Source organism: Agriterribacter sp., assembly GCF_035445465.1.
Classification (GTDB): Bacteria; Bacteroidota; Bacteroidia; order Chitinophagales; family Chitinophagaceae; genus Agriterribacter.
Window position 1 is genome coordinate 57,672 of the sequence record NZ_DAOMQT010000007.1, and the last position, 104,158, is coordinate 161,829.

A 104,158-nucleotide genomic window follows, 5' to 3' on the forward strand; every position below is an offset into this window, starting at 1 on the left:
TTCATGCATTCCATAGGCGTTTTACCCTGGTAAGATTCCTGCTCAATGATGAAATGAATGGTGCCGCCTGATTTTCTTCCCAGGTCAATGACTTCCTTTACCGGAACAATGCCTTTTCCTAATACCGTGCTTTCGTACGGTTCCTTTTCGTTGCCTGATTTTATTTCATCTTTTACATGCATGGATTCAAACCTGTCCGGGTATTGCTGCATTACGTCTAAGGCTTTTGCACCGCCGTTGTACAAATTGCCGATGTCGAGCTGCTGGGCTACAAGAGAAGGGTCGGTATTTTGAAGGATGATATCAAATACTTTTACACCGTTCAACTTTTCACTGAATTCAAAATCGTGATTATGATACCCGAACTTCATTCCCGATTTTTTACATAGCTCACCGCATTTATTAAACACTTCCATATACTGCTTCAAACCATCGTAGGATTTACGGTAGTAATCGTCTAACCAGGGGCTGATAACAAATTGCTGCCCTACAATGGCGGCGTCTTCAACCGTCATCTTCCATTCATCCGTAAAATCTTTCCGGTCTTCATCCCAGTGCTTTTTGCTCATCACAGTATGTCCGCTGGGCATTTTCAGGCCAAGGTCTCCGAGCAGCTTTTTAAATTCCGAAGCCGCATAACCGTAAAATTTACGGTTGCCGTAATTGGCATGCTCCACATTTTTATAACCCATTTCGGCCAGTTGCTTTAAACTGCCCAGTGGATCTTTTTTCATATCGTCGCGTATGCTGTATAATTGTACGCCCAAAAGCTCTTTGGTTTTTTTTGCGGCGAATATTTCATTGGATAATACCGTGGTACCGGCTAATGCCAGCGCAGTTTTTTTCAGGAAGTTTCTTCGTGAGGTATACATGGAACAAATCGTTTAAATGATCTATAAAAATCAGATTACTGAACCTAAAAGGTAACACTTTTATTGTTATGCTTGCAGCAATTAGCCTTCAGCAATCAGATTTCAGCAGTCAGATTCTGTTAACTGCTAAAGACAGGCTGAGCTCTTCCTCTTTGGATTTTCTTAGTTTACAGTTTATCGTTTGTAGTTTACTGTTGCATTTCGCTTCGGATTTAAAAACTTTTTGCTTTGGATTTGAAATTTGAATTTTTATTTATTGCAATATATTTGAGGGTATCCGCATACCGGAGGACTCTCTCCTTATGATAAACGCAGGAGGTTCCTTATTGTTTCAGGTTAACCTGCTTTGTGGAAGATGATATCGTGCGGTACGCTGAAATTCAGTACACCAAGGCTCACTTAACAACCCGGATCAAATAAACCCAAAATGAAGCGGCATCATAATATGAAAATCCTGTCCTTTTTTAAGAACCCGTATGTGCTGATCACTTGTATGGCCACCTCTTTTTTCCTTCTTCAATGTAATACAGATCACTCTTCAGACATAGATCATGCAACAGTGATCCGGGAACTGAACAGCAGCACGTTTCAAAAAGGAGAAGCAATATACAAGAGCGCATGTGTAGCCTGTCATGGAGAAAGAGGTACCTCTTCACTTCCGCAGGCCCGTTCTTTCAGCAGGGATACGCTGCGTTTTGGTAACGGCCCGTTTGACATGTGGAAAACCATTACCTATGGCGCAGGTATGATGCCCGCCCAGTCGTGGATGAGCCCGCAGGAAAGATATTATGTAATACAGTACATACGCGAGCAATTCATAAAGGATTCCAATGCACATCAATATTTCAACATTACCGATGAATACCTGGCTACGCTTCCCAGGTCAAAACGCTCCCGCGAAAATTACCTCAAAACGATAAAAGCCGATGCGCTGAAAGGGTCATTACAATACGGGCAGGACTGGTTTGGTAGCACAAAGAGTGATTATGGTACGGCCATCTATTCCCAGCTTAAAGATCATACAACGGCTGCGCTTACTGTGCTGTTAGATGAGCATGTGGCTATCAGCTATAACCTTTTACGCATGGGCTTAACTGCCGCCTGGGAAGGAGAGCTGAATACCGGTGATACAAAATATAAAAGATACAGGGGAGAGGGGGAGCCTTTTGTGGAAGGTAATGTACTCAATGGACTTGATACGTGGCAATGGACATTCGGCGGCCGTTTAGAAGCGCTGAATAAAACCACTGGTGTCCGGTCGCCGCTTCCATCGGAGATCATGCGCTTCCATGGTCATTATAAAAACGGGAAGCAGGTTATACTGTCTTATTCCGTAAGCGGTAGAAAAATATATGAGCTGCCTGCAGCCGCTAAGCACAACAACAGCATCCTGCTCACACAAACTTTACAAATTGGGCCGGGGCAGGAACAGCAAATTTATATTGGTCAGCTCCGGGATGAAAAGGGGGCTTTTAAAAATGGAATCATTTCAGCAGATGGTAAATGGGTTAACTCCGTTTCCTCTGATCAGGCCTATATATTGGTAAGTTCCACTTCGGCTGGTAATGTTACCAACAGGTTTCTGGCTGCCGGTGTGTTTTCAAGCGGTGCCGGGGTTACAGGATATGTTGATGACCAAAACAGGATGATTTTAACGATACCTGCATCAACAACAGACATTTCGGTGCATGTATTACGTACTTCCGGCGAAGGAGAACAGCAACTGGAAAATTTTATTTCCCGGTTTAAAAAGCAGGTATCCGCAACCGCTTTCCCCAACATATCCGCAATAATAAAAGGTGGAAGCCGCCTGTGGGATTATAACGTACCTGCAAAGGGTGAACTGAATGCAGGGAAACCGCATGCCGATCCTGTATATTATAAAGATCAGGATAAAACGGATGCGGGTAAGCTCGTTGAAATAAGGGGTGACTATCCCTATGCAGTGGATAATATTGGCCTGCCGTTTAACAATGAAGCTAATAGCTGGATACGCCCTACCGCGCTTGCCTTTATGGATGATGGCAGATTGCTTCTGACAACCTACGGTGGCGATGTATGGATGGCAACAGGTATTGATAACAGCTTAAAAAATATTAGCTGGCAACGAATTGCCGCAGGCTTGTATGAGCCTATGGGCTTAAAAGTAATTAAGAGTAAAATTTATGTAACCTGCCGGAACGGGATTATTATACTGCACGATCTTAACGGGGATAATGAAACTGATTTTTATGAAAATTTCTTCCCGGATACGGATGTATCCTCTTTTTTCCACGCGTTTAATTTTGGACTGGAAACAGACAGCGAAGGTAATTTGTATTATGCCAAACCCGGAGCGTATACCAATAATAAAATGCCGGGCAACGTACTCAAAATATCACCCGACGGGAAAAAATGGGAAAACCTGGCCACAGGCTTCCGCGTAAACAACGGCATAACCCTAACTCCGGGTAATGACATTTTTGTGAGCGATAACCAGGGCCAGTGGACGCCTGCCAATAAGATCAATCACATCAAAAAAGGAAAATTCTACGGGTATGTTCCCAATTTGGCCAGTAAAGAGTGGAGCCCCGACGGTATTCAATTCGGAGAAGACCAGGTAGTTGACGGGGTAGTGAATGCAGATATCATTCCCGTACCCCGAAGCTTTGAACCTCCTGCGCTGTGGATACCACAGGAATTTGACAACTCCCCGGGCGGAGGCGTATGGAGCGATAAAAGCTGGGGGCCACTGGGTAATCAGTTCATTCATACCAGCTATGGCAAAGGCTGGGTATATCATTTTCATCCGCACGAAGCCAATGGTGTAACACAGGGATCCATGATCGCATTTCCATTTCAATTTGATGCAGGTATTCAGCGCGCCACAGTTAACCCGGCAGATAAACAAATATATGTAACCGGGCTTACCGGGTGGGATGATGGTGTTGCTTCAAAATATGGTACGCTGAACAGGATAAGGTATAAGGGTGGTGAAGGACACCTCATTAAAGATGCTGAGGTTGTGAAAAACGGGGTAAGACTGCAATTTAATTTTGAGCTGGATAAGGAAAAGTGTGAGCAGGCGGAAAATTATAAGGTGAGTCAATGGAATTATAAATGGACCAGCAATTATGGCTCATCGCATTATTCCATAAAGCATAAAGGCGAGAAAGGAGAAGATACCGTGATTGTTAAAAATGTTTTTTTAAGTGAAGACAGACAGTCTGTTTTTCTGGAGATACCGGATATAAAACCTGTTCATACTATGCGGATCAGGTTTGAGGCATATGGCAGAGATGGCGTAAAAATAAAAGATGTGGTTTACCTTACCATCAATACCATTCCACAGAAAGGTATAGCATTTTAGCATTCAGAAAAATGCTCAGCCGGTGAAGAGGAGGCTCTTTTACATACGAATTAAAATAGCATCCTCAAGGCCTTCTCTTTTCTACCTGCTTTCATTTTTTAATGATGCCATATCAATCACAAAGCGGTAACGCACATCGCTTTTTAGCATCCGTTCGTAAGCTTGGTTAATATCCTGCATTTTGATCACTTCTATTTCTGAAACGATATGATGCTCTCCACAAAAATCAAGCAATTCCTGTGTTTCGGCAATGCCGCCAATTACGGAACCTGCCACCGATTTTCTGCCCAGGATCATCGGAACGCTGTTTAGCATGGGATCAAGCGGCCCCAGATAACCTACCAGCACTATCGTGCCGTTGACGGTTAATGCAGGAATATAAAGATTAACATCATGGATATAGGGAACGGTATCAATGATGAGGTCAAATTTCCCTTTGGCTTCCAACATTTGCTTTTGGTCGGTAGAGATAATAACCTGGCCGGCGCCTAATGCAAGCCCGTCTTTTTCTTTTTCGGGAGAGCGTGAAAAAAGCGTAACATCTGCTCCCAGCGCTTTAGCCAGCTTTATGGCCATATGCCCCAGTCCGCCTAAGCCTATAACGGCCACATGGCTTCCTTTTTTTACTTTCCAGTGCCTTAGGGGCGACCAGGTAGTAACGCCTGCGCAAAGCAAAGGTGCGGTAGCGGCAGGATCAAGGTTTGCAGGTACTTTTAAAACAAAGTGTTCCGTTACCACTATTTTTTCCGAATAGCCTCCAAAAGTATGACCTCCCAGATGTTTATCCCTGCCGTTGTAGGTTCCGGTATTGCCCGGGATGCAATATTGTTCCAGGTCGTGTTTACAGCTCAAACATTCGCGGCATGAATCTACCATACAGCCTATAGCCGCGAGATCTCCCACCTTAAATTTGGTTACTCCGCTGCCCACTTTAGTTACCCTCCCCACAATTTCATGACCGGGGACTGCGGGATACCTGGTGCCGCCCCAATCGTTCCGGGCCGTATGCAGGTCGGAATGGCAGACCCCGCAGTACAGGATATCAATTTCCACATCTTGCGGGGTGGCTTTCCTGCGCTCTATATTCAACGGTTCTAACAGCTTCGTGGCAGCGTAGGTGCCGTATGCTTTCACTTCAAACTTTTCCATTATAGTATTTTTAAATTCCTGATGTATGATTTTTATTGTTGCTACAAGCCGCAAGCAATATAAATGTACCAATTAGCATCAGCATTCCGTTTGCTTTACGGGTTTCCGTTTTTGCGGCAGTTCCTGTGGTGAGCGCTTTTCATGATATCGTTGCATTATTTATTTGTCTGTTGTGCAGATGTTCCTGTATAGCGCTCATCAACAATTTTAATTGTTGAAAAATCTGCTGTTAGGCTGGTGATTTTTGAATGAAGTGCTTTTGTCTTAATATGTATATTCTTCATCTGTCACAGGTGTCAGCCATACCGTAGGGCCATTTTGTCTGCTGGTAACGGCAATCTGCACGAAGGCTGTGCCGGCGCTTGCGCCATGCCAATGAGGCATATCGGCCGGACATTTCACAACATCACCTTTATTCACGATAATTTTGAGGCTTCCTTTTTCCTGATAGTATCCTACGCCATCCAGCGCCAATATAATCTGTCCGGCCGGATGGGAATGCCATTTTGTTCTTGCGCCTGGTTCAAAGGTCACAATTCCTACAGCATTCTGATTGATGCTGTCGGCCTGAACCAAATTGTTCAGCCATGCAGTACCGGTAAAATTATCGTTGGTAATTATTTCTCCTTTTGCAAAAACGGTTGGTTTTTGCGACCCCGGTTGAGTTATTTGCGCCGATTCATTTTGCTGATTACAAGAAAATAAAGCCACTCCAATAAGCAACAGCATTGCTATATTTTTATAGTTCATTTTTTTAAATTTTAAAGGTTCGTTTGATAAAATTTCACCAGTTTATTTGCCGCTTGCGACACATATTCTGGTTTCCAATAGGTTTGTATATGAGTAGCTCCGTCAATCAGGAATAATTCCTTGTTTTTTGCATTGGTTGCTTTATTGAATGCATCGTCTGTCATATAATAGGTGTCGGCTTTGCTTCCTGCAATCATTAATAAGGGCTGGTTGATTAAATCCATATTGGTGCCGGCATCAAAAGTCATTAAGTTCAGCAAGCTACTCATAGTATATTTAAAGGTTGAATTGGGGTGTGCATGGGTTCTGTAATAGTACACATAGCCTTCGCGATATAGATCGGTGGTAATCCCGGCAATTTCCTCATCTGTTGGGTTGGCCACACCTGCATAACGTACTTCGCCTCCTGCTGCTTCTAATGCACGTGCGTCTGAGGCTTGTTTTAACCTTTCCTGGATTGTTGAATATTGCGAGTTTATAAAGCCATTACGTCTTACTACACCCGAGTTGAACATGCTTAATGTGGCAACCGCTTTAAATCGTTTATCTGATTGGGCCGCCTTTAAGGAGTAACCGCCGCCGCCACAAATACCGAGCAAGCCAAGTTTTGCGGTATCAACGCCTTTATATTGTGAAATAAAATCTGCCATTGCATGTATGTCCTCAATCCGATTTGCAGGCTTATCCACATTTCGAGGCGCTCCGCCACTGGCTCCCTGGTAGGCAGCATCTGCAGTAATAGTAATATAGCCCTGTTCCGCTAACCGTTGTGCATATAAACCCGAAACTTGTTCCTTTACGCCTCCGTTGGGGTGTGCAACAACTACCGTCGGGTATTTCTGTGAAGCATCGTAGTCAGGTGGTGTGTAAACATTGGCAGCAATTGTAATATCTTTGATTTTATAAGTAACCGGATGAATGTTTACTTTTCCTTTTTCATTTTTGGTAATGGCTCCTTCATATACCAGTGTAAAGGGGTTTTGTTGACGCACCTTTTGAGTAGATTGTGCATTTACAGTATCTGTAGCTGCCATTGATGTTGCTATTGCGATTATTGATGTTATCCGTTTCATTTTTTCATTTTTTATTTTTCAACACTTCATCCAAAATTTTTTGAGCTGCTTTTGCTTCCTTTTTTCCAATAGTTGATTTAATAACCCTCACGAATTGCTGTAGCTGATTTGGGGTTAAACCAACATTCAGGCATATATTCAGATGTGAACGAAGCATGGGTTCCACGCCACCAATACTACTGAGTACGGATACGGTTACCAATTCTCTTTCAACATAGGTTAACACATCCCGTTCAAAAATGTCTGCAAAAAGATGTTCTTTGAGGAATACCTCAATTTCTGGTGCAAATGCTGCGTATCCGGTTTTGGCTCCTGTTTCGGGTACACCAGTTAACTCTTCCAATATTGCCTTTCCCCGGTCGTACTTGCTACGTTCATCATTAATGACCGACGCTTCTGCACCTGTCTCATCATTAATGCCTTTAACTTTACGTTCATCCAGTACGGTTATAAAAGTCTGTAACCCCCGAAGGCTCCGGGGGAACCCGGCATAGGCATAGAGATGAACAATAGCCTCCCTGATCTGGTTAACAGTCAGTCCCGCATCAAGCCCTGCGTTTAGTTCCGCTTTTAGTTTTAACAGATCGCCTTTCGCCGTAACTGCCGCAATGCAAACAATCGCTTGTTGCTTTGTGCTTAAACTTTCATCTGCATCGCCCTGGGCACTCACCATGGTTGTTAGCATTACCGTCATTACAAATAGTATTGACCTTAAGCGTTTACTCATTATTATTCCATTTTATTATCTGATACTGATGATTAAACCCACCAATACTTTTTTATTCCTGATGCATTTTTAATGATCATTATTAGAGGGAGGTGTAAGTAACCTTGTAAACGATAACGAGCCTAATTTCCAGGTTCCGTTTTGTTTTATATAAACTTCCGTCACCATAAACGGGTTCGTTACTTCATTTCCTCCAACAACAGCCAGCAAATCAATTCTATTTAAAAGAATGGCAGTATTATCAATTACATTCACAAACACTTCATGAATGTCTGCTTTCTTGTACCAGATACCTCCACTTTTAATAACATTCATTTCCTGTTCTTTTCCCCAGGATCCTCCCATGTGGACGAACATTGATTTTTCGTGAAAGAAACTATCCAGGAGATCTGTTTTTTTGTCTGACATCCACTGCCATTTTTCTCTGGAAAGATGAATGATCTCCTGGTCTGCGGAAGAATTTTGTGCGAAAGCTGATCGTGCTCCCATAATAAGTAAGAATAGTCCGATAGGTAATGTTTTCATATTCGTTTCTGTTATGTATGCAAAGTCCGGCGGGAGAAAGGATTTTATGGTAGACAGATTACGGGAACTACTACCAATATTACTTATCCAATCCTTTTTCCTTCAACCATTTTGCAAGTAAGTCTGCAATTTCCTTGCTGTTCAAATCTGACATTATGAAGTGTGTATTTCCTTTAATACCCAATTCAGGTAAATGAACAATGGTAACATCACCACCGTGAGCATTTACTACTTTTGCCCATTGTTGTGCGGTAGTCAGTACATTACGCCAAAAACTGAGCGAAGCTGCACTGGTTTCTTCTTTGGGTATGTAGTCTCCATAATAAACCACGATAGGAATTTCAGTTAATTTTAAAAACGCATTAAGCGGCACCCCTCTGCCGCCACGATTACCTTCGGGTACTTCCCCTTCAGGAAAAGTAAATCCGCCCGGCTCAATGGCTACAATGGCTTTTACGTGGTCGTTCTTAATCGCAGTTTTCCAACCAGGCGAACCTCCTGCTGAATGGGTAAAAAGAATACCATCGCCTGTTTTATCAAATACGGCCGACATTGCGTTAACAATTGTGGTTTCGTCCACATTACCTGTGTTGGGTGTCATCATCCGGTAAAACCGATCAAGCGATGTTGAATCTTTTGGAAATTGTACTCCTTCGTTGAAGCTGGGATATAAGCCGATCCGGAATTGTGTAAACCAGGTTTGATCATCGGGTGTTGCGGTAATTTGTCCCGGTTTGGTGGTTTGCCCTGCATCACCACGACCGGGTTGGTCAACGAGATAAACGCCATAGCCTTTTCGCAAAAAAATATCCGCGAAACCTTCTCTGCCATCGGCAGTGGTTTGCCAACTGCGCCTGGATTGCCCATAGCCATGCAGGAACACCATTGAATGCTGTTTTGAATTTGCCGGAAGCTGGTAAAAAACATCAGCGTGGTCCCCGTGTCGTGTTTGCCCGCCCTGCGGCACATTCCACGGTTTTAAGGCATCAAAGGTGCCTTCGCTTTTAACGACCGTACCACCAGCCGAGAATGCTCCCTGTTCTTTAATTATCAAACTGCTGTTTTGATTTTGCTTTGTTGAGACACACGATGCAATGGTAACGGCAACAACTATCAGTATATAAATACCAATTACCTGTGTTGCCACCTTTTTATGATTTTTATTTTCCATAATGTCAATGATTGTTTTGAAATTTTATTTTCCAACCCTTGCTTTTAGATGTGCAGGATAACGTTCTCCTGATATTTTGATGGATTGTAATGCTGCGTTTATGCTACTTAGTTCCTCCATAGACAAAATGATATTTACCGATCCTGTATTTTCCCTGAGGCGATGCAATTTTGTTGTTCCCGGAATGGGTACGATCCAGGGCTTTTGAGCCAATAACCAGGCTAAAGCAATCTGCGCAGGTCTTGCATCTTTGTCGGCTGCAATTATTTTTACTAAATCCACCAATGCCTGATTCGCCTTCCTGTTTTCTTCAGAAAATCGTGGTACGATGTTTCTGAAATCATTGGTTTCAAATTTTGTTTCTTCATTGATAGCCCCTGTTAAAAAACCTTTTCCTAAAGGACTAAATGGCACAAACCCGATCCCTAATTCTTCTAAAGTCGGAATGATCTCCTTTTCCGGCTCACGGAAGAACATAGAATACTCGCTTTGCAATGCGGCAACAGGCTGTACAGCGTGTGCCTTGCGTATGGTTTCCACACTGGCTTCCGACAACCCGAAATGTTTTACTTTCCCTTCTGTAATTAGATCTTTTACTGCTCCGGCAACTTCTTCAATCGGTACATTAGGGTCAACTCTGTGCTGATACAACAAATCAATACTATCTGTTTTCAATCTTTTCAAAGATGCTTCAACAGCCGCTTTTATTCTTGCCGGGCTGCTGTCCAATCCTTTAGCGGAATCGCCATCCTGAAAGCCAAATTTTGTAGCAATCACTACATCTTTGCGGAATGGTTGCAAGGCTTCACCGACAATTTCTTCGTTGGTGAACGGACCGTAACATTCTGCGGTATCAAAAAAAGTTATGCCTGCATCAAACGCTGATCTGATTAAATTAATAGCATCCTGTCTGTCGGCAGCGGGTCCATAGCCAAAGCTCAGCCCCATACAACCCAGTCCAAGGGCCGATACTTCCAATCCGCTGTTTCCAGGTTTACGTTTTTTCATCATATTGCAAAGTTCCGCTTTGATATTGAGCCAATGAGTATACCGATTACGGATTTTACTACCAATATTACTTATTGGGATGTACCTGCCGGTATTGTTATAGCAGAACGTTTAATTTTGTATAAGCAAAAAATAATAGCTATGGAACAGGCATATAATTTTGATACGGTAAACCAGTACAATGCTTTCAATGATCATGAAACACTACACCCATTGGTCAGTATCGTTGATTTCTCAAAAGCGAAGAAAAGAACAGGTTCCCGGATGACTTTCGGGCTTTACTGTATTTTTCTTAAGGAAGTGCACTGCGGAGATTTAAAATATGGGTGTAATTATTACGACTATGAGGAAGGTACATTGGTATTTATTTCTCCCGGACAGGTGATTGACGTGGAAAACAAAGTAGATTATTATCAGCCAATGGGACATGGTTTGGTTTTTCACCCGGACCTGGTAAAAGGCACATCTCTCGCCAAAAGCCTGAATGAGTATAGCTTTTTCAGTTACAACACCAACGAAGCATTACATCTGTCTGAGAAGGAAAGAAAAACTGTATTTGATTGTTTTTCCAAGATTGAAAATGAACTAAGTCAACCGGTGGACAAGCATAGCAAAAAATTGATTGCATCCAATATTGAATTGTTCCTGAATTACTGTGAGCGGTTTTATGACCGCCAGTTTATCACCCGGGAGAATATTAATAAAGGAATACTGGAAAAGTTTGAAGCATTGCTGAACAGCTATTTCGGATCTGAAAAGCCTTATAATATTGGGTTGCCATCAGTAGCCTACTTTGCGGATGAGCTTCATTTATCAGCAAATTATTTTGGTGACCTGATAAAAAAGGAGACAGGAAAAACAGCGCAGGAATACATCCAGAACAAAATTATTGATATAGCCAAGAACAAGATTTTTGATACCAATAAAAATATCAATGAAATTGCTTTTGAATTAGGATTTAAGTACCCACAGCATTTCAGCAGGCTGTTTAAGCAACGGGTAGGTTATACGCCAAATGAATACCGGAATTTGAATTGAGTTAGTTGATATAACAATCATCGCCTGAAGATAAGGAACTTAGAAACGTACGCCTGCTCTTATTTTTAAGTGATTACTATTTATTTACTTCGTTAAATTCTTCATCCGTTACAGGTTTCAGCCACATTACATTCTCTTCGCCCTTGTAATTGGTAATAGCAATGTGTGCCATCTTGCTGTTTACAGCAGCCCCGTGCCAATGCTCCACATTTTCGGGTATGTTTACTATATCACCTTTCTTAATGCTTTGTGCAGGCTTACCCCTTTCCTGGTAAAATCCCTCTCCTTCTGTAATGATTAAAACCTGTCCTTTGGGATGTGTGTGCCAGTTCGTTCTTGCACCGGGCTCAAACGTTACACTCACGAGGGCAAATTCATTGTTCCTGTCTTTTGGCAGCAAGGGCTGCAAAAAAGCATTGCCGGTAAACCATTCAGCGGATAATTTTTCACCTTTTGAAAAAAGAGGCGTGTTGTTTTGCGCTGTCATTATCTTTTGATTTTTGTTGTTGCTACAAGCTTGTAAGCAATATAAATGTACCAATTAACAGCAGTATTCTATTTTGCGATCCTATTCATTGTTTTCATTGTAGTGATTAACCACGGCAAAGAGATTAGTAGTCAGCGTTGAATACCTGTTGATCATATGTTATGTGTGCGCACACATTATTAAAATGCAGCTTTATCTGTGGCTGCCCGGGATAATTTTTTACCTTTGCGCTGCAAATCCGTTCCAAACCACATTTGTGTACCACACTTCAGCGTGTTGGCGTTTGGGAAATTAAACATAGTCTTCGTCTACTATTCGGGCGGAAATAATTAAAACAATTGTAAACAGATCAGCTCACTTGTTGTAAAGCAGGTGATTGTTCTTTATATACTTTTAAACCGTTTTTCAGCAGCATGAAGAACAATAAATTTATTTTATGTTATTAGCAACTGATCTTGACGGAACATTCCTGGGAGGCAGGCAGGCAGACCGTTTGAAGCTCTACCGTTTAATACGGGAACAGGAAAATATACGGTTGATGTTTGTTACAGGACGTGGTATTGAAAGTGTGATGCCTTTGCTCGACAATCCTGTTATTCCCGATCCGGATTATATTATTTGCGATGTTGGCGCTACCATTTTGAACGGGCAAACCCTGGAACCCGTTCAGCCGATACAATCGGAAATTGAAAACCAGTGGCCGGGTACACTGGTTATCCAAAAACAAATGCGAAAAATAAAAGGACTTCGCTTACAACCGGTATCGCAGCAACGCCGCTGCTCTTTTTTTTATGATGAGCGTACCGATATTGATACCGTAAAAAGAGTTGCTGATGAAATGGGGCTCGATGTATTGCTGTCTGCCGGAAGGTTCCTTGATATTCTTCCCAAAAACATCAATAAGGGATCTACGCTGAAACGGCTGGTTAAGCTCATGCAGTTTTCTGCGAAAGACATATTGGTAGCAGGCGATACGCTTAACGACCGCTCCCTGTATGATACGCAGTATAAAGGTGTGGTTGTAGGCGCTGCGGAACCAGCATTGATGGATTATACCAATGGCATGCCCAACGTATTACAGGCAAAATCGCAGGGTGCGGGTGGCATACTGGAGTCTATGAAACATTTTCCTGAGTTCAGCGGGTATGTAAACAACGGGACAAACAACGTTCCCGGAGATGCGCAGGGTGATACGCAGTTGCTGGTGCTGTATCACCGCCTGCCTTATGAAATGAAAGAAATAAACGGAACGGAAAAGAAAGTGTCGCCGAAAAGCCCCAATGGCATTATCCCTTCCCTGCTGGGTTTTTTCAGCAACGGACGTACAGGCGCATGGATTGCATGGGAAGAAGTGCGGAACAAAAATATAGCGCGTGCCGACCGGTATATTGATGAAAATAAATACCCTAATCTTATTGCTTCCAGTATTCCGCTTACCAAAAAGGAAATTGATGTTTTTTATAAATTATTTTCCAAAGAAGCATTTTGGCCGGTTATATTTTCATTTGCCGATAAGGTAAGGTTCAATCATGAGCAATGGGAACAGTATGTAAATGTAAATCGTTTATTCGCCGAAAGGGCCGCCGCGGAAGCCGATAAAAATGCTACCGTATGGATACATGAATATAACCTGTGGATGGTTCCGGGAATATTAAGGCAATTACGCCCGGATGTAAAAATTGGGTTTTTCCATCACACCGCTTTTCCGCCGGCCGATATTTTTAATATTATTCCCTGGCGGAGAGAAATTATTGGCAGCATGCTGCAATGTGATTATATCGGTTTTCATATCCCCCGGTATGTAGAAAATTTTGTAGATGTAGTAAAGAGCCATATCCCCGTTAAAGTGCGTTCTGAACAATCCTGTGCCGACAGGTTTTTGACCTATAGCTGCGCATTGGGCGTAGATAAAATGACAAGAGAGATAGATGCCGGCGGCAGGATCATTCGTTTGGGTGCACACCCTGTTGGTATTAATATGAAAAATATCCGTCACATTTTTGAGCAGCCGGCCACGCAGGAAAGAATAAAGAAAATGCAAAAGCAAAGAGAGGGCAAGCAAATTATTTTATCGGTAGAGCGGTTAGATTATGTAAAGGGTCCGCTCGAAAAAATAAACGCTTTTCAGTCCTTCCTGGAACGCAATCCGCATCTCCATGGTAAAGTGGAATTGATTAATATTTGCACGCCGCCCGCTTCCGGCATGAAAGTGTATGATAAAATATTAGCCGAGCTGGAGCAGGCTATTGGTAAGATCAATGGCAAGTACGCGCGGTTAGACTGGGTGCCTATTCATTTCTTTTTCAGATCGGTTCCCTTTGAAGAAGTAATTACTTATTATGCCATTGCCGATGTGGCATGGATAACGCCATTGCGGGATGGGTTGAACCTGGTAGCCAAAGAATATATCGGGGTGCAGGGACTAAAAACCGCTGCCGATGGCGTATTGGTAATATCCGAATTTGCAGGCGCTTCTGTTGAGCTCTCTTATGCCATCCGTACCAACCCTTATGATATTAAAGACCTGGTGCAGGGACTGGAACAGGCGCTGGCACTGGATCAGAATGAAAGAAAGCTGCGGATGGAAAGGCTGTTTGAGCAGGTAACGCATTATGATATTGATAACTGGGGAAAAGCTTTTATGCATGAGCTTGAAAACATACGCCGCGAAGACAGCCTGATGCAATTATCGTAATGCTTTGGTCAGATCAATGGCTTAGTCGTTCTGAAGCAGGTGCCTTTAAACAGGGCTACCTGCTCATTACGCTGGTTGGTGATGGTAACGATGTATAGTCCCGTGCTTTTGCCGTTATGCAGCTCTTTGGCTTCAGCGGTTAATACATCCCACAGTTTGGAAGGTTTGGTAAAAGTGATGGAAGTATCCCATGCTACAGAAAGATTGTTACGGCTGTTGCATGCGAAAGCGAAGGCGCTGTCTGCCAACGAAAAGGGAATGCCGCCATGCACGATTCCTAATCCATTCAGCATTTCATCGCGTATTTCCATTTGTATTTTGCTATATCCCTCTCCCGCTTGAAGCACCTTTATGCCCAGCCACCTGCTGAAGTTGTCCCTGTTCATTATTTCTTCCACTACTTCAATAGCAGTTGTTTTATTTGTATTATTCATTTTTTTATTCTAAAGGAATAAGTTACAACCCTTCTATATTACCCCTCCGTTACCGTATATCCTTTCTATAGCGTCTTTATATTTTTCCATGATTACTTTTCGTTTCAGGCTGAGCTTGGGGGTAACTTCCCCCGATTCCACGCTCCATTCGCGCGGCAGCAGCTCAAACCGCTTTACCTGCTCCACGTGGTTGAAGTTTTGATTGAGCTGTTCCACAATTTCTTTGTAATGCGCTATTACCGCCGGGTCTTTAATGATACTTTCGTTGGATTGAAAAGAAACGCCGTTCTTTTCACACCAGTCTTTTAAATTGACAAATGACGGAACGATGAGCGCGCCTACAAATTTTTGCCCGGCGCCTACCACTATCACCTGTTCAATAAAACGCGATTCTTTCAGTTTGTTTTCAATAGCGGAAGGCGCCACGTATTTACCACCGCTGGTTTTGAACAATTCTTTCTTGCGGTCGGTGATGCGCAAAAATTTGTTATCCTCAAATACGCCGATATCGCCGGTATGCAGCCAGCCCTCAATAATAGCCTCCGCGGTAAGATCGGGGCGTTTGTAATAGCCCACCATCACAGACGGGCCTTTTACGCATATCTCCCCGTCATCCATCAGCTTTACTTCCATCCCTTTAACGGGCGGGCCAACGGTTCCAAACTTCATCCCTCCCGGTTCGCGCCGGTTAACGGAAATAACGGGAGAATTCTCTGTAGGGCCATAGCCTTCATACAATGGTATTTGAGCCGCGTTAAATATGCGGATCAGCCGCTCCTGGCATGCCGCCCCGCCGGTAATAATATATTTGATATTTCCGCCCAGCGCTTCCCGCCATTTGCTGAAAATTAATTTATTGGCAACGGATAGTTTGAGGTTATATAAAAAGCCGCCATCAATAAGGTTGTCGTACTTTTTTCCCACATCAACGGCCCAGAAAAAAAGCTGCCGTTTAATGCCCTTTAATTCCGCTCCTTTGCCCATAATGCGTTCATATACTTTTTCGAGCAAACGGGGAACGGTGGTAAATACATCGGGCTTTACTTCCTGTAAATTGGCGCCAATGGTTTCCAGGCTTTCGGCGTAATAAATACCTATGCCGCTGAACAGATAGATATAGCTCACCATTTTTTCAAAAATGTGGTTCAGGGGCAGAAAGCTCAGCGCTTTGTATTGCGGCTGATCATCGAAAGGAAAACATTCTTTGGATAAAAAAACGTTTTGAACAATGTTGTCATGACTTAGCATTACACCCTTTGGGGTTCCGGTTGTGCCGGAAGTATAAATAATGGTAGCCAGGTCGTCTTTTTTGATTTTAGTTTTTACGGTTTCTATTTCAGCTAATCCCGCATCGGTACACTTATCCAACACTTCCGACCAGTGCCTGGCGCCGTTAACAGGGTTGAAGGTGAAAATATCTTTTACCGTAGGTATTTTGGAACGGATGTCCTGCAGCTTTTGCAGCAGTTCTTCACTGCTCACAAATACATATTTTACAGCGGCATCGTTAAAGATGAATTCAATTTCGAGCGGATTGGTAGTGGGGTAGATGGGAACCAGTATAGCGCCCGTTTGCTGTACGGCCATATCGGTGATCAGCCATTCGGGCCGGTTGTTGGAAATGATCGCGATCTTATCCCGGTTTTCAGTAGTCATATCATTGCCCGACACGCCCAGCGTCAGCAGTCCGGCTGCTAACTGCAGCGAAGTTTGTTTTACTTCCGCAGTGCTGTAGGGCCGCCACTGTCCGTTTTCCTTTGCCACAAGCATGTCATGCTTGGGAAATTTTTCTAACTGGTAATCTAAACAATCAAATAGTCGCAGGGGTTGAATCATAACAATCGTTGTTTGTGCTTTGGTTCAATTTAGGCAAAAAACAATAAACAAAAAAGAAAGCTTATCTATTTTGATAGTATTCACCCTTTGGTAATTTAAAAACTCTTCCCCGCTGGAAGTTATTGAACGTGTTGTAAGCATCAGGATTGTTCTCTATCCATGTTTGATAATCATCCGCTTGAATGGCAGCGCCGAATATCCACTGGTTATACGCTTCATACATATTCAATTCTAACAGTTGCTTATGGTAACCAAACAAACGGAAAGGGAATCTGGTGGCATTTGTTTCGAACCAGTGTTTGATGAACCCTGTTCTTATAGCCATCAGTTTGCCAGGATCGATTCCGGTTGCTGCCAAAGGCGATTGACTATTCATTGAAGTAAGAAAGGCTTTCTCAAATGCGTTTTTCTTTTTATTGTCGTAATTTTTTAGCAGGTCGGAGCCGGCGAATAGCTTTTTATATCCATCGTACAGGATATTTTTTATCTCTGCTGTTCTGATGGTGTAGCTTTCGAGGTTAATGAATATCTCTCCGTAAATAAGACTCCATACCTTATCGGTAGTAAAATAATAATAGCGGCTGGCATTATAATAGTTGCCGGCGTAATTAGGATCAACTGAAATACCTTTTTCCCACTGTGTGATGGCGGCATAATCTTTTTTCTGCCACAGCAGTTCACCATATTCGCTGTAGAGCACACCACTGTTAGGGAATTTTTTCAGGCCTCTGGTATATATTCTGGCGCCTTCTTTTAATTCTTCTATAGCACGGTATGCCGTGCCGGCAATCTGGAAACTCTGCACATCAGCCCCATCTCTTTCTACCACAGGCTTTATGGTTTCGAGCGCTTTAGCAAAATCGCGTTGCAAAAAGTAAGTGTAGGCAATGTCGTTGAGCAGGCTGATGTCGTTGGGCTTTTGCTGCAGGGCGCGGTTAAATACCATGATGGCATTTCCCCAATCGCCTTTACGCATATAATCGCGGCCCGTTTGCTGCAGGGTATCGGCATTATGCTGTGCGAAAGCAGCTATGGCAAAGAGGCTGTATACCAGTAAAAGCGTAATTTTTTTCATGACGGTAAAGATACTGCCTGCAATAATAAAAATATTGTGAACATTTGAAAACGTGTAGCAGCAGTTTTGAAGTAAAACAAGGGTTGATTATAGTATCTTTAAATCATTATATATTTAATAATACGGTAAATAAATCCTACTAAAACGTGCTTCCGTTCTACTGGCAATGCTTGTTTTTTTCAGCAGTATATTATCTGCGCAAAACAAGCCCAATATTATTTTTGTGGTGGCAGATGATATGGGATATGCCGGCCTGTCCTCTTATGGCAATCTTGCTATACGCAAGTCTCCGACTTTGTATCATTTATGTTCTGTCGGGACTTCGTCCCGGAAACCTAATGCAAATAAAAAACTTACCCTTTCACCGAGCGGGCACGGGTATAATGTATGGTGAATAAGATATTATGTATGGCGGAGAAAAAGTCTCCGGAGAACATAGTAAGTACGAAGTCTGGAGACTGCGTACAGCTGAGAAGACGCAGAATTAATTTGCTGCTAATGACAGGAATAGATCCGAAGGGGCTGTCAGCGGTCAGCAATGAGGAGTGCAGGAAGATGTAAGCACCAGGAGCCAAAGTATATACAGATGCTTCGTTCCTCAGCATGACAAGCTAAAGAATATAACTGGCCGGTAGTACAAAAGCTGAACAACCTGTCCGCAACAGTTCCTTGCAACCTGCAACCAGTACCCTGCACCTCACTTAGTCAATCAAATGTGTGAGCAAGCCATCCCTCAGCTTGGGTTCAAACCAGGTGCTTTTGGGAGGCATTACCATGCCGCTGTCGGCAATGTCAAACAGTTGCTGAATGCTTACCGGGTACAGGCTGAAAGCTACCTGCATCTCGCCGCTGTTTACCCTCTTTTCCAGCTCTGTCAGCCCTCTTATACCACCTACAAAATCTATGCGTTTATCCGTACGCTGGTCTTTAATACCCAGTATGGGGTCCAAAAGGTTGTTCTGCAAAATGGTTACATCCAATACACCTACCGGATCACCGGTATAAGTACCGGGCTTTGCGGTTAGCTTATACCAACTACCGCCCGTATACATCCCAAAATCATGAAGCTGCTGCGGGGCAACGGCCGAATCGCTGATTTCAATAGCAAAGCTTTCGGCTATGCGCTGCAGAAAGGTTGCTGCATTTAACCCGTTCAGGTCTTTTACCACCCGGTTATAATCTAATATCCGCAACTGTGAGGCGGGAAATAAAGTGGTCAGAAAATAATTGGCGCCTTCGGTATCGCCGGCAGCGGTGATCCGCACTTTGGCCGCGCTTGCTGCACGGTGGTGTCCGTCGGCAATGTAGGTGCTTTCTACCTTTTCGGAGAAAGCTTGTGTAATAGCGGCAATGGTCTTGTCGTCGTTGATCACCCAAATGGTATGACCAATGCCATCATCTGCTACAAAGTCATATACGGGTTTTTTATCCGCCTGCCATTTTTCGATCAGCGCATCTATTTCAGCCACATTTTTATACGCTAAAAATACATTGCCGGTTTGGGCGCCGGTAACGGATATATGGTTGATGCGGTCCTGCTCTTTTTCCGGCCGGGTAAACTCATGTTTCCTGATGATGTCGTTTTCATAATCATCAACAGAAGAAGCGCAAACCAGCCCGGTCTGGCTTTTATCATTCATTACCAGCCGGTAAATATAATAGCAGGGCTTGTTTTCACGGAACAGTACTTCACGTTGTATAAAAGCATCAAGGTTATCCTTTGCTTTTTCATACACTTCTTTGTCATGCACGTCCGTATCTTCCGGCAGGTCAATCTCTGCTTTAGTAATATGCAGAAAAGAATTGGGATTGCCCTGTGCTTCCTCCTTTGCTTCTTTGCTGTTCAGCACGTCGTAAGGTTGCGATGCCACCTGTTTGGCATACTGTGCCTGCGGACGCAATGCGGTAAATGGAACGATCGTTGCCATGATAATGAATAATGTGTTAGAATATGTTTTTGATCAGGCGTGTTTTAACGCGAAATATTGCATTACTTCAACCAATGCCTTTAAGCTGCTAAGCGGTAGGGCATTGTATAAAGAGACCCTGAACCCGCCAACGCTGCGATGGCCTTTCACTCCCACCATGCCTTCTTTTTTGCACAGGTCGAGGAATGACTTTTCCAGTTCGGGGTTTTCCATTACAAATACCACATTCATATTGCTGCGGTCGGCTTTATCAACGGTGGGTTTAAAAACAGGAATGCTGTCTAATGTATCGTAGAGCAATGCTGCTTTTTCATTGTTCACTTTTTCAATAGCGGCTACGCCTCCCTGTTCCTTTAACCAGCGGAGGGTGAGCATGCAAACATATATAGCAAATACCGGCGGGGTATTGAGCATGGAGCCGTTTTCGATATGCTTACGGTAATCCATCATAGAGGGTAATAGCCTTTTTACCCGGCCCAGGATATTTTTGTTAACCACTACCATATTTACCCCGGCCGCACCTATATTTTTTTGAGCCCCGGCATAGATCAGGGCAAACCGGTTGAAGTCCATTACCCGGCTTAAAATATCGCTGCTCATATCGGCTACCAATGGCACAGTGGTTTGCGGCACAAAATGCATTTGCGTTCCTTCTATGGTATTATTGGTAGTGTAATGAAAATAAGCTGAACCAGCAGGTATTTCAAAATCGCGGGGTATATAGGTATAACCTCTGTCTTTTGAAGAAGCCACAACATTTACATTGCCGAAAAGTTTGGCCTCTTTTATAGGTTTGCTTCCCCAAACGCCGCAGTCGAGGTAAGCTGCGGTTTCGTCATCATTCAGCAGGTTCATAGGCACCTGGAAGAACTGGGTGGTGGCGCCGCCATGTAAAAATAAAACCTCGTGATCACTGTCTAACTGCATTAATTCCTTCACCAATGCGATGGCTTCATCCAGCACTGCCTGAAAAAGTGGGGTGCGGTGCCCGATTTCAAGGATAGAAAGCCCGGTATCGTTAAAATCAAGAATAGCCCTGCCGGCCTGTTCAAACACCTGCCGGGGTAAAATACTGGGCCCGGCATTAAAGTTGTGTATCATTGCGTACAATTGAAAAATTGAAAAACCCAATTCATATTGGACTTTGCATTCGTTGAGGGCGCCAAATATACGTCAATTCCCGCAAGTTCTGCCCATTGCTTCAGCAGTTTTCCATATGCGGTCTAATGCTTCAAAGTCTTTTTTGTCTGTTTCCGAAAAGCCGATATTGGCCGGTGGCTGCAATTCCGGCTGCCCGGCATTGCTCCATGCCGTATACCAGAATGAGGCCACCGCAAAAATAGACTGGCGCATCCGGCGTTCTACCATGCCCTGCAGGCGCTCGTTATAGGCAATGGTAAAGCCGGAAGCGTACTGGCGGATAACCATGCCATTCCTTTCTTCAAAGGCATATTTCAGATCGGGTGAAAATTGTTGGGTGAGTTTTTTTTCAGCCGATAAAACGGTATCTGCCGCGGCGGCGCTTTCCAGCACCCTTTGCCACATGAATTGTTGTGGATTGGCGAGGTATTGCGCCTTACCTATGAAATAATCAAATTCATTTTTTGCCAGCAGTTCGGGGATCCTGCTTTCCCAGAAGCCGTGAATACCCTGCTGTCCGGTTTGCTGGCCGTTATAATTGCTATGGGCATGCAGGGGCACATGGGCATCGGCTATGTAGTGCCCGATTTCAGTAGATAGCTTAAGGATTGCCGGATAATTTTTTTCGCTGAAGGCTTTGGTTAGCCGCTGCAGCATGATATGGATCCACCAGGGAACAATGCCATGCGCCATGAGGGTATCTTCCCCGTATTTCTCCACGGCACTGTACCAGGCGCGGGGCAGAGCGTTAAACGGGTAGACGCCATAGCGGTTCAGATCAATATAATGGCGGGGACCTTCCGCCGTTACCATATATCTTCTCTTGTCGGGGTCAACGGCATGTTCCGTTAAAAAATCAATATGGGGCTTGTAAAACACCATCATAGCGGGTGGCAGCAGGAATACCGCATGATGGTTGATTTCTTTATGGGCATAAAAACCCCAGCAAAATGCATGTTCACAGATAATGGCTGAGCAGGCCAGCAACAATAATTTTTGGTGCATGATGGTTAGCGGTTAGGTGGTGAAAGATGAAAATGCGCTGTATATAAATATACAATTAAAACGAATGAAAAATGCAACCGTATTTGTCGAAAAACCTGTTCTGAATGAAGAAGATGTTAATTACCAGGGAAAATCATTTTTAATATCTCTTGTACTATCTCCACCATTATGAGTGCTATTCCGAAATTGATCAATGTTCCTAAAAGATAGTATGCCGGATTAGCTTTGATCTCTTCTTTTCGAACAAATTCTTTAGCGCCAAAAATAATAGCCAGTGCACTGAATTCTTTATTCATTAGGAGGTAGTTCTGTAGAGCTTCGGATATCTATTAACAGTAAAAAATATGTATTTTTTAAATTTGTCATAGTCAATCTATTTGCATTGATTATGCCAAAGTAAATCATTTTACATTAAGCAGGTTATTTGCCTCTTTTATTGTCATCCATTATACGCGCCATATACATTCAGGAACAAATTTTAGCCAGCTATGATAAACGGGAAACATATTATATCAGGCTTGCAGAAAGTATTGATCTGTCCGAACAAACCTGCTACTAATTTTCCGCACTATGTTTTCTTTCCTGCATTTTCATGCGCTGCAGAAAGTTCCTTCAAAGTTTCATGCATTGATTTAAGGTTAAATTCCTTCAGCACATCAGCAATCTTCAACCCGGCATCAATACTTTCCATAATGGTCCATTCCTCCTCGCTAAAAGTAGTAAGCCGGAGCTTTGGTCCATACTTTTTTTGAATATCCGGGAACCGGCTTACTGCAGGCCACGTAGGAATAAAAGCTTTTTCAAGATTTACAGGCGCGCAGATCCAGTTTCGCTGCCATCGGCCGGTTTGAGCAATCGTTTCACCGGTGATGTCGCAAATTTTACTGGTATCTTTTTGTGTGCTTGTTACAATATACACCTGGTGGCGCCAGGCCCTGCTGCTTATTTCCTGCCCGCCTGCATAAGCGGAAGGCCAGAAAATGATTTGTGCTCCTTTGTCTTTTAAAGCATTCCAGCCCTCATCATATTTGATGTCGAAGCAGATCTGTATCCCGATTTTGCCAAAATCGGTTTCGAAAACAGGCGGGTTACCTTTCCCCGGTGTTATGCCCATTTTCAGTTCACTTTCTGCCGGCCGCATTTTATAATATTCACCCGCTACTTTCCCCTGCCGGTTGATTAGTGCTGCCGAAATGTATATGTTTCCTTCATGAAGGGAGTAAGTAGGGCAAATCACATAACAATTATGCGTACGCGCAAAATTGAGGAAAGAAGTAACAACGGCGCCGGGAACCTTTTCGGCCACATCTTTAAGCTGGTAATGATGATTGGCTATATTGGCATAAGCAAAAATTTCCGGCAGGCAGATAATGTCTGGTTTATACGGAACAATATTGTCCATGATGCCCAGCACTTTTTGTATCATATCCGGTGTATCGGAAGCAGCAATATCCATGATTGAAACCGTTCCAATATTTACTTGCCGCGGAACACTGTCCCCGGATTTTATACTTTCGGCCTCTGAAAAATAACCGGGAAGCCCGAAGGCGCCTGCACCAAGGGAGGCATTTCCTAAAAAATTCCGCCGTGATATTTTTGATGGCTTCATTGTGCTTTAATTACGGGGTAATAAATGGGGAGGATTGATATGATAAATGTAGGATTTAGTTTTTATTTGATAATGGGCTAAGGAGGGACTGCGCTTTTACCCGGGGATATATTCTCACATTCCCACATTGGTATTTATTAGCTGTGCTATCACTTCCGGGTAATGCTTATGCTCCAGCACCTGTATTTTTTTTGCCAGGGTTTCGGGCGTATCCGTATCCGTTACCGGGCAGGTAGCCTGCAAAACAGGTTTGCCATGATCAAATTGCTCATCTACATAGTGTATGGTAATGCCGCTTTCTTTTTCTTTAGCGGCAATTACGGCCTCATGTACAAAATGGCCATACATGCCTTTTCCGCCATATTTGGGCAACAGGGCAGGGTGTATATTAATGATCCTGCCGGGGAAAGCCTTTATAAGCGATACGGGCACCTTCCATAAAAAACCGGCAAGGATGATCCATTGGATATTTTTGGACTTCAATTCATTGATATAACTGTCTCCACGGAAAAAACGTTCTTTTTCAATTATTACGGAGGGAATGTTTTCTTTTTCAGCAATATCTAATACGCCTGCGGTGGGTTTGTTGCTTGCTATTAAAGCTACAGCAATGGAGGGGTGCCTGCGGAAATGGTTAATGATCTGCTGTGCATTGCTGCCTGCGCCGGACGCAAAAATGGCGATACGAACCATTTGAGATTTGAGATTTGAGATTTGAAATTGCTGATTGCCCCCTTCTGCCTTCTGCCTTACCCCTTCCACCTTTATTCCCATCCATTTCAAAATTTTCTTTTCATACCTCCAAAAAAAAGGGAACTGTCCGAAAAGAAATGCAACCATCAATAAAATAGCCTGGTAGCCAAATATAAGCATGGCCAGCCGGAGCAGGAGTTTCCACAACCAGAAAGTGTCATCCGTAAATCCCACCCAGGCAGTTATTACTTTGGTAATCCACGCCGTGCTGGTACCGGTTATAGCAAATACGCACAGGATGATTATAAACTGTGAGCCGCTTACCCCCCATTTTTGTTGAAGCCGCTTTAGCATGATCGCCTGCAAGATCATGAAAAAGAAGGAAATAGCAATATTTGAGATAATCTAAATGTGATGCATAGACGAACTTACAAAAACATGACAAAAATTTATAAGCCGTAGTGAAAAACTGCTGTAATATAGGCCAGATGAGGGAAAATTTTTTTCGGAAATGTTAATATTTTATCAACGTCTTGACCTATTTTTGCAGGCGTACGGAATGTTCACCTCAACACAAACTCCGGGATATAATGAGCTACCACCGATCAACTGTTGTAAAGAAACTAATATTTGGATCAGCCCTTGTTTTCTCTCTTTTTTTCCTGGTTACCATAACTAATGCACAGGATGGTAAAGCTATTTTTAACGCAAAATGTGCTGCCTGTCATAATGTTTTTAAAAATTCTACCGGTCCCGCATTGGGAGGAATGGAAGACCGGGGACCATGGAGTGACAGGAAGAAGTTATATGCATGGATCCACAATCCTGCTGCTTTTATTACCAGTGATCCCTATACGCAGGGTTTAAAAGATTCGCATAACGGTATATTAATGACGGGTTTCCCCGATATGACCGAAGCGGAAATTGATGCTATTGTTGATTATGTAAATACCACTTTTGCTGCAGGACCGGGTGGAGGCGCTAAAACAACCGGCGGAGCAGTGGCAGCGCCCGAACCCCAAACCGATAACACCTTATTATATGGTGTGCTTACCCTTATATTGGCGGTTATAGCGCTTACCTTATTACAGGTAAACAGCAACCTGAAGAAAATGTCGGACGATAAAGAAGGCATTCACGCTTCAGAACCTGTTCCCTTTTACCGGAATAAATTATATATAGCCCTGGGAATCATTGTTTTGTTTTTAGTTGGCGGGTATTATACCATACAGGGCGCTATTGGATTGGGGCGTCATCAGAACTATGAGCCCGAGCAGCCCATTTTTTATTCTCATAAGGTGCATGCGGGGATCAACCAGATCAGTTGTTTATATTGTCATGGCGGTGCCCAGGAAGGAAAATCAGCTAATATACCTTCCGTGAATGTGTGTATGAACTGCCATATGGCGGTTAATGAATATACGCAGGGACCGCAGTTATTCCGCCCCGATGGTTCAGAGGTAAATGGAACCGCAGAGATCCAGAAATTATATACTTATGCCGGCTGGGATCCTGATAAGCAACAATACACCGGGGAGGGTAAGCCTATAGAATGGGAACGTATCCATAACCTGCCCGATCACGTTTATTTTAACCACTCCCAGCACGTAGTGGTAGGTCAGCAGCAATGCCAGACCTGCCATGGTAATATTACTGAAATGGATGAAGTACACCAGTTTGCCGATTTAAGCATGGGCTGGTGTGTAAATTGTCACCGCGACACTAAAGTGCAGTTCACTGACAATAAGTTTTACAGCATTTATGAGAAGTTTCACGATGACATCAGAAGTAAGAAAATTGATAGTGTAACCGTAGAGATGATCGGTGGAATTGAATGTCAGAAATGCCACTATTAATAATAATCTTTATTCACGCAGGGATAACCTGTATTTCATGATTTGAGCTGGTAAATAAATTTTCGAAAAGCGAGGTATACTATATTTATTTAATAACAATTTCCGGTTGAGTGGTAAGCAGGAATAAAGTGAAACGGGTAAATTCCGGAATCTAAAAGCTCCTTTTGGGGTTGGGTATGAGTCAAAAAAAATACTGGCAAAATTTAGGCGAACTAAAAAATACAGAAGGCTATCAGAAACTGCTAAAAGATGAGTTTCAGGAAGATCTGCCCTTTGAGGAAGATGGCAAAGGCATACTCGATGCCAAAGCGCCGCGCAGGGACTTCCTGAAGTACCTCGGGTTCAGCACCGCCGCCGCTGCATTAGCTGCGGGCTGCGAAACACCTGTTGTAAAGAGCATTCCCTATCTTAATCAGCCCGAGAATTTAACACCCGGCGTAGCGCAATATTATGCTACTACTTTTGTGGCGGAAGGCGATGTGGTACCTGTTGTAGCTAAAGTAAGAGACGGTCGCCCTATTAAATTAGAAGGCAACCCGCTTTCTTTTATTAATTCAAAAGGTGAAGGTACATCGGCAAGGGTTCAGGCTTCAGTGCTCGATTTATATGATACAGGAAGGCTGCGTTATCCTGTAGAGATAGCAGAAAAAGAATTAAAAGAGCTTCCTTCTTTTGAAGCAATAGACAAAAAAATTACCGGTGAATTATCCGGGTCGCAGGTTGTTTTGCTTACTTCTACCCTTAATTCTCCTTCTACCCGGCAAATTATCAGCGATTTCCTGGCAAAATACCCGGGAAGCCGCCAGGTACAGTATGATGCCGTTTCCTATAGCGGGTTGCTATTGGCCAATGAAATATCTTACGGCAAAAGGGCTATCCCTACCTATCATTTTAATAAAGCAAAGGTTATTGTAGGGTTAGATGCCGACTTTTTGGGCACATGGTTAAGTCCGGATGAGTTTTCCAGCCAGTATGCCGAAGGCCGGAAGATCAACCAGAAAAACCCGGAAATGAGCAGGCACATCCAGTTTGAAGGCCTGCTTAGCTTAACAGGCGCAAATGCCGATGACAGGTATCTCCACCTTCCTTCGGAAACAGGCGTTGTGGTGCTCAGCCTGCTGGCTAAGCTGGGCGGCAATGTAAGCGCTCCTGCTATAGCCGATGAAAAGCTGAAAAAGGGAATTGATCTCGCTGCAGGCCTGCTCAATAATAATAAAGGTGCGGCACTGGTGGTATGTGGCAGCAACGACCCCAACATACAGGTGCTGGTGAATGCCATTAATGAAATTATAGGGGCTAACGGCACTACCATTAACTGGGCTAATCCGTTATTAACCCGCGGGGGAACAGACAGTGAGATGGATCAGTTGGTAAAAGACCTGAATGCGGGCAGCGTGGGCGCTTTGTTCATTTATGAAGCTAACCCGGCTTATAATTATCATAATGCGGCAGACTTTATCAAAGGACTTCAGAAGGTAAAACTCTCTGTTTCTTTTAGCGACAGGGCAGACGAAACTTCCGGTTTATGCAAATACATCATCCCGCATCATCACTACCTCGAAAGCTGGGGAGATGCCGAAGGGCGTGCCGGATTCTTCAGCCTGCTTCAGCCTACTATAGCGCCTCTGTTTAAAACAAGGTATTTTCAAACTTCGCTGTTAAAGTGGAGCGGTAACGATACGGATTACGAAGATTATTTTAAAAATTACTGGATTACGAAATTAGGCAGCCAGGGTGCTTTTGACAAAGCGCTGCAGGATGGCGTGGTAGAGCCGGCTGCATTATCTTTTGCCGCTACGCCTTATAATGCTGCAGGCGAGGCTGATGCCGCTTCAAAGCTTAGCGGGGGAAGCCCGGCCGGCAAAGTGGAGCTGGTATTATATCAGAAAGTTTCGATGGGTACAGGCGCTGCCGCAAACAATCCCTGGTTACAGGAAATGCCCGATCCTATTACAAGAGCTACCTGGGATAACTATGCTGTTATTTCCTATGCTATGGCAGCCGAGCTGGGCATTAAGTTAGACGACCAGTATGAAGTAGAATTTCATAAGCCCGTTGTGGCATTTACCATCAACGGAAAAGAAGTGAAATTGCCCATTCTGGCGGTACCCGGCGTACACCCGAATGTAATTGGAGTAGCGGTAGGATATGGAAGGAGCGAAGGCGCCGGACGTGCAGCCAATGGCGTGGGATACAATGCGTACCCGTTGGTAAGTGCCAAAGGAGGTGCGCGCCAGTATTATGTTACCGGTGTAACGGATTATAAAAAAACGAAAGACACGTACGATATAGCGTATACGCAAACACACAACCAGTATGAAGGCCGTGTGGAAGTGGTGAGAGAATATACGCTCGATGATTTCAAAAAGAACCCCGAAGCCATTCCGCAGTACCGCGGGGAACTGGCAGAAGATTTTGCGAAAAAAACAGGCGATTTCAGGGCCGAAGGCACCTTATATCCTGTTTATGAATCACCGGGAGCCCATTGGGGAATGAGCATTGACCTGAATGCCTGTACCGGATGCGGCGCATGTACGATTGCCTGTATGGCCGAAAACAATGTACCCGTTGTAGGAAAGAATGAAGTAAAGCGTTCGCACGAAATGCACTGGCTCCGTATAGACCGTTATTTTGCCTCTTACCGCGATAATACGGAGGGAGATAATCTGAACGTGGTGTTTATGCCGATGCTTTGCCAGCATTGCGATAATGCACCCTGCGAAAACGTATGCCCGGTATCGGCAACCAACCATAGCTCGGAAGGCTTAAACCAGATGGCGTATAACCGTTGTATCGGTACCCGCTATTGTGCCAATAACTGTCCGTTTAAAGTTCGCCGTTTTAACTGGGCTGATTATACCGGTGCAGACAGCTTTTCCGACAATCAGCATCATAAAGGAGTAGGCAAACTGGATGATGCAGTGCTGATGATGAATGAAGACCTTACCCGCATGGTGCTTAACCCTGATGTTACCATTCGTTCCCGCGGGGTAATTGAAAAATGCAGCTTTTGTGTGCAACGTTTACAGGATGCTAAATTAGAAGCCAAAAAGTCGCAGGATCCTGCTGTAATCAGGGATGTTAAAACCGCCTGTATGCAGGCATGCTCTACAGGAGCTATTGTATTTGGTAACGTAAATGATAAAGAAAGCAAGGTGTATAAGATTCGTACGCAGGAACAAAACCAGCGTGCGTATTATGCCCTGGAGCACATACACGTGCTGCCCAATATCAATTACCTTGCTAAAATCAGGAATACCGGCAGACCCGTAGGCGTTAAAGATGAATTTGCCGAAAAGAGAGCCGCTGCGCGCAAGGCACAACACTAAGTAAATAAGTATACTGAACGTAGAATAATAAGAGAGCCGGATGCTCAACATTAATATACAAACTCCTGTCAGGGATTTGCAGGATAAAATTAATTAGTAAATGAGTTTGACTAAATACGAATCTTTCGTCAGGGAACCATTGGTAGATGGAGACAAAACCTATAACAAGGTTACGGAAGATATTGTGTATACTATTGAAACCAAGCCTACCCGTTTATGGTATATCGGACTGTATATTTCAGTAGCCTTGCTGTTGTTTGGCGTGTATTCAATATACCGCGAAGTAACTTACGGCGTTGGCCAGTGGAACCTGGGCAAAACCGTTGGCTGGGGCTGGGATATTACCAACTTTGTATGGTGGATCGGTATCGGTCATGCCGGCACGCTTATCTCCGCTATCCTTTTACTGTTTCGCCAGGGATGGAGAACCGGCGTAAACCGTGCCGCGGAAGCCATGACTATTTTTGCGGTAATGGCAGCCGGGCAGTTTCCTATCTGGCACATGGGAAGAGTGTGGCTGGCATTTTTTGTAATGCCTTATCCCAACACCCGTGGCCCCTTATGGCCTAACTTTAATTCGCCATTATTGTGGGACGTATTTGCCATATCAACCTACTTTACGCTTTCGCTGTTATTCTGGTATTCGGGTTTAATACCCGATGTGGCAACACTCCGCGACCGTGCTAAAACCAAGTTCAGAAAATTATTCTATGGCATAGCTTCATTTGGATGGACGGGCTCTACCAAACACTGGCAGCGCCATGAAAGTCTTTCCTTAGTGCTTGCCGGGTTGTGTACGCCCCTGGTATTGTCTGTGCACACCATTGTATCATTCGACTTTGCCACCTCCATTGTTCCGGGCTGGCATACTACCATATTTCCTCCCTATTTCGTTGCCGGTGCGGTGTTCTCCGGGTTTGCCATGGTACAAACGCTGATGCTGATCACCCGCAGGGTAATGAACCTGCAGGATTATATTACGATCGGGCATATTGAGGCAATGAATAAGGTAATAGTACTAACAGGGTCTATAGTAGGTTGCGCCTACCTTACGGAGTTGTTCATGGCCTGGTATGGCGCTAACGTATACGAGTACGACGCCTTTTTCAAATATCGCCTTGCCGGACCTTATGGCTGGAGCTACTGGATTATGATGACCTGCAACGTGGTTTCCCCGCAGTTGTTCTGGTTTAAAAAACTGAGAAGAAATATTGAATTCACCTTTATAATGAGCGTGGTGGTAAATGTGGGCATGTGGTTTGAGCGTTTTGTAATTATTGTTACCTCCATTTTCCGCGATTATCTTCCGTCTTCCTGGTCGCTTTATTATCGTCCCAGTATTTACGAAATAGGATTTTACCTGGGTACCTTTGGATTATTCTTTACCTGTTATTTCCTGTTCTCAAAATACTTCCCGGTAATTGCTATCTGGGAGATCAAGCATGTTTTAAAAACGAGCGGCGAAAATTATAAAGCCAAAATGGAAGACATTGAAAAGCTGAGCGCAGAGGAGTTTTATGCTAAAACACATCACCATTAGGCAAAGCAGGGCAGCGTAACCGTAGCGGCCCGGAACATGGAATATTGAACACAGATTTATTCACCTTAAAAAACCCGTTGGTTTAAGGTTATGACAATAAAAAAATTTGTAGTAGGATGTTTTGATGATGAAGATATACTGTTTCCCGCGGTAAGGAAAGTGCGTAAAGCAGGATATAAGATTCATGATGTATATACTCCTTTCCCCCTGCATGGATTGGATAAGGAGCTTGGCATGAGGGATACCAGCCTGCATACGGTAGGATTTATATATGCGCTTACCGGCCTTACCACGGCGCTGGGCTTTATTAGCTGGATTTTAACGATGGACTGGGTGCAGAACTATGGTGGTAAACCCCATTTTTCCCTTGCCGCATGGATACCTATAATGTTTGAGTTAACGGTTTTGTTTTCCGGCGTGGGAATGACCCTCACTTTCTGCTATCTCTGCCAGTTGGCGCCTTTTGTAAAAAAGCACCATTTTCATCCCGGGGCAACAGACGACCAGTTTGTGATGGTTATTGAGTGCACCTCAAATACCAATGTACAGGAAGCGGAAAATTTCCTGGCGGCAGCGGGCGCGAAAGAAGTAAATGTGCAAATGGCGGAAACCGGCTGGTGGTTAGGGAGGTACGACATGGACAAAAAATTATTTGACCAGAAAACGGATATGGTTACGGCTTAATGCAAAAAGACAAACTTATTTCGATGAAAAAGATACCAGTAATAGCATGCGTTTTTGTTGCAGTAGTAACGACTGTGGCAAGCTGCAGCAACAATAAAAAACCGGGTGCTACGTATATGCCCGATATGGCCTATAGCCGAGCGTATGAAACCAATTCGGAGAATTTTATTTTTCCCGACAGGCAAACCAACCGTACCCCCGTTGCCGGAACCATAACCAGGGATCAGTTATTACCTTTTCGCATCGAAAAAGATGCTGCGGGTGATACCAGCAATTTTGCAAAAGCAAGAACGGTGCAGAACCCTCTTCCTGCGCTGAATGAGGCCGATCTGAAAGAAGCGGAAAGATTGTATTTGATTTATTGCGGCATATGCCACGGTTCAAAATTAGATGGTAACGGACCGTTGTGGAAAGATGGGGACGGACCTTATCCTGCCGCTCCAAAAAACCTGTTAGACCCTACTGTTGTTAACCAGGGCGACGGACAGCTCTTTTATACCATTACTTACGGGAAAAATAAAATGGGAAGTTATGCTTCCCAGTTAAACCCGAAGCAACGCTGGATGGTAATAGATTACATAAGAGATCAGCAGGGCGTAAAAAAAGAAACAACTACCGCTGTGTCTGATAGTAGCGCAGCAGCAAAATAAAACTGATTAAGTATAAAAAAATTCATTGAAGGATGATTAAGCAACAATTTGAAGCTCCTGCCAGGTATAAGAAATGGACGTATGGCTTATTGGCCGTTGGCCTGGTGGCATTTTTGGCGGGTTTTTTCTTCCTTGGTCTCAGTAAAGATGAGCATGACAAAACCCGGTTTTGGGCCGGTTTGCTGCAAAACAGCCTTTATTTTTTGATGATCTGCAATGCCTGTATGTTTTTCATATGCATTAATATACTCGGGCATAGTAGCTGGCAAACCACGTTCAGACGGATACCCGAAGCCATTGCTGCGGTAGTGCCGGTTTTTGCAGTAGTATCCCTGATCGTATTTATTGGCATTGTTGCTGGCCATCAGCATCACATTTATCACTGGCTTGATAAGGAAGCCGTGGCATCCGATAAGATCCTTAGCTGGAAAAAAGGCTTTCTTAATCCCACTTTCTTTTTTACATGGACTGTTATAACACTGGGCGTATGGATATTGGTGGGCAGAAAGATCAAACAGCTATCGCTCCGGGCCGATGCAGGAGAAATAACCGGCGAAGAAGCCCGTAAGTATATATGGAACAATACCGTTTGGGCGGGCATATTTATTGTGTTTTTTGCATTAACAACCGGATCAACCATTCCCTGGTTGTGGCTGATGAGCATTGATGCGCATTGGTATTCCACCATGTATAGCTGGTATACTTTTATGAGCAGCTTTGTGGGAGGCCTGGCGCTGATTGCCCTGTTTGTTATTTTCTTAAAAAACCAGGGTTACCTGGAGCATACTACCCATGAACAACTGCACGATATTGGCAAATACATTTTTGCTTTTTCCATATTCTGGGCTTATTTGTGGTTCTCCCAGTTTATGCTCATATGGTATGCTAATATTCCTGAAGAAACGATTTATTTTAAGCCGAGGCTGCAGGGGGTATACAAAGGTATATTCTGGTTTAACTTTATCATTAACTTCATCGCTCCCATACTCATATTAATGACCAGGGGATCTAAACGGAACTACGCTATTATGACATTTATGGCAATAGCGCTTGTTCTGGGGCATTGGCTCGACTTTTACCAAATGGTGATGCCCGGTGCTGTGGGCGATCATTTTAGCCTGGGCTGGTACGAATGGGGCATGCTGGCTTTTTTTAGTGGATTATTGATGTTCTTTACCGGAAGGGCTTTGGCAAAGGCGCCTTTGGTACCTGTATACCATCCGTATTTTAAGGAAAGCTTAATTCATCATACATAGGGTGACGCAGAAAAGTGCTGATTATTCAAGAATAATTTTTATATAAAATGACTTCCACCGAGTATTTTATTATTTTAATAGTGTTGTTAGTATTCATTGTTATTTTTCAAATAGCAAAAGCCAGTGAATACGTATCTGTTTTAAAAGGCGAGAAGAAGGCCTTTGAGCAAAATAACCGTATTAATGCATTTTTGATGCTGGTTTTTTTGGTTATGGGACTTGCCGCAGCATGGTGGTGCAATAAAGTTTTGTATAAGAAAACATTACTTGGGGTACCGGCAGCTTCGGATCATGGGGAAAATATTGATACCATGATGTGGATCACACTGGCCATCATTGGTTTTGTATTTGTGATTACCCAGGTACTGCTTTTTTGGTTTGCATACCGCTACCAGGCTTCTGAAAAAAGAAAAGTATACTATTACCCGCATAACAATAAGCTGGAATTATTGTGGACGGCTGTGCCGGCCATTGCATTAACCGTATTGGTAGCGTTTGGACTGTATTACTGGTTTAAAATAACCGGTGATCCGCCGAAAACAGCAATGGAAGTTGAAATTACAGGGCACCAGTTTGGATGGGAATACCGTTATCCCGGAAAGGATAATGTGTTGGGGCGCCAGCATTACAAATTAGTAGACCCTTCAAAAAATAACCCGTTAGGGCAGGATTGGAATGATGCTGCTAATCATGACGATCTGCATCCGTCTGAAATGCATTTAATTGTTAATAAGCCCGTTAAACTCATTATTCGTTCGCAGGATGTTATTCATGACGTGGGGTTACCGCATTTCCGGATGAAGATGGATGCTGTGCCCGGCACGCCTACTACCATGTGGTTTACACCGAAGTATACTACAGCCGAAATGAAAAAAATAACGGGCAATGAAAACTTTGTTTACGAAATTGCCTGTGACCAGATGTGCGGTGTTGGGCATTATTCTATGAGAGGCGTAATTGTGGTAGACACACAGGAAGAATTTGACAAGTGGATCGCAACACAAAAGCCGCAGTTTCTAACTGCGCATCCCGATGGTGTTCCTCCTGCAGCCGGTGCGGCTGTAAATACAGCAGAACCGCAGGGAAATGCCGTAGCACAGGCAGAAGCGCATTGATGCTGATTTGAATATATGAAATTGTTGATTAGTAAAATATTTTTGTAATGAGTAACGAAGCTGTAATTCAACCTGGTGCTATCTCACATGGGGTGCATGAACACCAGGACGGACACCATCATCACGAAACTTTTATATCTAAATATGTATTCAGCCAGGATCATAAAATGATCGCCAAGCAATTTCTGATAACAGGAATGATATGGGCGATTATCGGAGGGCTGATGTCGGTATTGTTTAGGATTCAGTTAGGCTATCCCGAAGCCACCTTACCCTGGTTGGAAGACATTTTTGGACATTGGGCCAGGGGCGGAAAAATATCGCCCGAATTTTATTATGCTTTGGGCACCATGCACGGCACCATATTAATATTTTTTGTGCTTACGGCAGGGCTGAGCGGCACTTTTGCCAATTTCCTCATCCCCTTCCAGGTAGGCGCAAGGGATATGGCTTCGCCATTCATGAATATGCTGTCCTACTGGTTTTTTGTGTTGGCCAGCATTATCATGATGTCTTCCCTCTTTGTTCAAACAGGTCCGGCCGCAGGCGGGTGGACGGTATATCCTCCGTTAAGTGCATTGGGAGATGCTTCCATAGGATCTAAAATAGGCATGGATCTGTGGCTGATCAGCATGGCGATGTTTGTTGTATCGCAATTGCTTGGGGGGCTTAACTATATTTCTACTATCCTTAATATGCGTACCAAGGGAATGACCATGACACGGTTACCCCTAACCATATGGGCGCTTTTCTTTACGGCAGTATTGGGTTTGCTCTCTTTCCCTGTTCTGTTATCAGGATTTATTTTATTATTGTTCGACCGGCACCTGGGCACGAGTTTTTATTTGTCTGATATCGTAATTGCCGGTAAAATTTTACCTAATGAAGGCGGCAGCCCCATATTATACCAGCACCTGTTTTGGTTCCTTGGGCATCCCGAAGTGTATATCATTATATTACCTACCATGGGATTGGTGTCGGAAGTAATGTCTATTAATGCCCGGAAACCCATTTTTGGATATATGGCTATGGTGGCCTCTTTATTTGCTATTGCCGTGCTGTCGTTCCTGGTATGGGCGCATCACATGTTTGTAACCGGGCTCAATCCGTTTTTAGGTTCTGTTTTTGTGCTGCTTACCCTGCTGATAGCCGTACCCTCTGCTATAAAAGTGTTTAACTGGCTTACTACACTATGGCGGGGCAACATCAGGTTTACCCCGGGTATGATGTTCTGTATAGGGTTTGTAAGCACCTTTATATCGGGAGGCTTAACGGGTATATACGTGGGGAACTCCGCGCTTGATATTCATGTGCACGATACCTATTTTGTTATTGCTCACTTTCACATTGTAATGGGTGTTTCCGCCTTTATGGGCATGTTTGCGGGCGTTTATCACTGGTTCCCCAAAATGTACGGCAGGTATATGAATAATACGCTGGGCTATATCCATTTCTGGATTACGCTGGCATGCGCCTACATCATATTCTGGCCCATGCACTACGAAGGGTTTGCAGGTATGCCCCGCCGTTATTATGACTATTCGAACTGGGAATCCTTCAAGCAGTTTACGGAACTGAACCAGGTGATCAGTTTTGCCGCTATATTGTCTTTCCTGGTGCAGTTGTTGTTTTTGTTTAATTTCTTCTACTCTATTTTCAAAGGAAGAAAGGTAACTACCAAAAATCCATGGAGCGCTAACACACTGGAGTGGACAACGCCTATCAGGCCGGGGCATGGCAACTGGCCGGGCGAAATTCCTGAGGTACATCGCTGGCCCTACGATTATGGAAAAGATGGGGTAGATTTTATTCCGCAAACGGAGCCGGTAACGAAAGATGAATCCAGGCATTAAATGATTGTAGCACAAAAGCGGTAATGCAGCGCTTTGCGCTGATAAAAACAGATTTTTGAAAGTAAGGGAAACATACAACGGGGTGCAGCATTCAGCTTCTTTTGTAGTAATTGACAAGCTCAAAGACTATATGCTGCTGATAAAGTTCACCCTTAGTTTTACGGTAGTATTTTCATGTGTGATCAGTTATTTACTGGCGCCGAATATTACTTTTAATTTTCTGTCAGTTCTTTTATTATTTACAGGGGGGTTGCTCATTACAGGATCTGCCAATGCTATTAACCAGATAACGGAAAAAGACACCGATGCATTGATGAAGCGAACGGCTAAACGGCCTGTTGCCAATGGTAAAATGAGTGTTTCTGAAGCCTCGGCCTTTGCTGCTGTGACAGGTGTTGCGGGTATACTGATCGTGGGGTACTGGTTTAACTGGACGGCGGCTATGCTGGGGCTGTTCAGCTTGTTCCTGTACGGCTTTATATATACCCCCTTAAAAAAGGTGCATTCCGTTTCAGTACTGGTGGGCGCCATTCCGGGAGCTCTGCCCTGTCTTATTGGCTGGGTGGCAGCTACAGATACAATGAGTGCGGGTGGCTGGGCTTTGTTTGCCATCCAGTTTTTTTGGCAGTTCCCGCATTTTTGGGCTATTGCATGGGTGGCGCATAAGGATTATAGTAAAGCAGGGTTTAAGCTGATGCCTTCAGACGCGGGACCAACAAAATATTCGGCGCTGCAGGCTATTATCTATTCGCTCTTAATGATACCGGTAGGTGTAATACCCTACCTGATACACATGAGCGGAGAGGTAAGCCTGGCAATAGTATTAGTCGCCAATTTATTTATGGTTTGGCAAAGCATACGCTTATACAGGGAGATGAATGTGCAGGCAGCGAGGAGGGTAATGTTTAGCTCTTATATTTATTTGCCGGTGGTGCTGCTGAGCCTGCTTGCCGATAAAGTGGCGGGCGTATAGCCTATACACCGGCTATGAATAACAGGCTTTGTAAAGGCTAAGAGCTATATACAGGAGGCTGATAGCTCACCGCTGAATGCTGACGGCTGAGCGCTAAACGGGCTATTTATTTTATTAAATGAAACAAGTTGTAATGATTGAAATGATGAGTGTACAGCAAAAGAGGATACATCCGTACAAGTTTAATATGTGGCTTGGCCTTGCGGGGATCATTATGATGTTTGCGGGGCTTACCAGCGCTTATATTGTAAAACGCAGCCAGCCGGGCTGGGAAAGCTTTACACTGCCAACTGTATTTTCTTACTCTACCCTGGTGATACTGGTAAGTAGTGTAACCATACAGGTGGCCCTGAAGGCATTTAAAGGACACCAGATGGCTAAATACAGGTTGTTCTTTGCGATAACTGCACTTTTAGGCGTTTTGTTCGTTGCATTGCAGGTGAGCGGTTTTTATCAGTTTGAGGAGCAGGGAATGAAGATGACCGGCATTGGTTCCAACCCGGCATATTCCTTTGTACTGGCTATAGCCGGTTTGCATATTGTGCATGTATTGGGTGGTGTAGTTGCCTTATTGATTATTTTTTTTAAGGCATTTAGTACAAGGAAACGCAATTATGATAGTACACCGGTGGAGATAGTAGCTACCTACTGGCATTTTGTAGATATTCTTTGGGTTTACATTTTTGTATTTTTTCATTTATTACACTAACTGGCAACTAAAACAGAGCATTTATAATAAAATTTCAATTACATGTCAACACACATACCGGCCGGATATAAATGGTGGACGGGGGGTAAAAGCCCTTATAATGTAAGTTATGGAAAACTGATGATGTGGATTTTCCTGCTGAGTGATACTTTTACCTTCGGGGCTTTGCTTATTGCTTACGGCACTATACGGGTAAGCCATGATTACTGGCCCGACCCCAATCATGTATTCAATACATTCCCGCTCATGGGGGATGCTAACCTGCCGCTGGCTTTTGTGAGCTTAATGACCTTTATCCTGATTATGAGCTCGGTTACAATGGTGCTTGCTGTACACGAAGGGCATAAAAGAAATAAGAAAGGTGTGGAGAAATGGTTGCTCTGGACAATTTTGGGTGGCTTCCTGTTTCTGGGTTGCCAGGCCTGGGAATGGACTCACCTCATTACGCATACACACCCGGTTTTGATTGACGGGAAAATACAGGAAATAGGTGCAACCATAAAAGAGAATCATTTTGGGCCAATAGTTTCCGGGTTATTCCACAATGGGCACCAGGTTACCTTACCAGGACCGGTTGCCTTTGGGAACTCCTTTTTTGGAATTACAGGCTTCCATGGGTTTCACGTTTCGATTGGGGTGTTCTTAAACATATTGATGTATTTCTGGACGCTCAATGGACGCTTCACCCGTTTGGGACATTATGAGATGGTAGAAAAAGTAGGCTTGTACTGGCACTTTGTAGACCTGGTATGGGTATTTGTATTTCTTTGTTTTTATCTTATTTAACCGATTTATTGTACTAAAAGCATACGCAACATATGGAACATGCAAATCAGCAAATGGCAATTGCGCCAGAAATAACGTTTCAGCACGAGCCGGCACCTAATACAAAAAGGATCTGGAAGACCTTCTGGATATTGCTTTTCCTTACTATTGCCGAGCTTGCCCTGGGCTTATCTCACTACGCTTTTCATGTAGAAGGGTGGTTATTGATGTTTTTGAAAGGAGGTATGATCATTCTTTCTATATGCAAAGCCGTGTATATCGTATCTATATTCATGCACCTTGGCGATGAAGTAAGGAATCTTAAGCTCACCATACTGGTGCCGCTGCTACTGTTTATTTGGTTTATTCTTGCATTTTTGTGGGATGGCGTTGCATATAAGAACCTGCGCAACAAGTTCAATGTGCCGGCTCCTACCGAACAGGCAGCGCCGCTGCACGATGTACAGAAACCCGGGACATTAGATTAGATTTAAGCAATGCTGATCATATTTTATACCATCGCTCCACCGGCGATGGTTTTTGTGTAGATTTATCTAAAATCTTTTACAATGCGAAGTGCTTTTTCGCTGCTGCTAAGTAGCATCCTGCTGCTGGGTTGCTCTTCTACCCGGCAGATTGCAAAAAGATATACAGCAGATGACCAGACTGTTTTTGCTTTATTAGAACGGTTAAAGAAGGATGCGGGTGATAAAGACGCGGCAGCTTTGCTGCCGGAAGCGTACAGGCAGGCCGCCGATGTGCGTAAAGCCATGAACAGCAATACCTATAATAATATGAATGCCGGCGACCGCTGGATGGAAATTGCCGGCCAGCTTGAGGTGGCAGCACAAATGTACAGCCAGATCAAAGCCATACCGGCGGCTGCTAAAATAATACCAAACCCCTGGAACCCAACGCTTAAAATGCAGGAGGCAAAACAAAAAGCAGCGGAAGAATATTATAACCAGGGTCAACATTACCTGTCGTACAATAACCGGGCTTACGGACAAAAAGCGTATGAAATGTTTGTAAAGGCCGGTAACGCGTATCCGCGTTACCGCGATGTAGAGGATCGTATACGGGAGGCGCAGGAAATGGCAACGGTTAAAGTAGTGGTGAGGCCGGTAAATTATTATAATAACAACTGGCGTTACTGGGGATTCGATAATGATTACCTGCAGTATGCAATGGTTCGTGATCTTAATAATGCCTCGTATAACAATACCCGTTTTTATAGCGACAGGGAGGCTGAAGCCAGTTTTATAAAAGCAGACAGGGTAGTGGAACTGAATTTTAATGATTTGTATATAGGCAGTATATATACCGACCGGTACACGATACAACGGTCTAAAAAAATAGAGATAGGCCAAACCCGGTCTGTTCCGGCCAAACCTGTATACAAAACGGTTACTGCCACTGTGCATGTTACCCGCAGCATACTGCAAAGCCGGGCGTCACTGGATTGCCGTATTTACGACTGGGTAAGCGGCCGTAATATATTAGCCGACCGCTTTCGCGATAACTATACCTGGCAGCATGAAGCAGCGCGCTACACCGGCGACAGGCAGGCTTTAGAAGCTTCAGACTGGAACCTGATCAACAGTTCCGGGGCGGAACGTCCGCCATCACGGGAAGAGTTGGCAGCAAGATTAGTGGATAACTGTTATAACCAGTTGCTGAGCAGGATACGGAGTGGCGTAAGTTTTTAAAAAACTGTTCAAAAATTAATGCTTCTTTTTCTCGCCACTACTTCCCATTGGGCAGTAATTTTTTTATTTTCTACCACGTAAGCCTTATCATATAAAGCAACGGTTGGGCATATGTGCACCGGCACGCCGTATAGCACATCACCCATATTGTATAAAGAAACATCTGGTACACGCAATACTAAGTGTTCCTCGCTTTGCCCTATGGGTACTGCATCGGGGGCATTCAAAAAGTGAACCCGCGGCAACGGGTTTTCTGCGGCAACAGCCTTATGCCCCAGGTCGGTGCAAATGATATGCTCATCTATGATGGAAATAACCCTGGTAATTACAAGCGCCGCGAAGTCAAAAGGTTCATCGGGAAAAGACTGCTTGTATCCCCAGTCGGTAAAAACAAAAGTGCCGGGGCTGCATTCCACATTTTGCCGCCCGGTATGAGTTGGAAAAGTAGGTGTGCCCCCCATTACTAATTTTAATGAGCGCTGATACGTTGCTGCTATCTTTTGATGCAGTGCGGCTACCTGCTGAAATCCCCCATCACTTTTTTGCTGCCGTATAGTGGTATCTGTATCGCGTATATGACCATCATAGCCATGTAGGCCCACCAGCGTTATATTTTTCAATGACAGGATGAATGCAGCAAGCGGTAGTGCTTTGGCAGGAACGATACCTGTTCTGTTCATGCCGGTATTCAGGTCTATAAAAATATTAATTACAATGCCATGCGCTTCAGCCACATCGTTGATATGTTTTGCGGTTGCCTCATTATCTGTTAAACATGCAAAATGAACGGCAGGGTATGCTTTAATAAGGTTCGCCAACCGTTCTGCTTTAGGGCCAACAGGCTGGTAAGCCAGCAGCACATCCGGCGCCCCCACAGTTGCCAGCATTTCGGCTTCCGCAATAGTAGCGCATTTGAATTTGGTGATACCTTCCTCCAGCATCATGCTGCACACTTCTGCTGTTTTGTTGGTTTTAACATGCGGACGTAGTATGCTCACATCCTTTACCATGTCTTTTGCCAAACGGATATTTTCTTTTACCCGTTCTTTATACAGCAACAATGCCGGGGAATCTGTATTGTTAATATCATCAACAAAATACCATGCTTCTGCTGAGCCATTTGTATGCATCATAACCCTTTTTATTACGCCAGTTCAAATATTGCTTCTATCTCAACCGGTATATTACCCGGTAAGGAGCCCATACCTACTGCGCTGCGAACGCCTACACCATTTTCTTCTCCCCATATAGCGGCAAACAATTCACTGCAGCCGTTAATTACATAAGGTTGTTTTTCAAATTCGGGTATGCAGTTTACCATGCCAAGCACTTTAATTACGCGCTTTATATTGTCGAGGCTTCCAATCTGCGCCCTTATGGTTGCAAGCATGGTTAGTCCTACCTGCTTTGCAGCCAGTTTACCCTGTTCCTCGTCCATATCCTTTCCAATACGTCCTTTTATAAGGGTTTGGTCATTCTGTACGGGGCCGTGCCCCGAAAGATAAAGATGGTTGCCATCAATGAGGCAGGGTTTATAAACGCCCATGGGTTTTGGTGCAGGAGGTAAAGTTAATCCTAAACGAGCCAGTCGTTCTTCGGCAGTTCCGTCTTGCATATCATACAATTTAGTTCAGCAAATATATTCATCAATGGGCGTATTTCAATTTTTCGCTCCATGTACAACTTTCCGGTCGGTGAGACACCGACCGGTAGCGGGTTCTACAGGTGGGTGTCACCACCCACCTGCCAAAAATTGAAATGCGCCCTCATCAATTGTGTGATACCGAAAGGAATAAATCTTTTGTACATTTATAAAGATTTCATTTTTGAGGGTAGAAAAAATATTTATTATGTATCGCAGTTCCCACGTTATAGTTAAAAAGATATGTACGGCGGCAGTGCTGTTCCTTATTGCCTTACCTGTTTTTGCACAGGAAATTGGCGTGCAGTTATACAGCTTCAGAAAGCAGCTTCCGGGTAATGTTCCCGCCATGCTGGAAAAAATAAGCAAAATGGGTATTAAGGAGCTGGAAGGCGGCGACAGCTATGGGTTGCCGGTAGATGAGTTTAAATCCCTGCTGAAGAAAAATAACCTGAAAGTGGTTAGTGTAGGTGCCGATTTTCAGCAACTGGCTAAAAATCCGCAGGCAGCTGTTGACCTGGCTAAAACCTATGGCGCAAAATACGTGGTGGTGTTCTGGATCCCGCATACAGATGTTTTTACTATTGACGATGCAAAAAACGCGGTTACGGTATTTAATGCGGCCGGGAAGCACTTAAAAGAAAACGGCATTTCATTATGCTATCACCCGCATGGGTACGAATTTGGCGCTTATGGCGAAGGCACCCTGTTCGATTACCTGGCGCAAAATATGAATCCTGCTTATGCGAACTTTGAAATGGATGTATTTTGGGTAAAACATCCGGGGCAGGATCCGGTAGCGTTGCTTGAAAAATATCCCCGGCGCTTTCCTCTAATGCACCTTAAAGACCGTAAACCCGGAACAGCAGGCAACCAGAAAGGGCACGCGGACGTAGAAACCAATGTGGTGCTGGGTTCCGGCGATGTGGGTATTGCCGCTATTATGAAGGCGGCAAAGAAAGCCGGCGTGAAACACTATTTTATTGAAGACGAATCCTCCCGTTCGGTAGAACAGGTACCACTCAGCCTGGCTTACTTAAGGTTGCTGAAATAACCGGGAAGTTCATGAAATATGATCCGACTCCGCCATTGGGTGAGTACTTGGGGCCTTAAAAAATATTGTACATCATTCAGATCAGTTTATACCGATCTTGAAGTTTTAAAAAATACACCGCGAAGAATCGCGGCGTCTCATATATACTTAAAACTCCAAAACAACTTTTATATATTTTATAATATTTTGTGCTGTCTGCATTAATAAAAGGTAAATTTTATTAATGATAAAGTGTACAACATCCTATTGATTCCTATGCAAATGCATTGAATGCTTCGCAGATGAATAAGAAAAATGAACGGAATAAAAGTGAACCTGTTTTGGCATAAAGGGATCGCATCACCCTGCTTCTGGCATAAAGGCAGGAGCGTCCCGGACGCAACAGATTAACAGGAAATAAGGAACTGGAAATCGGGGGGTTGCCAGGGAGAAGTAGCAGAAAAAGAAAGAAGCGGAACAGACATGGGATAATAATATACCATTGCGTCAGCTTCAGCCGTCATATTCCAGTCTTCATTTTCCTGGCAGATATAATCACCACCTGAAAAATGAAAAGAAAAAGAAGAATGAGATGATTTGGTATTGGCCGCATCCTTTTGAAGGTCATTCACAAGGCCGAAGAATTCGTCACGGGCTGTACTGATCTTTATTTTTATATTGTTCGGTATGCAGAGGAGAACAAGTGAGTCGTTGAATATTTTGCGTTTTACATATTTGTAATGTACGCCGTCAATATCAATCTCCCCGTCATATCTTTCAAAGTCGCTCCAGTTGCTGTGATAGGGCAAATGTATAGGAACCTTTATTTCTACCAGGTCCTTTTCATCGTATTGCTGCTGGTCTAATCTTGCCTCCAGCTTCGTATTTTCCTGAGTTTCCCAATATTGCAATAAAGCCCTGTAACCAAAAAGGTTAAAGAGAAAGATCAATATAAGGGATATAGCAGCTAACTGGCGCACGATCAATTTAATTATCTATAAATGCTAATAATTAATATTTTGCAATATAAATCTATTTTGTTAAAAAATGAACAAGTTTATATAATATACTTCTCATTAGTGCTGTGTCAGACGTGAGAAGTGGTAAATGGGTGAATAGCGGAAGGTAAGATGCACTATTGCCTGTTCACTGCTCCTCTCACTTTCACGATAAATACAGGCATAACCTGCTTGACTTAACATTCGCAGTTTTTATTTAGCTGCAATTACGCTGATCTCAACATTCACATTTTTGGGTAATCCTTTAACGGCTACTGTTTCCCTTGCCGGAAAGTTGTTTGAAAAATAGTTACCGTATACTTCGTTCACAATGGTAAATAAGCTCATGTGCGACAGGAAAACAGTTGTTTTTACCACATGCTCAAAGCCAAGCCCGGCCGCGCCAAGAATGGCTGCTATGTTTTGCATTACCTGTGTTGTTTCGGCTGCGGCATCTTTTGCTTCTATGTTACCCGTTTTGGGATCAATGGCTATTTGGCCCGAAACGAATAATAAATTGCCTGTCATTACCGCCTGGCTGTAAGGTCCGATAGGAGCAGGCGCATGTTGGGCATTAATGATTGTTTTGCTCATACTGATGTGTAAAGAATGATAAAAATGCAAAGTTACTCAATATAGCAATGCTTGCTGATGGCTGTTGCTGTATTCCCGCTTCGGATTCCTGCTTAGAATTTGAATTTTGCTTTTTATTTGTCTTTTGTGATTTGTTTCCTGGTTCTTTGTACTCCTTTCAGATTTCGTCCCGCACGTGCGGGATCCGGCTTCGGACTTATAAATTTGTGGTTTATTGCTGATGGCATTTCGCTTCGGACTTTTAAATCTAATTTTGATAAACGCTAAAAAATTGAATTAAATGGCGCTTCTGTTACATATTGATACCGCATTGGAAAAAGCCTTTGTGGGCCTGTCGCGTAATGGTGAATTATTAATGGAACTGAATAATACGGTGCAGTACGATCATGCTGCTTTTGTGCAGCCTGCCATACAGCAAATGATAAACGCATTGCATATTACGCTCAACGCTATTGATGGGGTGGGCATAACCTCCGGGCCCGGGTCTTACACGGGTTTACGGGTGGGCATGGCCAGCGCCAAAGGAATTTGTTATGCGCTCGGCAAGCCATTAGTGGCGGTAAGCACGCTTGAAGTAATGGCGGCGGCGGCCGTTGAGGCGTTTCCCGGCTTTGATGTTTACGCCCCGATGATTGATGCGCGGCGAAAGGAAGTATATACAGCATTATATAATCCGCAGGGGGAAGTGGTATTACCTCCACATGCAGCAACACTTTCCGGGGATTTATTTGCACAGGTGCCGGGGTATAAAAAAGTACTTTGTTTTGGCAGCGGCGCGCCCAAATGGGAAGATATGCGTTTGGTTAATGAAAACACCTGTTTTGAAAAGATAGACTATAATAGTACCCACCTATCACAGCTTTTGTTTAACTCCTTTAAAAACAACAACTTCTGCAGCCTGGCCTATATGGAACCCCTGTATGTAAAAGATTTCTATTTTGAAGGATCTAAAAGGGCTAAATAACCAGCCATACATTTTTATTACTTTAACATGTGGGAGGGGGTTATTTGTATTTTCGGTTATATCTTTGCACTTGATATATTAATGATTAAATTTTAAAGTTATTATTCCTATGACAGGCCTTACAAATCCATACACAATGGTATTGAACGGATCAGCGCAGGAGAATGCATCCGAATTACGGATTGACTTTCTGAATGTTAAAAAAGCTGCGCTTATTTTACGGGCGCTCAATCACAAGTTGAGGCAGCAAATGATTCAGTTGCTGGATGAAAAACAAAAAATGACGGTTACTGAATTATACGTGCAGTTAAGGCTTGAGCAATCAGTTGCATCGCAGCATCTGGCCATCTTAAGAAGAGCAGGCATGGTAAGCACTACCCGTGAGGGAAAGTTTATTTACTATTCGGTAAACCATAAACGCCTGGCCGAAATATACCATTTTGTAGAGCAGCTATTAAGCTAATACTTACCGCTTTATTATAAACGGTTGATGTATCATTTTCATCAACCGTTTTTATTTAAACACATTTTAAACCATTCTGTCTGAAATGTTGTATTCACATCGTGTTGCTTTTACTCCGCGGCAATTGAGCGAACTGCTCAGGGATAACAACCATTTTATAATGGTGGATACCCGCAGCGCCGCTGCCTTTACAGAAGGATTTATACCCGGTTCTCTTTTTATAGGGTTTGAAGGACGCTTTATAGAATGGGCGGTTAATTTGTTACCCGCCGGTAAAAAGATCATATTAATTACCCCTGCCGGAAAAGAAGAAGTGTGTGTACAACTGCTTACAGATGCCGGGTTTACCAATGTTGCCGGTTACTTAGAAGGTGGGTTTGAGGCATGGAAAGATTCGGGAGGAGCTGTTGATATGATCATTGATGTGGATGCCGGGGAACTGGCAATGGATATCCCTTTTGATGAAAACCTTGTAGTAGTGGATGTACGCCGGCCGGTAGAATATGCGGAAGGACACGTGCAGGGTGCTTTAAATGTTCCCCTGATTGATATGAAAGATCCGGGCAATATTGCCCATCTTAATGAAAGAGATAACCTGTACCTGCATTGCGCGGCAGGATACCGGAGTGTTATTGCCGCATCGCTGCTTAAAATGCAGGGCTACAATAACCTGCGCAATGTTACCGGCGGATGGGAATCTATAAAACATACCAAAGGTATTACCATTGTAAAAGAACCCGCGGCGTTGAATTAGGTTACAGGTTGCAGGGACATCCCCTGTAACCTGTAACCTGCAACTTTTGTGCCCTGCACTCTCTTCTACTCCGCTCCAAGCCCGCCTTTGCCTTTGTACAGCTTTATGGGCCCGTCTAATTTTACTTCAAGCACCGTCATGTAGCCATCAGTAGCTGTTTCCGGAATTTCATCAATGTATACCAAACCCGGCACCGGGCTCCACGATATTTTACCCACAATTTTATGATGCAGGGGCTGATCTGCCCCTATCACTTTAATGCTTTGAATGGTATTGTATAATCCTTTGATCACTAATTTACTCCTGTTAAGGGCGGGCACAAAAAGATACAGGGTAGAGGAATCTTTTGATATCGTGCTTGGCCCGTAAAAATGACCCGGCGGCATGCCGGCTTCCGTATTAAAAATGGCTTCTTCGTGCTTATGCGTCCATTTGCCCAGCTCCTTTAATAAATGTACCTGTTCCGTGGGTATCCAGCCATCTTCCCGTGGGCCAATGTCAAACAGCAGGTTGCCGCCATTGCTGATCACATCGGCAAAAATGGTAATGAGCTCATAGGGTGTTTTATATGCGCTGTCGTCCGGGTGGTATCCCCAGTTATTGTTAGAGGTCATGCACAGTTCCCATGGGTTGAGAGAGGGGCGGGTAATCGGGAAATTTTGTTCAGGTGTTTCATAATCACCGTAACCGGCCAGCCGTCCGTTAATAATGGCTTCAGGATTATGCGCCAGTATCATCTCCCGTACTTTTTTAGCCTGCCATTCTGCAGCGCTATGCTCCCAATCGCCATCAAACCAAAACAGATCCGGATTAAATTGTGTACTGAGCTCTTTGATCTGTGCCTGGTAAAAGGCCAGGTACCTGTTCCATCTTGCCGGATCGTCTTTTACCTGGTAGCGGCTGCTGTCTTTTAAAAACCCCGGGTAATCCTGGTGGCTCCAGTCTAATATGGAGAAATAGGCCCCGGCTTTAAGACCTGCATTGCGCAACGCGGCAAAAAAAGGAGTGATCACATCTTTCCTGGCAGGCGTGAGCTTAGCCGTGCTCATATTGTTGGCCTTGGTATCCCATAAAGCAATCCCATCATGATGTTTGGTGGTTATTACCGCATACCTGGCGCCCGTTTCTTTGATCAGTTGCGCCCATGCATCCGGGTTATAGTTTTTGGCGGTGAAGCCGTTCAATTGCTTCATATAGTCGGCATACGATATTTTTTTATTGTGGAACGACCAGCTTTCGTCTACACCATTGACGGAATAGATACCCCAATGGATGAAAATGCCCAGTTTGGCATCTTTAAACCATTGCATCTTGGCGGGATTATCATTAACCCCGGATTGCCCCTGCGCATAAAACCCCGTTAAGAGGATGAGCAGCAGTGCGGAAAAAATGGAACGTATCATATGTATGTTGGTTTTTTAATGACTGTCTGATTTGGAACAATAGAAACGCTATAAGTCCAAATAGTATAATCATTCTGTGATGCAAATATCTTTCATTCAGGTTTTATTTTCTTCGTGCCCTGCTTAAAGAGCAGGCAGGTTAGCGGCTTTGTGGCAAAATATTTTTTTTAGACAGCCTCAGCAACAATTTGAATTTTCTCACCGAAGGTAAATGTGTTCTAAATCGGGTTAACATTTAAATTATTTTAAAAATTTATCAAAAACATATTGTTTTTTTAAAAAAAGTTAGTTTACTTTAACATATTATTCAGTAAATGTTAACCTTATTTTAATAGAAATGGCGGGTAAGACTCAATTATATAGGAAAAGAATAGTGAACCATCTTTATTTTTCAAGGATGCTTTCCTGTGCAGAAATAAGTGAAAGAATTGAAAAAAGCCTTTCCCTCACTACAAAAATTTTAAATGAGCTGGTAGAGGAAGGGTATGTGGTTGAAACAGGGCATGCTCCTTCCAGTGGTGGCAGGCGGCCGCAGATGTATTCTCTTAAGCCCGATATTATGTATACCGTATCGGTTGCCATGGATCAGTTTGTTACCCGTTTGGTAGTAATGGATATGCAAAACAGGCATATCGGGAAAATGGAAAGCATAGAACTGAACCTGGCGGGTAATCCCGGGGCGTTAGACATTATTACCGACAAGATTAGCGAAGTAATAGACGAAGCAGGAATAGCCAAAAGTAAAATCGCGGGTATTGGCATTAGTATGCCGGGGTTTATTGATGCGAAGGAAGGAGTGAATTACTCCTTTCCCGGGAACGGGCAGGGTACCATTACTTCATTTATTGAAAGTAAAACCGGGGTTCCTGTATTTATTGATAATGACTCAAGTCTTATTGCGCTGGCCGAGCAAAAGTTTGGCGCCGCGCTTAATAAAAAAAATGTGATGGTAATTAATGTGGGTTGGGGTATTGGGCTGGGTTTGATATTGAACAATGTGTTGTTCAGGGGAGATAACGGTTTTGCGGGTGAGTTCAGCCATATTCCGCTTTTCCAGAATGGTAAGCTATGCAGTTGTGGCAAAAGCGGTTGTTTGGAAACAGAAGCTGCTTTAACGGCGGTAATAGAAAAGGCCTTGGAAGGGTTAGCCTCCGGCAGAACCTCCGTTTTAAAAAAATCGGGACTGGAAGCGCTAAATCCGGAAGATGCTGCCGATGCTGTTATTGATGCTGCTGCAAAGGGAGATCGTTTTGCGGTTGAGCTGTTGTCGGAAGCCGGTTATAATATCGGCCGCGGCATCGCCATTTTAATTCATTTGTTAAATCCCGAACTGGTAGTACTTAGCGGAAGAGGATCTTCTTCCGGTAAAATATTGCAGGCGCCTATTCAGCAGGCATTAAACGAGCATTGTATCCCACGGCTTGCGGCCAATACAACGATTGTAATATCCGGGCTGGGGCATGAGGCCCAGCTTATAGGAGGCGCGGCCCTGGTAATGGAGAAATATGAGAAAGGCATAGCACGCAAAAATAAAATTCAGGAAGCTGCCTGAGAGAAACCCTTAAACAAAATTTACAACTAAAACTAACAATGATGAAGTCAAATGTTAAGCATCTGCTGTTAATGCTTTTTATAGTGTTATCAGGGGTTTATGCTTTCGCCCAGCAAAGAAAAACGGTTTCCGGAACTGTTTCCGATGAAAGCGGAGCAGCGTTACCGGGCGTATCGGTTGCGGTAAAGGGAGCAAGCGCCATTGCTGCTACGGATGCCGAAGGGCGTTTTAGTGTATCATTGGCAACTTCTCAGAATGTGCTTGTGTTTTCTTCCGTGGGATATGAAACTACAGAAGTAACCATTGGAACGCAAACTACCTTATCTGTAATACTCAAACCAAGTATAACAGAAAGTGAAGCGGTTGTAGTAACAGCGCTGGGAGTAACAAAACAAAAAAGGCAATTAGGCTTTTCCATAACGGAAGTTAAAGGCGCTGAGTTGTCTAAAACCAATGAGATTAACCCAATTAATGCCTTACAGGGCCGGGTTGCAGGCGTGCAGATTGACATGGGAGGAGCCGGTGGCTTGATGGCCAACTCCAAAATTATAATCCGCGGTAACTCTACCCTGGGAACCAATAACCAGCCCATTTTTGTTATTGACGGCGTGATCATGGACAACGATATTTTTAGCGGTAACGGGCGCGATTTTGGTAACGACCTGAAGAACCTGAATATGGAAGACTTTGAAAGTGTATCTGTATTAAAAGGCTCTGCCGCTGCTGCCCTGTACGGCACAAGAGCGGTAAACGGGGTAATTTTAATTACTACTAAAAAAGGAAAACAGCGCCAGGGCATTGGCATAACGGTTAACCAGTCGGTGAATATAACTGATCCATATGCGGGACCCGATTTTCAGAATGAATTTGGGGGCGGAACGGTTGGTGATTTCTTTACCGATGCCAGGGATCCGAATTATAAGGCCAATGAAAGATGGACTACAAAAGTATTTCCTACCGATCCTGTCTCAGGCCTGCCATATATTGACAGGGGTATAGGACGTGAACTGGAAAACTGGGGTCCGCGTATGCTTGGGCAGGATGTAATTAATTATGATGGTACGCCTACCAAATATCTTCCGCAGCCCAATAACTTTTTGGACGCTTTTCAAACGGGTGTTGGCTATAATACCAATGTTGCCATTGACGGCGGAACAGAAAAATCAACTTTTCGTTTATCCTATAACCGCAATGAGGCCGAGGGTGTTGTAAGTAACAACAAGTTTACAAAAAATGCATTTGACCTTAGGGTTACACATAAGTTCACCAAGTTCCTGGAAGTGGATATGAGCGCGGCCTATACTGATTTTAATGGTAAAAACCCGCCACGCTTAGGCGGGCTGGATGCATTTGCTTCCTATAATTTTGGCAAGCTGTATTCGTGGATGATGCCGCGTAACTATGACACCAAATACTGGTCGCAAAGAGAACATTATACCAGCCAGTTCGGTGGCGTTCCTAATCCCGGCAATTCTGCCGAAACCAACCTGGCCCCTGAAACAAGGTTCTGGTTCTCATTATATGAAAACAACTATTTTCAAAAAGAGCAACTGCTCCGTGGTCGTGTGGCCTTTACCGTTACGTTAACCGATTGGGCGAAACTGATCTTAGAAGGGAATATTAATAACATTTATACCCGGTCGGAAAGTAAGGAGTTGGGCCAGGGGCAAAATTTTACGGGCGGACTGTATTCACTCGGGTTCCAAACCAAGGAAAGCAATATGCAGAAATGGATGCTGATGATGAACAAGGATATTAATCCGGACCTCTCCATCAGTGGCTATATAGGTGGTGAAGCGCAACGCTATAAAACCACGTATGAAAACAGCTCCACCAGCGGGGGATTAAGCTATCCGGGTAACTATTATATAGCCAATTCTGTTAATCAGCCCACCACTACAGCGGGAATAAGGAACCGTAAAAGCTTTAACTCATTATATGCCAGCGCTGATATAGGATATAAAGACATGTTATTCCTGCAGGCTACCTGGCGTGGCGACTGGTCTTCTTCATTAACGTACACCAATGGTAGCGGTAATAACTTTTATACTTATCCCGCGGCCAGCTTATCATGGATATTTAGTGAAACATTTAAAAACAGCCTTCCGTCCTGGATCAGCTACGGCAAATTAAGAGGAAACCTTGCCGCATTGGGCGGTGATACCGATCCCTTCAGGATTAACCCCGGGTTTGCCTTTAATGGATACAGCACCGCTAACGGGCAAACCGTGCCGCTCTCAACCTATAGCTCCGGGTCAGTATTACAGCCGAATCTTAAACCCCAGCGTAAAATATCAAAAGAAATCGGACTGGAAATGCGGTTTCTTGAAAATCGTTTAGGATTAGACGTAAGTGTATACCAGGACAATACTAAAAACCAGTTGCTGGATATTGGCACGCCAACAGAGTCTGGTGTAAGCACCATATTTATCAATGCCGGTAACATACGCAACAGGGGTATCGAAATTTCATTAGATGCCACTCCGTTAAGAACAAAGAACTTTAGCTGGAATACGGCGCTAAATTATGCCGTTAACAGAAATATGATTGTAGATCTTTACCCTGGCAGAACAGAATTTAACCTGGGCGCCAACATTGGCGAGATCAGTACATGGGCTGTTGTAGGCAAATCATACGGCACATTGCGTACACAAATACATTCCACCGCTTTCGAGGGCACAGATAAAAATGATCCCCGCAATGGACTTCCTATTCTTCAATGGCGCAGCGATTCAAGAACAGCATTTCCTAACAGAAGTAATGTATGGCAGGATGTGGGTGATATCAATGCTAAATTCCGCGCAGGATGGGACAATACGTTCAATTATAAAAATTTCAGCCTGAATGTATTGTTGGATGCTAAAATAGGAGGTGATTTTGTATTGCTGAGCTACCGGTATGGAACGCATACGGGTGTATTTCCCAATAGTCTTCCCGGAAGGGATGCTCAGAACGGCGGTATTCAGTGGACATCCCAGTATGCTAATGATGGCGGCACTTACGATGATGGTATAATCCCCGAAGGTGTTTTTGCCCCGGGTCAAATAGTTGATAAACCCGGAGGCGGCACAGCCGATGTAGGCGGCATGACGTACCAGCAGGCATACGACCAGGGATTGGTTGAGCCTTCGCATCTTCCCCAGTTCTATTATCGCTACGGTTCGTCTTCAACCGGGGTAGCGGATTTTTGGGTACTTAAAAATTCATGGATATCGCTGCGCCAGGTGGCATTATCGTATCGTATACCGGCTAAGTTTTATGAAAAGCTTAAGCTGAACGCTTTGTCTTTGTCTGTTGTTGGTCGCGATCTGTTGTATTTGCATAATACACTGCCTTACAATTTTAACCCGGCTTCCAATAATTCAAACAACACGGCTTATTCCGGCGAAGAAGGATTTTTGCCTATGATGCGTTCATTTGTATTTACGCTCAGGGCTACCTTTTAATGGAATTGTTTTTTTATTATTTAATTATTACAAGTCATGAAAAGCGTTTCAAAATATATAGCAGTAATAGGGTTTGCGGCGATCGCCGGCACCTCCTGCGAAAAACAATTTGGCAACATCAATACGGATCCCACCATTGTAACCACACCCGATATTAAATACCTTTTAAGTTATTCCCAGGAAAGGCTAATGACCTATAATGGTGGTGAATGGATATGGGAAGGGATGGAACAGTTGTTCCGGTTTACCCAGCATGTTACCGCCAGCCCATATGAAGTAACCGGTAACGTAAATGGCCGTTATGGCGTGTACTATTCCCAGATATTGCCCAACCTGTTTGAGATCAGGAGGCAGATCAGTACCCTTCCGGACAAAGATCAGTATCAGAAAATGCAGGAAGTAACGTATATCATACAGGCCCTGCATGGCATAAAGGTTACCGATATGAACGGCTCCATACCTTATACAGGGGCGATAAAAGGACGGTACGAAGCTGATTACAGCCCCGCTTATGATACACAGGAATCTCTATTTACTACCTGGCTGGGAGAACTGGACAATGCGATCAGCATACTGTCTAACAGCTCGCTTTCCAATCAGCTTGCCTATGGTAACTCCGATATTTTTTACCAGGGCGATTGGACCAAATGGGTGAAGTTAGCCAACACCCTTAAGCTGCGCATAGCCGCACGGTTAGACAACCAGAACGCCGCAAAAGCACAGGAAATATTTAAGCAGGTAATGCAGAATGCTATTGGACCTATTGATAATGATGATGCGCAGTTAAAGTATACCAATCCTAACTTCTCACCTTTTGGCAATGATATCAATTACAGAAGCGCCCGCTATGGTAGTACTTCTATCGTTAACTTTCTGAAAGCCGCTGATGATCCAAGATTGCCCATATATTTTGAGTCCAACGATCTAACCGGCAGCTATGAAGATACTTTAGCCAAATATTCAACAAGCCTCCCGGCGTTTATTGATCCCAATGACCCGCATATCAGTTTCCAGGGGGCGCCGGCAGACTGGACAACAAACCCAACTGTTGCAGGCTATATAAGTAACGCTTTTGCAGTGGGCAATACCGACCCGGGCAATGTGGTTTCACGTTATTTCCTGATCTCACCCATTAACCGCAAATTCTTTTCGCCCAGGTTAAACGGAGCAACCGGCGATTATACGGATGTGCTGGTATCGAATGCCGAATCCTGTTTGCTGGTGGCGGAGTTTATTGAGAAAGGTTATGGTAATGGAATTGATACCAAAGGCACAGCAGAAGACTGGTATAAAAAAGGCGTTACTTCTTCCATTAAAACAATGAATGCTATAGCGGTAACCGCGCAATCTGCTACCGGATTCAGTGGAAATGGTGATGCGGAAATTGCGGCATATTTAAATGGCCCGGAAGTGGCATTTAATGGTACGAATGACCTTGAAAGAATATATATACAGCAATACCTGAACTTTTACCGCAATGCCAGTGAAGCTTTTGTATTGGTTCGCAGAACAGGCTATCCCAGAAACGGTTCAGCCTATTATGCCCGTGAACCTTTTAATGAGCAGATACCGCGCCGCTGGTGGTTAACCGACCCCGGAGAAGTGAACAGGAACAACTGGAATGCCGCAATGAGCGAACAGGGCTTTACACCCAACGCCCAGGATGTTCCAACATTAAGCTCACAACGGATATGGTATGATAAAAATGCACCGGACTTTGGTGAAGGGCAGTAACAAAGTGAGTTGTTGTTTGGTTAACCCGGGGGATTGTGTGGCGGAACAGAGCAGCCGCACTACGCCATAGTGGAATAGCGGGTTGTACCGGTCTTAAATATTGTTAGTCTTAGTCAATCATAAATTAAAACTCAACTGTAAATGAAAAAAGTAAAAAAACAAATTTTACTGGTTTTGCTGGTCCTGCTGGCGGGCAATATAGCGCTGTTCGCACAGGAAGGGCGGGTTATCAGCGGCATAGTAAAAGATGATAAAGGGAATCCTGTTGCAGGTGCAACAATAGCTGTTAGAGGTGCTTCCCAAACAGTTGTAACGGATGAAAATGGAAAGTATTCTATTTCTGTGGGAAGAAACAATGCAATCCTAGTGGTTAGTTATGTGGGGTTTGAAGAAAAACAGGTTTCTGTAGGCACTGCTTCTGAGATAAATATTACCCTGTCCGAAGCTGCAGGTAGCCTTGATGAGGTTGTTGTAACAGCTCTTGGCATTAAACGTTCGCCCCGATCACTGGGTTATGCAGCTCAGAAAGTTGATGGCAAAGATTTAACATTAGCTCAGGCTCCAACAATAGCACAAGGATTGATGGGGAAAGTTTCAGGTTTGAATATCAGTCAGGCCTCGGGTGGAGTAGAGGGCGGATCTTCAAGATTGGTGATTAGAGGTAATACCAATTTGACCGGAGACAATCGCGCTTTAATTGTAGTGGATGGAGTTCCTATTAATAATACGCCTTTAAACGGAAGCTCACTGGGAACAAAATTAAATGAGGATGTTGCTACCTATAATGACTGGGGAACAGGATTAAACTTTATCAATTCAGAAGATATTGAAAGTGTAACAGTGTTAAAAGGACCTGCAGCTTCTGCTTTATATGGTAACAGGGGTGCCAATGGTGTGATATTGGTAACCAGGAAAAAGGGAACCAAGAAAAAAGGACTTGGTATTGATTACTCGTTCAATGATCGCTTTAGTTCTGTATACAATGACTTCTTTAATTTCCAGAATGACTATGGAGCTGGTTTTATTTCTTCTTTATGGACAGGCGATAATAACAAAAGGTTTAATGTAAATGGTAATGGACAGCGTATTCAAACACCTATCTACGGCCCGGATCAGATGGGCGTTTATACTAAAGGTGCGCATGGTATGCTGCCTTATGATAATCCAACTGTGGCCTGGCCGTTTATTTCATTTCCCGGTGCTTTATCCTGGGGACCTAAATTTGATGGTCAGCCGATGTTGTGGTATGACGGAGTACAAAGGCCATACAGTGCTCACCCCGATGCCTGGAAAGTATTCTTTCCCAATGGGTCTACCAGTCAACATAATGTTTCTGTTTCCAGCGGAGGAGACATAGGGTCGTTTAGACTTGCCTATACAAGAGAGGACAATAAGGCAAATGTTCTTAATAGCAATTACGCCTCTAATATGCTTACTTTAGGTTCAACCATCAATATCAGTCCAAAACTTACTGCTGATATATCTGCCAGCTATTTAAGCTACAAAAGATTAAATACACCGGCGATAGGAAATTCTTACCTGCAGGGCATGTTTTATGCAGCTCCACGCGATTACGATCCTTATGTTGATCTTGCGAATACTTACAAGGCAGACGGCTCTTTAAATGATGTGACGAATTCCAGTAACTTCCCTGCCGGCGAACAGGCATATCCATTTAATGGAAATAGTTATTTGCAAAATGCATTTTGGTACATCGATAAAAATAATACACAGCTAAATCGTAAGAATTTTATAGGTAGTGTAAAATTGACAGCTACGCCTACCTCCTGGCTTACATTAACAGGACAGGCAGGTGTTGACAATAGCAACGACCGGATAGAAATTAGGAATTATCCAAGAGATCCTCAGGGAATTACAGGCGGTAAATTTGGAGTTCGTAACGACCGGAATAATACCCTTAATATGTTGGGTATGGCGCGATTCTACAAGGATAATGTTGCAGATAAGGACATTAATATAAGTCTGACTGCAGGTGGAGAGTCTGTTAACGTTAAGAATTATGCTAACAGTCTTGCAACACGTGGAAACTTTATTAATCCGTTTCTTTTCAATCTGAAAAACGGTAGTGAGCCAGTTAATATTAATGAAGATATTGTTGATTTACCATTTGCTTATAAAATCAATTCTTTAATCGGCATCTTTGATATCTCATACAAAAACTATTTGTTTTTGCAGGTAACAGGCCGTAATGACTGGACTTCCACTTTACGATCCCCCTATAATACCTTCTTTTATCCTGCTGTGAGTTTAGCATATGTGTTCACAGATGGGATCAGCAGCCTCAAAGAATCTGCTCCCTGGTTGAGCTATGGTAAAGTTGCTTTATCTTACGCAGGCAGAGGCAGTGGTACCGACCCATATGCAACAAATGCGATAATCGACGGGGTTGCATATAACGGTACGGTAGCGCAGTCATTCCAGAACATTCTTACCGACCCTCGTATTAAACCTCAGAGAACAAAACAATATGAGGCAACACTTAATTTAGGATTATTCAATAATAAGTTGAATATCGAGCTAACCGGCTATGCAGGCAATGCCTCCCCGCAAATTGTTGAAACCGCCCTTCCAATTTCATCAGGAGTTAGTTCGATAAGGATTAATGATGCAAAATTGGCAAGTAAAGGATTTGAGTTTTTTATCAATGCAAATCCGATAACCACAAAAAACTTCTCATGGAGCATTACGGTTAATGGTTCACGGGCAACAAATAAATTAATTTCCCTTTCTGGTGTGGATAGTGTGCTCACCATAGGAAGTGTTTATGGATCAAGTGGGGCGTTACAAAAAGTTCGGGTGGGAGATAACTACGGAACCATTTATGGAAAAGACTTTACGTATGATCAGAATGGTAATATAGTAGTACGTCAGGCGATTGGTGGAGATGGGCAAGTGATGAAATACACCACACCTGATGGGCAGGAACATATTGCTGCTACAGAGTGGGTGCTTACACCTAATGAAGTACCTATCGGAAACTCCATACCTAAACTTACTGGTGGTATTGCTAATACACTTCGCTATAAAAACTTCTCTCTCTATTTTCTTACCGACTTTAAATGGGGTGGAGATACCTGGTTTGGATCTTATAGCTCTGCAATGGGTAACGGGTTGAGACAGGAAACTGTAAAAGAACGTAACGGTGGTGGCTTACCCTACACCTATCCTGATGGAACAACTGGCAATGTGGGTATGATTATGGACGGCGTGTATGCTGATGGAAAACCTAATGATGTGATAGTACCCGCTTCCTGGTATTACGGAATTTCTTATGCATCATGGAATCATCTTGGTGTGCCTCGTTCATTATCAGTTTTCGAAAACTCTTGGATGAAACTCAGAGAAGCCAGCCTTTCTTACCAGTTTCCAGCCTCAGTGGTGAAGAAAACCCATATATTTCAAAACCTGAGTTTGTCAGTAATAGGAAGGGATCTGTTTTACCTATTTACTACAATACCTAAAGGACTCAATCCCGAAGGCGTAAACGGTATAGGAAATGTGCAAGGGCTCGAAAACTCATCTATGCCTAACTTCCGTTCATTTGGATTTTCTGTAAGGGCTTCGTTTTAACCAGAAAAATTAATAAGATGAAACTAAAATTTAATTATATAATAATTCTCGCTTTTGCTGCATTCTTTTCGTGTACAAAGGGTTTTGAAGAAATGAATGAAACCCCCGATAAGCCGAGTATTTCAACTTTAACTATTCCCGGGCTGTTTAATGGAATATCGAAAGATATTACCAATGGTAATGATGCGCTGAACATCTATCTGCTGCTTGATCTTACTAACCAGCAGGCGGTGCAAAATGAAGTTACCAGTACAGCTATATACAATGCAGGTTTATGGAATTCATATTATCCTGTTTTGTTTGATTATAAAAAGCTACAGGACTTAATCAATAATAGTCCAGCTAAGGCGGAGTACAGCAATGTAAAATTCATAGCGGATATTTTGATGGCTTCCAAGACTTTGCAGATGCTGGATTTTTACGGCGATATTCCATATACACAGGCCGGTATGGCAGACAATCTGGAGTCGCGCCGTCCAGCATATGATAAACAGGTTGATATCTATAAGAGTGTGTTAGCTGATCTTAAATCGGCTGCTGAAGGGATAAAAATTGGAGATGCTACTCAAATCAGCATTGGTAACTCAGACTCTTTCTTAAAGAATGATTTTACTGCATGGATCCGTTTTGCGAATGCACTTCGTTTGAGATATGCAGTAAGACTTTACGAAAAAGAGCAGGCACTTGCTTCTGAGATTATTACTGACATCATTGGCGGTAATAAGCCTTTGCCGATGAATCAGGACCCAGCCGCACTGGAAAAAAACAATTTCGGTTTTTGGCCTGGTAAGGTCGCGCCGGTTGTTACTACTGACAGGTTGTGGAGTAGTTTTGCAGAAAACTCTATTTCCAAAATTCGCATGAGCAGCAATGTTTGGGCCCAGATGTCGAGTAACAATAACACCGATGGCTCTGGAATTTTTGATCCACGTACAAAAGTTTGGTTCATGACAAACAATGCGGACCTTTGGGTTCCGCAACCACAGAACCACTCGGTGATAGATGGTGGCGATCCTTACCCTGGTGATGGAGCCCGTCCGGCAATAGGAGCAGATGCCGATAATAAATATGCTTCATTCAATGTTAATTTATTATTTAACGGAAGGCAGAATTATCCTTACCTGATTATATCGGAAGCAGATGTATATTTTTTGAAAGCGGAGATCTATCAGCGCGGATTGGGAGTAGCTAAAGATGTCGCTGCTGCTAAAACTGCTTACGAAGCGGGCATTAAGTCTTCCATTGATTTTTGGTATGCCATGTCATGGATCACAAATTTGCCTACCAAGCCTACTCCGGCAGAAATTACAACCTTCTTAAATGTTCCATCGGTGGCGTATAATGGCGCAGATGATGCGGATGCTTTTAAAAAGATTGTTACTCAGGCGTGGCTTAGCGCTATTTGGAATCCAATGGAAGGGTGGGCGTTAGTGAGAAGAACCGGATTAACACCTAAAGATCCGACGTATACTCCACTGGTTAGGCCTAACAAAGTTCCATACCCGGCCGACGAGGAGCTAAATAATAGAACAAATTGGTTAGCCGCATTGGGTGGAACAGCTTTATCATTGGATCAACAAGCACAGATAAAGGTATATTGGATGCCATAATTTTTTTAAGAAACTAAAAGAGAAGCTGTTTCATCAGGAGACAGCTTCTCTTTTTAATTATTGTTTAAATGAACTGCCATTTCATTTAATTTTGAGCATATAAAAATTACTGAAAAACAGTTTAAAAAATAGGAAATGTCTACCCGCAGAAAATTTTTGCAAGCCTCGGTAATAAGCTCCGCAGCGGTTTTAACAGGCAGGCAGGTATTGGCCGATACGGCAACCTTACCCATTCCCGTTATTAATAATCCTGTTGTAATCTCTACCTGGGATTTTGGTAAAGCGGCTAATGCCGGGGCCTGGACCATACTTGGCAAAGGAGGCAGGGCCTTAGATGCGGTGGAAGCTGGTGTAAAAATACCGGAGGCCGACCCCACCAATCAAAGCATTGGATATGGAGGCTTACCCGACCGGGACGGGCATGTAACGCTGGATGCCTGTATCATGGATGAGCAATATAATTGCGGGTCGGTAATGGCATTGGAACATATTGTGCATGCTATTTCGGTTGCCCGGCTGGTGATGGAAAAAACACCGCATATTGTTTTGGCCGGTGACGGCGCCCTGCAGTTTGCCCTGGCTAACGGGTTCAAAAAAGAGAACCTTCTTACGCCGGAGAGTGAAAGAGCCTGGAAAAAATGGCTGAAAACGGCTAAATACGATCCGGTGATCAACGTGGAAAATCAATTATACAATAAAGAGAATGATCCTATGCCCGGCGGCCCCAACAACCACGACACCATTGGTATGGTAGCCATGGATGCCGGCGGGAACTTAAGCGGCGCCTGCACTACCAGTGGGATGGCCTATAAAATTCACGGGCGGGTGGGTGATTCTCCCATCATTGGCGCAGGATTGTATGTAGATAATGAGATTGGCGCCGCTACTTCCACCGGCGTAGGCGAAGAAGTGATCCGCATTGTAGGTTCACACCTCGTGGTGGAACTGATGCGCCAGGGACATTCGCCCGAAGCCGCCTGTAAAGAAGCGGTTCAGCGCATCATTAAACGTAGCCCGGAGAAATCAAAAAAAATACAGGTTGGATTTCTGGCATTAAATAAAAAAGGCGAATACGGCGCCTATGCCTTACAGAAAGGCTTTACTTATGCCGTAAAAAGTGGCAAAGAAGAAAGCGTGTATGCATCAAAAAGCATCTATTAGCATTTAAAAAAACTCCCCATATTAGAAACTTCTGTGGTTAAGTATCTCGTGCAGACACTAAGCATGACGGGAGCATTTATTATGTGTAAAGTAAAACACAGGAAATAAATGCCGCCACAGTTGGTGGCTCACATAGTGGTGCCATACCGGCTTTCAAAATTCGGCGCTCATCAATAACAGGCGCTCACCAATAACAATTATAGTATGGGGTTAATGTATGCCGGAATTTCATTTTTTGACCCAGAGTCTTATTCCAGAAAATATTATTTTATGAGTAAGCAGCGTTTATAAATAAAATCTTCTCTACTAATAAGCGGAAATATTGTCATTTCGTTACTATTTACCAAAACTTATTTTATTAATTGTTTTAAAAACAAATCTTTTTGTTTTTTTTAAAAAAGTATTGTTAAATTTGCATTAATTATTATAATTAACATTAAGTTTCTTGTAGCTCCTTGATTTTAAGCAAATTCTTTCTTTATAAATTCAAAAACTAACAACGATGAAGAAATCAGCAACTCGTTTTTTGCTTATGGGAATGCTCTTCTTATGCAGTGCATTTACTTTCGGGCAGGGAACAAAAACAATAACCGGTTTGGTAAGAGACGCTTCCGGAGCAGTTTTACCAGGGGTTTCTGTTACTGAAAAGGGTAGCAATACCGGAGGTACCTTTACAAATGAAAATGGACGATTTTCAATCAATGCAGCAGAAAATGCTGTTCTTGTATTTAGTTATGTAGGTTATGCCACGCAAGAGGTGCGGATTGGCTCAAATGCAGATATTGTTGTTGAACTGGCAGCTTCGGAAAATGCGCTTACCGAAGTAGTTGTAACCGCGATGGGTATCAAAAAAGAACAAAGAAAATTGGGCTATGCGGTATCTACAGTGAGTTCAAAAGATATTCTGTTAACCTCGCCAACAAATTTTGCATCGGCTTTATATGGTAAAGCTCCCGGGGTAAACATCAATACTAATCCCGGAGGCGCTACCAGTGCGGTTAGTGTAGGTATCCGCGGATTGAATTCCATTAATTTTTCCCGCCAGCCTTTATTGGTAGTGGATGGAGTGGTTACCCGGAACGGAGAGGCTAATAATGACGGTTTCTGGAGCTCACCACGCATTAATGGAAACGGGCTTTTAGATATTAATCCCGAAAATATAGAATCACTAACTATTTTAAAGGGCGCCGCTGCTTCCGCATTATATGGTTCTGATGCTGCTAATGGTGTGATCGTGATTACTACAAAAAACGGGAAAGGTAAAAAAGGACTGGGTGTGGATTTTAATTCATCCTACATTAGCGAAACAGTAGCCATAGTGCCTGATCTTCAGAATGAATATGGACCCGGGTACGATCGCGGAACTAATATGGGTAGTTTTGGCTCCGATGATGCCGGGTGGCTTCAAACTACAGTAAACGGACAAACGGTGAAATACCCCATCTTCCGGGCTTACGGTCAGTTCGGCCCTAAATTTACCGGAGAGGATGTTTACTGGTGGGATGGGGAAATGCGGCCTTATGTTGCCCAAAAGAATTACTGGAACTCGTTCTACAGGGATGGAATGAGCGCTGTTCAGAACATTGCGGTAAGCAATGCTACAGATCAGTTTAATTACAGGTTATCGTATACCCGTAATGATTACAAGGGTATACAAATTGGCGGTAAGCAGGAAAAAAACACTTTTAATTTAAATACTTCCTTTAAGATCACTCCTAAGTTTAGTACCGATCTGATCATAAGCTATGTTAATGAAAAGGTGCACAATCGCCCCTACCAGATTGACAGGCTTACTAATAACTACGGCGGTTTCCTGAGTGCTGCAGAAAGAATGGATGTAATTTTTGATAAGTATAAAACTACAAAAGGATACAAGTACGTTCCTTTTAATGATGTTTCCAAAGACCCTGCGGAAGCATTAAAATATAATATACGGGGGTACGACTTCCTGGATTTTTTGTGGAACCAGCTTGAAAATAGTTTTGATGAAACCTCAAATCGTTTGATGGCATCTGCTACGGTTAATTATGATATTGTGAGGAATCTCCGCTTCAGGGGTAGGCTTGGAACTGACTACACTGGTTATTTTGCCGAGTCAAAAAATAAAGCAAACTATCCTTTGGCATTCGGAGAAAGTGGTTACTATGGAACCAACTTTAACAAATATAACTTCACATATGGCGATCTGTTGCTTACCTATTCCAATAATGTAACGGATAAGTTAACCCTGAATGTTTCTGCCGGATACCAGGCAAGAGAAGAAGTTTACCATAATTCCGGACAGGGTACACGTGATGGTTTGACCCAGGAAAACTGGTTTAGCTTTAATGCTTCCAAAACCACCCCAACATCTGGTTCTTCATCGAGGAGCTTTTTGGTAAAAGACGGGTTGTTTGGGATTTTGGGTGTGGAATACAATAACTTTTTATTTCTTGAAGGAACGGTAAGACGTGAAAGAACTTCTACACTATACCCGGGGAATAATACTTTTGTTTATCCGGCTGTAAGCGGTTCTTTTGAGCTGAGCAATGCACTTACATTGCCGCAGTTTGTATCTTATAGTAAATTAAGAGCTTCATGGGGTGTGGTTGGTAACCCTGCTCCGGCTTATGTAGCAAACACTATTTATAATGCAGGAAGCATTAACGGGGTTGCAACGCTGTATCCCGGCAACCCTTATGGCAACAACAACTTAAAGAACGAGCGCAAAACAGAAATGGAATTTGGCTGGGAAACCAAGTTGCTTAATAATCGTTTAGGATTTGATGTGTCTTATTATAACAATAAGGTTACTGATCAGATACTAAGCCTTACCGTTCCCGCCACTACCGGGTCAACTGGTATTTTGGTTAATGTGGGGTCCTTAAGAAATTATGGAGTTGAGCTTGCTTTGTATGGTAGTCCTGTTAAGGGAAGGAACTTTCAGTGGGATACCAGGTTAAACCTGGCATTTAACCGCAATAAAGTGCTTTCGTTAATGGAAGGGCTTGAAAGACTGACGAATTCAAATCTTGATAACGGTTCGTTGCTGATTGTTTCTGAAATAGGCAAACAGGCTGGAGATATTATAGGGTATAAGAGACGGCAAGATGCGAATGGCGATTATGTAATTAACGGAGACGGATATTATGATATCAATTTTGATGACCAGACAAAGATGGGTAACATCCAGGCCAAATCGCTTGGCGGTTTAACAAATACATTAATGTATAAAAATTTTGCACTCAATTTCCTTGTTGATTTCAGGTGGGGCGGGCAGGTTATCTCACAGGCGCTTTTGTACGGAACAGGTGCAGGGATGTACACCAATTCCCTGTTTGGTCGTGATAAATCGCATGGAGGTATTTCCTATTATGTGGATGGTACAGGAACGTACGTAAAAGTGGAAGGCAATGCTACGGCCGGCCCTAATGGCGAAAAGGTGTATGATGACGGCATGATATTAAAAGGTGCTAAACAAAGCGATGGAAAGGAAAATGATGTGATCATTGATGCACCTAATTATTATTTGAATACTTATGCATGGGGATCTTGGCCGGGTTCAGGTTCTTACAGCACTTATGAAGGCGCCGTGTTCGACAACAATTTTATAAAACTACGTGAGCTGGCATTGTCATATTCGTTGCCTGTAAAAGCAATGGAAAGAATTAAAATGCAGAATGTAACGATATCTATTTATGGAAGGAATCTTTTCTACTTCTATAAATCCCTGCCTTATCTTGATCCGGAAGAAAGCATTGGAACCAACTCGTTTTCCCAGGCTTTTGCCGGTGGCGCCAGTGCTGCAACCCGTTCAATAGGTGCAAGTATCAGGGTATCATTTTAATTTAAAATATTAATCAGATTACAATGAAAAAGCAAATTATAAGAGCCATTTTAATTTTTTCCATCCCGGTATTTTTGATAACGGGATGCACAAAGTCGGATTTTGACGACAATTACAATAATCCTGAAAGAACCGTTAATTCAAATGTAGAAGGATTATTTGCAGGCATTTTTGATAATGGCAGGGTAATGCCGAGATACTGGAACCTGTATACTTTTCATATTCCTATGCTGGGTGCCTATTCTCAAACCATAGGATATAGCAACGGGTCTAAAATTTATGAACAGGCGATTAACTATACACAGGATCGCTGGAATGACTATTATACCGGTACCATAGCCCGGTACAGGGAACTGGAGAAAAAGTATAATTCTTACGACGAAAGCTCACCAGAAAAAACAGGATACCAGCTTTTTGTGGAAATCGCAAGGATCTTTGTGTATGATCAAACTGCACAAATAGTGGATATGTGGGGTGATATTCCTTTTAGTACTTCAGGCCAATTAAATGCTACCGGCGGAAGCATCATTTTGGCAAGCTATGATACCGATAAAGAGGTGTATAGCTTCATTCAACAGGATTTAAAGCGAATTGCCGATTACCTGGCAACTATTTCCCTTGATCCGTTTTATACCAACCAGTTGCAAAAAAGTGACTATGTGAATGATGGAAATATTTTAAAATGGAGAAAGTACTGTAATTCCCTGCGCCTGCGGCTTGCTATGCGCACCTCTTATTCAGACGAAGCCGGATCAAAAGCTATTGCAGAGGAAATTCTTGGCAATCCAACTCAATACCCCGTAGTTGATAATATAGACGAAACCATACAGATTGTTGCTGAAGGAAGCTTGGTTTCAGGCGATATGGAAAGTGGCTTTGGGATCAATAGTCTTGCACCGGGATATATGGTAGAAGATATCCTTAATCCTTCTAATGACCCCCGTTTACCCGTTTTATTTAGCGCAAACAAAAACGGCGAATATCATGGCGTTATTAATACATGGACGAGTGCCCGTCAAACTGACTCTACAACTGCAGGTTATTATTCAAGATATGATTCTGTAACCTTTATCAAGAACAGGAATTTTCCAGGTATTATTTTAACTGCTTCTGAAGTGAGCTTTATTAAAGCAGAAGCCTATGAGAGATGGGGAGGAGGTAATGCTAAAACGGCGTATGAACAGGGTATAACCCAGTCCATTGATTTCTATTATTATCTCAACCATCTGAATGATTCCTGGGGCGCTCATGAAACGCCTCCAACGCAATCAGTTGTGAATACTTTCCTTGCTGATCCGCTGGTAGCGTATGGTGCAGACCAGGCAGAAAATCTAAAAAAGATTGGCACGCAAAAATGGATTGATTTTGGGATCATGCAGGCTAATCAGGCCTGGGCAGAATATAAGAGAACAAAATATCCTGAGCTTAACTTCCCCAACGATGCCAGTTCTACATTATCTCCCAATCCGCCTCTAAGGTTGCTCTATCCTTCAACAGAGAGGATATTAAACACAAGAAACTATGAAGCTGTTGCTTCCAAAGATAATGTTACAACCAAAGTGTTTTGGAATGTAAAGTAATTTCAGGCAGAAAGGAAATATAAAAAAGATATAAGTAAAGAGGCAGGTCACCATCTGCCTCTTTACTTTTGTATACCCGTATTAAAATGTTTGTAGCATGCCTGTTATTAAAGCCGGTTGGATTATTGCTTCTTTAATATTTGTATTTGTTGTATGCACCGGAGTAACAGAAAACATATCCGGGGTTATTTCAAAACGCTTAATAGAAACTGCAAATGTAGATTCTATTGCACCCGGCAAACAGTTAGCCTTACAATACTGCGGGATGTGCCACCTTTTCCCCGATCCTTCTTTATTGGATAAAAAAACGTGGATTGACCGCGTGTTGCCTAATATGGGGCTACGGCTCGGCATAAACGAAACAGGCAAAGACCCGTATGCCGATTTGGTTCCGGAAGAGCAGCCCACCATGCGCAAATTGAATGTATATCCAGGCACACCGTTAATTACCAAAAAAGACTGGGATCAAATTGTACAATATTTTGAAAGCGAAGCGCCTGAAGCGCCATTGCCACAAAAGAAACATGATCCCATTTCGGATACCTGCACTTTATTCTTATCAAAGCAGATCAGCTTCGATGATAAGCCGCTCCCCAAAACAACCATGCTCAAATTTAACAGCGCATCGGATGAAATATATATAGGAGACGGCCAGCATAAATTATACATCCTGGATAATCACTTTAACTTTAAATCGGCCTGGAATACGGAGAGTGCTCCCGTTGATATCAGCTTCAGGAAAGGGGCGGCACCCTTACTGCTTACGATTGGGAGCTTTGGTCCGTCGGATCAGCCGTTAGGACGCCTCCTGTCGTTTGATACGAGCTTTACGACGCCGCTGCCTGAAATTAACATTGACCATTTATACAGGCCGGTTCAGTTTGCACGCGCTGATCTGAATATGGATGGCAAGGAAGATGCAGTGATCTGCCATTTTGGAAATAACGCCGGGAAGCTGGCCTGGTACGATGATTTTCAGGCGCCAAAAGAAAATATTATAAAAAGCCTTCCCGGCGCCAGGAAGGCAGAGGTTAGAGATTTTAACGGAGATGGCAAACCTGATATTATGGTGCTCATGTCGCAGGCATGGGAAGGTATTTCCCTGTTTTATAATCTGGGGAATGGCGGATTCGAAGAAAAAAAGCTCCTGCAGTTTTCACCGGTATTTGGGGCGAGCTATTTTGAACTGGCGGATTTTAATAAAGACGGGCATCCCGATATTTTACTTACCAATGGCGATAACTGGGATTATTCGGCTGTAAATAAGAACTATCATGGCCTTCGGATATACCTGAATGATGGTAAAGATAATTTCAAAGAAGCCTGGTTCTATCCATTGTACGGAACGTCTAAAGCCGTAGCTGCCGATTTTGATAATGACGGTGATTTGGATATTGCAGCCATCGCGTTTTATGCTGACCTGGAGCATCCCGAGAATGGATTTGTTTATTTTTCCAACCAGGGAAATTTAAATTTTCACCCTTCTTCTCCCATAGAAGCGGCTTCGGGTAAATGGTTAACAATGGAAGCGGCGGATTTTGACCATGATGGTGATACAGACATTGTATTAGGCTCCTATTTTCATACGGTAGGAGAGTTAAGCAAGCTTATTGATAAAGGAACAACATCTTTCCCGCAGCTTCTTGTTTTAACCAATACAACAAAATAATCGTTTTAGTCGTGCCGGGGTTTTCATAGAAAGCCATTGTGAACAAACCATAGCTCTGGCGCTCTGCATTCGCCGGAGGCTTATCAGGCAATAAGATCGTACTTACTTTTGATGAATAGCTCCAGCCGGAGAAGATCGTTTCCGATGGAAAAAAACACGGTCCAGCTAAACCGGGACAATGAAATTACGATTGAGCTTCCTAACAACCTCCCGCAGAAAAGATATAAACCAAATTTTGATCCGGGCTTACATCATTGTCAATAAAAGGCTTAGGACGCTGAATGATTTATTTTACAAGAAAAACCAGCGCAACTGAGCTGTGTATGTATTGGGATTTAACGAGAAAGTTGGGTAGTTTGTGAAGGAGCCATAAAGGTCTGCTTTCACCGCTGCATCCCAATGCTTTGTAATTCGCATTCCTAATGTAGCATTCATGCTCACCCAGTGTTTGGAAGGAACAATATAGTTTTCCAATTCCTTTGATTTATTCCCCGGTTTTATAGTAGTGAATTTGTTTTCGGAGTATGATGAAAAATTATACGCTACACCAGCGCCTGCATATATTTTGTAACTTTCTTTATTTATAAAACTATAAAGTACCGAAAGTGATGGAGAGATGTTTTGTTGCTTCAACTGGTATTTCAAAATAACATTTGAAGTATCTGTCAGGTTTGAGGCTGTGGCTCCCTCTCCTGTATAACTCGTAGAATAATAGGATAGCTCTATCCTGATAAATAAAGCCTGGAGGTTTCTTTGTTCCACAAGATCCATTCCAACAGAAAAATAAGGCGAAAAGCCCCCGGAATAACTCATTTTTTCCATGTAAAACTGTTCCCCTTTAAATCGCAATGAGGAATACCCTCCTCCTATGCCTGCAAAAAGAGCTGCTTTTATTCTGCTACCACTCGTACTTCCAGTGCTGTAATACACCGAGCCGTTCAGCTTGTTAATTGCCGCTACCACCTCCTTTAAGTCTTGCTCTTTATAACCAGCAGTATTAATTTTAGTTTCCAGAGAAGATGGCATTTCTTTATTGCCCGCCACCGCTCTTAATTGGTTGATGTAATTTTTTTGGTTTGCAATATTACTTCGTTCGTTGATAAAAACCTTATAACTCAGTTCCTTAAAGGGCCCGGCAGCCTCCTTAATAAAATAGTGAGGTTTGGTGTCAATCAATTCGTACAAATCAATTGTGCTCCCTGATACAATTTGACGCAAAAAAACAGTGTCAGTAATGGTCATGTTTTCTGTTCCCTCCACAAGCTGGTTCTGGTCAACAGGGCGAATATCTTTTTCAACGATCGCCTTTATATACTTGTCAAACCCTGTGATTTCAAAACATATTATGTCATCGGGGCCAAACTTAGCCACGTTGTCAGTGAGGGAGTCTTTTTTAAAAAGAATTTGTTGCGGGTTTTTTCTCCAGTTTTTATAATTTATCCATCCCCGAAGTGTATCTCCGTTATTTTCAACGACATATCCTTTTTTGTTATTGTTTTGTCCAAAGGCAGATATGGCAATAAAGCCCGTCAGCAAGGCAATCATCTGAAAGGTCAGGGGTTTCATAAGTGAACTTTTAAAAGTAAATATACATGAAAAGAGTTGTCATTCTTATACAAAATCGCGCAATATCTTTCCCCAAAAAAGAAACCTTTTTAGTCACGCCGGAATCCTCACAAAAAGCCATTTCGGGAAAATCAAGACCCTGGCGTTCTATATTCGCCCGCGCTCATCCCATACACAATATTCCTGTAGTGAATACCATCGCGACAAAATAAATATTTTACGGGACAGGGTCCAGGAAGAACATATGAAATACGAAATTTGCAGACTGCTATGTAGAAAAGTATGGTATTTAATGCAAAACCTTATTCTCCGCGGAATATGTTTCTACCCGCTGTACTCATTTTACTTCCAGCACCTCCTTCAACCGTATATCCGTCGACGATGCCCCGATCATGATCGTAAACTCCCCGGGTTCTACTACTGTTTCCATTTCTGCGTTCAGCATGCTCAGCATTTCAGGTGTAATCGTAAATGTAATTTGCCTGCTTTCGCCTGCTTTGAGCCACACACGCTGAAATCCCTTTAATTCCATCACGGGCCTGGCTACCGATGCAAGCTTATCTGTAATGTATAACTGAACAACCTCATCACCATCTGCTTTCCCTGTATTTTTTATCATGCATTTTACCGTGGTGGTTTCACCAGGCGCCATTGTTCTTTTACTGAACTCGGGATTGCTGTATTCAAATGTTGTGTAGCTTAATCCATACCCGAACGGGAACAGGGGCAGCCCGCTTAAATTATTATAATCATCTCCCCGCCCGGTGGGTTTGTGATTGTATACCAATGGCAACTGCGCTTCATGCACCGGAAAGGTTACAGGCAGGCGGCCCGCAGGGTTATAATCGCCGAATAAAACATCCGCAACAGCATGCCCGCCTTCTTCACCAGGATACCAAACATCCAGCACACTGTGTACCTTATCTAACCAGTTGCGCATGGTAACCGCGCTGCCACCCACTAATACCACCACCACCGGCTTACCGGTAGCGGCTACCTGCTGAATCAGCTCTTCCTGGCGTCCCGGCAGTGAAAGCATAGCCCTGTCCTGGAACTCACCTTCATGTATACCCGCTACTATTACCGCTATGTCCGACCTGCGCGCGGCGGCAACGGCTTCCTGTATTTGGGCGTCCTGATCCGTAGTTATTTCTGCATTCCATACCAGCTTTATATGCGCATTGCCCACAGGCTCAAAAAATTCAACCCTGAGTGTATACGCTTTATCTTTTTCAAAAGTAAAATCAGACAGTAAAGTATTATAGCTGCGTTTGGTCCAGTTATCAACAATGAGGCTGCCGTTAATGTATAAACGATAACCATCATTGCCTTCCAGTCCTATTTTGTATTTACCGGATACAGGTGCTTTTAGTGTTCCTGCCCATCTAACAGAATAAAACTGTTCGGTAATGGCCGTGCCGGGTGTAAATAACGTCCATGAAAAATTAATGGCAGCATCTGTTCTGGTAAGGGCCGGTTCCCCGCTAAGGCTGATATTGTTAAAGTAACTGCCCTGCATCCCCGCCACTGTTTTGCCGTTCTCAATATGATGAAGATATTTTGGAGGGACAACCGTCCATGCTTTTGTTTCCCTTCCGGGGCCGGGCACATAAGATACCTGTATATTTTCCCCGGTTTTCTGGCGGATACCGTCCAAAATGGAAACCTTGTTATTCCCCGGCCCGCTGTATCCGCCCAGCCTGGCCGCTACGGCATCTTCCCCTATAACTGCTATAGAGCGGAGGTTTTTTGAAAGTGGTAAAAGATGCTTATCATTTTTCAGGAGCACAATGGATTTTGCCGCCGCTTCGCGGGCTAACGCTTTGTGCGTGGCTAATGATTTTACGATCGCCGTTTCTGCAACGTAAGGTTGCTCAAATAAACCCAGCTCAAATTTGGCGAGCAATACCCTCGACACGGCATCGTCTATTCTTTTCATATCTATTCCGCCATCTAAAAAAGGAGGAATAAAAAGTTTATAGTGGTCATAAGCAGTTTGAAAAATAACATCAAGTCCCCCGGTAATGGATTGCTGTGCCGATTCGGGATAATCCTTCGCCGTATTATGCAGCACTACGGTTCCTCCCGTAGCGCCGGCATCGGAGATCACAAAACCTTTAAAGCCCCATTTATCTTTAAGGGTTTTATTCAGCAGCCAGTCGTTCGCGCTGCTGGCAGTACCATCTAATGAATTGTAGGCGGTCATTACGGAGCGCGATCCTCCGCGTTCAATGCAGGCCCTAAAGGGCGGGAGGTAAATTTCTTCCAGCAGGCGTTCATTGAAATGAATGGGATAGCTGTCGCGGCCGCCATCGCCCACGTTGGCAACAAAATGTTTGGGAGTGGTAATGATATCCATCTTTTCGAAAGCGCTTACAAAAGCCACACCCATTTCGCTGCTCAGAAAAGGGTCTTCACCGTAGGTTTCCTCAGTACGGCCCCAGCGTACATCACCGGCAATATTTACAACGGGCGAAAGGATTTGCCGTATGCCGCGCATTTTTGTTTCCGTTGCAATAGCATGGGCAACACGGCTCATCAGTGCTGTATCAAATGTGGCAGCCAGGGCAATGGCCTGAGGAAAAGCAGTAGCGCCATCGCGCACCAATCCGTGCAGCGCCTCATCAAAAGCGATGACGGGGATGCCCAGCCTTGTTTTTTCAACAAAATAGTGTTGAATACCGTTGATCTTTCTTGCCAGCGATAATGCGTTTTCCGATGCGCTGTAGGTGAGCAATTGCTGCACGGCATTACCATCTTTTGAACCGGCATTTACCTGGAATCCGAAAATGCCGTTTTTATACTGTCCGGGAAGGGTATCATCTATGTTCCCGGGTATCATAAACAATTGCCAGAATTTTTCTTCAATGGTCATTCTTTGCAGCAGGTCCTGAACCCTTTCCGCCGCAGGAAGTGCCGGGTTTTTGTAAGGTAACAGGCGCTGCGCCGGAAGCAGGAAAGGAAAAAATAATAATAGTATAGCCGGGAGAAATATTTTTGCGTTGAGCATAACAGGAATATATGAAACACTAAAAATACAAATAATACAGGCTTGTGTGGCTGTTAGGTATCAGGTAGTAAACGTTAACCACGGGATGAATACACCTTGTTTGTACATTCTGATAAGCCGGGGAAAACAAAATCAAAAACAATTTACAGGCGCCTGATAGTCAAATTATTTAAGGATTATCCTATTACATATTTCTCCTGTATTGGCCACCTACTTCAAATAGCGCATGGGTAATTTGCCCGAGGCTGCAATGCTTAACGGTATCCATCAGTACAGCAAACAGGTTTTCGTTATTGCCTGCGGCTGTTTTGAGCGCTTCTAATTTTTCAGCCACTACCTCTTCATTTCGTTTTTGGAATGCCCTGGTATTTTCGATCTGCTGCTCTTTTTCTTCTTTGGTGCTGCGGATCACTTCACCGGGTACCAGGGTGGGGCTGCCTTTCTTATTTAAAAAGGTATTTACACCAACAACCGGGAGCTCACCGGAATGTTTGAGGCTTTCGTAATATAAACTCTCTTCCTGTATTTTATTGCGCTGGTACATTCTTTCCATGGCGCCCAGCACACCGCCCCTGTCCGATATACGGTCAAATTCTGCAAGCACTGCATTTTCTACCAGGTTGGTTAATGCTTCAATAGCAAAGCTTCCCTGTATAAAGTTTTCCGTTTTAGCCGAGCCCAGTTCGCGGTTAATAATAAGCTGTATGGCCATGGCTCTCCGCACACTTTCTTCAGTAGGTGTGGTAATGGCTTCATCGTATGCATTGGTATGCAGTGAATTGCAATTGTCGTAAATGGCATATAGAGCCTGTAACGTGGTGCGTATATCGTTAAAGTCAATCTCCTGCGCATGCAGACTTCGCCCGCTGGTTTGGATATGATATTTTAATTTTTGTGAACGTTCATTGCCATGGTAAATATATTTTATGGCCTTGGCCCATATTCTTCTTGCTACCCTGCCTATAACGCTGTATTCGGGGTCCATACCATTACTAAAGAAAAAAGAAAGATTGGGCGCAAAATCATCAATATGCATACCGCGGCTCAGGTAATACTCCACATAGGTAAACCCGTTTGCCAGTGTAAAAGCCAGTTGCGTAACGGGGTTGGCTCCGGCTTCTGCAATATGATACCCGCTGATGCTGACACTGTAAAAATTGCGTACTTTATTTTCAATGAAATACGCCTGCACATCACCCATCAGCTTTAAGGCAAACTCTGTAGAAAAGATGCAGGTATTTTGCGCCTGGTCTTCCTTCAGTATATCTGCCTGCACGGTGCCGCGTACCTGCTGCAATGCTTCAGCCCTGATCTTTTCATACACCTCACGGGGTAATACCTCGTCACCACTCAAACCCAGTAACTTTAATCCTAACCCGTTGTTGCCATCCGGTAACCTTTCGGGTGAAGAAGGATCATAGTATACGGGGGGCGGCTGATGTTCATATTTCTTTTTGCTTGCTTTTTCCACTTCCTGCCATAAGCCTTTTGCTGTAATCCATTTTTCACATTGCTGGTCAATGGCCGCATTCATAAAAAAAGCAAGTATCACCGGGGCCGGGCCATTAATGGTCATGCTTACGGAGGTAGAAGGATCGCACAGGTCAAATCCGCTGTACAGTTTTTTGGCATCGTCTACCGTTGCAATGCTAACGCCGGCGTTACCAATTTTACCGTAAATATCAGGACGGTATGCCGGGTCTTCACCATACAATGTAACGCTGTCAAAAGCAGTAGAAAGCCGCTTTGCCGGCTGTCCGGCGGAAACATAATGGAAACGTTTATTGGTGCGTTCAGGTCCGCCTTCGCCGGCAAACATCCTTGTAGGATCTTCTCCCTGCCGTTTCAGCTCAAACACCCCGGAAGTATAGGGAAATTCACCGGGCACATTTTCCTGCATTCGCCATTGCACAATATCGCCCCAGTCTTTGTAGGCAGGCAACACAACTTTTGGAATTTTTGTTCCGCTTAACGACACTGTATTGATTTCCTGTTTGATGACTTTACCGCGTACGGTATATTCAAAAAAATCGGACTCATATTTTTTTTGCAGTTCCTTCCATTCTTCCAGTAATTGCTTTACTTCAGGGCTTAGCTTCTTTTCGAGTGCTTCGTATTGTTTTTGTAATATGGATTGCATGAGTTGTTATTATTTTTTGGAGCGCCTGTTTTTGCCTAAGAACTTCTTTATTTCATTTCAGGTAGTGTTTTTAATATTTGAATCGCACCGTTCAACTGGTATAGTTGCGATGCGATATGGCTTTGCTCTTTTACCTGGTTGTTATACGTCCGTATACTGTCGCTGATCTCACTAAGGTACCGCACCCGCCGGGCTGGTATAACAATGGCATCTTGTCTTCCCTGCTCATTCCCGGAGATGCCTGTTGGCAGACCGTTCCACGATACACCTGTTTTTGCTTTTATTTTCTGCAGCAATAATTCAAAAAACCGGTTTACCCTTTTATCATTAAATGTATTGGCACATATGCCCAGCACAGGTAATTCGTCATTAGCTGCTGCAAATAGCAGGTGATTGCGTTTGTATTGCTTTCTTACGTCGTTTAACGCATCTTCCGCACCCGCTTTATCAAATTTGTTGATCGCAATAATGTCCGCGTAATCCAGCATGTTGATTTTTTCTAATTGCGATGCTGCGCCGTATTCCGGTGTCATTATGTATATGCTCACATCGCAGTAATCTATAATGCTCATATCACTTTGTCCTACCCCCGCCGTTTCCAGAATAATGCAATCGTACCCCGCGGCCTTACATATGGCAATGCCTTCTCTGGCTACCTTGCTGATGGCTGTGTTGTCTTCTCGTGTGGCCAGGGAACGCATATACACGCGGGGGCCCGAAACGGAATTCATTCTTATCCTGTCTCCCAGTAAAGCGCCGCCGGTTTTTTTCTTGCTGGGGTCAACCGAAATAACGGCAATGGTTTTATCGGTAAAGGCGCCAAGGTAACGGCGTACTATTTCATCGGTTACAGATGATTTTCCGGCGCCACCGGTGCCGGTAATGCCAATAACAGGGATGTTGTTTGCCGGGGCTGAATGCTTCATTTCCTGCAGCAGGCAGGAATAGCTTTCTCCTTTTTCCGCCAGGGTAATCGCTCGCGCCACCTTCCTCGTATCCCTGTATTCACCTAACGGCAGGGCTTTGGTTGGGCTTTGGGGCACTTCGGTAACGGAGAAGCTGCAATGTGCCATCACGTCTTCGATCATGCCTTCCAGTCCCATTTTCCTGCCATCATCGGGACTGTATATCCTGGTAATGCCATATTGATGCAGTTGCTCCGCTTCCTGGGGCAGGATGGTACCGCCACCGCCACCGAAAATTTTAATATGGCCGCAGCCGCTTTCATCCAGCAGGTCTTTAATGTATTTAAAAAACTCCATATGCCCCCCCTGGTAACTGGTAAGGGCAATGCCCTGCACATCTTCTTCAATGGCGCATTCCGCAATTTCCCGGGCCGACCGGTCGTGACCGAGATGAATAACTTCCGCGCCTTTACTTTGCAGTATGCGGCGCATGATATTGATGGCTGCATCATGCCCGTCAAATAAACTGGCTGCTGTTACTATCCGGACTTTATTATCTGATTGATTGTTCATGTTGCCTGTTATTACAATTACCTAAAATTAAACCAAATCCTAATGCCCGTTAGCTTTTCAATCGTTTGCACAAAAAATGGTTTGGCGTGCACAAAAAATGGAAGTAGTTTAGTCCACTAAAAAACAGATGATTTATGAAATTAATTCGCTTTGGAAAGGCCGGTCAGGAAAAACCCGGAATAGAATTGAAGAACGGCAAACGCATTGATGTTTCCGCTTTTGGAGAAGATTATACGGAAGATTTTTTTGCAACAGATGGCATCAGGCGGTTAAGCGAATGGTTAAAATCAAACGAGTCCTCCTGCCCTGAAGTGAACAATGCAGAAAGATTAGGTGCGCCATTGAGCCGCCCTTCCAAGCTGATCTGCATTGGATTGAATTATTCCGATCATGCTGCCGAAAGTAATATGCAGTTGCCTGTTGAGCCCATCATATTCTTTAAAGCCACGTCAGCGGTTTCCGGCCCCAATGATGATGTGGTTATCCCGCGCAACAGCACTAAAACCGATTGGGAGGTGGAACTGGCTGTTGTTATAGGCAAAAAAGCATCCTATGTGGAAGAAAAAGACGCTATGGATTATGTGGCCGGATACATGCTTCACAACGATTACAGTGAAAGAGCTTTTCAATTAGAAAGAAGCGGGCAGTGGGTGAAGGGTAAAAGCTGCGATACCTTTGCTCCCATCGGGCCCTGGCTGGTAACGCCCGATGAAATCAGCGATATCAATGATCTTCGTTTATGGCTAACCGTTAACGGTAAAACCATGCAGGACGGCAATAGTAAAAACCTGATCTTCAAAATTCCTTTTTTAATTGCTTACCTCAGTGAATTTATGACCCTGCTGCCCGGCGATATTATTACTACGGGCACACCTGCAGGAGTGGGGTTAGGACAGAAGCCGGCGCCCGTTTACCTGAATGCCGGCGATGTGGTTGAGCTGGGTATTGACGGACTGGGTCAGGCAAAACAAACCCTGGTTGCCTGGAGCAGATAACCGCCCGCTGATCTTTTTGAGATAAAAAAATTCAAAAATGAAACGATATTGCCTTGCCGTGGATCTGAAAGACGACCCTGCTGTTATTGCGGAGTATAAAAAGATACACCAGAACATATGGCCGGAGATCCGGGAAAGGATAAAGGCCGATGGCATTACGGTTATGGATATCTATCTTACCGGCAACAGGCTGTTCATGATCATGGAAGTAAATGATGATTTCTCTTTTGAAAAAAAGAGCCGCTCAGATGCCGGTAATCCAAAAGTGCAGGAATGGGAAAATTTTATGTGGAGCTTCCAGCAATCGCTTCCCTGGGCCAAACCCGGGGAAAAATGGGTTATGATGGAAAAGATATTCGAACTACAATAATATCCATTTATAAAACAACTATATGAACCGTTTCATTGCATACTTTACGTTTATTGCTTCTATCGGTTTTTTATCCGCTTTTACTGTTATGCAAAAAAAGAAAGTCATTTTTTTTGGTGATTCCATTACCCAGGCAGGTGTTGCGCCCAACGGGTATATCACCCTGTTGCAGCAGATGCTGGTGAAAGACGGTAAGGATAAGGCTTTCGATCTTATTGGCGCGGGTATTGGCGGTAATAAAATATATGATCTTTATTTAAGGCTGGAAGAGGATGTGCTGTCTAAAAAGCCCGACCTTATATTTATATATGTAGGCATAAATGACGTATGGCATAAAAGAAGCTTTGGAACCGGCACAGACCCCGATAAGTTTGAGCGGTTTTATAATAAGATCATTGATAAAATTCAGGCCACCGGCGCTACAGTGGTGATTTGCACACCTACTGTTGTGGGAGAAAAGAAAGGGTATGTTAATGAACTGGACGGTGACCTGAATAAATATTCGGAGATCGTACGCCGGATCGCTAAAAACAAAAAGGTTGAGTTGATTGATCTGCATAAAAATATTATTGACTACATCAACAGCCATAATCCGGAAGATAAAAATTCAGGCATCCTTACAACGGATGGCGTACACATGAATGATGAGGGCAACAGGTTTTTGGCAGAACAGTTTTGGGGGTATATCAAATAGTGGTAAGTAGTAAGTGATAAGTGGTAAGTTGTAAGTGAGGTGTACATTGTGACGGTAGAACACATTTTTAACAGCGTAATGTTAACCTAAAAAATACCTGTTATGAAAGTTGTTAAATTTGAAGACCTGATAGCCTGGCAAAAGGCGCGGGATCTGACGGTGGAAATTTACAGCGCATTTGAACAGACGAGAGATTTTGCTTTTAGAAATCAGATACAATCAGCAGCGGTATCTGTATCAAACAATATAGCAGAAGGTTTTGATTCCAAAAGTAAAAGAGAATTTATGAGGTTTTTGGGAATAGCCAGAAACTTCTGTAATGAAGTAAAATCTATGTGTTATTTAGCAGAGCGGTTAAAGCACATTGAAGTGTCAAAAAAGAATCATTTGCTATTCTTTTGTGAGGAAGTAACGAGAATTATTGTAGGCTTATCCAAATCAATAATACCTAAAATGGAAGCAAAATGAATTTAGTCAAACTTGTTTGATAACGACTTACCACTTACCACTAATAACTTACTACTTTATGACTTGCATAGACACACACGTTCATTTTTGGAAATACGACAGGAAACGGGATGGCTGGATGGATGATATGAAAGTGCTGCAGCAGGATTATATTCCGCAAACAATTGAATCTACCTTAAGGCGGAATGATGTAGACGGGTGTGTTGCTGTGCAGGCCGACCAGTCGGAAATAGAAACCCGGTTCTTATGCGAACTGGCAAAAACGCATCCGTTCATAAAAGGTGTGGTGGGATGGGTTGATCTGCGGGCTGATAATGTAGAGGAAAGATTGCAGCATTTTTCGGAATACACCGCCATAAAAGGGTACCGGCATATTGTGCAGGGAGAACCCAATGATTTTTTGTTGCGGAAGGATTTTCAGCGGGGCGTAAAAGCGCTGAAGGCTTTTAATTATACATATGATATACTGATCTATCACTACCAGTTAAAACCTGCATTGGAATTTGTTTCGCTGTTTCCCGATCAGCCAATGGTTATTGACCATTGCGCCAAACCGGATATCAGGCATAAGGAAATTGATGAATGGGCCAGGCTGATGAGGGAAATCGCCCGTCATCCCAATACATATTGCAAACTGTCTGGCCTGTTTACCGAAGCCAACTGGAAAGCATGGAGCGCCGGTGATTTTTATCCTTATCTTGATGTGGTATTTGAAGCTTTTGGTACCGGCAGGCTGATGTTTGGGAGCGATTGGCCGGTAATTTTGGTTTCGGGTATGTATGTGCAATGGAAAAGTTTGCTGGAAAAATATATGGAAAACTATGGGGAGGAAGACAGGGAGAAGGTTTTTGGAGGGAATGCTATACAATTTTATCATCTCTGATTATCTTCACCTGCGTGCAGGAAGTATGCATACAGTATTTTATGCTCTTACCGGGGCAATATGTATTATCAATCTAAACCGTAAATAATGGATCTGAATCTTGCTAATAAGGTATATATCGTTACCGGGGGAGCCAAAGGCATTGGCGCCGCCATCAGTAAAACCATAGCCGCGGAAGGGGGCATTGTAGTAATTGCCGGAAGAAATAAAACCGATAACCAAACTATAGTTGACGAAATTGTAAAATCCGGTGGTAAAGCCAGTTATGTAACGGCAGAGCTGGGCACTCCGGAAACCTGCAGCAGCGTGATTGACTTTACCGTTGAAAAATACGGACAGATAGACGGTTTAGTTAACAACGCGGGTATAAATGACGGGGTAGGACTTGAAAAAGGATCTCCCGACAAATTCTTTCAATCCCTTCAAAAAAACCTGAGTCATTATTATAACCTGGCGCATTTTGCATTGCCTTACCTCAAAAAATCGAAAGGCAATATCGTTAATATTGGTTCTAAAGTAGCTGTTACCGGGCAGGGCAACACTTCGGGTTATGCCGCTTCAAAAGGAGCCATTAACGCGCTTACGCGGGAGTGGGCGGTGGAACTGCTGCCTTATTCCATACGTGTAAATACTGTGCTGCCCGCAGAAGTTTGGACACCTTTATATGAAAACTGGATAAAGACGCTTCCCAACCCGGAAGAAAAACTAGCGCAAATTGTGGCTAAGATCCCCCTGGAAAAAAGAATGACCACATCGGAAGAGATTGCTGATATGACAGTTTTTTTGCTGAGCAGCAAATCAAGCCACACCACCGGGCAAATTATTTTTGTTGACGGAGGCTATACGCATTTAGACCGGTCGTTATAACATATTTAGTACGATTACCAAACTACAAGTTACATGGCATTAACATCAACCGCTACTTCAGCCGCTGAACCCTCTACAAACGGAAAGGGGTACCTGTTTCCGCTGATCCTGGTAACCAGCTTATTTTTTTTATGGGGATTAGCCTATGGTTTACTTGATGTGCTGAATAAACATTTTCAGGACGCGTTGAATGTAACAAAGGCCAGGTCTACCCTGTTACAGGCGGCCTACTTTGGGGCTTATTTTTTGATTGCCCTGCCTGCGGGTATTTTTATGAACAAGTATGGGTATAAGAAAGGCATTATCCTTGGCTTATTATTATATGCAACCGGTGCTTTTCTTTTCTTTCCATCGGCGCAAATGGGCAGTTTCGATTTTTTTTTACTGGCGCTCTTTGTTCTTGCTTCGGGCTTAACCTGCCTTGAAACCGCTGCCAATCCTTATGTAACGGTGTTGGGTAAACCCGAAACATCGGCGTTCAGGCTTAATTTATCACAATGCTTTAATGGTGTAGGATCTTTTATTGGGCCTATTATTGCGGCCAATGTTTTTTTTAATGAATCTTCCGGGCAGGATAGCGGGAACCTCGATTCCGTAAAAATGGTTTACGTTATTATAGCTATAGTGGTGTTATTTATCGCGGTGTTATTCTGGAGAACGTATCTGCCGGAGATCAAGGAAAGTGAAATCGTTTCCGATAAAGCTCAGGACACCAAACCCCTGTTTCAGCACAGTCATTTTGTATATGGCGTTATTGCGCAGTTTTTTTATGTGGCGGCACAGGTAGGTATAGCGGCACTGTTTATTAATTATTGTACGGAGGCCAAAAATGAAATTGACAATTCAAAAGCCGCGTACCTGCTTTCCATCAGCTTATTGCTTTTTACAGTAGGCAGGTTTGCAGGAACGGCCCTTATGCGGAAAATTGCTCCCAATATACTGCTTACCATTTTTGCCGTTATCAATATTGTGCTTTGCGTAATGGTAGTTTGGGGCAAAGACTGGATTTCAGTGTATTCCCTGATGGCTGTGTTTTTCTTTGAATCTATTATGTTCCCTACTATTTTCGCTTTGGGTGTTAAAGACCTGGGGCACCATACCAAAAAAGGGTCGTCATTCCAGATCATGTCTATTGTAGGCGGAGCATTAATGCCGTATTTTATGGGCTTGCTGGCCGAAAACGGAACAGCCAAAGCCTATATTATACCTCTGTTTTGCTTTGTGGTAGTAGCGTGGTATGGCGCAAAAGGGTATAAGATCAAGAAGGGGTAGGGAAGCGGTTGCAGGTTACAAGGTACAGGTTGCAGGATGATTGATCAGGGATCGATCAAGAGCCGGTATTCTGTAACCGTAAGCTGTTATAGCAAGAGCCGGAAAGGGGGCACGTATTGATGCTTAATCCACCTAATTTGACTTCCCCCTGTCTTTATCTTTTCTGATCGTTGGCCTGGGCTGGTTTTGCTGCGGAGGACGGGGCGCCTGCTGCCTTGTATTGCTGCGGTTTCTTTCCTGCTGCTCTCTTTGTTTGAATTTCCTTCGCTTGTCATTTTTTTCTAAGCTGCGCAGGCTGATTTGTCCTACCACGTCTACAAAATCAGGTTCAACTTCCTTGGGCTTACTGCTTACCAGCTCTTCTGTTTCTAATGCTTCCGGTTTTATGCCCTTTACGTTCATCTCTTTTATTTTTCGAACAGTGGCAATAGAAAGCGGGTAATGTTTATTGCTGTCGGGCAGTATGTACCACATCAGGTTACGGAAAATATCTTTCTTGATCAGTAAAGCGTTTCCTTTTGTTGTTTCCAGCATATCCGCATTATCGGGGAAGCCCTGGAGTGCATCTAAATAAGTATCCAGCTCATAGTTCAGGCAGCATTTAAGCCGCCCGCACTGCCCGCTTAATTTGGTTTGATTAATGCTCAGGTTCTGGTATCGGGCTGCAATGGTAGTTACGCTTTTGAAGCTGGTAAGCCAGGTGCTGCAGCAGAGTTCACGCCCACAGCTGCCTATCCCACCCACTTTTGCCGCTTCCTGCCTTGCTCCAATCTGCTTCATTTCAACTTTTACCTTAAACTCGGAAGCATATATTTTTATCAGTTCTCTGAAATCAATACGCCCGTCGGCAGTATAAAAAAATGTAGCCTTTCTTCCGTCGGCCTGGAATTCCACTTCCGACAGTTTCATTTCTAATTTCAATTGCCTGGCAATGGAACGGGCACGCATCAGCGCCTGTGGCTCGCGGGCCTTGTTTTGTTTCCATAACTCCAGGTCGCGATCGCCGGCCCGGCGCAAAATTCTCTTTATTTCAGGATTATGCTCTTCAACACCTTTCTTCTTTAGCTGAAGACGTACCAGTTCTCCCGACAAGCTCACTTCTCCCGTATCAAAGCCACTCACTCCTTCCACGGTTACCATGTCTCCCTTGTCATACAGGTGTACCGTGCTGTTGCGGTAAAATTCTTTTCTGCTGCCATTATTAAAAGAAACTTCAATAATATGGCACATGCTATCTTCATCCGATAAGGGAAGGTTAGTTAGCCAGTCGTGTACATTCATGCGGTTGCAACCACCTGTGCTGCACCCCCCGTTGCTTTTACATCCGTTAGGCTTGCCCCCGGTATTGGTACCGCAGCTACTACAACTCATATTTCGGCATATATTAAATAGTTAATAATAATGCCCGGTTAAAGGGAATGATGTTACAGTAAATAAAATGCACACTATTATCCTGCTGAGGAAAAGCCCGGTTTTTGAGCTCCTGTATAAAATGCGGTATTATACGAAAAGGTATAATAGCCTAAATCAGAATAACTATATTGAAATAAAATAAACGTTTTCAATACTTTCAACCCAACTCACCAATTCTGTAACATTAATATATATAGAATCCCTTTACAGGACATTTGTATCCAAAAGTAGCAAAATGTTGCGATAATTGTGTGATTAAAAAATAAGAAAGCTATGAAGGCGGAATTGAAGTACAGGCAAGAGCCGTAAATCCGGGGATACAAAGCACCCAAAGACAAATAATAAGAAACAAATAGATACAGATGGTTCGTGCCCCGCCGCGGCGGGCAGGCTCACCATGACAGGCAAATATTAAATCCGAAGCTGGAAATCCCTAAGCATTGCCTGGTATGATATGCTTACCCTAAAAGAAGGATTGATATGTTTTGTGCAGTTGCCCCAATGGGCGTATTTCAATTTTTCGCTCCATGTACAACTTACCGGTCGGTGAGACACCGACCGGTAGCGGGTTCTACAGGTGGGTGTCACCACCCACCTGCGAAAATTTGAAATGCGCCCGCCCCAATGCTTAATTATTTACATTTGAGTATTAAAAGACACCGCGGATCATTTGTTTTAAGTTGATATGCATGGTAAACAACAAAATAATGAACAGATCACTCTTTTTGCTTTGGCTTACCATTTCCGTTGTTTTGCTGTCATGCAAAAAGGAAGCTCCGCCGCCGGATCTGCATACACCGGCCGTTAACTATACCAATATGGCTTACGGCAACGATGCCCGGCAGGTAATGGATATCTTTCTGCCCGAAGGAAGAACCATACAGCATACAAAAACTATATTTATTATTCATGGCGGAGGATGGACAGAAGGTGATAAAGCCGACATGGCAGAAGCCGTGGCATATCTCAAAAAAGAGCTGCCGCTATATGCTTTTGTTAATGTAAACTACAGGCTGGCATCCAATGGCTCTGTAAATATATTTCCCGCGCAGGAAGAAGACATTAAGAGCGCGGTGGGCTTTTATTTAAACAGGTCCGGTGAATACCTGGTTTCCGAAGATCTTGTGATGGGTGGAGCGAGCGCCGGCGCCCACCTGGCTATGCTGCACAGCTATAAAAATGACCCGGGCAAACATGTAAAAGCGGTGGTAGATTTTTTTGGCCCCACAGACTTGGTGGCTTTATGGAATGAGGGGGTATTACAGCAATGGGCCTTGTTGGGGGCTGTAGGCAGGCTGTATACTGATAACCCGGATATATACGTGAACAGCAGTCCTTTAAATTTTATTACGAATCAAAGTCCGCCTACCATTGCCTTGCAGGGAGGCGCCGACTTTATCGTTATTCCCGCTCAAACTACCAGCCTTGTTAACAGGCTTATTGAGCAAGGCGTGAAAAATCAATTAGTGTATTATCCTCTCGAGTCTCATGGATGGGCGGGAGCCAACCTGCTGGATTCTTATAACAAGATCATTGCTTTCATAAAGGAAAATGTTAAGTGAAAAAATATTATACGCTTTGTTCTCCTGCTAAAAAAATGCTTTACCTTAAGTTTTCATTCTACTATTTTTATGCTTAGCAGAAGAACGCTTATAAAACGCACAGGTGTAGCGGCTTTATCAGCCTTTATACCATCCTTTATTAAAGCAGGTCCCAACCATGCCGGCGGGGCATTTCGCTTTTGCCTTAATACCAGCACTATACGCGGGCAAAACGTAGGGCTGCTTAAGTCATTAGAAATTGCATCTGCGGCCGGCTACGATGGTGTGGAATTGTGGGTAAGCGATATAAGGGATTATCTTAAGCAGGGAAACAAAGTGGATACACTCGCAAAATTTATTGCAGACCGCGGGCTTACTGTTGAAAATGCGATCAGCTTTACTACGTGGATGGTGAATGATGCCGCAAAAAGAAAAGCAGGATTGAAGGATTTGGAAGAAGAGATGAAGATAATGGCTGCGCTGGGTTGCCGCCGTATAGCAGCCCCACCATCGGGCGTAGACAAAGGTGAGCCGGTGGATCTCCCGCAGACGGGTATATATTACCGTGAGATACTGGATCTGGGACGAAAATATAAGGTAATTCCGCAATTAGAATTCTGGGGCGCTTCGGGTACGCTGTATAGTTTAAGCCAGGCATTGGCAATTGCCGCCGCTGCCAATGATCCCGATGCGCGGATATTACCGGATGTATACCATCTTTTCCGTGGGGGGTCAGGGTTTAACGGGTTAAAGCTGATGAATGGAAGAGCCATTGAAATAATACATATGAACGATTATCCGGGTAATAAACCTGTAAATGAACAAACGGATGGTGACAGGGTATACCCGGGTGATGGCGTGGCGCCGCTTAAACAGGTTTTGCAGGACCTCCGGGTTATGGGCGGTACAAAAGTACTTTCGCTGGAACTGTTTAATAAAACATACTGGGCGCAGGATCCCTTGCTGGTGGCCAAAACAGGCCTGCAAAAAATGAAGGCATTGGTAAATGAAGCTTAACGGAAAAAATAGCCAATGTGAAAGATGCGCAATATGGAGCGCATTAATAAAACAAACAATAACCGGTATGAAAAAATTAAATGTCCTCTTTTTATTTATCTTCTTAACGCATTACGGTATAGCACAGCAGGAAAAGCAAAAAGACAGGGCTGAGATGATCAATGATACACGCACCCTGCGATCGCTGATGCAATCCGATCCGCACCGGCCTATCTATCATTTTGTAGCCCCGGAGGGTCATGCCATGCCTTTTGATCCTAATGGCGGCATTTACTGGAAAGGGAAATACCACCTGGGGTATATCTATCAGAAATTACGCAATGGCAAAATGGAACATGTATGGGGGCATGCGGTAAGCACCGATTTGTTTCACTGGAGTTTATATCCTGATATGCTGAATGTAAAAGACGGGGATATGGAACAGGGTATTTTCAGCGGTGGCGCATTCTTATCAAAAGAAGGTGTTCCGCATATCATTTATCACGGTCAGGGCGCTTCTGCAAACATGGTGGCATACTCAACAGATGATGATCTGAAAGTATGGAAGAAATTTGAAGGTAATCCTGTTTTAAAAACGCCTGCCGCCGATGATCCGTTTGGTAATTCAGGCAAATACACGGCATGGGATCCGGAAGGATGGTACGATAGAAAGGCGGGCTGGTATTACCAGATCTCCGGGGGCAAAACACCGGCCCTGTTCAAGTCGAAAGATATGTATAAGTGGGAGCATATCGGCCGGCTGTTAGACAGCACCAAAAGCTGGTTGTATGCATCGGAGGACCTTTCCTGCCCGGATTTTTTTTCCATAGGTAACAAATCCATGCTGCTTTTCATCAGTCATAATATAGGTGCGCAGTATTTCATCGGAAGCTTTGTCAATGATAAGTATACCATTGAACAGCATGGCCGGATGAATTGGCCTGGCGGAACATTCTTTGCCCCGGAGCAGCTACAGGATGATAAAGGAAGGAATATTATATGGGGATGGGTGCTGGAACGCAAGCCCGAAACACTTCCTGATTATGGCTGGTCGGGCATTATGAGCTTGCCGAGGGTATTGTCGCTTGCCAAGAATGGCACATTACAGATCAATCCGCCTGAAGAGGTAAAAGCCATCAGGCTGAATGAAGTGCAGGAAAATGATATAGTGCTGGAGGCAAATAAGGAACAAACATTAAAAGCAAAAGGGAAATCCATTGAGCTGAAACTTGAAATGACAGGCGGAGCTACATCACCCTATGGCGTAAAAGTTTTTTGTTCTCCTGATGGGAAGGAAGAAACCACCATTAGCTACGATCCGCTTAAAAAGGAATTGGTTATTAACTTCATTAAATCATCTGTAAAAGGGCCGGTGAGCATGCCATCCAATGCTATATTCGGATCACCCATGGATGGATTTCCGGAAAAAGTATCGGAACAAAGAGTGCCTTTTGAGCTGGGCAAAGACGAAACATTACAGCTTGATATTTTCCTGGACAGGTCTGTTATTGAAGTGTTCGCCAACGGCAGGCAGTGTGTTACGCAGGTGGTGTACCCTGAATTGGAAAATAGTACAGAAACAAAAGTTTTCAGTGGCGGTGAAAAGGTAACGGTAAAGAAAGCGCAGTCGTGGACAATGGCAGAAACAAATGCGTATTGAAGACTCCGTTGAAAAAATAAAGCTGTTTAAGCATTATCCGTGCTTCATGGCTTTAAAAGTATTATTTACATGCCTCAGGGTGTTAGCGGAGCGCATTTCCCTAAGTAACTCCTTTTCCGCTGGAATCTTCCCTTAAAAGGGGCTTGGTGAAATAACGTGCAGCCGGTTTTTAGAGTTCCCCACAAAAAATCGGTTTTGTTCGACAATTTCATATGTTCGCATTTACCAAACCGGATATTTTAATCGCATCGGGTGCCATGTGGGCAACCAGGCCCTGGCGCTCAATATTTACCAGCGCCTCATTCATATAATGGAGATATACTGCCGATCGCAGTGCTGGGCGTACAAGGGAGTGACACAACAGGCGATGCCATGAAATACAAAAGCCGGATTCAAAATTTTTTTACCCTTCAATCCCATAGTCCAATATTCGCTTACATATCTACGAATTCCCATGCGCTTTGATAAGCATTGTGTTGCTCTGTGTAAGCAATAAAGTTAGCATAAAAAGTAAACTGGCTCAGCGTAGCGCTGTCGCCAATCACCACTAATTTCTTCCGGGCACGGGTCATGGCCACATTCATTCGACGGATGTCGGACAGGAAACCGATCCTGCTTTCGTTGTTGCTGCGCGTCATGCTGATGTATACAATATCCCGTTCCTGGCCCTGGAAGCTGTCAATGGTATTCACCGAAATTTTATCGCCATATGCATGCAGTTGTGTGGTGTGCTGTAACTGCTCTTTTAATAATTGGATCTGTTGGCGGTAGGGGGAAATAACAGCTATCGAAGGAAAATTATGGGGTTGGTAGTGCGTGCTCAATGCTGTTATCAATTGTGTAAGATGTTTAAAAACAAAAACCGCTTCTTCGGGGTTTGAGGTACTGGTGCCTTCGATTTTTTCATCGAAGCCGCAGCCGGCAGTATCTACAAAAGCTATAGGAACATCTGTATCAAACAGCACATGTGCCGCTACGGAAGCATGCGCTTTTAACCTGCTCTGGTAAAACACACCGGAAGAGTAGCCCATGATCATTTCATGCATGCGGTATTGTTCTTCCAGCAGCACAACGGATCCGGGATGGAGCTGCACGCATTTTTCGAGCAGGGTAGTGCTCAAGCCATTACGGGCAGCTTCTTCCGATTTGATCGTTGGAGGCAACTGGCAGTGGTCGCCTGCAAGCACAACTTTCTGTGCTTTGAGGATGGGTATCCAGCAGGCAGGTTCCAGCGCCTGTCCTGCTTCGTCAATTACTACCGTGTGATACCTGAGATGGCGCACGGTATAATGATTTGCGCCTACCAGCGTAGCGGTAATTACCTGCGCTCGGCCGAGCAGGTCATTGGTGATGTATTGCTCCGTTTTTTCAATATCTTTAATAATGCGGTGCGCTTCATCAAACAGCGCTCTGCGTTGCTCGCGTTCGGCTTTGCCAAAATTACGCTTATACTTATGCGCCATATTGCGAAGCTCGTTAGCCTGCTTCTTCATTTTCTTCACGTCCTTCATGCTGTTGTGTTCAGCCATCCTGCTGTCGAGGGTAAGGGACATCAGTCGTTCAGATACGCGGGCCGGATTGCCCACGCGCAATACATCCAAGCCTTCATCTGATAATTTTTCCGTGAGCAGATCTACAGCGGTATTGCTGGGCGCTACTACCAGTACCTGTTTATGATCCTGTTGTATCAATGCTTTAACGGCTTGCACCAAAGTGGTGGTTTTACCTGTGCCCGGCGGACCATGCACGATCGCCAGCTCATTGGCCGATAAAATTTTATTTACCGCTGCCTGCTGCGAATCATTTAATATGGCACTGCTAAAATGTGGAACGGTGGTTTCAAAAGTAGCTGGTTTTTCACCAGTAAGTATTTTAATCAAATGTCCTTCCTTTGGCTTTTCACTGAGCGTTGATGCAAGCTTCAGCGCATTCTGCATTTCATCGTAGCTGTTGTCGTCAAAAAGCAGGTCAATCCCTAACTTCCCGTCGCGGCTCCAGTCGGGCAGTTCGTCTGTGCGTAATGTAATTTTCAACCGGTTGCCACCCTGGAAAGTGATTACTCCCTCCACCCTGTTTTCCCGTGGATCGTGATTGGAAAAAATAACGGCCGATGCGCCGAAGCGAAGCTGGTGTGGAATATCCTGGTGTGTAGTGCGTTCCACCTCTACCGTTAAATAGTCGCCGCGGCCCAATTCCGTATCACGTATGGCTATGGGATACCAGGTGAGCCCGTTTGCCCTGCGTTCGGCTACAGTAGATGTTTCGATGAGTTGCTGGTAAGCTTTGCGATCCTGCTCCCGCTCCATTTTCAATAAGTCCAGCAGCTTTTTGAAATAATCCATGGAGCAAAGGTAAGGAGGGAGGGTTTAAGAATTTTGAAGCTTGAATTCCGAAACCCGAAGAGAATACAAAGTATCAAGAGACAAATAACAAGAGACAAATAAAATTCAAATGCTAAAATTCAAATCCTAAGCCAACGGTAACTACCTATCGTTAGTAGCTATTCACCTGAACCTGATACCTATACCCTGCAACCTGAATTCTTCTTTTTAATCTGCTAACGGCTTAACCATTATATTTTTATAATACACTGTACTTTTGGGATCGTGGCCCTGCAAGGCAAAGGTACCGCTGGAGAGTACGCGCTGCGTATTTTTTTCATCCCTTCCGGGGTTTTCAGGCTCCGTATAGTCAACTACCGTTTTATCGTTTATTTTAATGATGATCCTTTTACCTTCTACTTTTATGTATTCGGTATACCATTCATTATCTTTCGCATATACTTCCCGCACATCCGAAAAGCCATATAAACTGCCCGACCTGCGCCAGTCGGTGTGTGAATTGTTTACCTGTGCTTCATACCCTTTCTCGGGCCAGCCGCCTTCCTGGTAGCTGGTATGAAAATAGATACCTGAATTAGAGCCTGGCAATGTTTTTACATCTGCTTTGAATTCAAAGTTGGTGAAAATATGTTTTTTCACAGGGCCATCATAATAAATATGTGCAACAGGTCCGTTCACCTTAATGCTACCGTCTTCAATACTAAATGTAGATGCATTCCTGCCAACTTTCCAATTGTTCAGTGTTCCGTCAAATATAGATATCCATCCATCCTGTTGATTTTGGGGAAGGTATGTAAACGATAAAAAAGTTAAACTGAATACAGCCAGCGATACAAAATATTTCATGTGCATGGGAGTTTTGAATAGCATTTATATATGAAGCTACGTTATTTGAAGAAATCAGAAAGCCCCGGTGTAGAAACAGCGGGACTTTTGGTTAAGGCTCTGATTAGTAGCTATTTTAAAATCTGCTCTATGCCGGCATTTCGGTATGAACAAACTCCATTAATTCTTTTATATAGGCTGGTGATAAATTGAACTGCAACCCTGCGGATGCATATAATTCCGGTAAGGGTTTTATATTACCCAAACTTAGTGCTTTCATATAATTATCCAAAGCATTTTCCTTATTTTCTTTAAATTGTTTCCACATTCCTATGGCGCCCAACTGGGCAATGCCGTATTCAATATAATAAAAAGGCACTTCAAAAAGGTGTAACTGGCGCTGCCATGCGCTTTCACGGTATGGTTCCAGTCCACCGAAATCTATTTCGGCAGAAGAAAATTCCTGTAATATCTCCATCCACCGGTTAGTTCTTTCTTCCGTGGTATGAAAAGGGTTTTCATAAAGCCAGTGCTGGAATTTATCTATGGTAGCTATCCAGGGCATTATGGTAATTACTCTTTCCAACTGGTGCTCCTTTGCTCTTTGCAGATCATTGGCATCAGTAAAAAAGGTATCCCAGTATTCCATGCTGAACAGCTCCATGCTCATACTGGCCACTTCCGCCATTTCTATAGGATATTCTTTAAACGCAGATAATTCCAGCGGATGTGCCAGGAAAGAGTGAACCGCGTGCCCGCCTTCATGTACCATGGTAGTAACATCGTGCATTTGCCCGGCGGCATTCATAAAAATAAAAGGTGCGCCGCTTTCGGCTAACGGCATATTGTAACCGCCGGGAGCTTTACCCTTCCGGCTGTCGAGGTCAAAACGTTTCAGCTCATCCATCTTCCGCAGGCAATCTGCAAAGAAGGGTCGTAACCGGTTAAAGCATACGATGGATTTTTCCAATAGTTCCTTTCCACTGGCAAAAGGCCGCAAAGGAGATACCCCTTCCGGTTCGGCCTCGGTATCCCAGGGCTTTAATACATCGAGTCCGAGCTTTTTCTTTTTTTCCCTGTTAATAATGTTCACCAAAGGCAAAACATACTGCTTTACACCTTCATGAAAGTTAAAGCAGTCTTCTTTGGTATAATCAAACCGGCCCTTCTCTACGAACATATAATCCCGGTAGTTGCTGAACCCGGCATTTAAAGCTACCTGGTGACGCTTGCGGACAAGGCCCGTAAACAGTTCATTAAAGGTATCTTTATCCTGCAGGCGTCTTTCATTTATTTTCCGGTAAACCGATTCACGTAAGGCTCGGTCATGACTTTCCAAAAACCTGGAAGCCTGCTGCAGCGTATATTCCTTTCCTTCTACTTCAATGGTCATTTTGCCTGCTATGGCGCCGTATTGCTGCTGCATTACACTGAGTTCAGCAAACAAGGGAATATTTTCTTCTCTGAACAGATCAATACTTTTTTTAACGGAACGCAGGTAAGTGAAATATTTATCCTGGTCTAACTCAGCCGTATATGCGCAACCAACCAGCTTCCTGTTGATCTTATCGGCATAAGGTTGAATATTGGGCTGAATAGCCGTGTAGAAAAAAGTAAAGGCTTCGGTAAGCGCTTTATTTTCTGTGTCGCGGGTCATGCGTACCTGGCGCCAGCAGGCATCTTCCGACACCACGGCTTCGAGTTCACTGGAATCTTTTAACCATTGTTCCAGTTCCTGTTTAGTATTAAGAGGTCTTTCAGACAGTTCTTTAAAATAGGGTTCAAGGGCTTCCCACGTGGTTACTTCAAAATCTTCCGGTAGAAAATATCTTGGCTTCTTTTTAATATCAGCACTTGCCATGGATCATGGTATTATAATAGGTAAAAGATGAAAAGAGAGGAAAAGACAAAAGGAAGTTTTTTCACCGCTCACTTCTGACACCACATTATTCTTTTGCTTTTTTCTTTGGAGCGGCTTTCTTTTTGGGTACGGCCTCTTCTTTGGCTGTTTCCGCTTTTTTAGGCGCTGCCTTTTTCTTTGGAGCCGTCTTTGCTTCTTCTTCTTCTTGTATTACTTCTTTTTTCTTTTCTGCTTTTTTGGGTGCAGCTTTCTGTTGGTCCGCTTCTTTTACCTCCTCTGCTTTCTCTTCGGGATCCACTGTTTCCTCTTCTTCTTCAGGCTGAGGCGCTTTGATCTCAATATTATTCGCCGTTAAGATACTAAGCCATTTCACCATTTTTTTCATATCGCTGGTATATACCCTTTCAAAATCCATATCGGGATATACAGCTTCAAAATATTTTTTTACCGCGGCATTGTCTTTTTCATCAGGCAACGACGTGGTGTCTTTTTGCATGGCGAGAAATACATCGGCCAGGTTCACATTTTCACGAACTGTAAATATTTCAATACTTTCTAAATGTGAGAAGTTATGCACGCGGGAAGATACGAAGCGGGTGCTTTTATCTTCAAGGGAGCGTACTATAGCGCCATCGCCTTTGGAGCTTAACAATTCAAATAAGCCGCCTAAGCCGGTTACGGAAATGATCTTACTGTATTCCATATCAATCAAAACATTTTAAGGACGTGCAAGATAACGGGAAATTTGGAAATGTTAGTCGGGGAACAGGGTTTTATCAATATTCGGGATAATCCGCAGGGCATTTTTGTAATAAATTTTTTTCAGAACCGTATCGGAAAGTCCCATCCCGTACATGCGCCAGAAGGCATGGTATTTTTTGTGGTAAGGAAAATACTCGTCTTCTGTTTCTAAAACCCTGAAATATGTAGCGTATTCATCGGGCACCCAGCTATCCTTGCCGAACATGATCCTGTTCTGGTATTGCTCAAAAAACTGTTTTGCCGCTTTGGGCTGCCTGCCTAACTCTGCGATGATAGCGCCAAATTCAATCATCATATTCGGTATTTCCTCTAATAAGCTGCCTAATTTGCCCAGGTCGTTGGGGTACCAGCCAAAATGTGCAGCAATAAAAGTTGTGGAAGGATGCTTTTTGAACATACGGTGCTGCTCAGCAATAAGCTGTTCCCACGGCTCAGGGTCATTGGCTTCTCTTTTCCTCCGGGGATGGGTAACCAGTTCCAGCCAGCGTTCATTATGCTCATCTACCGGGTCCCAGAAAGGTTTCGGATCCGCGGTATGTATAAGCACGGGGATTTTAAGCTCGCCGCATTTTTCCCATATAGCGTCTAACCGGGGATCGTCTATAGCCACCCGTTTGCCCGCTTTATCTGTAACTGAAAAACCCAGGTTTTTAAATATTTTCAGTCCGTTAGCACCGTTTTTTACATCGGCTTCTAACTGTTGAACAGCTTTGGCTGTCCACCCCGTTTCACCAATGCCGTTAAATTCAATATTAGCAAATACGATAAAGCGTTTGGGAGCTGTATGGCGAATGCTTTGCGTCATCCCCTGTAACCTGCTGCCATTACCGCCGCTGAGGTTTACCATTACGGCCATATTCAGCTTATCCATCGCCGTTAGCAGCCCCGGGATAGCCTGTTCAGAAAGGTTCCATTGGTGGTTATGTACATCAATGAAAGGAAATTTTGCCCTGGTAAGCAGGTGTTCCGGCACTTTGAGCGTAGATACGGGGTCGTATTTTTCAAAGTCCATAGACTTTTGCTGGGCAAACCCGGAAACAGTGCAAAAGAATAAAAAAATAAAGCTGATCTTTTTCATGCTATTGGCAATTGATAAGGTTAATCGGTAAGCGCCTGGTAGGTGAGCACTTTAAACTTTTCATGAATATCGCCATGACTGTTGGGGTACAACTGTAAAAACAGTTGCGCCACTATTTTTTCTTTGGGGTCTATCCAGTAAGAGGAGCTGAACATGCCGCCCCAGCTATAAGATCCTTCAGAACGGGGAGAAAAGGCGCTGCCTTTTTCTGTTACCAGCTCAAAGCCCAGTCCAAAAGTGTTGCCCTGTCCCAGCCTCAGGTCGCCGATCTGGTTGGTAGTCATCATGCGAATAGTATTGCGCGAAAGGATGCGTTTACCATTGTACACCCCGTTGTTTAATAACATCTGCATAAAAACGGCATAGTCGTATGCCGTGGATGCCAACCCGCCGCCACCGGAAAAATAAGTACCGTTCATATTGGGGTAGTTGGTATAGAATGTGCCATTAATATCCATCGTTGCCGCTGCCTTTTTTATATGCCTGGTATCATCTTCCGTATACAGCGTGGCCAGGCGATTTTGTTTCTCTGCGGGCAGGTAAAAATAAGTATCCTTCATACCCAGGGGTTCAAAGATCCTTGTTTTCAAAAAAACGTTGAAGCTCATGCCCGATACCACTTCTACCAGGTAACCCAGCAGGTCGGTATTAAGCCCGTAGGTAAATTTTTCTCCGGGCTGATGCGCAAGCGGCAGCGACCCTAATTTTTTCATGATGTCCGCCAGCTTTATCCTGTTTACGCCAATGCCGGCTATGATGCCTGCTTTTGCATAAATGGCGTTAAAGGTTTTGTTGCCTATTTGCGCATAGTGGATACCGGAAGTATGGGTGAGCAACTGGCGTATGGTGATCTCCGATTTAGCGGGAACAGTGGTATAGGTGGTATCGGCTTCATTAAAGCTGTCTAATACTACCGGGTTTTTAAATTCGGGGATGTATTTGCTCACCGCATCGTCTAACAAAAACTTTCCTTCTTCATACAACATCATTACGGCCACGCTGGTAATGGCCTTGGTTTGTGAAGCAATACGCATAATAGCGTCTTTTGGCAGGGGCTTTTTCGTAGCGGCATCATCATACCCCAATCCTTTGTAGTATACAATTTTGCCATTGCGGGCAATGATGGCCGTGGCGCCATTGATCCAGCCGCTGTCTATATACTGCTGCACCAGTCCGTCAATCCGTTTCAGCTTTTCTTCCGAAAACTGCACGGAGGCAGGCGCGGCGGTTTGCAATATTTGGGAGAAGGAAGCAGTAGCTGTGACAGTAAAACACAGCAGCATGATAGTACGGGTAAATGATCTTCTCATATAACAGCATTCATATTTGGAGGATGAAAGATAAGACTTATAAAGCACCAAGAATACCAAATCACAAGAACCAAATAGATACAGATGGTTCGTGCCCCACCGCGGCGGGCAGGCTCACCATGACAGAAAAATCCGAAGCCTGGAACCCGAAATTCGAAGAAATACAAAAGCATCAAACAACAAATAACAGGTACCAAATAAAATTCAAATACTGAATCTCAAATCCGAAGCGAAAAATCCCAACGGCAAACCAAAAATGATAAACCACAAATTAAAAATCCAAATCCGAAGGAAGCCGCCAGCAATCAGATCAGCTACGAGCAATACAAAGCAAAGGAGTATTCATTCTATCGTTAGTAGTAAACACTGCTAGCTGACTGCTCACCCCTCACCCCCTACCTGGTAAATGTAAAAACCTGTTCCGCCACATTACCGGCTTCATCCGCCACGCTTATTTTTAATGTGTGCTCACCCGGCGTGCATTGTTCATCAAAAATATATATGAAATTCTTGCCCTTATCATTGGTAAACCGCAGCCATTTGCCATCTAATTCCGCCCTGAAATTTTTAATACCTCCCATATTATCTGTTGCGGTAAACAGCAGCCTCGAAGCCTTGCTCATGTCCTGCCCGCTTTTGAACCCTACCGGAATAATTTCGGGAGGAGTTTCATCCAGCACCAATTGAAAACTGCCGAAACTGTTGAATTTGGCTACCGCCCATCCGTTTTGCCATTCCACTTTCCTTATTTCCTTTTTTGTTCCGGCAAAGCGTTGCATCAGCACCCTGTTCATTTTTCCGGGAAGCAGTGCGGAGTCGGGCTTTATGCGCACCACCAGTCCTTCCTGCAAAGGAATATATGCGGCGCCAATAGTATGTATGGCAGATACCACCACGGGGTTTACTGAAACCGACCTGCGGTAAGCGATCTGCACAGAATCGTACAAGCCGCCTTCACCAATATAAAATTCGCAATCCGCGCTTCCTTCTCCCACATTTATCATAAAAGGATAATACATTTTGCCTGACGGGGCCGCGGGAGCAGTAGCGGAGGGTTTATACTGAATTTTAAAGCGCAGCGTAGCGGCATTGTTGGCCGCGTCTTTTGTTTCAATGCGGATGTTGTGCGCTGTTCCTTCCGTTAGCCGGATAACGCCGTTTCCTTTTTGCTGGCGATAGATACTATTGACATACCCGGGCAGTTCCGATAAATGTTGCAGGTAGGGGCCGCCATTGGCTTTGGTTTTATAGTCTATATGCGCGTTCAGGTAGCGGGTGTTGTAATAGCTGATCGTATCCATGGTAAAACGGATAATTTCCGCTCCGTTATCATACAAAATGCCCTGGAAAATACCATTTTGATTGGGTGCGGCCGACTGTGCATCGTAGCTGGTAACCGCAAAACTCACCTTATCTGATGATACAGTTATTGTGGAGGGAACAGTTATATAGCCTTCGGCCGTTTTTTTAATGGTAATGATCTTCGGCGATTGATCATAGAGGCTTTTGTTGCGGTCGTATATGGCTAACCTTTGGATAACAGGAGGTACATTATCTGCTATTAGAAACCCGAACAGGATAGGGTTAAGGTTTGTATCCGTTTCGGTATCGCGTATTTCAAAATGCAGATGCGGGCCCTGCGAGCCGCCTGTATTACCGCTATACGCAATAACATCCGCCTGTTTAACCGGAAACAATTCCATTGGAATGTCTAAGTAAACGTTCCACGATTCCAGCTTGTATTGCTGTTGCTTTACGTACGCTTCTAACTTTGGAAAGAAAGCGTTGAGATGCGCATATACCGTAGTTAGTCCGTTGGGGTGATTGATATAGATGGCCCGTCCGAAGCCAAACGGCTCAATCTTAATTCTGGCTATATAGCCATCAGCGGCTGCGTGCACCGGCAGGTTTTCTGCCCGGTTGGTCTTAAAATCAAGCCCCATATGATAATGATTGGGACGGAGCTCGCCGAAATTGCCCGATAAGCTTGCAGGAATATTCAATGGCTTAATAAAATATCCTTTGGGATAGCTATTGAGTGAAAGGTTTTGGGCAAATGAATGGGAAGCTGATAAAAGCAACAAAAAGAAAATACATCTCATCAACAAAGTAATTCGTATATGTTAGGTAACAAATCTACCCATGATTGGTTTAACGGTAAAATCATTTTCTTTATTCCTGCTATGATCTGTATTTTATGGGGAATACTTAACAATGATTTTTTTAAAAATGCATTTAAAATGTTGAAATATGCACAGCATTTTAAAGTCTGGCATTCTCTTTGAGAAATAAAATATAACTGCCCCTGAAAAAAACAGATACTGTTTTGCCCGCTCTGTAAAGATTGTTACAACTCTTTTTCAGATTTGTTTAAGTTTCCCAATATTTTGAAAAACCGGTAAGGTAAGTGAAGTATTAAAATGCTTATTATACCCTAAACAGGGTATAATAAGGAGAAACACTGATTTGATTTTTGATAATAATCTTTGAAATGACGAAAAAACCCTTAAAAGAGCGTACTATTTTCAAACTATAATACAGCGTTTTTCGTCTATATATTGTCTACTATTATATTGTTGAATCTATAAATTGAATGTTATGAAAGGAATGAAAAGAAAAATTGTACTGGCGTTGGCCATCATGACAGGAACGGTAATCGGCACTTTTCGCGGAGAAACAGCGAAACAGCGGTTTATTACAAAGGTGAAGGATAAATATGAAGATCATAACAAGATTCGACAACAGGAGATCATGCTTGATGAATTTGAACTTTCTGCGTTCCATACCAGTTAGTTCTGTTATAATATTTTTAAAAGACACTGGCATTCAGCAGTGTCTTTTTTTATGTACCTGAGTAAGCTACGCCTTACAGGCAAAGCTTCTATCTATGTTAGTAACCATAAGATGCCATATCGTGAAGGTGAGAGGATAGAGGTGAAAAGGCAATGGTGAATGGCGCATTCCCTACTCACCATTCACTTTTCTCGTTTCTCGTTTCTCGTCTCACATCATCCACCTCTCAGAAAGAACCATACAACATATTACAATTAACCCCGCACAAATACCTGTAACATGGCCCATTCCTCTATAAATTACGTCTCTCCGAAATATTAAGCCCCGGAGTTTCGCATTTAATTTTTCAACCCGTACCTTTGCCCGGTTTTTTCAGTGCCAACCCAGGAGGTTTATACGGAAAATGCCCACCTGATTCTTTCAAATCTTTATTAAGCAATGCCTAAAGACAATTCTATCAAAACGGTTCTGATCATTGGTTCAGGCCCCATTATTATCGGACAAGCATGTGAATTTGATTATTCGGGAACACAAGCCTCCCGGAGCCTGCGGGAAGAGGGGGTTAAGGTTATATTAATTAATAGCAATCCCGCTACTATCATGACCGACCCTATGATGGCCGACAAAGTGTATTTGTTACCCTTAACAGTGGAAAGCATTGAGCAAATACTGGAAGAGAACCAGATTGACGCAGTTTTGGCTACCATGGGCGGACAAACCGCGTTGAATTTGGCTAAGGAAGCCAATGAGCTGGGCATTTGGGAAAAACATGGGGTAAGGTTAATAGGAGTGGATATTAAAGCTATAGACAAGGCAGAAGACCGGGAACTTTTTCGCAAGTGGATGATTGAGCTGGGAATAGCAGTGGCGCCTGCCAGGACTGCTAACTCATTTTTGGAAGGGAAGGAGTTTGCCCAGGAAATAGGATTTCCTTTAGTAATACGGCCTTCTTATACCCTTGGTGGAACGGGTGGGGGCTTTGTGCATAGCAAAGAGTTTCTGGATGACGCGCTTGAGAGAGGTTTATCTGCTTCCCCCATACATGAGGTGCTGGTGGAAAAGGCGGTACTGGGCTGGAAAGAATTTGAGCTGGAGCTTTTGCGCGATGATGCCAATAATGTAGCCATAATATGTACGGTGGAGAATTTTGATCCTATGGGTATCCATACGGGCGATTCCATTACGGTGGCCCCGGCGATGACCCTCAGCGATACCGCCTTCCAGCTCATGCGTAATACTGCCATCCGCATGATGCGCGACCTCGGAAATTTTTCCGGGGGATGTAATGTGCAGTTTGCCCTTAATCCCGCAACGGAAGAAATTATTGCTATCGAAATCAATCCGCGGGTGAGCCGGTCGTCGGCGCTGGCTTCCAAGGCCACCGGTTATCCCATAGCTAAGATAGCTGCAAAGCTGGCTATCGGCTATAACTTAGATGAGCTCAAAAACCAGATCACCCAATCTACCTCCGCATATTTTGAGCCAACACTCGATTATGTTATTGTGAAGATGCCCCGCTGGAACTTCGATAAGTTTAAAGGAGCCAACGATACCCTCGGGCTCCAGATGAAATCGGTAGGTGAAGTAATGTCTATCGGACGCTGCTTCACCGAAGCCATTCAAAAAGCGTGTCAGAGCCTCGAAAATGAAGCGGTGGGTTTGGGATATTATGGAAAAAGCATGATGCGGCCGGAAGAAGTGGTGGAATACCTGAAAACACCAAAGTGGGACAGGATATTCCGCATTAAGGATGCGCTTATGATGGGCGTAAGCGTAAAATCTATTTGTGAAGCTACTTATATTGACCGCTGGTTTATTTACCAGATACAGCAAATTGTAAGTATTGAGAAAAAGCTGGCGGAACACAACCGCGAAACCTTGCCTGATGATTTACTGATACAGGCCAAGCATAATGGCTTCAGCGATGAACAGATTTGCCGTATTATGAAAGATGGTAAAGACGAAGACATTTATGAGCGCAGAAAAAAAATGGGGCTAACCCGCGTATACAAAATGGTAGATACCTGCGCTGCCGAATTTGAAGCTAAAACCCCTTATTTCTACTCCAGTTTTGAGGCGCCCTCCTCTTCAGATAACGGGAAAGCCGCCGTAATACATAATGAAAGCATAGTACATTCGGCTAAAACAACTTCTTCAGGCGCTTCTAAAGGATCCGTGCTGGTGCTGGGCTCCGGCCCCAACCGTATAGGACAGGGTATTGAATTTGATTATTGTTGTGTGCACGGTTTACTTGCAATAAAAGAATGCGGGTATGAAGCCATCATGGTAAACTGCAACCCTGAAACGGTTTCAACCGATTTCGACATAGCCGATAAGCTCTATTTTGAACCGGTATTCTGGGAGCATTTATGGGAAATAGTGGAATATGAAAAACCGGTGGGCGTTATTGTGCAGTTGGGCGGACAAACCGCTTTAAAATTGGCCAAACGGCTTCATGAAAAGGGCATCCGTATCATCGGCACCTCCTTTGATAATATGGATATTGCCGAAGACCGCGGACGTTTTAGCGATGAGCTAAAAGCATTAGGTATTCCCTACCCCCGATATGGCACAGCATTCAATGCAGATGATGCCATTGAAATAGCCAGGGAAGTAGGCTACCCGGTGCTGGTGCGCCCCAGCTATGTGCTCGGAGGGCAAAGAATGCGTATTGTGCTGAATGATGAAGAGCTCGAAAAAGGAGTGCTGAGCTTATTAAAACATCTTCCGGGAAATAAAATCCTGATAGATCATTTCCTCGACCGTTGCCAGGAAGCGGAAGTAGATGCCATTTTTGACGGAGAAACCTTTCATGTAATGGGCGTAATGGAGCATATAGAACCGGCGGGTATCCACAGTGGCGACAGCAATGCCGTGCTGCCTGCCTTCAACCTTAGCCCGCTGGAAGTAACCACCATGGAAGTGTATTCAGAAAAAATTGCCCGCGCGCTGGACATCCGGGGACTGATCAATATCCAGTTTGCTATTAAAGACGGGGTAGTATATGTAATAGAAGCCAACCCCCGGGCTTCCCGCACAACACCTTTCATAGCGAAGGCCTACCAGATCCCCTATCTTAACATAGCTACTAAAGTAATGCTGGGAGAAGTAAAGCTCAAAGACCTTAAATTTGAGAAGAACCTGAAAGGATTTGCTATTAAAGAGCCTGTTTTCAGCTTTGATAAGTTCCCCGGTGTAAATAAAGAATTAGGGCCGGAGATGAAATCCACGGGTGAAGCTATCCGCTTTATTAAGGATTTACGCGACCCTTATTTCAGAACCCTGTATAAGGAAAGAAGCATGCATTTGAGCAAGTAAGGCGATTTGCGGTGATCAGGTATCAGCTTATTAGCAGTCAGCCAGGTTACTGCTAATAATAGGATAAATACTCCTTGCTTGTATTGCTCATGGCTGATAGCCGATTGCTGACAGCCTCCTTCGGATTTTTGATTTGTGGTTCATCGTTTATGGGTCATGGTTGCATTTCGCTTCTTCAGTCTCCGGATTTTGCTTGCCATAGTAGGCACGAACCATCTGTATCTATTTGTTTTTTTATGATTTGGTACTTTGTATTCCTTTCGAGTTTAGCGCTTCCGGCTTTGAGCTTTATTTACCGTTAGTTTATTTACTTTGCAGCCATAAATAATAAAAGCATGAAAATATTAATAACCGGAACAGCAGGGTTTATTGGATTCCATTTGGCTAATTACCTGATACAGCGGGGTGATGAGGTAGTGGGATTGGATAGTATTAATGATTATTATGATATAGGTCTCAAATATACCCGCCTGCAAACTGCCGGTATAGAAAAGGAGGCTATTGAATACAATCAACTGGTACCCAGTTCCAAACATGCTAATTACAGGTTTATTCAGCTTCAGTTGGAAGATAAAGGGAATCTGGAAAAATTATTTGCGGCTCAGCAGTTCGACAAAGTATGTAATCTTGCCGCCCAGGCGGGTGTGCGTTATAGCCTTACGAATCCCGATGCGTACATTAACAGTAATATTGTAGGGTTCCTTAATATACTGGAGTGTTGCCGCCATAATAATGTCAAACATCTTGCTTATGCCAGCAGTTCGAGCGTATATGGGCTCAATGGTAAATCGCCTTTCGCCACGTCCGATAATGTAGATCATCCCATTTCCTTATATGCTGCCAGTAAAAAGAGCAATGAGCTCATGGCGCATACCTACAGTCATTTGTTTAAAATACCCACTACCGGCCTCCGGTTTTTTACGGTATACGGTCCATGGGGAAGACCGGATATGGCCTTGTTTTTATTTACCAAAGCCATACTTGAAAACAAGCCCATACAGGTGTTTAACAACGGCAATATGGTAAGAGATTTTACCTATATAGCCGACATCGTAGAAGGAGTAGTGAGGGTAATTGATAACCCCCCGGCCGGTAACAGCTCCTGGGATGCTGCCCACCCCGACCCTTCTACTTCTACCGCTCCCTATAAAGTATATAATATTGGAAACAATAACCCGGTTCGCTTACTGGATTTTATTGAAGCCATTGAAGAAGCCCTGGGTAAAAAGGCTGAAAAGCAATTCCTGCCTATGCAACCGGGAGATGTTGCTGCTACCTGTGCCGATGTACAGGACCTGGTGAGCAATTTGCATTATAAGCCCGACACAAAAGTACAGGAGGGTATACAGCGTTTTATTGAGTGGTACAGGGATTATTACAAGGTATGAAATGGGGAAAATATGGAAGGGGCTGTCTGAAAAGTAATATTTAGCCACGAAGTCACGAAAACACAAAGAAAATAAAACCTGAAAATCAGGGCTTTGTGCCCTTGT

General features: G+C 43.6%; 78 protein-coding genes (1 of these 78 running past the window's edge). 43 read left to right on the forward strand and 35 right to left on the reverse strand.

From position 1 onward, the window contains the following. A protein-coding gene (locus PLE34_RS05775) for a sugar phosphate isomerase/epimerase family protein (protein ID WP_324554842.1) crosses the window boundary here: on the reverse strand, window positions 1-872 show its 5' portion. Its footprint begins 40 nt before the window's first position; the window shows 872 of its 912 coding nt (coding positions 1-872); its start codon is at window positions 870-872; its stop codon lies off the left edge, out of view. Window positions 873-1,299: 427 nt separating this feature from the next. Between PLE34_RS05775 and PLE34_RS05780 the strand changes: the two genes are divergently transcribed. Beyond that, window positions 1,300-4,221 carry a DUF6797 domain-containing protein gene (locus PLE34_RS05780; RefSeq protein WP_324554843.1) on the forward strand — a complete coding sequence of 974 codons (2,922 nt, stop codon included), beginning with the start codon at window positions 1,300-1,302 and terminating at the stop codon, window positions 4,219-4,221. An 81-nt stretch (window positions 4,222-4,302) separates the two neighbouring features. Here PLE34_RS05780 and PLE34_RS05785 read toward each other — a convergent pair whose 3' ends face one another. The 7 genes from PLE34_RS05785 to PLE34_RS05815 form a co-directional block, all read right to left on the reverse strand. After that, window positions 4,303-5,370, reverse strand: a complete 1,068-nt coding sequence (locus PLE34_RS05785; protein ID WP_324554844.1) for an NAD(P)-dependent alcohol dehydrogenase — start codon at window positions 5,368-5,370, stop codon at window positions 4,303-4,305. Window positions 5,371-5,634: 264 nt separating this feature from the next. Next, entirely contained in the window at window positions 5,635-6,120 is a 486-nt protein-coding gene (locus tag PLE34_RS05790) for a cupin domain-containing protein (protein WP_324554845.1), read from the reverse strand. An 11-nt stretch (window positions 6,121-6,131) separates the two neighbouring features. Next, the gene (locus PLE34_RS05795) at window positions 6,132-7,193 is read right to left on the reverse strand and encodes an alpha/beta hydrolase (protein ID WP_324554846.1); all 1,062 of its coding nucleotides are present in this window, start codon (window positions 7,191-7,193) and stop codon (window positions 6,132-6,134) included. A gap of 4 nt (window positions 7,194-7,197) precedes the next feature. Next, window positions 7,198-7,920, reverse strand: coding sequence for a carboxymuconolactone decarboxylase family protein (locus tag PLE34_RS05800; protein WP_324554847.1), 723 nt, complete (start codon window positions 7,918-7,920; stop codon window positions 7,198-7,200). 69 nt (window positions 7,921-7,989) lie between these two features. Further along, window positions 7,990-8,445: a nuclear transport factor 2 family protein gene (locus PLE34_RS05805; protein WP_324554849.1), complete on the reverse strand. Its 456-nt coding sequence runs from the start codon at window positions 8,443-8,445 to the stop codon at window positions 7,990-7,992. 79 nt (window positions 8,446-8,524) lie between these two features. After that, window positions 8,525-9,616, reverse strand: a complete 1,092-nt coding sequence (locus PLE34_RS05810; protein ID WP_324554851.1) for an alpha/beta hydrolase — start codon at window positions 9,614-9,616, stop codon at window positions 8,525-8,527. 24 nt (window positions 9,617-9,640) lie between these two features. After that, the gene (locus tag PLE34_RS05815) at window positions 9,641-10,627 is read right to left on the reverse strand and encodes an aldo/keto reductase (RefSeq protein WP_324554853.1); all 987 of its coding nucleotides are present in this window, start codon (window positions 10,625-10,627) and stop codon (window positions 9,641-9,643) included. 30 nt (window positions 10,628-10,657) lie between these two features. On the opposite strand from PLE34_RS05815, the gene PLE34_RS05820 reads away from it, so the two are divergent. Continuing rightward, on the forward strand, window positions 10,658-11,662 hold the full coding sequence (locus PLE34_RS05820) for a helix-turn-helix domain-containing protein (RefSeq protein WP_324554854.1): 1,005 nt from the start codon (window positions 10,658-10,660) through the stop codon (window positions 11,660-11,662). A 76-nt stretch (window positions 11,663-11,738) separates the two neighbouring features. Here PLE34_RS05820 and PLE34_RS05825 read toward each other — a convergent pair whose 3' ends face one another. Beyond that, a complete protein-coding gene (locus PLE34_RS05825; RefSeq protein WP_324554856.1) occupies window positions 11,739-12,149 on the reverse strand; it encodes a (R)-mandelonitrile lyase in 411 nt (136 codons plus the stop codon). Window positions 12,150-12,585: 436 nt separating this feature from the next. Between PLE34_RS05825 and ggpS the strand changes: the two genes are divergently transcribed. After that, entirely contained in the window at window positions 12,586-14,844 is a 2,259-nt protein-coding gene (ggpS, locus tag PLE34_RS05830) for a glucosylglycerol-phosphate synthase (RefSeq protein WP_324554858.1), read from the forward strand. 8 nt (window positions 14,845-14,852) lie between these two features. Here the strand turns inward: ggpS and paaI are convergent, their stop codons facing one another. The 9 genes from paaI to purN all read right to left on the reverse strand — a co-directional run bounded on the left by paaI (window position 14,853) and on the right by purN (window position 24,918). Then, on the reverse strand, window positions 14,853-15,278 hold the full coding sequence (paaI, locus tag PLE34_RS05835) for a hydroxyphenylacetyl-CoA thioesterase PaaI (protein WP_324554860.1): 426 nt from the start codon (window positions 15,276-15,278) through the stop codon (window positions 14,853-14,855). A 33-nt stretch (window positions 15,279-15,311) separates the two neighbouring features. Beyond that, a complete protein-coding gene (locus PLE34_RS05840) occupies window positions 15,312-17,114 on the reverse strand; it encodes an AMP-dependent synthetase/ligase (RefSeq protein WP_324554862.1) in 1,803 nt (600 codons plus the stop codon). 61 nt (window positions 17,115-17,175) lie between these two features. Further along, window positions 17,176-18,189, reverse strand: a complete 1,014-nt coding sequence (locus PLE34_RS05845) for a tetratricopeptide repeat protein (RefSeq protein WP_324554864.1) — start codon at window positions 18,187-18,189, stop codon at window positions 17,176-17,178. A 701-nt stretch (window positions 18,190-18,890) separates the two neighbouring features. Further along, the gene (locus PLE34_RS05850; protein ID WP_324554866.1) at window positions 18,891-20,117 is read right to left on the reverse strand and encodes a DUF1015 domain-containing protein; all 1,227 of its coding nucleotides are present in this window, start codon (window positions 20,115-20,117) and stop codon (window positions 18,891-18,893) included. Between the two features lie 33 nt (window positions 20,118-20,150). Beyond that, a complete protein-coding gene (gene serC / locus PLE34_RS05855; protein ID WP_324554868.1) occupies window positions 20,151-21,218 on the reverse strand; it encodes a 3-phosphoserine/phosphohydroxythreonine transaminase in 1,068 nt (355 codons plus the stop codon). A 72-nt stretch (window positions 21,219-21,290) separates the two neighbouring features. Continuing rightward, on the reverse strand, window positions 21,291-22,262 hold the full coding sequence (locus PLE34_RS05860) for a zinc dependent phospholipase C family protein (RefSeq protein ID WP_324554870.1): 972 nt from the start codon (window positions 22,260-22,262) through the stop codon (window positions 21,291-21,293). A 116-nt stretch (window positions 22,263-22,378) separates the two neighbouring features. After that, a complete protein-coding gene (locus PLE34_RS05865) occupies window positions 22,379-22,558 on the reverse strand; it encodes a hypothetical protein (protein WP_324554872.1) in 180 nt (59 codons plus the stop codon). Window positions 22,559-22,830: 272 nt separating this feature from the next. Continuing rightward, on the reverse strand, window positions 22,831-23,871 hold the full coding sequence (locus PLE34_RS05870) for a carbon-nitrogen hydrolase family protein (RefSeq protein WP_324554873.1): 1,041 nt from the start codon (window positions 23,869-23,871) through the stop codon (window positions 22,831-22,833). A gap of 114 nt (window positions 23,872-23,985) precedes the next feature. Then, the gene (gene purN, locus PLE34_RS05875) at window positions 23,986-24,918 is read right to left on the reverse strand and encodes a phosphoribosylglycinamide formyltransferase (RefSeq protein ID WP_324554875.1); all 933 of its coding nucleotides are present in this window, start codon (window positions 24,916-24,918) and stop codon (window positions 23,986-23,988) included. 236 nt (window positions 24,919-25,154) lie between these two features. Between purN and PLE34_RS05880 the strand changes: the two genes are divergently transcribed. The 13 genes from PLE34_RS05880 to PLE34_RS05940 all read left to right on the forward strand — a co-directional run bounded on the left by PLE34_RS05880 (window position 25,155) and on the right by PLE34_RS05940 (window position 41,003). After that, the gene (locus tag PLE34_RS05880) at window positions 25,155-26,420 is read left to right on the forward strand and encodes a c-type cytochrome (RefSeq protein ID WP_324554877.1); all 1,266 of its coding nucleotides are present in this window, start codon (window positions 25,155-25,157) and stop codon (window positions 26,418-26,420) included. Window positions 26,421-26,596: 176 nt separating this feature from the next. Then, window positions 26,597-29,749: a TAT-variant-translocated molybdopterin oxidoreductase gene (locus tag PLE34_RS05885; RefSeq protein ID WP_324554879.1), complete on the forward strand. Its 3,153-nt coding sequence runs from the start codon at window positions 26,597-26,599 to the stop codon at window positions 29,747-29,749. A gap of 100 nt (window positions 29,750-29,849) precedes the next feature. Next, window positions 29,850-31,289: an NrfD/PsrC family molybdoenzyme membrane anchor subunit gene (gene nrfD, locus PLE34_RS05890; RefSeq protein WP_324554881.1), complete on the forward strand. Its 1,440-nt coding sequence runs from the start codon at window positions 29,850-29,852 to the stop codon at window positions 31,287-31,289. 90 nt (window positions 31,290-31,379) lie between these two features. Next, entirely contained in the window at window positions 31,380-31,973 is a 594-nt protein-coding gene (locus PLE34_RS05895; RefSeq protein ID WP_324554883.1) for a DUF3341 domain-containing protein, read from the forward strand. Window positions 31,974-31,996: 23 nt separating this feature from the next. After that, the gene (locus PLE34_RS05900; protein ID WP_324554886.1) at window positions 31,997-32,623 is read left to right on the forward strand and encodes a c-type cytochrome; all 627 of its coding nucleotides are present in this window, start codon (window positions 31,997-31,999) and stop codon (window positions 32,621-32,623) included. A gap of 32 nt (window positions 32,624-32,655) precedes the next feature. Further along, window positions 32,656-33,879, forward strand: a complete 1,224-nt coding sequence (locus PLE34_RS05905; protein ID WP_324554887.1) for a quinol:cytochrome C oxidoreductase — start codon at window positions 32,656-32,658, stop codon at window positions 33,877-33,879. Between the two features lie 47 nt (window positions 33,880-33,926). Continuing rightward, entirely contained in the window at window positions 33,927-34,994 is a 1,068-nt protein-coding gene (locus PLE34_RS05910) for a cytochrome c oxidase subunit II (RefSeq protein ID WP_324554889.1), read from the forward strand. 47 nt (window positions 34,995-35,041) lie between these two features. Further along, entirely contained in the window at window positions 35,042-36,847 is a 1,806-nt protein-coding gene (locus tag PLE34_RS05915) for a cytochrome c oxidase subunit I (protein ID WP_324554891.1), read from the forward strand. Window positions 36,848-36,902: 55 nt separating this feature from the next. Further along, window positions 36,903-37,820 carry a heme o synthase gene (cyoE, locus tag PLE34_RS05920; RefSeq protein ID WP_324554893.1) on the forward strand — a complete coding sequence of 306 codons (918 nt, stop codon included), beginning with the start codon at window positions 36,903-36,905 and terminating at the stop codon, window positions 37,818-37,820. Window positions 37,821-37,938: 118 nt separating this feature from the next. After that, complete coding sequence (locus PLE34_RS05925) at window positions 37,939-38,529, forward strand: cytochrome c oxidase subunit 3 (RefSeq protein WP_324554895.1); 591 nt, start codon at window positions 37,939-37,941, stop codon at window positions 38,527-38,529. A 42-nt stretch (window positions 38,530-38,571) separates the two neighbouring features. Then, window positions 38,572-39,315 (forward strand): cytochrome c oxidase subunit 3, encoded by a 744-nt coding sequence (locus PLE34_RS05930; RefSeq protein ID WP_324554898.1) that lies wholly within the window; start codon window positions 38,572-38,574, stop codon window positions 39,313-39,315. Window positions 39,316-39,347: 32 nt separating this feature from the next. Beyond that, the gene (locus PLE34_RS05935) at window positions 39,348-39,782 is read left to right on the forward strand and encodes a cytochrome C oxidase subunit IV family protein (protein WP_324554900.1); all 435 of its coding nucleotides are present in this window, start codon (window positions 39,348-39,350) and stop codon (window positions 39,780-39,782) included. An 81-nt stretch (window positions 39,783-39,863) separates the two neighbouring features. Further along, on the forward strand, window positions 39,864-41,003 hold the full coding sequence (locus tag PLE34_RS05940) for a hypothetical protein (protein WP_324554902.1): 1,140 nt from the start codon (window positions 39,864-39,866) through the stop codon (window positions 41,001-41,003). 8 nt (window positions 41,004-41,011) lie between these two features. Here the strand turns inward: PLE34_RS05940 and PLE34_RS05945 are convergent, their stop codons facing one another. Together PLE34_RS05945 and PLE34_RS05950 are read right to left on the reverse strand one after the other, a co-directional pair. After that, window positions 41,012-42,136: a D-TA family PLP-dependent enzyme gene (locus PLE34_RS05945; protein ID WP_324554904.1), complete on the reverse strand. Its 1,125-nt coding sequence runs from the start codon at window positions 42,134-42,136 to the stop codon at window positions 41,012-41,014. A gap of 11 nt (window positions 42,137-42,147) precedes the next feature. Then, window positions 42,148-42,618: a RidA family protein gene (locus tag PLE34_RS05950; protein WP_324554906.1), complete on the reverse strand. Its 471-nt coding sequence runs from the start codon at window positions 42,616-42,618 to the stop codon at window positions 42,148-42,150. A gap of 235 nt (window positions 42,619-42,853) precedes the next feature. Between PLE34_RS05950 and PLE34_RS05955 the strand changes: the two genes are divergently transcribed. Then, window positions 42,854-43,699, forward strand: a complete 846-nt coding sequence (locus PLE34_RS05955; RefSeq protein ID WP_324554908.1) for a sugar phosphate isomerase/epimerase family protein — start codon at window positions 42,854-42,856, stop codon at window positions 43,697-43,699. Between the two features lie 386 nt (window positions 43,700-44,085). On the opposite strand, the gene PLE34_RS05960 is transcribed toward PLE34_RS05955, so the two are convergent. Together PLE34_RS05960 and PLE34_RS05965 are read right to left on the reverse strand one after the other, a co-directional pair. After that, window positions 44,086-44,658, reverse strand: a complete 573-nt coding sequence (locus PLE34_RS05960) for a hypothetical protein (protein ID WP_324554910.1) — start codon at window positions 44,656-44,658, stop codon at window positions 44,086-44,088. Window positions 44,659-44,889: 231 nt separating this feature from the next. Next, the gene (locus tag PLE34_RS05965) at window positions 44,890-45,270 is read right to left on the reverse strand and encodes a Rid family detoxifying hydrolase (protein WP_324554911.1); all 381 of its coding nucleotides are present in this window, start codon (window positions 45,268-45,270) and stop codon (window positions 44,890-44,892) included. A 280-nt stretch (window positions 45,271-45,550) separates the two neighbouring features. Between PLE34_RS05965 and tsaB the strand changes: the two genes are divergently transcribed. The 3 genes from tsaB to PLE34_RS05980 all read left to right on the forward strand — a co-directional run bounded on the left by tsaB (window position 45,551) and on the right by PLE34_RS05980 (window position 47,451). Next, window positions 45,551-46,234 carry a tRNA (adenosine(37)-N6)-threonylcarbamoyltransferase complex dimerization subunit type 1 TsaB gene (gene tsaB / locus PLE34_RS05970; RefSeq protein WP_324554914.1) on the forward strand — a complete coding sequence of 228 codons (684 nt, stop codon included), beginning with the start codon at window positions 45,551-45,553 and terminating at the stop codon, window positions 46,232-46,234. A gap of 109 nt (window positions 46,235-46,343) precedes the next feature. Next, window positions 46,344-46,697: an ArsR/SmtB family transcription factor gene (locus tag PLE34_RS05975; protein ID WP_193311695.1), complete on the forward strand. Its 354-nt coding sequence runs from the start codon at window positions 46,344-46,346 to the stop codon at window positions 46,695-46,697. A gap of 85 nt (window positions 46,698-46,782) precedes the next feature. Next, window positions 46,783-47,451, forward strand: coding sequence for a rhodanese-like domain-containing protein (locus PLE34_RS05980; protein WP_324554917.1), 669 nt, complete (start codon window positions 46,783-46,785; stop codon window positions 47,449-47,451). A 65-nt stretch (window positions 47,452-47,516) separates the two neighbouring features. On the opposite strand, the gene PLE34_RS05985 is transcribed toward PLE34_RS05980, so the two are convergent. Continuing rightward, window positions 47,517-48,854, reverse strand: coding sequence for an alpha-L-fucosidase (locus PLE34_RS05985; protein ID WP_324554919.1), 1,338 nt, complete (start codon window positions 48,852-48,854; stop codon window positions 47,517-47,519). Window positions 48,855-49,251: 397 nt separating this feature from the next. Here PLE34_RS05985 and PLE34_RS05990 point away from each other — a divergent pair, with 397 nt between their 5' ends. The 9 genes from PLE34_RS05990 to PLE34_RS06030 all read left to right on the forward strand — a co-directional run bounded on the left by PLE34_RS05990 (window position 49,252) and on the right by PLE34_RS06030 (window position 69,023). Beyond that, complete coding sequence (locus PLE34_RS05990) at window positions 49,252-50,406, forward strand: ROK family transcriptional regulator (protein WP_324554921.1); 1,155 nt, start codon at window positions 49,252-49,254, stop codon at window positions 50,404-50,406. Between the two features lie 38 nt (window positions 50,407-50,444). Next, entirely contained in the window at window positions 50,445-53,852 is a 3,408-nt protein-coding gene (locus PLE34_RS05995) for a SusC/RagA family TonB-linked outer membrane protein (RefSeq protein WP_324554923.1), read from the forward strand. Window positions 53,853-53,888: 36 nt separating this feature from the next. Beyond that, a complete protein-coding gene (locus PLE34_RS06000) occupies window positions 53,889-55,586 on the forward strand; it encodes a SusD/RagB family nutrient-binding outer membrane lipoprotein (RefSeq protein WP_324554925.1) in 1,698 nt (565 codons plus the stop codon). A gap of 141 nt (window positions 55,587-55,727) precedes the next feature. Next, window positions 55,728-59,177 carry a SusC/RagA family TonB-linked outer membrane protein gene (locus PLE34_RS06005; RefSeq protein WP_324554927.1) on the forward strand — a complete coding sequence of 1,150 codons (3,450 nt, stop codon included), beginning with the start codon at window positions 55,728-55,730 and terminating at the stop codon, window positions 59,175-59,177. A 17-nt stretch (window positions 59,178-59,194) separates the two neighbouring features. Further along, entirely contained in the window at window positions 59,195-60,787 is a 1,593-nt protein-coding gene (locus PLE34_RS06010; RefSeq protein ID WP_324554929.1) for a SusD/RagB family nutrient-binding outer membrane lipoprotein, read from the forward strand. 135 nt (window positions 60,788-60,922) lie between these two features. Beyond that, complete coding sequence (locus PLE34_RS06015; RefSeq protein WP_324554931.1) at window positions 60,923-61,948, forward strand: glycosylasparaginase; 1,026 nt, start codon at window positions 60,923-60,925, stop codon at window positions 61,946-61,948. A 502-nt stretch (window positions 61,949-62,450) separates the two neighbouring features. Then, a complete protein-coding gene (locus PLE34_RS06020; RefSeq protein ID WP_324554933.1) occupies window positions 62,451-65,774 on the forward strand; it encodes a SusC/RagA family TonB-linked outer membrane protein in 3,324 nt (1,107 codons plus the stop codon). Between the two features lie 23 nt (window positions 65,775-65,797). Next, window positions 65,798-67,354: a SusD/RagB family nutrient-binding outer membrane lipoprotein gene (locus PLE34_RS06025; protein ID WP_324554935.1), complete on the forward strand. Its 1,557-nt coding sequence runs from the start codon at window positions 65,798-65,800 to the stop codon at window positions 67,352-67,354. 97 nt (window positions 67,355-67,451) lie between these two features. Next, window positions 67,452-69,023 carry an FG-GAP repeat domain-containing protein gene (locus tag PLE34_RS06030; protein WP_324554937.1) on the forward strand — a complete coding sequence of 524 codons (1,572 nt, stop codon included), beginning with the start codon at window positions 67,452-67,454 and terminating at the stop codon, window positions 69,021-69,023. A 291-nt stretch (window positions 69,024-69,314) separates the two neighbouring features. Here PLE34_RS06030 and PLE34_RS06035 read toward each other — a convergent pair whose 3' ends face one another. Then, window positions 69,315-70,589, reverse strand: a complete 1,275-nt coding sequence (locus PLE34_RS06035) for a hypothetical protein (RefSeq protein ID WP_324554939.1) — start codon at window positions 70,587-70,589, stop codon at window positions 69,315-69,317. Between the two features lie 26 nt (window positions 70,590-70,615). On the opposite strand from PLE34_RS06035, the gene PLE34_RS06040 reads away from it, so the two are divergent. Then, on the forward strand, window positions 70,616-70,801 hold the full coding sequence (locus PLE34_RS06040) for a hypothetical protein (RefSeq protein ID WP_324554940.1): 186 nt from the start codon (window positions 70,616-70,618) through the stop codon (window positions 70,799-70,801). Window positions 70,802-70,926: 125 nt separating this feature from the next. On the opposite strand, the gene PLE34_RS06045 is transcribed toward PLE34_RS06040, so the two are convergent. The 3 genes from PLE34_RS06045 to PLE34_RS06055 form a co-directional block, all read right to left on the reverse strand. Continuing rightward, the gene (locus PLE34_RS06045; RefSeq protein ID WP_324554942.1) at window positions 70,927-73,599 is read right to left on the reverse strand and encodes a glycoside hydrolase family 3 protein; all 2,673 of its coding nucleotides are present in this window, start codon (window positions 73,597-73,599) and stop codon (window positions 70,927-70,929) included. 184 nt (window positions 73,600-73,783) lie between these two features. Next, window positions 73,784-75,739, reverse strand: coding sequence for a methylmalonyl-CoA mutase family protein (locus PLE34_RS06050; RefSeq protein ID WP_324554944.1), 1,956 nt, complete (start codon window positions 75,737-75,739; stop codon window positions 73,784-73,786). Window positions 75,740-75,786: 47 nt separating this feature from the next. Continuing rightward, window positions 75,787-77,217 carry a cobalamin-dependent protein gene (locus PLE34_RS06055; protein WP_324554946.1) on the reverse strand — a complete coding sequence of 477 codons (1,431 nt, stop codon included), beginning with the start codon at window positions 77,215-77,217 and terminating at the stop codon, window positions 75,787-75,789. 134 nt (window positions 77,218-77,351) lie between these two features. Here PLE34_RS06055 and PLE34_RS06060 point away from each other — a divergent pair, with 134 nt between their 5' ends. From PLE34_RS06060 to fucP, 7 genes are all read left to right on the forward strand, one after another. Next, the gene (locus tag PLE34_RS06060) at window positions 77,352-78,212 is read left to right on the forward strand and encodes a fumarylacetoacetate hydrolase family protein (protein ID WP_324554948.1); all 861 of its coding nucleotides are present in this window, start codon (window positions 77,352-77,354) and stop codon (window positions 78,210-78,212) included. A 37-nt stretch (window positions 78,213-78,249) separates the two neighbouring features. Then, window positions 78,250-78,582 carry an L-rhamnose mutarotase gene (locus PLE34_RS06065; RefSeq protein ID WP_324554950.1) on the forward strand — a complete coding sequence of 111 codons (333 nt, stop codon included), beginning with the start codon at window positions 78,250-78,252 and terminating at the stop codon, window positions 78,580-78,582. 22 nt (window positions 78,583-78,604) lie between these two features. Continuing rightward, window positions 78,605-79,276: an SGNH/GDSL hydrolase family protein gene (locus tag PLE34_RS06070; protein ID WP_324554952.1), complete on the forward strand. Its 672-nt coding sequence runs from the start codon at window positions 78,605-78,607 to the stop codon at window positions 79,274-79,276. 102 nt (window positions 79,277-79,378) lie between these two features. Continuing rightward, window positions 79,379-79,744: a four helix bundle protein gene (locus tag PLE34_RS06075; protein ID WP_324554954.1), complete on the forward strand. Its 366-nt coding sequence runs from the start codon at window positions 79,379-79,381 to the stop codon at window positions 79,742-79,744. Window positions 79,745-79,802: 58 nt separating this feature from the next. Then, window positions 79,803-80,627 carry an amidohydrolase family protein gene (locus PLE34_RS06080; RefSeq protein ID WP_324554956.1) on the forward strand — a complete coding sequence of 275 codons (825 nt, stop codon included), beginning with the start codon at window positions 79,803-79,805 and terminating at the stop codon, window positions 80,625-80,627. 87 nt (window positions 80,628-80,714) lie between these two features. After that, entirely contained in the window at window positions 80,715-81,494 is a 780-nt protein-coding gene (locus PLE34_RS06085; protein ID WP_324554958.1) for an L-fucose dehydrogenase, read from the forward strand. Window positions 81,495-81,527: 33 nt separating this feature from the next. After that, window positions 81,528-82,766 (forward strand): L-fucose:H+ symporter permease, encoded by a 1,239-nt coding sequence (fucP, locus tag PLE34_RS06090; RefSeq protein ID WP_324554960.1) that lies wholly within the window; start codon window positions 81,528-81,530, stop codon window positions 82,764-82,766. 132 nt (window positions 82,767-82,898) lie between these two features. On the opposite strand, the gene PLE34_RS06095 is transcribed toward fucP, so the two are convergent. Next, window positions 82,899-84,137, reverse strand: coding sequence for a PSP1 domain-containing protein (locus tag PLE34_RS06095; RefSeq protein WP_324554963.1), 1,239 nt, complete (start codon window positions 84,135-84,137; stop codon window positions 82,899-82,901). 749 nt (window positions 84,138-84,886) lie between these two features. On the opposite strand from PLE34_RS06095, the gene PLE34_RS06100 reads away from it, so the two are divergent. From PLE34_RS06100 to PLE34_RS06110, 3 genes are all read left to right on the forward strand, one after another. Continuing rightward, the gene (locus PLE34_RS06100) at window positions 84,887-85,741 is read left to right on the forward strand and encodes a prolyl oligopeptidase family serine peptidase (protein ID WP_324554965.1); all 855 of its coding nucleotides are present in this window, start codon (window positions 84,887-84,889) and stop codon (window positions 85,739-85,741) included. Between the two features lie 69 nt (window positions 85,742-85,810). Then, window positions 85,811-86,737, forward strand: a complete 927-nt coding sequence (locus tag PLE34_RS06105; protein WP_324554967.1) for a sugar phosphate isomerase/epimerase family protein — start codon at window positions 85,811-85,813, stop codon at window positions 86,735-86,737. 67 nt (window positions 86,738-86,804) lie between these two features. After that, window positions 86,805-88,376: a glycoside hydrolase family 32 protein gene (locus PLE34_RS06110; RefSeq protein WP_324554969.1), complete on the forward strand. Its 1,572-nt coding sequence runs from the start codon at window positions 86,805-86,807 to the stop codon at window positions 88,374-88,376. A gap of 434 nt (window positions 88,377-88,810) precedes the next feature. On the opposite strand, the gene PLE34_RS06115 is transcribed toward PLE34_RS06110, so the two are convergent. The 7 genes from PLE34_RS06115 to PLE34_RS06145 form a co-directional block, all read right to left on the reverse strand. Continuing rightward, window positions 88,811-90,718: an AAA domain-containing protein gene (locus PLE34_RS06115; protein ID WP_324554971.1), complete on the reverse strand. Its 1,908-nt coding sequence runs from the start codon at window positions 90,716-90,718 to the stop codon at window positions 88,811-88,813. Between the two features lie 207 nt (window positions 90,719-90,925). Next, window positions 90,926-91,564: a 3-keto-disaccharide hydrolase gene (locus PLE34_RS06120; protein WP_324554973.1), complete on the reverse strand. Its 639-nt coding sequence runs from the start codon at window positions 91,562-91,564 to the stop codon at window positions 90,926-90,928. Window positions 91,565-91,691: 127 nt separating this feature from the next. Then, a complete protein-coding gene (locus PLE34_RS06125; RefSeq protein ID WP_324554975.1) occupies window positions 91,692-93,404 on the reverse strand; it encodes a M3 family oligoendopeptidase in 1,713 nt (570 codons plus the stop codon). Window positions 93,405-93,489: 85 nt separating this feature from the next. Then, complete coding sequence (locus PLE34_RS06130; RefSeq protein WP_324554977.1) at window positions 93,490-94,107, reverse strand: DUF5606 family protein; 618 nt, start codon at window positions 94,105-94,107, stop codon at window positions 93,490-93,492. A 51-nt stretch (window positions 94,108-94,158) separates the two neighbouring features. Continuing rightward, window positions 94,159-95,244: an amidohydrolase family protein gene (locus PLE34_RS06135; protein WP_324554979.1), complete on the reverse strand. Its 1,086-nt coding sequence runs from the start codon at window positions 95,242-95,244 to the stop codon at window positions 94,159-94,161. A gap of 20 nt (window positions 95,245-95,264) precedes the next feature. Next, on the reverse strand, window positions 95,265-96,554 hold the full coding sequence (locus PLE34_RS06140) for a serine hydrolase domain-containing protein (RefSeq protein ID WP_324554981.1): 1,290 nt from the start codon (window positions 96,552-96,554) through the stop codon (window positions 95,265-95,267). Window positions 96,555-96,949: 395 nt separating this feature from the next. Then, entirely contained in the window at window positions 96,950-98,656 is a 1,707-nt protein-coding gene (locus tag PLE34_RS06145; protein WP_324554983.1) for a M23 family metallopeptidase, read from the reverse strand. A 496-nt stretch (window positions 98,657-99,152) separates the two neighbouring features. Here PLE34_RS06145 and PLE34_RS06150 point away from each other — a divergent pair, with 496 nt between their 5' ends. From PLE34_RS06150 to PLE34_RS06160, 3 genes are all read left to right on the forward strand, one after another. After that, a complete protein-coding gene (locus tag PLE34_RS06150; RefSeq protein ID WP_324554985.1) occupies window positions 99,153-99,347 on the forward strand; it encodes a hypothetical protein in 195 nt (64 codons plus the stop codon). Window positions 99,348-99,785: 438 nt separating this feature from the next. After that, window positions 99,786-102,665, forward strand: a complete 2,880-nt coding sequence (gene carB, locus PLE34_RS06155) for a carbamoyl-phosphate synthase large subunit (protein ID WP_324554987.1) — start codon at window positions 99,786-99,788, stop codon at window positions 102,663-102,665. Between the two features lie 335 nt (window positions 102,666-103,000). Further along, a complete protein-coding gene (locus tag PLE34_RS06160; RefSeq protein WP_324554989.1) occupies window positions 103,001-104,053 on the forward strand; it encodes an NAD-dependent epimerase in 1,053 nt (350 codons plus the stop codon). Window positions 104,054-104,158: the final 105 nt, after the last annotated feature.

Bases quoted from the DNA above. Each gene is read 5' to 3' on its own strand.
- PLE34_RS06130 (WP_324554977.1), bottom strand. From the start codon at position 94,107: ATGGAATACAGTAAGATCATTTCCGTAACCGGCTTAGGCGGCTTATTT.
- PLE34_RS05790 (WP_324554845.1), bottom strand. From the start codon at position 6,120: ATGAACTATAAAAATATAGCAATGCTGTTGCTTATTGGAGTGGCTTTA.
- PLE34_RS05975 (WP_193311695.1), top strand. From the start codon at position 46,344: ATGACAGGCCTTACAAATCCATACACAATGGTATTGAACGGATCAGCG.
- PLE34_RS06000 (WP_324554925.1), top strand. From the start codon at position 53,889: ATGAAAAGCGTTTCAAAATATATAGCAGTAATAGGGTTTGCGGCGATC.
- PLE34_RS05905 (WP_324554887.1), top strand. From the start codon at position 32,656: ATGATTAAGCAACAATTTGAAGCTCCTGCCAGGTATAAGAAATGGACG.
- PLE34_RS05850 (WP_324554866.1), bottom strand. From the start codon at position 20,117: ATGGCAACGATCGTTCCATTTACCGCATTGCGTCCGCAGGCACAGTAT.
- PLE34_RS05800 (WP_324554847.1), bottom strand. From the start codon at position 7,920: ATGAGTAAACGCTTAAGGTCAATACTATTTGTAATGACGGTAATGCTA.
- PLE34_RS05810 (WP_324554851.1), bottom strand. From the start codon at position 9,616: ATGGAAAATAAAAATCATAAAAAGGTGGCAACACAGGTAATTGGTATT.
- PLE34_RS06015 (WP_324554931.1), top strand. From the start codon at position 60,923: ATGTCTACCCGCAGAAAATTTTTGCAAGCCTCGGTAATAAGCTCCGCA.
- PLE34_RS05780 (WP_324554843.1), top strand. From the start codon at position 1,300: ATGAAGCGGCATCATAATATGAAAATCCTGTCCTTTTTTAAGAACCCG.
- PLE34_RS05795 (WP_324554846.1), bottom strand. From the start codon at position 7,193: ATGAAACGGATAACATCAATAATCGCAATAGCAACATCAATGGCAGCT.
- PLE34_RS05915 (WP_324554891.1), top strand. From the start codon at position 35,042: ATGAGTAACGAAGCTGTAATTCAACCTGGTGCTATCTCACATGGGGTG.
- nrfD (WP_324554881.1), top strand. From the start codon at position 29,850: ATGAGTTTGACTAAATACGAATCTTTCGTCAGGGAACCATTGGTAGAT.
- PLE34_RS06055 (WP_324554946.1), bottom strand. From the start codon at position 77,217: ATGAACAATCAATCAGATAATAAAGTCCGGATAGTAACAGCAGCCAGT.
- PLE34_RS06105 (WP_324554967.1), top strand. From the start codon at position 85,811: ATGCTTAGCAGAAGAACGCTTATAAAACGCACAGGTGTAGCGGCTTTA.
- PLE34_RS06140 (WP_324554981.1), bottom strand. From the start codon at position 96,554: ATGAGAAGATCATTTACCCGTACTATCATGCTGCTGTGTTTTACTGTC.
- PLE34_RS06035 (WP_324554939.1), bottom strand. From the start codon at position 70,589: ATGAAACCCCTGACCTTTCAGATGATTGCCTTGCTGACGGGCTTTATT.
- PLE34_RS05925 (WP_324554895.1), top strand. From the start codon at position 37,939: ATGAAACAAGTTGTAATGATTGAAATGATGAGTGTACAGCAAAAGAGG.
- PLE34_RS05860 (WP_324554870.1), bottom strand. From the start codon at position 22,262: ATGCACCAAAAATTATTGTTGCTGGCCTGCTCAGCCATTATCTGTGAA.
- PLE34_RS06160 (WP_324554989.1), top strand. From the start codon at position 103,001: ATGAAAATATTAATAACCGGAACAGCAGGGTTTATTGGATTCCATTTG.
- PLE34_RS05840 (WP_324554862.1), bottom strand. From the start codon at position 17,114: ATGATTCAACCCCTGCGACTATTTGATTGTTTAGATTACCAGTTAGAA.
- purN (WP_324554875.1), bottom strand. From the start codon at position 24,918: ATGCTAAAGCGGCTTCAACAAAAATGGGGGGTAAGCGGCTCACAGTTT.
- PLE34_RS05985 (WP_324554919.1), bottom strand. From the start codon at position 48,854: ATGATACGTTCCATTTTTTCCGCACTGCTGCTCATCCTCTTAACGGGG.
- PLE34_RS06040 (WP_324554940.1), top strand. From the start codon at position 70,616: ATGAAAAGAGTTGTCATTCTTATACAAAATCGCGCAATATCTTTCCCC.
- PLE34_RS05845 (WP_324554864.1), bottom strand. From the start codon at position 18,189: ATGAAAAAAATTACGCTTTTACTGGTATACAGCCTCTTTGCCATAGCT.
- PLE34_RS05930 (WP_324554898.1), top strand. From the start codon at position 38,572: ATGTCAACACACATACCGGCCGGATATAAATGGTGGACGGGGGGTAAA.
- PLE34_RS05785 (WP_324554844.1), bottom strand. From the start codon at position 5,370: ATGGAAAAGTTTGAAGTGAAAGCATACGGCACCTACGCTGCCACGAAG.
- PLE34_RS06120 (WP_324554973.1), bottom strand. From the start codon at position 91,564: ATGAAATATTTTGTATCGCTGGCTGTATTCAGTTTAACTTTTTTATCG.
- PLE34_RS06085 (WP_324554958.1), top strand. From the start codon at position 80,715: ATGGATCTGAATCTTGCTAATAAGGTATATATCGTTACCGGGGGAGCC.
- PLE34_RS06080 (WP_324554956.1), top strand. From the start codon at position 79,803: ATGACTTGCATAGACACACACGTTCATTTTTGGAAATACGACAGGAAA.
- PLE34_RS06100 (WP_324554965.1), top strand. From the start codon at position 84,887: ATGAACAGATCACTCTTTTTGCTTTGGCTTACCATTTCCGTTGTTTTG.
- PLE34_RS06150 (WP_324554985.1), top strand. From the start codon at position 99,153: ATGAAAGGAATGAAAAGAAAAATTGTACTGGCGTTGGCCATCATGACA.
- PLE34_RS06005 (WP_324554927.1), top strand. From the start codon at position 55,728: ATGAAAAAAGTAAAAAAACAAATTTTACTGGTTTTGCTGGTCCTGCTG.
- PLE34_RS05945 (WP_324554904.1), bottom strand. From the start codon at position 42,136: ATGATGCATACAAATGGCTCAGCAGAAGCATGGTATTTTGTTGATGAT.
- serC (WP_324554868.1), bottom strand. From the start codon at position 21,218: ATGATACACAACTTTAATGCCGGGCCCAGTATTTTACCCCGGCAGGTG.
- PLE34_RS06065 (WP_324554950.1), top strand. From the start codon at position 78,250: ATGAAACGATATTGCCTTGCCGTGGATCTGAAAGACGACCCTGCTGTT.
- PLE34_RS05950 (WP_324554906.1), bottom strand. From the start codon at position 42,618: ATGCAAGACGGAACTGCCGAAGAACGACTGGCTCGTTTAGGATTAACT.
- PLE34_RS06030 (WP_324554937.1), top strand. From the start codon at position 67,452: ATGCCTGTTATTAAAGCCGGTTGGATTATTGCTTCTTTAATATTTGTA.
- PLE34_RS05940 (WP_324554902.1), top strand. From the start codon at position 39,864: ATGCGAAGTGCTTTTTCGCTGCTGCTAAGTAGCATCCTGCTGCTGGGT.
- fucP (WP_324554960.1), top strand. From the start codon at position 81,528: ATGGCATTAACATCAACCGCTACTTCAGCCGCTGAACCCTCTACAAAC.
- PLE34_RS06115 (WP_324554971.1), bottom strand. From the start codon at position 90,718: ATGGATTATTTCAAAAAGCTGCTGGACTTATTGAAAATGGAGCGGGAG.
- carB (WP_324554987.1), top strand. From the start codon at position 99,786: ATGCCTAAAGACAATTCTATCAAAACGGTTCTGATCATTGGTTCAGGC.
- PLE34_RS05825 (WP_324554856.1), bottom strand. From the start codon at position 12,149: ATGACAGCGCAAAACAACACGCCTCTTTTTTCAAAAGGTGAAAAATTA.
- PLE34_RS05880 (WP_324554877.1), top strand. From the start codon at position 25,155: ATGAGCTACCACCGATCAACTGTTGTAAAGAAACTAATATTTGGATCA.
- PLE34_RS06075 (WP_324554954.1), top strand. From the start codon at position 79,379: ATGAAAGTTGTTAAATTTGAAGACCTGATAGCCTGGCAAAAGGCGCGG.
- PLE34_RS06095 (WP_324554963.1), bottom strand. From the start codon at position 84,137: ATGAGTTGTAGTAGCTGCGGTACCAATACCGGGGGCAAGCCTAACGGA.
- PLE34_RS06070 (WP_324554952.1), top strand. From the start codon at position 78,605: ATGAACCGTTTCATTGCATACTTTACGTTTATTGCTTCTATCGGTTTT.
- tsaB (WP_324554914.1), top strand. From the start codon at position 45,551: ATGGCGCTTCTGTTACATATTGATACCGCATTGGAAAAAGCCTTTGTG.
- PLE34_RS05965 (WP_324554911.1), bottom strand. From the start codon at position 45,270: ATGAGCAAAACAATCATTAATGCCCAACATGCGCCTGCTCCTATCGGA.
- PLE34_RS06135 (WP_324554979.1), bottom strand. From the start codon at position 95,244: ATGAAAAAGATCAGCTTTATTTTTTTATTCTTTTGCACTGTTTCCGGG.
- PLE34_RS06050 (WP_324554944.1), bottom strand. From the start codon at position 75,739: ATGCAATCCATATTACAAAAACAATACGAAGCACTCGAAAAGAAGCTA.
- PLE34_RS05865 (WP_324554872.1), bottom strand. From the start codon at position 22,558: ATGAATAAAGAATTCAGTGCACTGGCTATTATTTTTGGCGCTAAAGAA.
- PLE34_RS05900 (WP_324554886.1), top strand. From the start codon at position 31,997: ATGAAAAAGATACCAGTAATAGCATGCGTTTTTGTTGCAGTAGTAACG.
- PLE34_RS06110 (WP_324554969.1), top strand. From the start codon at position 86,805: ATGAAAAAATTAAATGTCCTCTTTTTATTTATCTTCTTAACGCATTAC.
- PLE34_RS05955 (WP_324554908.1), top strand. From the start codon at position 42,854: ATGTATCGCAGTTCCCACGTTATAGTTAAAAAGATATGTACGGCGGCA.
- PLE34_RS05990 (WP_324554921.1), top strand. From the start codon at position 49,252: ATGCTTTCCTGTGCAGAAATAAGTGAAAGAATTGAAAAAAGCCTTTCC.
- PLE34_RS06125 (WP_324554975.1), bottom strand. From the start codon at position 93,404: ATGGCAAGTGCTGATATTAAAAAGAAGCCAAGATATTTTCTACCGGAA.
- PLE34_RS05815 (WP_324554853.1), bottom strand. From the start codon at position 10,627: ATGATGAAAAAACGTAAACCTGGAAACAGCGGATTGGAAGTATCGGCC.
- PLE34_RS06010 (WP_324554929.1), top strand. From the start codon at position 59,195: ATGAAACTAAAATTTAATTATATAATAATTCTCGCTTTTGCTGCATTC.
- PLE34_RS06060 (WP_324554948.1), top strand. From the start codon at position 77,352: ATGAAATTAATTCGCTTTGGAAAGGCCGGTCAGGAAAAACCCGGAATA.
- PLE34_RS06045 (WP_324554942.1), bottom strand. From the start codon at position 73,599: ATGCTCAACGCAAAAATATTTCTCCCGGCTATACTATTATTATTTTTT.
- ggpS (WP_324554858.1), top strand. From the start codon at position 12,586: ATGTTATTAGCAACTGATCTTGACGGAACATTCCTGGGAGGCAGGCAG.
- PLE34_RS05870 (WP_324554873.1), bottom strand. From the start codon at position 23,871: ATGAAGCCATCAAAAATATCACGGCGGAATTTTTTAGGAAATGCCTCC.
- PLE34_RS05895 (WP_324554883.1), top strand. From the start codon at position 31,380: ATGACAATAAAAAAATTTGTAGTAGGATGTTTTGATGATGAAGATATA.
- PLE34_RS05820 (WP_324554854.1), top strand. From the start codon at position 10,658: ATGAGTATACCGATTACGGATTTTACTACCAATATTACTTATTGGGAT.
- PLE34_RS06025 (WP_324554935.1), top strand. From the start codon at position 65,798: ATGAAAAAGCAAATTATAAGAGCCATTTTAATTTTTTCCATCCCGGTA.
- PLE34_RS06145 (WP_324554983.1), bottom strand. From the start codon at position 98,656: ATGAGATGTATTTTCTTTTTGTTGCTTTTATCAGCTTCCCATTCATTT.
- paaI (WP_324554860.1), bottom strand. From the start codon at position 15,278: ATGAATAATACAAATAAAACAACTGCTATTGAAGTAGTGGAAGAAATA.
- PLE34_RS05935 (WP_324554900.1), top strand. From the start codon at position 39,348: ATGGAACATGCAAATCAGCAAATGGCAATTGCGCCAGAAATAACGTTT.
- PLE34_RS05910 (WP_324554889.1), top strand. From the start codon at position 33,927: ATGACTTCCACCGAGTATTTTATTATTTTAATAGTGTTGTTAGTATTC.
- PLE34_RS05980 (WP_324554917.1), top strand. From the start codon at position 46,783: ATGTTGTATTCACATCGTGTTGCTTTTACTCCGCGGCAATTGAGCGAA.
- PLE34_RS05885 (WP_324554879.1), top strand. From the start codon at position 26,597: ATGAGTCAAAAAAAATACTGGCAAAATTTAGGCGAACTAAAAAATACA.
- PLE34_RS05995 (WP_324554923.1), top strand. From the start codon at position 50,445: ATGATGAAGTCAAATGTTAAGCATCTGCTGTTAATGCTTTTTATAGTG.
- PLE34_RS06020 (WP_324554933.1), top strand. From the start codon at position 62,451: ATGAAGAAATCAGCAACTCGTTTTTTGCTTATGGGAATGCTCTTCTTA.
- PLE34_RS05805 (WP_324554849.1), bottom strand. From the start codon at position 8,445: ATGAAAACATTACCTATCGGACTATTCTTACTTATTATGGGAGCACGA.